The organism is Pseudoduganella lutea (genome assembly GCF_004209755.1).
In the GTDB taxonomy this organism is placed as follows: Bacteria; Pseudomonadota; Gammaproteobacteria; order Burkholderiales; family Burkholderiaceae_D; genus Rugamonas; species Rugamonas lutea.
Window position 1 is genome coordinate 3,960,526 of sequence record NZ_CP035913.1, and the last position, 113,873, is coordinate 4,074,398.

The window sequence follows — 113,873 nt, forward strand, 5'->3', positions numbered from 1 at the left end:
GAGGCCGAGTTCTTCGGCTACCGCAAGGGCGCCTTCACGGGCGCGGCGGACGAACGCGACGGCTTCTTCCAGGCCGCCAACGGCGGCACGCTGATGCTCGACGAAGTGGCGGACCTGCCGTTGCCGATGCAGGTGAAGCTGCTGCGCGCGATCCAGGAGCGGCGCGTGCGCAAGATCGGCGCCACCGCCGAGGAGCCGGTGGACGTGCGCATCGTCAGCGCCACGCACCAGGACCTGGCGCGCTGCGTGGAGCAGGGCAAGTTCCGGCAAGACCTGTTCTACCGGCTGAACGTGATCGAACTGTCGCTGCCGCCGCTGCGCGAGCGGCTCGACGACCTGCCGGTCCTGACGGAAGCGATCCTGGCGCGCCTGTCCGCCGCGGGCGGCCAGCCGGCCACGCTGGGGCCGGGCGTGCTCGACGCGCTGCGCGGCTACAGCTTCCCCGGCAATGTACGCGAGCTGGAAAATATCCTGGAGCGCGCGCTGGCGTTTTCCAACGATGGCGTGATCGAGGTGGCCGACCTGGCGCTGAAGGGGGCCAGGCTGGCCGAGGCGCCCGCGGCGTCCGCGGTCGCAGCGGTGCCCGCGCCGCCCGCAACGGCTGCCGAGGTGGCCTTGTCGCCTGCCGCCGTGCCGGCCGGCGAGCGGATGCCGCCGCTACCCGATTTATCGGTACTCCCCTCAAACCTGCCGGCCTACCTCGAGCGGGTCGAGCGCGAGATCATCGTGCGCGCCCTCGACCAGACCCAGTACAACCGCACCCAGGCCGCGCAACTGCTCGGCATCAGTTTCCGGCAGCTGCGCTACCAGATGCAGAAACTGGGCATCCAGGAGCCCGAAGGCTGAGCAGGGGCGGTCTGAATGGATGAGGTAACTCGGCTATAATGCCCGGCCTCGTCGTGGGACGATGCTGCCTGCGGCAGGTGGAGGGGTCTGGTGTCGGACACTTTTCCGCAGGAAAAGGTGTCGGACACCGGTGTTTGCCAGCGCACGGGAGAACCGGTGTCTGACACTATTTTCCGATGAGGCGTCCGGAAAATAGTGTCAGACACCAGACACTTTGCCAATGCTGCTCAACCGTTGGGCAATCGTGCATCCCTAGCACATTTGACAGGTTAGCGCTTGCTTTGCCAAGAAAGCCCGGTCTTATCGAGGGCCTGAAAAGTCAACTGAATTATTAGTCATTCTGGCAAAGAATTTTCGGTCATAGTCCTTGTCGCGAGCTATCGCGCTCACTACAATTAGTGTCATAGATTGTGTGGTGCACTAAATCTAGTGCTTTGGTGGATAACTTGGTGGGTAACTCGGCAAAATCGGTTGATAAGCCGGTTGATAAGTCCGTTGATAACTCTTGATGACCTGCCTGGTACATGGCGCACGTCATCACCAGGTAACCGGCCCCGCTGCGAGGCGCTTGAACCTGCACCACCTGATCAGCCACCGGGCGAAACCCGGCAGCCGCGTGTCATTCGGACGATGTGTTCGAGGGCCCGGTTTTGCCGTTTTGATCTCAGTTTTATCTCAGTTTTCATTAGTTTCATGCCGGGTTGATCCCTGGGTTTGATCCCATCCATGGCAACAGAATTTGTTCCGAACACTTAATCGGGAGCGTACATACATGCAATCCAACCAAGACATCACCACCCCATCGGCCCAGCAGGTTCCAGCGGCCGCAGCGCAGCCGGCCAGCGGGCTGACCACGGCAGCCGCCCTGGGCGACTACCGCATCATCCGCCGCAACGGCGCCGTCGTCGCCTTCGAGCCGTCGAAGATCAATGTCGCCATGACCAAGGCTTTCCTGGCCGTGCAGGGCGGCCCCGGCGCCGCGTCGGCGCGCATCCGCGACCTGGCCGAACAGCTGACGAACAATGTGGTGAATGCCCTGGTGCGCCGCCAGCCTTCCGGCGGCACGTTCCACATCGAAGACGTGCAGGACCAGGTGGAACTGGCGCTGATGCGCTCCGGCGAGCACGACGTGGCCAAGGCCTACGTGCTGTACCGCGCCAAGCAGATGGAAGAGCGCCGTGCCAAGAAGGCCGCCGCCGGCAACGCCGACGTCGCCGAGCCGGAACTGCATGTCACGGAAAACGGCCAGCGCCGCCCGCTGGTGGTGCAGGAAGTGCGCGACCTGATCGACGCCGCCTGCTCCGGCCTGGAAAAGCACGTGGACGCGGATGCGATCCTGTCCGAAACGTTCCGCAACCTGTATGACGGCGTGCCCGTCGAAGAGCTGTACAAGTCCGCCATCCTGGCTGCCCGCGCGCTGATGGAAAAGGACCCGGCCTATTCGCAGGTCACCGCCCGCATCCTGCTGCACGTGATCCGCCGGGAAGTCTTCGGCAAGGAAACCCCGCAAGCGCAGGCCGCCGCGACCTACGTGGAATACTTCCCGCAATACGTGGCCAAAGGTATCGCCGCCGAGCTGCTGGACCCGAAACTGGCCGAGTTCGACCTGGCCAAGCTGGCCAAGGCCCTGGTGGCCGACCGCGACCTGCAGTTCGGCTACATCGGCCTGCAAACGCTGTATGACCGCTACTTCCTGCACATCCGCGACGTGCGCATCGAAATGCCGCAGGCGTTCTACATGCGCGTGGCGATGGGCCTGGCGCTGAACGAGGAAAACCGCGAAGCGCGCGCAATCGAGTTCTACAACCTGCTGTCCTCGTTCGACTTCATGTCGTCGACGCCGACGCTGTTCAACTCGGGCACGCTGCGCTCGCAGCTGTCGTCGTGCTACCTCACCACCGTGTCCGACGACCTGGAAGGCATCTACGACGCCATCAAGGAAAACGCGCTGCTGGCGAAATTCGCCGGTGGCCTGGGCAACGACTGGACCCCGGTGCGCGCACTGGGCGCCCACATCAAGGGCACCAACGGCAAATCGCAGGGCGTGGTGCCGTTCCTGAAAGTGGTCAACGACACGGCCGTGGCCGTGAACCAGGGCGGCAAGCGCAAGGGCGCCGTCTGCGCCTACCTGGAAACGTGGCACATGGACATCGAGGAATTCCTCGACCTGCGCAAGAACACCGGCGACGACCGCCGCCGCACGCACGACATGAACACGGCGAACTGGATTCCCGACATGTTCATGAAGCGCGTGATGGAAAAGGGCGAGTGGACGCTGTTCTCGCCGTCCGAAACGCCGGACCTGCACGACAAAGTCGGTAAAGCGTTCGAGCAGGCCTACCTCGGCTATGAAGCCGCGGCCGCCCGTGGCGAAATCCGCGTGTTCAAGAAGATCCAGGCGCTGGACCTGTGGCGCAAGATGCTGTCGATGCTGTTCGAAACGGGCCACCCGTGGATCACGTTCAAGGATCCGTGCAACATCCGTTCGCCGCAACAGCACGTGGGCGTCGTGCACAGCTCGAACCTGTGCACCGAGATCACGCTGAACACGGGCCCGGACGAAATCGCCGTCTGCAACCTGGGTTCCGTGAACCTGCCGGCGCACATGAAAGAGGGCAAGCTCGATCACGTGAAGCTGCAGAAGACGATCCGCACCGCGATGCGCATGCTGGACAACGTCATCGACATCAACTACTACGCCGTCGACAAGGCGCGCAACGCCAACATGCGCCACCGCCCGGTGGGCATGGGCGTGATGGGCTTCCAGGACTGCCTGCACATGATGCGCGTGCCTTACGCCTCGCAGGCGGCGGTGGACTTCGCCGACACGTCGATGGAAGCGGTGTGCTACTACGCCTACTACGCGTCGACTGAGCTGGCTGAAGAACGCGGCCAGTATGCGTCGTACAAGGGTTCGCTGTGGGACCGCGGCATCCTGCCGCAGGATTCCGTGAAGCTGCTGGCCGAAGAGCGTGGCGGCTACCTGGAACAGGACATGTCGTCGTCGATGGACTGGACGCCGCTGCGCGAACGCATCAAGCAGTTCGGCATGCGCAACTCGAACTGCGTGGCGATCGCCCCGACCGCGACCATTTCGAACATCATCGGCGTGTCGGCCTGCATCGAACCGACGTTCCAGAACCTGTACGTGAAGTCGAACCTGTCCGGCGAATTTACCGAGATCAACTGCTACCTGGTGCGCGACCTGAAGGCACGCGACCTGTGGGATGAAGTGATGATCGCCGACCTGAAGTACTTCGACGGTTCGCTGACGAAGATCGACCGCGTGCCGCAAGACCTGCGCGACATCTACGCCACGGCGTTCGAAGTATCGCCGAGCTGGCTGGTTGAAGCCGCGTCGCGCCGCCAGAAGTGGATCGACCAGGCCCAGTCGCTGAACATCTACATGGCCGGCGCCTCGGGCAAGAAGCTGGACGAGACGTACAAGCTGGCATGGCTGCGCGGCCTGAAAACCACGTATTACCTGCGCACGATCGCCGCTTCGCATATGGAGAAATCCACGTCCAAGACGGGCGCCCTGAACGCCGTGTCGCCGGCCGCCATCGGCTCTTCGGCAGCCCCTGCCGCCTCGGCCACTGCCGGCACCGCCGTGCCGACGCACGCCGCGCCGGACACGGTGCAGCAGGTGGAAGAAGGCGCCGCATGCTACCTGCGCCCGGGCGACGCGGGCTTCGAAGAGTGCGAAGCCTGCCAGTAAAACCCTTGCGCGACTCCTGCCGAGTCGCCATCTATCTGTAATCCAAAAGGGAGCCGCCTCATGGCGGCGGTTCCCATGACCGATCAAAGGAACAAAAACATGTTGAACTGGGAAGATGACGTGGCGAAGCCCGCCGCTCCGGCAATCAGTGCCGTCGAGCCGGAAACCACCGCCGAGCAGATCTCGCACCGCGTCAACGCCGACGACAAGCGCATCATCAACGGCAAGACGGACGTCAACCAGCTGGTACCGTTCAAGTACAAGTGGGCATGGGACAAGTACCTGGCCGGCTGCGCCAACCACTGGATGCCGCAGGAAGTGAACATGCAGCGCGACATCGAGCTGTGGAAGAACCCGAACGGCCTGTCCGAAGACGAGCGCCGCCTGGTCAAGCGCAACCTGGGCTTCTTCGTGACGGCCGACTCGCTGGCCGCCAACAACATCGTGCTGGGCACCTACCGCCACATCACGGCGCCGGAATGCCGCCAGTACCTGCTGCGCCAGGCATTCGAGGAAGCGATCCACACGCACGCCTACCAGTACATCGTGGAATCGCTCGGCCTGGATGAGCAGGAAATCTTCAACGCCTATAACGAAGTCAAGTCGATTCGCGACAAGGACCAGTTCCTGATCCCGTTCATCGACACGCTGACCGACCCGGCCTTCACGACCGGCACGACCGAAAGCGACCAGACGCTGCTGAAATCGCTGATCGTGTTCGCCTGCCTGATGGAAGGCCTGTTCTTCTACGTGGGCTTCACGCAGATCCTGGCGCTGGGCCGCCAGAACAAGATGACGGGCGCCGCCGAGCAGTACCAGTACATCCTGCGCGACGAATCGATGCACTGCAATTTCGGCATCGACCTGATCAACACGATCAAGCTGGAAAACCCGCAACTGTGGACCCCGCAGTTCCGCGACGAAATCAAGGCACTGTTCCAGGAAGCCGTGGAACTGGAATACCGCTACGCCGAAGACACGATGCCACGCGGCGTGCTGGGCCTGAACGCGGCCATGTTCAAGGGCTACCTGCGCTTCATCGCCAACCGCCGCGCCGTGCAGATCGGCCTGGAGCCAATGTTCGACCAGGACGAAAACCCGTTCCCATGGATGAGCGAGATGATCGATCTGAAGAAGGAACGTAACTTCTTCGAGACGCGCGTGACCGAGTACCAGACGGGTGGGGCGTTGAACTGGGATTGATGGTCGTGTAGTTGCAAGTACCATGAAGGCCTGTCGAGAGACAGGCCTTTTTCTTTCTGCAGCTGGTTCTTGTAAGCTATTCTTCCTCGCCCTTCGTGTCAGTGTTATTTCCACACCGCAAATATTCACGAGGTCCGGCTGGAAAGCGCAGGATGCGGACCAAGTGGCTTTTTTCCTGGCGCTGGCTAATTCGCTCTAGAACAAGCTGGAATGATCTAAATCGGGCTAGAAACGTCCTCTTGAAAGCGATTTGGATCGATATTGTCCTGCATAAGTCAGAAACCGGTCTAAATCAGCACCGCTGGTACTGACCGTATGGATCACCTTAGACCGTATCGGTCTGTTCGGGTCTACCAAGACGGTGGTTATCGATACCCACCCGGCAGTCGCCGGCACGCAACCAGTGCTCGTTGCCAGGAAAGCGCAGCCAGACAAAGCGCCAAGCGTTACGCCCCTTCAAGTGGCGATTAACAAACTGCGATGGAGTCAGCACCGCACCGTCGTCCGACACGATGCGATCGCCGCAAACCTTGGCAAACTCGACCGTGTCGCCATGGCGGGTACGCAGGTGGGTACCGTCGGGGAGAAACAGGTTTTTCCATTGGAAACCGCGCAAGGCAGGCCCATTCTTCCGCAATGCAAGCCGCTCGTTCTCCGTACGCAGCCATCGCTTCACCAGTTCCACCACGAAAGCTTCCGGCCTGACACCTGGACGTGTATCCATTAAATGAAATTCAAGCTCCAGGAAATCAGCGATAGGGAAATTTATCGGTTGGGTTGCTTCGTAATCCATGGTCGGCTCCTTTCTATATGCGTCTAAAAGATTGGACCGCGGCGCCGAAATTAGGTTGTTTGAGACTTTTGTTGAGTTGAAATGGATCAAATAAGACTAGATGGCGTCTTTTTTTAGACCGAATTTAGTCGTCAATCACCTTATTTGGAGCGAAACAGATTGTTTTGGCTGATTTTGGATAGTTTTAGACCGCCATGTCGCATGCGCATGGGGCAGGTCCTGTGAACTCACCTGCATTCCCAATAGCGATCAGATCGTTATAAAAGATTGGATTTACAAGGCGTGTGAGTAGAGCGCGGATCACGGAAGCTGCGACCAGGCTTGGGCTGGCCGAATTCGGTCATGCAGTCATGGGCCGTTCCGGCCCCCCATTGTGGACGGTCTTCACTCCACAACAGTTCTGAACCCGCGGATTCCCACCTCAAGTTCTTCTTCGTGACAGTAGAAAAAGACAGTCTTATCAATATTGTGCAGAATGATTGCGTCATCCCTGGCCGGAACGAAAATGTCCTGCCAGTGTTTGAGGAAAACTTCGGCATCGACCACACAAACATGATCCGGACCATAGATAATTTGCAGCGTCCCTTGCGCGCAAAGCCGAGTTTTCAACCATATGTCGGCAACGCTCCGACTCTCGATTATGTGTCGTTCAATTTTGTGAGTCGTTTTCTCATTCAGCCCGTACCGATTGGTGTCACTGAACTGTAGAGCATGAGCGTAAGCGTTTTTTGCGTGTTCTTCTGTAAGCCATCGGGCTTTGACGCCAAGTGCTTTGTATTCGTCTTGGTATCCCATCTCTTCTAATCCTTGATATCGCTAGGCATGAGGGAAACGATCTTAACCATTCAACCTCATAACCGCCCGCTTCCGGCCGATTGCTGCCGGCTAGTGTACGGCAGCTCTCACCCAATGCGGACCTTGGACTGTTGTCCCTACACTGAAAGGTATCCTGAACACCAACCATCAACCAATGACTGAATACTGTCGGCCATGAATTTGAACTCCTCATCAATGGGATAAAAAGCCCAAAGTCCCGAGTGATGTTTCCGGTAACCAAAATCTATGCCGTCCGTTCCCGAACGCCCCACGGCAAAGAAGGCTTTCTTTCTAAGCACGTAGGTTTCGCTCAAGGGAACGACCAACAACATCTGTGAATCGTCATGGAAGAACCCGTCTTCCGGCCATTTGCCCCGGAAGTAATCTTCGCATTCATAAGCAGCATACTTGTCGGGGATTTTCGGTGCCATCGTGATCAAAAATATTGTAAGAATATAAAGGATGCATTTGGCCGTTTGCTGCCGTACAGTGTACGTCAGCTTTCACCCCCCCAAAACAGCCGGGTGCAATTGAGCCGGTAGTAATCATTTTGACGGAGAAAGCCGCTACCGGCGTGTAGTCTGCAGTCGGCGTATTGCAGCAATTCCGGCCTCCATCTTTTCCCGCGCTGAGCTATTGGCAGAGTGCACGTGAATCAGCGGTGGAATGAAACCTCGCAGTGCCACTGCTTCCTCAATCCAGAGCACTACGTCGTAGCCTGTGCCACGCTCATCATTGCCTAAATCGTGATCAAGACTGAGCTCCACGACATTCCCGGTCGATAGCAGCGTCACGGCCTCATCAGGCCAATAGACCCGAACCCAGCCATCTGGCGTAGCTCTTTCATCGTCGAGATAGACTTTCATTTTTGGTGCCCTTGCAAGGTCCGATCTTAGTTGAAAACGGTCGACTACAGTGCCTCAATGTAAGGGGTTGTTCCTATCAGAACAAGCTATGGGTTCGTCGGGCGCTATCAAGCCGCTTTTTACTTGTGGCGATATCGGAAGCCTGCCCGGCCGCAAACTGCCTCGAACTGACAGCGATATGCTTTCCTGACGTTAACTACAGGAGGGAACATGTCCGACTTTTATCGCTATTTCAAGGAGAACATGGATGGGCTTGGCTTACCAGCACCGGAATCCCTGTATGGGACGTGCCAAACGGCCGTAGCCAATGCCGCGGTTCTGCTCGGCCAAGTCGACAAATTTGGACGGAAGGTTACGATCAGGGAGCTCATTGTCGCGGGCACCCGGCTGGAACAACTTGCCGTGATTGGCGCGCTGTCAGCCGCCTTCTACGTTGGTGCGGTTATTGGCAGTATTGCAGTCGCCGCCGGGCGAGTACTGGGCAACGGAACTTCGCTAGCCGACGTGCTGCTGCTGGCCCACCAGAAACATCTGGGCAGGCCGTGGCTTCGTGCCACGCTTCAACGCTGGCCAGGCACCTATCAAGAAGCGCCAGGCCGCAACATGTATCGACAGGCAGCGACACAGCGATGAAGGACAGGATCCTTCTTATTCTGGCCGCACTGGGATGCTCGTTGGCTGCCTGGGCATTCTGGCATTACATGGACCAGAATGCACTCGAGGTGCTTGTCCTGGTGGCTCTGATCGCCGCAATCGGGGACAACTGGCGGTTGCGTCGCGCCCTGCGATCAGCCGGGGACGGCACGAAGCCTTGATGATGAGGCGATGAAGCGATCCTCACTCGAGAACGCCAACCTCGACGGCTTGGCGTCCTTGTTCGTGATGATTCGCCTGCTTGGCCCTCCCAGCTTACTTCCAGATAAACCGCGTCCCATCCCCGCTCTCGGTCAACGGCCCCGCGCTGTCGACCGATACCTTGCCGCTGGCCGGATCCACCCGCACAAAGCGGTTGTTGGCCAGCGCCATCAGCACCAGCTCCCCGGTCGGCGTCTCGATCCACTGGAAGCTCTGCGCCTCGCCCGGTGCGCCGTCGGCCAGCGACAGGGCGCCATCGGCGCCGACCGTCACATACTGTTTACCGGCCCGCAGCGCGACGCGGCCCAGCTTCATGTCTTCGACTGTGAACCTGGACGGCGTGCCAGCCGACAAGCGGCCATCGCCGGCGTGCAGCCCGGTCTTCGCATCAAAAGAGGTCAACGTCACCGATCTACCGAACGGGATCGCCCGCATCAATCCATGCGGATAGGGCTGGTAGACGTCGACGCTGTCGAAGTCGGCCACGCCGCCCTCGGCACCGGCCGTGTTGTAATTGAACAGGGCATAGCGCACGCCCTGGAACGTCACGAGCTGGAAGATCATCGTGAACTCGTCGCCGACCGGCACGAAGGTCTTGCCGTCGAACGAGTACGAGAAGCGCGCCTTTTCCGTGAGGAAGTCGGCATCGGCGCGCAGCCAGATGCGTGGAGCATTGGCACTGAGCTTCACCGCGACCCGCTTCGTCGTGTTGCGCGCCTGGTCGAAGACGGCGATCGACAGCCCGCTGGCGGTCTTTTCCACGCCCAGTGTCGCGTACGGCAGGTTCAGCAGCGCCAGGCCGGCCACGTCGCCATCTTTCAGGCCGCCGGCATCCAGCACGACGGTTGGCGAGGAGCGAGGTCCGATGGCTCGCTGCGTGAGGCTGTTCTTCGCTTCCCAGAACGACTTCGCCGGCAGCGCATGCAGGCGCAGGTAACCCGGCCGCTCGGCCAGCGACCACTTGCCGTCCACCGGCACATGGTTCCACTGCCAGACCGGTTTCAGCGCCGAGCCTGAAAAGTCGTCGCTGCGCTCGTAGGGAACGCGCGCCGGCTGCGGTTCGGCCGTCTTCGGCTTGACCCACGTGCGCGGGTTGCGGCCCAGGTTGCCGGGCAGGCCGAAGTACGGCCAGCCATCCTGCCACGTGACCGGCGACAGCGACAGCAGCCGGCCCACCGAGTTGTAGTCCATCATCGAGTAGCCCCACCATTCGCCGGCCGGCGTGAACACGATGCCGCCCTGGTGGATCGCGGTGGAGTCGTGTCGCTTCGGATTGCCGGGGACCACCTCGAAGGGGGGCGTGTTCTTTTTCAGCCGGTTGCCCTCGGCCATGCCGAAACCTTCGTTCGTGCTGATGGAGTGGTTTACTTCCCAAGGACCAAACGGGGTGTCCGCGCGCGCCGCCGGCATGCGGAAGCCGCCGGCGTAGTTCGCGCTGAGGATGTAGTACTTGCCGTCGATCTTCAGGAAGTGGGCACCTTCGCCCATGCCCTGGTCCTTCGTGAAGACCACCTTCTCGGTGCCGGGCACCAGGTCGGTCAGGTCGGCGGTCAGCTGGGCCACCTTCATTTCCTGGTGGTCCCACACCACGTAGACCTTGCCGTCGTCGTCGAACAGCACCGACAGGTCATGCAGGCTGCGCTTCATCTCGCGGTGGGTCCATGGGCCTTTCGGGTCGGTGGCCGTATAGATCTGCGTGCCGCGGCCGTTGACGTTGGAGAAGATGTAGAAGGTGCCGTCGTGGAAGCGGAAGCTGGGCGCCCAGATGCCCCGGCCGTAGATCCCCTTGCCGTCTTCGAGCCGATAGGCCGGGCCGAAGTCGAGCTTCGGCGTGGCGTAGCTCAGGAACTCCCAGTTCACCAGGTCCTTCGAGCGCAGCACCGGCAGGCCCGGCATCGCGTGCATCGTGGTGCCGGTCAGGTAGAACCAGTCGCCCACGCGGATCATGTCCGGGTCGGAGAACTCGTCGTAGAACAGCGGGTTGGTGAAGGTGCCGTTGCCGTTGTCCGGCGTCCAGGTCTTCGTCGACAGGCCTTGCGCCGGGCGCGCTTCGTGCTGGGCCATGGCGGGCGCGGTGAGCAAAGTAGAAGACAGGGTGGAAGACAGGGCCAGCGCGATGGCGAGGCGCAGGGAGCGGGGAGTCGGCATGGTGGGGGCGGCGGGCGCGGTCGATATGGGGAGCCCAACATAACCCCAACGGCGGTCGATCGCCAATGAATTTTTGTGGCTCATCCATATGAACTTCGGTATGCCCGCGGCCCGGTGTCCCGGCGCTGAAGTTCGTTCATCCCCGAGTCAGGTCGCCAGGGGGAAAACGATGCCCTCGCTGCGCCATCCGGCAGGCGCGGGTGCCGTATAACCTTCGAGGAGCAGGCCGCCATGCGGTGCCAGCGTGCGCCGCGCGGCCGTGTCGAACAGCGCCTTGCCGGCCGCCGGGTCGGCCGCGAGCGCCGCCATCGCGGCCACGAGGTCGGTGGCCAGCGCGGGGTCCACGGCGCGCAGTCGCCGCGCCAGATGCTTGCCGTCGCCGGTCCATGCGCCGGCCGCGCGCAGCGCGAACAGGGCCAGCGTGTCGTACAGCTTGACGGCCGTGGCCAGCGTCTCGTCGGGCGCGGTGCCATCGATCAGGTCTTCGAGCAGCGTGGTGATCGCGTAGCGGTGACCGGCAAGCATCGCCGGTGTCGGTGCCGGCGGGCCGAGATCGAACAGCTCACGCGCATGAGTTCGCAGCCATGCGGCGGCACCGGTATCGGGCAGCAGGCTCACGCCATCGAGCACCATCTCGACCAGCGGCATGCGCCCGGCGGGCCGGTCGACGGTGCGGCAGAAGTAGTCGAACGTGGCGGGGTCATGGCCGAACAGCTCGACCGTTTGCGCACCCACTTTGAACGTGTCGCGCCATGCGTGGTCGACGCGGTCGAACACGAGCAGCAGGTCGATGTCCGACGTCGGCGTGGCTTCGCCGCGCGCGATCGAACCGCCGATGATCGCCACCTTCGCATCGGGCCAGCGCGGCAGCAGGTGACGGGTGACGAGGTGGCGTGCGGCGTCGATATGCATGGGTCGTCTTTCGATATGAGAAGCGGGCAGTGTAGCCCGCGCGCGGCGCGCTCGCGCAGGCTCGCGGTGGCCGCACCAACGCCGCTACATCAACGCCGAGTACGTTCGCGAGAACGTCCGCATCGAGCATGCCGCGGCACGCACGGCACCTCGCGCGGCCTGTCGCATCGCCCTTTCGGGCAAGCGTGCGCACGGTTGCGCCACATTTTTTTCAAGTGCGGCGTCATCCATGTCGTGGCCTCGCGACGACGCGTCGACACCGCTCCTGCATGCCGGCTCAAGCATGCGGCGATGTTTGACTGCTTTGCATAGCGCCCTTACCTAAAGGTGGTATGCAAAGCGAGGTGTGTGGGGGATCGTCGCGAAGTGCATGCGTTCGATGGCGCGTGGCGTGCGCGATGCACTCGGCTATGTGCGTTACCTCGCGCAGCCCGGTAAAAAAAGAGTGCGAAATGCATGCGTGCCGGTTGCGCATCATAAAGGTTTTCGTGTACTTTACGAGCTTGAAAAGACCGTGATTTGCAAGCACTCTTTTTCGAGTGTGCCGCTCCGGCGAAAACCCAAGAACAACAGGACAAAAGTTCGCACAGATATGCACGACGACCACACGGTTATCTGGTATGCCGCCTCGCCTGAACATCGTCGGGCCGGGCGGTTTTTTCTTTGAGCGCCAGAACACGATGTGAGCAAATGCTGGGTTCGGAGCTGAGTGCGCGCCCGTCCCTGGAGACACAGAACAAGAATTTTCAGACCGGCGCCGCGCGCCCGTGCCAGGAGCACGAATGAAAGCGGTGGCGTCGATCGAATGGCTGAAGTGCTGCAGTCGTGAGGAGCTGCAGCAGTTCAGCCGGGTGCCGAATTCATTAGTGCAAACACCGCGATGCTTGTGCCGATGAATAATTCGCCCTGTGTACCGACGGGTATGCCGGACGGGTTTCAACTATGTGCGTAATTTCATCCCGGATGAAGGAGAAATAAAATGGCTACCGCCACGAAGAAGACCGATACGAAGAAGCCAGCCGCCACCAAGGCCGCTGCTGCTCCTGCCAAGAAAGCCGCGACTGCGAAGTCGTCCGAGAAGTCCGCCGCCGCCAAGCCGGCTGCGAAGAAAACCACCGCGGCTGCCAAGCCTGCTGCGGCGAAGAAGACCACGGCCGCGGCGAAACCTGCTGCAGCGAAGAAGACCACGGCGGCTGCGAAGCCGGCGGCAGCGAAGAAGTCCACCGCGGCAGCAAAACCGGCTGCAGCGAAGAAGACCACGGCCGCAGCAAAGCCGGCAGCGAAGAAGTCGGCGACCGCAACGAAGTCGACCGCAAGCAAGTCCACCGCAGCGAAGTCGACGGCAAGCAAGTCGACGGCAAGCAAGTCCACGGCAGCAAAGTCGACGGCAGCGAAGAAGTCGGCAACGCCAAGCAAGTCCACCGCAGCGAAGAAGTCGACGGCAACCGCAGCCAAGCCGGCAGCGAAGAAGTCGGCAACCAAGACCGCCGCCGCCAAGCCTGCAGCCAAGAAGGCCGCGACCAAGACCGCCGCCGCCAAGCCTGCAGCCAAGAAGGCCGCGACCAAGACCGCCGCCGCCAAGCCTGCAGCCAAGAAGGCCGCGACCAAGACCGCCGCCGCCAAGCCTGCAGCCAAGAAAGCCGCGACCAAGACCGCCGCCGCCAAGCCTGCAGCCAAGAAAGCAGCAGCGACCAAGACCGCCGCCGCCAAGCCTGCAGCCAAGAAGGCCGCGACCAAGACCGCCGCCGCCAAGCCCGCCGCCAAGCAGGCCGCGACCAAGTCCGCCACCGCCAAGCCTGCAGCCAAGAAAGCTGCAACGAAGTCGGCAGCCGCCAAGCCGGCAGCTTCGGCAGCCAAGCCGGCAGCAAGCAAGTCCGCTGCCAAGCCAGCCGCTAAACCAACCGCCAAAAAGGCCGCAGCAAAAAAGCCTGAGGCCGCGCCGGCTACCGCCCCGGCAGCGACTACGGCCGACAAGCCCGCGGAACAACCAGTAGCAAAGAAAGCCGCTGCGCCGAAGAAGGCGGCAGCGAAGCAGGATGGCGCAGCCAAGAAAGATGGCGCAGCGAAAAAGGAAACGCCGGCTGCAGCACCGGCAGCGGCTTCGTCCGCCGCTACCGTGCCGTCGGCAAAGACGACGCTGGCACCGGCGGCCGCATGGCCGTTCCCGACCAGCACCCGTCCTTCCTGAGCGGCGAAGGGCGGGGCCGGTACCGTGCCGGCACCCGTCCCGGTCGTCGATCTCCATCGGTGCCGTCGATACCATTGACGGCCTGATGGGCGCGAATACCGCCGTGTGAGACAATCGCACGGCGGTTTTTTTATGGAGAATGCTCGTGCTTAGTATTGTGATGCTGATCGTCGATACCGTTGCTGTCCTGCTCGGCGGTGTGCTGCTGCTGCGGTTCTGGATGCAGGCGACTCGGGTGCGGCCGCCGTCGTCGGTGGCGCAATTTACCTTCCAGTTGTCCGACTGGCTGGTGCGCCCGATGCGCCGCATCGTGCCTGGCGTGGGTGGCTACGACTGGGCCAGCCTGCTCGGCGCGTTCCTGATCGTGGTGCTGGCCACGTCGGTGCGCTGGTTTGCCGGCTATTCGTTCGACATCATCATGCTGATGGCGCTGCACCGTTTTCTGCAATGGATCCTCTATGGCTTCATGATCCTGCTGGTGGTCGAGGCGATCTTCAGCTGGGTCAACCCGCATGCGCCGCTGGCGCCGTTCGTCCGGGCACTCAACGAGCCGATCCTGAAGCCCGTGCGCCGCGTGGTGCCCCTGGTGGGCAACCTCGACCTGTCGCTGCTGGTGGCGCTGGTGCTGCTGCAGATCGCCCAGCTCGTGCTGGACATGCTGTTCCGGTGAGGCTTTGATGAGCCAATGAAAAAAGGCGCCTCGGCGCCTTTTTTGTTTTTGGGGGTGATGCGGGATGTCGAGAGAGCGTCCGCGTCGCAGGGGGCGTAGCAGGGGTTTCGAGGAGCATGCTCCTCGCCTGCGTAGCGGTGAACCCTTGCAAGGGTTCACTCCTTCCTGTCCCCGCCAGTTGTTGGCAAGGAGCAGAGTTGTGGACCGTGATCGAGGGGACTGACCCCGGTTTTTGCTGGAGTTTCGACAGCGCCAGCAGAAAACCGGGGTCAGTCCCCTTGGTTCAAGCGAACGGCAAAGAGCGAAGCTGACGACTGGCGGGGACAGACCCCTGATACGCTACTGCCAACCGCGACATCAAGCCATCAAATCCTTAAAACCGGTACCCGAACGCCTTCTCGAACCGGTCCGCGATCTCTTCCCGCGTGAACTGGTGGTTTTGCGCGCCCTTGTGGGCGATCTTGATGGCGCCCAGCAGGCTGGCCAGCCGGCCGGTGGTTTCCCAGCCCAGGTCGTGCGTCAGGCCGTACAGCAGGCCGGCGCGGTAGGCGTCGCCGCAGCCGGTCGGGTCCAGCACGGCCGCTTCCACGGCCGGGATGTCGATCCGCTTGCCTTCGGTATAGATCTCGGAACCCTTTTCGCCGCGCGTGACGATCAGCGCCTGCACGCGGGCCGCGATGTCTTCCAGCGCCAGGCCGGTGCGATCCGTCAGCAGCTCGATTTCATAGTCGTTGCAGGTCACGTAGGTGGCTTGGTCGATGAAATTGATCAGCTGCTCGGGCGTGAACATCGGCAGCTGCTGGCCCGGGTCGAACACGAACGGGATGCCCAGGCGCGCCAGGTCCTCGGCGTGCTTCAGCATGCCCAGGTGACCGTCCGGCGAGATGATCGCGATGCGGGCGGGGCCGGCAGCTTCGATGTCGTTTTCGTGCGCGAACGACATGGCGCCCGGGTGGAAGGCGTTGATCTGGTTGTTGTCCGAGTCGGCCGTAACGAAGCACTGGGCGTTGTACGCATCCTTCTTGATGAGGATGTTCTGCGTGCTGATGCCCAGCGTCTGCAGCCGCTCCAGGTAGGCCGCGCAATCCTGGCCCATCACGCCGACGATGCGGGGATCGCCGCCGAGCAGTTTCAGGTTGTAGGCGATGTTGCCGGAGCAGCCGCCGAATTCGGTGCGCATCGTCGGCACCAGGAACGACACGTTCACCTTGTGCAGCTGGTCGGCCAGCAGCGTGTCGCCGAAGCGACCCTCGTATTGCATGATGATGTCGATGGCGAGCGAGCCGCAGATCAGGGAAGTCTGGTTCATGGGAGTAGGGAGTCGAATCCGGGTAAAGATCGGGTAAAGATCGGGAAAAATGTCAGGGATGGAAAATGGCGATGCGGTAGCCGGAGGCGCGCAGCCCGTCCAGCTTGAAATACAGTTTCACGGCCTGTTCGCTGCGCGGCCGGAAGCCCTGCGCCAGGGCGCCCTTGCCCAGGTAATCGCGCGGCGCGAACACGCGGCGCAGCACGGGCTTGTCGGCACCATTGTTCAGCACCAGCTCGATGTGCGGCCATGCCTGCACGGAGCGTGACTGGTTGCGCAGCACGGTGATGAAACTGTACGTGTCCGGCGCCAGCGTTTGCAGCTCGCCTTCCTCGATCGCCAGCGCGTCGATCCGGCGCGGCAGCTCGACCGTGCAGCCCAGCGGCGCGCACAGCGCCTGCAGCGCCGGTTTCATGGCCGGGTAGTCGGCGGCCAGCCCGTTGCGCAGCGTGAAGACAGTCTGGCCCAGCAGCACGAAGGCCAGGAGCGGGATGCCGGCGATCATCGCCAGGCGCGTGATGGAGCGCGTGCGTTCGCGGCGTTCGGCCTGGCGGACGAATTCCGGTTCATCGTCCAGCGCGGCGTGATCGTCGGTTGCGGCCGCGGCGGTACCGGTGCCGGCCGCCAGCAGCGCGCCTTCCGGCGCGGCCGTCAGCAGGTCGGCGGCGGCCGCATCGTCGGACGTGCGCTCCGCGGCCTCGTTCGCGGCGTGGTCGGACGTCTCCTTCGGTGCCGGAGCAGGCGTGACCGGCTCGGGGTCGTCGTCGAAGTGGTGCAGGTCATCCAGCGCAACGGCCACGATGTGCTCGGACGGCATGTCGAACGCGGGTTCGCGGCGGTGGGGATCGGCAGGCCGCGGTTCGGGAATCGGCTCTGATATCCGCTCCGATACTGGCTCGGGTATCGGTTCGGGAATCGGCTCGGGTTCAGGTTCGGGTATCGGCTCGTCAGCCTGCGCCGTATCGCCAGCGCGCGCGTCGGCGGTTTCAGCGATGCCGTTGGCAGGGGAGCGGTCAGGGGCCGGATCTTCGCGTTCGGACACCGGTTCCGGTACCTCGGGCGAAGGTGAGGGCAATGCGTCCCTGGCCTGTACCGCCACGTCATCCAGGTCCAGCTCGAGATCGAGCTTCGGCACAGCGGGCGGCGCGACCACGATGGGCGCGGCCGGTTCCACCAGCGCGGCATTGCCGTTGAAGATTTCATTGCAGGCGCCGCAGCGCACAATGCCCCCACGCAGCTTCAACTGGTCCAGGGCGACCCTGAACACGGTATGGCAGTGGGGGCATTTCGTGGCGAGCGCCATGCGGTGCGGTTAGCCTTGGCGTGGAGCGGGAGCGCTATCGCTGCCCTTGCGGCCGTAAAGGGCCACCCAACCTTCGTGTTCGGCCCACACGGACAGCTGGATGAATGGCGCATACGCGGCCGCCACTTCATCGGCCTGGCGCGCCAGCACGCCGGACAGCACCAGCGCGCCGCCGTCGGCCACGCGGCCCGACAGCATCGGCGCCATCAGCTTCAACGGCGATGACAGGATGTTGGCGACGACGATATCGAACTGCGCACCGGCATGGGCCGATTGCGCGAAGTCGTCCGGCACGAAGTATTCGATGTCTTCGACCTTGTTGCGCACGGCATTGTCGCGTGCCGACTCGATCGCCTGCGGGTCGATGTCCACGCCGGCCACGGGGGCGGCGCCCAGCTTGCGCGCCACTATCGCCAGGATGCCGGAGCCGCAACCGTAGTCGAGCACCGTCTTGCCCGGTGCCGGGTGGGCTTCCAGCCATTCCATGCACAGGCGGGTGGTCGGGTGGCTGCCGGTGCCGAAGGCCAGGCCCGGGTCGAGTTCCAGGATCAGCGCGGATGGATCCGGCGCTTCGTGCCAGCTCGGCACGACCCAGATGTTCTTGCCGATATGGATCGGCTCGAACTGCGACTGCGTGAGGCGCACCCAGTCTTCATCGGCCACGCTGCGGGTGGTGTAGGCCGGCAGGGACTTCAGCCCCACCGCCTGGGCCGCGGCGGCCACGATGAACGAATGATCGGCATCGACGTCGGCCAGGGCGACGACGCGGCTGTGTTCCCACGCCGCTTCCTTCGGTTCCATGCCCGGCTCGCCGAACAGCGGCTGTTCCGCTTCCGTGCCTTCGTCCGCATCCTCGACGGACACGGACAGCGCGCCCGCTTCCATCAGGGCATCGGACAGCGCCTCCGCGTGCTCGCGGGCGACTTCGATGACGATTTCGTTCCAGCTCATGAACCTGCCTTGGGCATTGCCGCCAGTTTCTGTTCCAGGTAGTGGATGTTCGTGCCGCCCTCGATGAAGCGGGCATCCACCATCAGCTCGCGGTGCAGCGGGATGTTGGTGAGGATGCCCTCGACCACCATTTCCGACAGCGCGATCTGCATGCGGCGGATCGCCTGCTCGCGCGTGGCGCCATAGGTGATGACCTTGCCGATCATCGAATCGTAGTGCGGCGGTACATAGTAACCCGCATACGAATGGGAGTCGACGCGCACGCCAGGGCCGCCCGGCACGTGCCACGACGTGATGCGGCCCGGCGAAGGCGTGAACTTGAACGGGTCCTCGGCGTTGATGCGGCATTCGACCGCATGGCCGGACAGCATCACGTCGCGCTGGCGGAAGCGCAGGCGCTCGCCGGAGGCGATGCGAATCTGTTCCTGCACGATGTCGATGCCGGTGATCATTTCGGTGACCGGGTGCTCGACCTGCACGCGGGTATTCATTTCGATGAAGTAGAACTCGCCGTTTTCATACAGGAATTCAAACGTGCCGGCGCCGCGGTAGCCGATCTTGCGGCACGCCTCGGCACAGCGGTCGCCGATCTTTTCGATCAGCTTGCGCGGAATGCCCGGTGCCGGCGCTTCCTCGATCACCTTCTGGTGGCGGCGCTGCATCGAGCAGTCGCGCTCGCCCAGCCACACGGCGTTCTTGTGCTCGTCGGCCAGGATCTGGATTTCCACGTGGCGCGGATTTTCCAGGTACTTCTCCATATAGACTTCCGGATTGCCGAACGCCACGCCCGCTTCGCTCTTCGTCATCGTGACGGCATTGAGCAGCGCCGCTTCGGTATGCACCACGCGCATGCCGCGTCCGCCACCGCCGCCGGCGGCCTTGATGATGACCGGATAGCCGACCTTGCGGGCAATTTGCACGATCGCCTTCGGATCATCCGGCAAGGCGCCGTCCGAACCGGGCACGCACGGCACGCCGGCCTTGATCATCGCCTGCTTGGCCGACACCTTGTCGCCCATCAGGCGGATCGAGTCGGAACGGGGGCCGATGAAGACAAAGCCGGATTTTTCCACGCGTTCGGCGAAGTCGGCGTTCTCGGACAGGAAGCCATAGCCCGGGTGGATCGCCTCGGCATCGGTCACTTCGGCCGCGCTGATGATGGCCGGCATGTTCAGGTAGGACAGGCTCGACGACGCCGGGCCGATGCAGACGGATTCATCGGCCAGTTTGACGTATTTCGCGTCCTTGTCCGCTTCGGAGTGCACGACGACCGTCTTGATGCCCATCTCGCGGCATGCGCGCTGGATACGCAGCGCAATTTCACCACGGTTGGCAATGAGGATTTTTTCAAACATGGCTAGTTCTATGTTTGCGAACACCCGGACTTGCCGGGTGTTCTTGTAGAAGAGGGGAGCTTAGTGGCGGCGGCGCCGCCGCACCGGCAGAGATTCGGTGAATATCGGCCGATGAAGGTTCAGCCAATGATGATCAGCCGATGATGAACAGCGGCTGGCCGAATTCGACCGGCTGGCCATTCTCGACCAGGACCTGGGTAATCGTGCCAGACTTGTCGGAATCGATTTCGTTCAGCAGCTTCATCGCTTCGATGATGCACAGCGTGTCGCCTTCCTTCACGGTCGCGCCCACTTCGACGAATGGCGCGCTGCCCGGCGAGGACGAACGGTAGAACGTGCCGACCATCGGCGACTTGACGACGTGGCCGGTCGGTTCGGCAGCGGCAGCCGGCACGGCAGGTGCGGCGGCGGCCGGCGCTGGCGCGGCGGGTGCGAACTGGGTCGGAGCGCCAGCTTGCGGCATCATCACGACCTGGTTTTGCGGCATGGCGGAGGACTTGACGATGCGTACCTTGCTCTCGCCTTCAGTCACTTCGAGTTCTGCAATATCCGATTCGGCAACCAAGTCAATCAATGTCTTGAGCTTGCGTAGATCCATCTGAGACTCCCGTCTAATCTTGTTTTGTGAATGTTGGCGCGGCTGCCAATCGAGCTGTCAATATTAAGCGATAACGCGGTAAATAGCGCGAGATCGCGTAGATTAACTGCTTTTTAATGCAAAGTCGATGGCAAAGCGGTATCCCTCGGTGCCGAGGCCGCAAATCGTTCCTTTGGCAATCGCGCTAAGAAATGAGTGGTGGCGAAAGCTTTCGCGCTGATAAATATTCGATATATGGACTTCGACGAACGGTATCGCCACGCCGGCCAGCGCATCGCGCAGCGCCACGCTCGTGTGGGTATAGCCGCCGGGATTGATGACGATGAAGTCCACCCCTTCGTCGCGCGCGGCATGGATGCGATCGATCAGCGCGCCTTCATGATTACTCTGGAAGGCCGCCAGTTGCGCTCCGGCCGCCGCGGCCTGGTCCCGCGCCGCCTGTTCCACCTGTGCCAGTGTCGTCGCCCCATAGATACCGGGCTCGCGGGTGCCCAACAGGTTCAGATTGGGGCCGTTCATCAGCAGCAGGTGTTTTGCCATGTCGTGACCTTAGTCCAGCGAAAGTTCCGCATTTTGCCGCCTGACGCGACTATTTGGCAAGAAAAAAGAACTTGCCAAACAGTAAACTGAGTCGTTACCCGGGTGGGGGTGGGCAAGGCGTGCCATGCGCTGGCGTGCTCAGAGCGCGGCCAGGTCCTGGTGCAGCTGGTCGAACTTCAGCAAGCCCAGGTAGGTCTTCTTGACTTGCCCATCGGCGCCGATCAGCACCGTAAACGGCAGGCCGCCCTGGGTATTGCCGAACTGGCGCGACAGTTCGGTGCCGGCCACGCCATCCACGTAGAGCGGATAGCCGATCTGGAATTTCTTCGTGAATTCGGCGATGTTCGAGGGCGAGTCGATGCCGATGCCGATCACTTGCAAGTCCTTGTACTTGCCGCTGGCCTGCAGCGCGGACAGTTCCGGCATTTCCTTCACACACGGCGCGCACCACGTGGCCCAGAAGTTCACGAGCAGCGGCTTGCCTTTCCATTGCGCCAGCGCTTGCCGGGTGCCCCCCGCGTCGGCCATCGTGCGGGCCAGCAGGTCGTTGACGACGGCACTGCCGGCGGCGGCTTGTTCGGGCGGGATGGTGGTGGTGATCGGTGGAGCGGGTTCTTTCCTGTTGATGCCGACCCAGGCGCCAACGGCGCCGAAGAGGAGGGCGATGGCGCCGCAGGCCAGCAGATGGGATGTCTTCATTCGTTTCCGTGTTCGGTATGTTCGGTATGTTCGGTGGCGATCAGGGCGCGCAGTTCGGCGATGTCGGCGCGCACGGGGCGCTCGCCCGCCTTCTGTTTCTTTGCCCCGCGCAGGTCGTGCTGCTCGTAGAGTTCCACGTGCACGCCTTCGCCGTGCCACAGGAAGCTGACGGTCTCGACCGGATCGTGGCGCGGCCCCCTGAAATGCTCGCTTTCCGAGATCTCTATATTGACGTTCTTATTCAGCAGGAAGATCTGCACCTCTTTCGCGCTGTCGGCGAACAGTTGCAGGCGGATGTCGTCATGCTCGCCCGCGCTGCCGTTCAGCACGGCGCCGGTGAGGAACGGGTGATATTCTTCCAGCCGCTCCATCACTTCCAGCGCGATCGTGCGCAGCTTGTGCAGCCGCGCCGGCTGCGTGCCGGCACTGAACACCGCGTGATACTGGCGCACTTCTTCCTCGATCTGCGCGTTGTCCGGCAGTGCGTCGCGCAGGGCGTTGGCCTGTGCCTCGCCGAGGATGCGACGGGCCGCCTTGCGCTTGGCGGTGCCGTAATCGGCGCCGTCCTGCGCAACCATCCGGGCCGCCGCGGCGGCGATTTCGGCGCGCAACTGCGCTACCTGGTCGTTGGCATCATGGTTCGACATCATGGCCGGAATGATACTCTGAACCGGCCGAAGCCAGCGCGTCGGGTAAAATCGCGCCTTCGACCACGGAGCACGACGGAGCACAATCGACCATGCACATTCACATCCTCGGCATTTGCGGCACCTTCATGGGCGGCCTCGCGGTGCTCGCCAAGGAAGCCGGCCACAAGGTGACCGGCTGCGACGCCAATGTCTACCCGCCGATGAGCACCCAGCTGGAAGCCCAGGGCATCGAGCTGATCCAGGGCTTCGACGCGGAACAGGTCAAACTGAACCCGGACCTGTACGTGATCGGCAACGTCGTCTCCCGGGGCAACCCGCTGGTCGAGGAAATCCTGAACCGCAGCCTGCCTTATGTATCCGGCCCCCAGTGGATCGGCGAACACATCCTGCGTAACAAATGGGTGCTGGCGGTGGCCGGCACGCATGGCAAGACCACGACGTCGTCGATGCTGGCATGGATCCTCGAAGACGCCGGCTATGCGCCGGGCTTCCTGATCGGCGGCGTGCCGATGAACTTCGGCATCTCGGCAAGGTTGTCCGCGCCCGGCAAGGAATCCGATTTCTTCGTGATCGAAGCCGACGAATACGATACGGCGTTCTTCGACAAGCGCAGCAAGTTCGTGCACTACCATGCCAAGACGGCGATCCTGAACAACCTGGAATACGACCACGCCGACATTTTCCCGGACATCGGCGCGATCGAAACCCAGTTCCACCACCTGGTGCGCACGGTGCCCGGCATCGGCCGCGTGATCGTCAACGGCGACGAAGAGTCCTTGCAGCGCGTGATCCGCCGCGGCTGCTGGAGCGAGAAGGAAAGCTTCGGCAACGACGGCAACGCCAACTGGACGCTGAAGGAACACCCGGACGGCAGCTTCGACGTGCTCTTCAACGGCAAGTTCGAAGCGCTGATCAACTGGAAGCTCACCGGCCGCCACAACCGCTACAACGCGCTGGCCGCGATCGCCGCCGCGCGCAACGTGGGCGTGCCGATCGCCCAGGCCGCGAAGTCGCTGGAAGCGTTCGAGAGCGTGAAGCGGCGCATGGAAGTGCGCGGCGTGGTCAACGGCGTGACGGTTTATGACGATTTCGCGCATCACCCGACTGCGATCGCCACCACGGTGGGCGGCCTGCGCCAGAAGCTGGGCGCCGACACGCGCATCCTTGCCGTGCTGGAACCGCGTTCCAATACGATGAAGCTGGGCGCGATGAAGGATGCGCTGCCCGCCAGCCTGAAGGATGCCGATTCCGTGTTCGGCTTCGGCAGCGAGAAGGCGCTGGGCTGGAGCCTGGGGTCCACGCTGGCGCCGATGGGGTCGAAAGCTTCGGCGTATGAAGACATCGACCTGATGGTGAAGGCCATCGTCGGCCAGGCGCGGCCGGGTGACCATGTCGTCGTCATGAGCAATGGCGGCTTTGGCGGCGTGCACGGCAAGCTGCTCGACGCCTTGCAGGCACTGAAGGTCTGAGCATGATTCCCGCAGTTAAGATCCTGTATCTGCACGGCTTCCGCTCGTCGCCGCTGTCGATGAAGGGCCGGCTGCTGGGCGAGCGGATGGCGCAGCTGGGCCGCACGGCCGACTATGTGGCGCCGCAGTTGCCACCGTCGCCGCAGCTGGCGATGGAACAGGCGATGGCGCTCGTACAAGGCGTGCCGGCCAGCGAGCTGGCGATCATCGGCTCGTCGCTGGGCGGTTACTATGCCACGTGGATGGCCGAGCAGCTGGGCTGCCGCGCCGCGCTGCTGAACCCCGCCGTCACGCCGCTGACCAGCCTGGAACGCTACGTGGGCATGACGACCATGTTCCACAGCGGCGAGCCGTTCGAGTTCAAGCGCGAGTACATCGCCGAGCTGGGCGAGCTCGCGGTACCGGCGATCACGCGGCCGGAACGCTATTACCTGATGGCCGCGACCGGCGACGAGGTACTGGACTGGCGCGACATGGTGGCCCATTATCCCGGCGCGCGGCACCACGTGATCGACGGTTCCGACCATGGCATCGCCGAATTCGCGCACTACGTCGATGAAGTGCTGGCCTTCTGCGGAATCGGGGCCGGATGAGGGAACATTCGCTGCGCCGGGCCAACTGGCACCGGCACGTGCTGGCCGTGAATGCGCCGGCCGCGCTGGCGCGCTGGCTCGTCTCCGGCGGTTCGCTGACGGCGCGGCTGAAAGCCCATGCCGACGCGTTCCGCGTGCAGGTGCTGGGCCAGCGGCCCGCGCCGTGCCTGGCGGACGAGGCGGAGGCATTTGGGCTGCGCAAACCTGCCCGCTGCTGGGAACGGGAAGTGCTGCTGCGGTGTGATAATACGCCGGTGGTGTTCGCGCACACCGTGGTGCCGATGAGCGCGACCGCGGCCGACTGGCCGCTGTTTTCCGCGCTGGGCGAGCGGTCGCTGGGCACCACGCTGTTCGGCGATCCGATGGTGGCGCGCGGGCCGCTCGAATATGCGCGGCTGCGCGCCAGCCATCCGCTGGCGCGGCGCGCCCGTGCCGCATTGTCGGGCCAGGGAATGGCGATTCCCGAAGAACAGATACTGTATGCACGGCGCTGCCTGTACCGGCGGCGCCGGGGCACGCTGCTGGTGACCGAGGTGTTCCTGCCACGGGTCGCGGCGCTGGTGCCGAAAACCCCCAACACGAGATGAACATGAATGTCTTTTTTGAAGAATCCGGCGATTTCAAGGTCGGAAGCGTGCTGTCCACCGCCGGCGAGGCTTACCAGGTGGAGATGGCCAGCGGCAAGCGCAGCAAGGTAAAGGCCAAGGACGTGCTGCTGCAGTACGAGAAGCCGGCGCCCGAGGAGCTGCTCGAGCAGGCGCGCGCGGTGGCGGCCGATGTCGACCTGGATTTCCTGTGGGAGGTGGCGGGCCAGGAAGAATTCGGTTTCGCGGAACTGGGCGCCGAGTACTTCGGCCATGCGCCGCTGCCGGCCGAGGCGGCCGGCCTGATCCTGGCGCTGCACACGGCGCCCGTGTACTTCCACAAGAAGGGCCGCGGGCGCTACAAGGCCGCGCCCGAGCAGACCCTGAAAGCGGCGCTGGCCGGCATCGAGAAAAAGAAGCAGCAGGCAATCGTCCAGCAGGGCTACGTGGACGAGCTGAAGGCCGACCGCCTGCCCCCTTCCATGGCGGGCATCGTGCACCAGCTGCTGTTCAAGCCGGACAAGAACACGATCGAATACAAGGCGCTGGAGGCGGCGTGCAATGAATTGCACACCACGCCGGCGCGGCTGATGCTGGCCGTGGGCGGCATCGGGTCCGCCAAGGACCTGCACATGGCGAAGTTCCTGTTCGAGTCGTTCCCGCGCGGGCATGGCTTCCCGGAGGTGACGGTGCCGCAGCCGCCGGCCAACCTGCCGGTGGCCGACGTGGAAGCCTTCTCGATCGACGACGTGACCACCACCGAGATCGACGATGCGATCTCGATCGTCCACCTGGACGACGGCAAGGTGCGCATCGGCATCCACATCGCGGCGCCGGGGCTGGCCATCCGCCCGGACGATGCGATCGACAAGATCGCGCGCGCGCGGCTGTCCACCGTCTATATGCCGGGCGACAAGATCACGATGCTGCCGGATGCCGTCGTCGACGCATACACGCTGGCCGAGGGCAAGACGTGCCCGGCGCTGTCGCTGTATGCCACGCTCGACATGGCCGACTGGACCGTGGTCTCGACCGAGACGCGGGCCGAGATGGTGCCGATCGCGAACAACCTGCGCCACAACGACCTCGATGACGTGGTGAATGAAGAAACCCTCGCCAGTGGCGAGGGCGACTATCCGCGCAAGGCCGAGCTGACCTTGCTGTGGGGCTGGGCGCAGCACCTGGAAGCGGGGCGGATGGCCAAGCGCGAGGCGTTCGGCCTGCGGCCGGAGCAGAACAACCGCGTCGACTTCAACTTCTACGTGGAAGACGACGTGGTCACGATCACGCGCCGCAAGCGCGGCGCGCCGCTCGACAAGATCGTGGCCGAGCTGATGATCTTCGCCAACAGCACGTGGGGCAAGCTGATGCATGACCACGGCGTGCCGGGCATCTACCGCAGCCAGGGCCGCGGCGTGGGCGGCTGGAACGCGAAGATGCAGGTGCGCATGCTGACGCACGCGGCGCCGCACGAAGGCCTCGGTGTCGACCAGTATGCCTGGAGCACGTCGCCGCTGCGCCGCTATACGGACCTGGTCAACCAGTGGCAGATCCTGGCCGTGGCCGAGAAGGGCGTGATGGCGCCGCTCGTTGCGCCGTTCAAGCACAAGGATGCGAACCTGTTCGCGATCGTCTCCGCGTTCGACGCCGCATATGCCGCGTATGCCGACTTCCAGGCCAATATGGAACGCTACTGGTGCCTGCGCTGGCTGGGCCAGGAAGACAAGCACCAGGTCGAGGCCGTGGTGCTGAAGGATGAAGTGCTGCGCCTGACCGACATCCCGCTCGTGATCCGGCTGCCCGGCATGCCATCGGCCCCGCGCGGCGCCGCCGTCAAGCTCGACGTGCTCCGTTGGGACGAAGTCGACCTGTCGATCGAAACGCGCCTGCTGGAAATCGAGGCAGCGGCTCCCGCTGCCGTCGACTTCGAGGAAGACGAGGAAGAGGACAAGACGCTGGCCGGCGAAACCGTGCCGGAACTGGTACCCGATCCCGACCAGCCGGCCGACGAGAAGGTGGAAGTGGCCGAGGCTGCCGACGACGTCGACGCCGCGCCCCCCGCCGCTGTGTAATTCGAGCAACCCAACGGCAGAAGCCGGGGTCAGACCCAACGGGTCTGACCCCAGGGTTGCCGTGGGGGTAGAATGAATAATTTCGCCTTGCCTTTCAGCCCTTTTTGCGTGAAGTATTTACAAGAAAACCGGTTCCTCGCGATTGCCCTGGCCGTGTCGGTGCTCGCGCATGCGGCCTTGCTGGCGGTGCGCTTCGTGGCGCCGCTGGAATTCAAGGCGCCGCCCACCGATCCGGCGCTGGAGGTCATCCTCGTCAATGCCAAGCACGCCAACCGGCCGCTGAAGGCCGAGGCGCTGGCGCAGGCAAACCTCGATGGCGGCGGCATGGCCGACCAGGGCCGGTCGAAATCGCCCTTGCCGGACATGCGCCGGGTGGCCGACGGCGACAGCATCGAGGCTTCGCGCCGCCGCATCCAGCAGCTCGAAGAAATGCAGAAGAAGTTGCTGACGCAGGTGAAGACCACGCCCTATCGCGCCGCGCCCGTTACCGAGAATGCCAAGCCCGATCCCACGTCCACGGGCGCGGAGCTGATGGAAAGCAGCAAGGCCATCGCGCGCATGGCGGCCGAGATCGCGCAAACGATCGAAGACCAGAACAAGCGCCCGCGCCGCACCTACATCACGCCCAGCACGCAGCAGGTGGGCTACGCGATGTACTACAAGACGTTCCAGCGCAAGGTGGAGGAAGTGGGCACGCTGAACTTCCCGCAACAGAATGGCCGCAAGCTGTATGGCGAGCTGGTGCTGTCGATTCCGATCTTCCAGGATGGTACGCTGTATACAAAGGAGGGCGGCATCACGGTGCAGACCAGTTCCGGCAACCGCGCGCTGGACGACGCGGCGATCGCGATCGTGCGCCGTTCGGCGCCGTTCGGCAAGTTCCCGCCGAACATGCTGTCGAACGACCGTGACGACCTGTGGGTCATCATCACCCGCTTCAAGTTCACCCGTGAACAAAAACTCGAAGCCATCCTTGGCGGAGCAAAATAAAAAACATGGACAAATACTGCGTCTTCGGCAACCCGATCGCCCACAGCAAATCGCCCGACATCCACGCCGCGTTCGCGGCCGCCACGGGCCAGCAGCTGACTTATGAAAAGCGCCTGGCGCCGCTGGACGCCTTTGCGCAAGCGGTGCAGGCGTTCATCGCCGAAGGCGGCAGGGGCGCCAACGTGACCGTGCCGTTCAAGCTGGAGGCTTACCGGCTGGCCAATGCGCTGACGGTGCGCGCGCAGGCCGCCGGCGCCGTCAACACGCTGCTGTTCGACGAACATGGCATCACCGGTGACAACACCGACGGCGCCGGCCTCGTGGCGGACATCACCGCCAATGCCGGCGTGCCGATCGCCGGCAAGCGCGTGCTGCTGCTCGGGGCCGGCGGGGCCGCGCGCGGCGCCGTGCTGCCGATCCTCGAGCACCGCCCCGCGGCGCTGGTGATTGCCAACCGCACCGTCGCCACCGCCGAAGCGCTCGTGCAGCAGTTTGCGCCGCTGGGCGGCGAAGGTGTCGTGTCGGCGTGCGGCTTTGCCGGGATCGACGGCCGCTTCGATATCGTCATCAATGCCACGTCGGCCAGCCTGCAGGCCGACCTGCCGCCCATTCCCGCCTCCGTCTTCCGCGAGGGCACGCTGGCGCTGGACATGATGTACGGGAAGGAGCCGACCGTGTTCATGCAGTTCGCCGCGGCCCATGGCGCCATCGTGCGCGATGGCCTGGGCATGCTGGTGGAACAGGCCGCCGAGGCGTTCCATGGCTGGCGCGGCGTGCGCCCGGCCACGGCGGAGGTGCTGGCGAAGCTGCGATGATGACCAGGGCGACCAAGGTGACCAGGGCTCCCGGGCGCTATGCCTGGATCAAGTGGGTATTCATCATTCCCGTCGTGCTGTTCATCGCGGTGCAGCTGTACTTCCTCGCGCAGATCTGGTGGTGGCGCGACCATGAGCCGGGCATGACGGCGTTCATGCGCCAGCAGCTGTCGGTCATGCAGGAAAAGAACCCGGATGCACAGATCGTCCAGAAATGGGTGCCTTACGAGCGCATTTCGACGAACCTGAAGCGGGCCATCATCGCTTCCGAGGATGCGAATTTTTCCGACCATGATGGCGTGGACTGGGAAGCGCTGGAAAAGGCCTACGAGCGCAATGAAAAGCGCAAGAAGGTCACGCACGGCGGTTCCACGATCACGCAGCAGCTGGCGAAGAACCTGTTCCTGTCCGGCTCGCGCAGTTACCTGCGCAAGGGCCAGGAGCTGATCATCGCCTACATGCTGGAAACGGTGCTGGACAAGCGCCGCATCTTCGAGATCTACCTGAATGTCGTCGAATTCGGCCGCGGCGTGTATGGCGCCGAAGCGGCGGCGCGGCATTACTACAAGGTGCCCGCGTCGAAACTGGGCGCGTCGCAGGCGGCGCGGCTGGCCGTGATGCTGCCGAATCCCCGGTATTACGATGCCCACCGCAACACGCGTTACCTGAATCGGCGCACGCAGATTATCCTGCGGCGCATGGGGTCGGCCGAGCTGCCGTGAATTTCGCAGCATAATTACCGCAACGACCGGTTCCTCCTGTAAAAAGTGGTCCTGCGGTCTGGTCCCGCCGGGGCCTTTGCCTGTACACTTGCGCTGTTTTATTTTTTGCTTCTTGCAAGTATCCAGAATGCCAGTCGGCTGAGAGTGCCTATGATCAATGTCTTCGTTCTACAAAATGGCCGGCTGAACCAGGTTCCCATCGAAACGCGCGAAGACCTTGAACAAGTGGCACCTGTCTGGGTCGACCTGACCGATCCGGAAGACGACGAGCGTGCCTGGGTCAAGGCGATCTACGGCGTGACCCTGCCGGGCGAGGACGAAGTCAAGGATATCGAAGCCTCGGCCCGCTACTACGAAGCCGAGAACGGCGACCTGCACCTGCGCACGGATTTCCTGCTGGAAGAAGACGATGGCCCGTCGCGCATCGTCACCGTGGCCTTCATCCTGGCCCGCAAGATGCTGTTCTCCGTCCACACGGACGACTTGCCCGTGTTCCGCCTGGTACGCATGCGCGCCCGCTCCCGGCCCGGTTCCATCGTCGACTACATGGACGTGCTGCTGGACCTGTATGCCACCGATGCCGAATACTCGGCCGATGCGCTCGAAGGCATCTACCAGAACCTGGAAGAGGTGTCGTTCCGCGTGCTGCAGGAAGAGTTCACCGACAAGGACGCGGCCGATGCGCTGTCGGCCATCGCCCACGAGGAAGACTTGAACGGGCGCATCCGCCGCAACATGATGGATACGCGGCGCGCGGTCAGCTTCCTGATGCGCGGCCGCCTGCTCAATTCCGAGCAGTTCGAGGAGGCACGGCAGATCCTGCGCGACATCGAATCGCTCGATGGCCACACATCCTTCCTGTTCGACAAGATCAACTTCCTGATGGATGCCACCGTCGGCTTCATCAACATCAACCAGAACAAGATCATCAAGATCTTCTCGGTGGCCAGCGTGGGCTTCCTGCCGCCGACCCTGATCGCCAGCGTGTACGGCATGAACTTCAACTTCATGCCGGAACTGAACTGGACGTTCGGTTACCCGTGGGCATGGGGCCTGATGATCACGAGCGCCATCGCGCCTTTCCTGTATTTCCGGCACCGGGGCTGGTTGAAATAGACTGCAATGAAAAAGCGGCCGCGGCCGCTTTTTTTACCGCCGTGCCCAATACCATTACGCGCCGCGGGGCGACACGTCCGGCGCCATCCCGGCCGCTGCCGTTTCCTTCCTGTTCTGCAGGTTCAGGAAGATGTTGGCCGTCATGGCCAGGATCGATACCGCGGCGGATATCTCTGCGATCACCAGCGCCGGCAAGATCTGCACGTCCCCCGTCAGCAGCACGTAGGCGAGCGAACCCATCATGAGTGGCAATGCCAGGTTCAGCAGCCAGAAATGGATGCGCGCCAGCCTGGTGGTGCCCGTCTGCGGGAAGACCGTATAGATGAGTCCGGAAATGGCCAAGGTCGCCCAGCCCAGCAGGTTGACGTGCGCATGAATGGGCCGCAGCGTGAAGTCCTGGCTGGCGCCCATGCCGATGCCGATGGCCACACCGACCACCAGATAGAGCACGGCCAGCTTGATCCAGACGATGCCGGGCTGTGCCTGTTCCTGTTGAGCCGAATGACTATGCATGATGATTTCTCCTTCCGATCTGGTGAAGCAGCGGATTGTAAAGATCGGATGTCATCGAAATGTCGGAACATTGTCAGGTAAGGAGTTTTCAGAACGAGAGCGAATTCGCAGGGTGATTTGCTGAAACATTGCGTGAAAAATGGGGACGTACCCCATTTTTCAGGCAACAAAAAAGGACGGTTGCCCGTCCTTTTTGATTGCAGCGAAGCGGTGCTTACTTCAGCCGCGCAAACACCCGCCGTGCCGCTTCGATGGTTTCGTCAACGACCGCATCGTCATGAGCGGCCGAAACAAAACCGGCTTCGAACGCGGCCGGGGCGAAATACACGCCTTCGTCCAGCATCGCGTGGAAGAACTCGTTGAACTTCGCGCGGTCGCCGGCCATCATCTCGGCATAGTTGCGCGGCGGTTCGGCGCTGAAGTACAGGCCGAACATGCCGCCTTCGTAATCGGCGCAGAACGTGACGCCTTCCTGGAAGGCGGCATCGGTCAAGCCTTCGGCCAGGCGCTTCGCGGTGGCCGTCAGGCGGTCATAGAAGCCCGGTGCCTGGATCAGTTTCAGCGTGGCCATGCCGGCGGCGACGGCGATCGGGTTGCCGGACAACGTGCCCGCCTGGTAGACGGCGCCGACCGGCGACATATTGCCCATCAATTCGGCGCTGCCGCCGAAGGCCGCCACGGGCAGGCCGCCGCCGATGACCTTGCCGAGCGCGGTGAGATCGGGCTTGATGCCGTACAGCGCCTGGGCGCCGGCCAGGCCGACGCGGAAGCCGCACATCACTTCGTCGAAGATCAGCAGCGCGCCATGGCGCGTGCACAGGTCGCGCAGCGCCTGCAGGAATTCCGGCGACGCCTTGATCAGGTTCATGTTGCCGGCCACGGGCTCGACGATCACGCAGGCGATCTCGTCGCCGAATTCGTCGAACGCTTCCTCGACCCCGGTCACGTCGTTATAGTCCAGCACGAGCGTGTGCTTGACGAAATCTTCCGGCACGCCGGCCGACGTGGGATTGCCGAACGTGAGCAGGCCGCTGCCCGCCTTCACCAGCAGGGAATCGGCGTGGCCGTGGTAGCAGCCCTCGAACTTGACGATCTTGTCGCGGCCCGTGGCACCGCGCGCCAGGCGCAGCGCGCTCATCGTGGCCTCCGTGCCGGACGAGACCAGGCGCACCTGCTCGATCGACGGCACGATGCGGGCGATTTCCTCCGCCATCTCCACTTCGCCCTGGGTGGGCGTGCCGAAGGACAGGCCGCGGGTGGCCGCATCCTGCACGGCCTGCACCACCTGAGGGTGGGCGTGGCCGACGATGGCCGGACCCCAGGAACCGATGTAGTCGATATAGCGCTTGCCGTCGGCATCCCAGAAATACGGGCCCTCGGCACGGGTGATGAAGCGCGGGGTGCCGCCCACGGAGCGGAAGGCGCGCACCGGCGAGTTGACCCCGCCGGGCGTGGTCTTCTGCGCGCGTTCGAACAGTACATCGTTTTGCGAAATCGTCATTGCTTATCCTTTTTCGGTTTCTCCGCCACCGCATGGAAGCGGTTCGGCACCAGCCTGCCCATGCCGTAGCGCTGGGCATGGCGCAGGGCGCCGAAAGTATATTGCTGGGCAAGGTCGACGGCTTGCGGCAGTGCCAGGCCGCGCGCCATGTAGGCGGCAATCGCGGCCGACAGCACGCAACCGGCGCCAACGAACGGGCCGGGCAGGTGCTGCCAGCGGTCATGGCGGATCACGCCGCCGTCGCCATACAGCGTGTTGGCACGCAGGCCCGTTTCGGCGCGCGAGCTGCCGGCGGGCGTGCCCGTCACCAGCACATACTCGCAGCCCAGGTCGATCAGGTGCTGGGCATCGTCGCCCATCGTCTCGCCATTCGACAGGTCGCGCCAGGTTTCCGCCATGCGCCCCAGTTCCACCTGCGACAGCATCAGCAGCGTGGCCTGCGGCACCAGCAGCTGGCGCAGCACCGTGAGCAGTTCCTCGGGATCGGTCTGTTCGGACAGCGGCGGCAACTGCGAGCCGAATGGATCGAGGATCAGCGGCGCATCCGGATAATCGGACACCACTTCGGCGATCGAGGAAATGTGTTCCATCTGGTCGACCGCGCCGATCTTGAACGCGGCCACCTGCACGTCTTCCAGCACCACGCGGGCCTGGTCGGACACCCAGTCCGGTTCCACATGCTGCTGTTCCTCCACGCGGGCACTGTCGCCGATGAGCAGGGCGGTGGTGACGGACAGGCCCTGGCATCCGAGCGCGGCGAACACGCCGATGTCGGAATGCACGCCCACTGCGCCGATCGGATCGGCCACGCCGAAAGTCAGGATGAGGGGTGATGTTTGGTTTTGCACGGCCAGTAGATTAAGATACCCGATTCAGCATTTTACTTGATTGAAGGTGGCAGAACGTGAGCAGCAATAATGTAGAAAATAGCGCCCGGCAAAATGCCGGTGGCGAGTTCAAGAGCTGGATGTGCCTGATCTGCGGCTGGATCTATGACGAAGAAGCGGGCCTGCCCGAAGAGGGCATCGCACCGGGAACCCGCTGGGAAGATGTGCCGATGAACTGGACCTGCCCGGAATGCGGTGCCCGCAAGGACGACTTCGAAATGGTCGCCCTGTAGTAGGACCTCGATAAACCTATTGCGCGGCCCGGGCTGCTGGTCTGCGATGCTCACCGTACTAAAGTACGGCTCCGCGTCTCAACCAGATCCCGGACCGCTCATTACGGTTTCTCGAGGCCCCGAGACGCTCGTAAGCGACCTCAATTTCCGCAGGGATTTAACGTCCGCCCCATCAATTTTCCCTGTGCTATCGTAAGTGAAATGGGTGGATACAATATATGACGACAACGCCGCAAGCGACCGGTTTGACCATTATGGTGATCGATGACAGCAGTACGATCCGCCGGTCCGCCGAGATCTTCCTGGGTGGGGCCGGGTATCACGTGGTGCTGGCAGAGGATGGCTTCGATGCGCTGGCCAAGATCGTCGATCACCAGCCCGCCCTGATCTTCTGTGACATCCTGATGCCCCGGCTGGACGGTTACCAGACCTGCGCGCTGATCAAGAAAAGCGCGAAATTCCATGCCACGCCCGTGCTGATGCTGTCGTCCAAGGATGGCCTGTTCGACCGTGCGCGCGGCGCGATGGTCGGCTCGGCCGCCTACCTTACCAAACCCTTCAGCAAGGACAGCCTGCTGGCCGCGGTGCGCGAGCACACCGGCCCGGGCCGTCATAACGAGAGCACGCCATGGCCATCCACCGCATCCTGATCGTCGACGATTCGCCGACCGAACGTTATTACCTGTCCGATATCCTGGCCCGCAACGGCTATGAGGTATCGACCGCCGAGAGCGGCGAAGAGGCACTGGCGCGCATCCGTACCGAGCAGCCCGAACTGATCCTGATGGACGTGGTGATGCCGGGCGCCAACGGCTTCCAAGTTACCCGTTCGATCGCCCGCGATCCGGCGCTGCAGCACGTGCCGGTCATCATCTGCTCGTCGAAGAACCAGGAAACCGACCGTATCTGGGGCTTGCGCCAGGGCGCCAAGGATTACCTCGTCAAGCCCGTCAGCGCAGCCGAGCTGCTGTCGAAGATCGAAGCGCTGGGCTGATGGCGGACACGGAACACGATACCGGCGAACGCCGCAGCCGGCTGCGGCAGTACCAGGTGCAGTTACTGGAACGGATGCAGGCCGCGCAGGGTGCCGGCACAGCGGCCGCCCGCGAGCTGGGCGTGCTGGTCGGCGCGCGCCACTGCCTGCTGGACCTGACCCAGGTCGGCGAAATCGTGCCGTTCCAGTCCGCCACGCCGGTGCCGCTCACGCAGCCGTGGTACCTGGGCCTGGCCAATGTGCGCGGCACCCTGGTCGGCGTGGTGGACCTGGCCGCCTACCTGGGTGATCATTTTGGGGACAACGCGCAGGCCGTGGGCACCGAGGCCCGCCTGCTGACGTTCGCCGCCGGCATCGGCCTGCCCTGCGCGCTGCTGGCGCACCGCGTGCTGGGCTTGCGCCGGCTGGCCGACATGCACGCCGATGGCAGCGACGCGGCGGCACCTGGCTGGTGCGCCGAACGGCACGTCGACAGCGAGGGCCAGCCCTGGACCCGCCTGGACCTGGCACTGCTGGCCCGTGAAGCCGGCTTCCTGCAGGTGGGCCGGGGGACCGGCGCCTAGCCGGGGAGCACGAGCATGGGATTCAAGTTTCCCCCACGCGAACGGCAGGCGCCGCCACCGGATTCCCGCTTCGCCGATGGCGTCGATTCGCAGTTCGCCCATGGCGGCGCTGAGGCGGAGTCGCCGCTGCGCCTGCGCGATGCCCTGCCGCGCCGCGGCAACGCCACCGCCGCGCCGCCACCCGTGGCCTTGCGGCTGCCACTGATCGGCCACCTGCCACCGCAGCGGCAGCTCAGCTATCTCGTCACCGCGCTGGCTGTCGTGCTGGCGCTGTCGGCCGGCCTGGTGGCCCTGTATGCGAGCCGTGGCGCGGCCGATGCCGCCGCCACGCAGCTGGCCGGCGACGCGCTGATGCACTCGCAGCGCATCGGCAAGGCGGCACCGAATGCCTTGCAAGGCAATGAAGATGCGTTCCGCCAGCTCGAGGAGAGCCGCCGCGAGCTGGAGGGCGACCTGGCATTGCTCGACGATGGCGGCAGCTACCGGGGGCGCGGCGTGGCCGCCGCATCCGGCGCGCGGCAGGCGGCGATCGAGGATGCCCGCGCGAAATGGGCCGCCACCGCGCAGGCGGCGGACACGATCGTGCGCCATCGCGGCGACCTGGCCGATATCGACAAGTCGCTGCGCGCGCTCAATGTGCTGGCGCCCCAGCTGCTGGCCCAGGCCGAAGCCATTGCGGCGCTGCGGCTGGAGCGCGGCGCGGGCGCGCGCGAGACTGCCGCGCTGGCTCGCCTGACGATCCTCGTGCAGCGCATGAGCCTTGGCGCGGCCGAGTTTGCCGCCGCGAGCGGCATCCGCTCGGAAACGGCATTCCAGCTGGGCCGCGACATCACCGCCTTCCGTACCACGGTCGAGGCGCTGCGGCAGGGGAGCGTCACGCTCGGCATCGCCGCCGTGCGCGATGCGGACGTGCGCGCGCGCCTCGATGCGCTGCTGGCCGGCTTCGAGGAGTACCAGACGCAGGCCGGCAGGATTCTCGGCCGGCTCGACCGCCTGCTGGCGTCGCGCAACGCCGAGCGCCTGATCTTCAACCAGAACGAACCCCTGCGCCAGAGCCTCGTCCGGCTGCTGGACGGCTACCGGAGCGCGCAGGAATCGCTGAACTGGACGTTCTGGCTGATGGTGGCCGGCGGCATGCTGGTATTGCTGACGGGCGCCGCGATCGGGCGCGTGCTGCTGCAGGATTCCCACGACCGCACGCGCGGCGCCGAGCGCCGGCGCCAGCAGGCCGACGAGCTGCGGCAGCAGGCGCAGCGGCAGGAAGAGGAAGCCAAGGCCGCCAACGCGCAGAACCAGGCAGCGATCCTGCGCTTGATGAACGAGCTGCAGGAAGTGGCCGATGGCGACTTGACGGTGCAGGCCACGGTTTCCGAGGACATCACCGGCGCCATCGCCGATTCCGTGAATTACACGGTCGAGGAATTGCGCGCCCTGGTGGGCCGCGTGACGGCCACGGCCGAGCAGGTGACGGCCGCGTCCAGCCGGGCGCAGGATATTTCCACGGCGCTGCTGGCTGCCTCGCAGGAGCAGGCCCGCGAAATCCGCGATACCAGCACGACGGTGCTGCGCATGGCCTCCGAGATCACGCACGTGTCGACCTCCGCTGCCGAGTCGGCCGACGTGGCCCGCCGCTCCGTGGCGGCGGCGCGCCAGGGCGCGGCCGCCGTGCAGGATGCGATCGTGGGCATGAACGAGATCCGCGAGCAGATCCAGGAAACAAGCAAGCGTATCAAGCGGCTGGGCGAGTCGTCGCAGCAGATCGGCGAAATCACGGAACTGATCTCCGACATCACCGAGCAGACCAATGTACTGGCGCTGAACGCGGCGATCCAGGCCGCCTCGGCGGGCGAGGCGGGCCGCGGCTTTTCCGTGGTGGCCGAGGAAGTGCAGCGGCTGGCGGAACGGTCGGCCGACAGCGCCAAGCAGATCGGCGTGCTGGTGCGCACGATCCAGGCCGACACGCACGACGCGGTGGCGGCGATGGAACGGTCCACGCGCGGCGTGGTCGAAGGCGCGCGTTTGTCCGACGCGGCCGGCACGGCGCTGGACGACATCGAACGCGTGTCGCACCAGCTCGCGGACCTGATCGCCGGCATGTCCCGGGCGACCGGCACGCAGGCGGCATCGGCCAGTGGCGTGGCGCAGCAGATCGGCCATATCCTGCAGGCCACGGAAGAGGCGCAGGCCGGCACGCAGCAGACGGCGCAATCGGTGCGCCAGCTGTCGGTGCTGGCCCAGCAACTGAAGGATTCCGTGTCGCGCTTTCGCATCGGCAACCCAACAACCTGAACACCGAGACCATGAGCGAGACCGATTACCCGACCCACTCCTTCGATCCCGGCCCCCTGTCATGGGTGATGGGCGAGATCCGCGAAGCGCTCGGCCGCTCGCGCACGGCATTGTTCGAGGCGGGCGGGCTGGAGCCCGAAGACCAGGCCACCGCGCTGCGGCTGGCCAAGTCGCACCTGCACCAGGCACATGGCGCGCTGCAGATGGTGGACGCCGATGGCGTGGTCGCGATCACGCAACTGGCCGAGGAAGCGCTGGACCGCTTCAAGGATGGCAGCGTGAAATGCAGCGCCGACCATGTGGCGGTGATCGGGCGGCTGTATGGCGCGCTGGTCGAATACCTGGAAGAGCTGCTGGAAGGGGCGCCGTTCCAGCCGGTGCGGCTGTTCCCGTATTACGCGGCGGTGCAGCAGATGCTGGGGGCGGCGCGGATCCACCCGGCCGACCTGTTCTTCCCGGACCTGGCCCGCGAACCGGCGCTGCCGGTGGGCGATGGCGGGGAGGACACGGACGCCGACGTGCGCACTGCACTGCACGCCGACATCGACTATGGCGCCCTGCGCCAGCGTTTCGAACGGGCGCTGCTGCCTTACCTGAAATCCGGCGATCCGGCGCAGGCCGCGCCGCTGGCCGAGGTGATTGCCGAGGTGGCCTCAGCCCAGGCGGCGCCGCGCGGCCACGTGTTCTGGCTGGCGCTGCAAGCCTTTGCGGAGCTGGTGGTGCAGGGGCACGTGCCCGGTGGTGTGTACGTCAAGCAGCTGTTCGGCGCGGCCAACCTGCAGATGCGCCGGCTGGCGCAGGGCGCACCGGAATACCCGGACACGGTGCTGCGCGATGCGCTGTTCTTCGTGGCCGCGGCCGAACCGGCGCACCTGGCGCCACTGGCCCGTGACTTGCGGGCCGGCTTTGCGCTGGATGGCATGGTGCCGCCCGATTACGCGGCCGAACGCTACTGCCGTATCGACCCGGAAGCGCTGGCGCGCGCAAAGGAAGGGCTGGCCGAGGCGCGTGCCGCGTGGCAGCGGCTCGAAGCGGGTGACACCGCTGCGCAAACCGCATTCGGCCAGGCGGTGGCGCTGGTGGCCGCCGCCGTCGACAAGCTGGGCATCACGCCGCTGGCCGGCCTGATGCGGCAGCTGGTCGTCGTCGCGGAGGCTGGCCGGAACGAGGCGCTCGGGCTGGAAATGGCCACCGCGCTGCTGTTTGCCGGCCATGGCCTGGACCAGGTCCGCCACTTGCCGGATGACTTCGCGGCGAGCGCCGCCACGATCGGCGCGCGGCTCGAAGCGCTGGCGGCGGGGCAGGAACCCCCGGAGCCGGCGCAATGGCAGCAGGGCCTGGAGCAGCGTCTGCGGCAGGATGACACCGTGGCGGCGCTGGCGCAGCAAATGAAGGTGGCGCTGCGCGACGTGGAGCGCGTGCTGGACGAATTCGCGACCGATCCGGCGGCCCGGCCGCCGCTGGCGGACCTGGATCGCGTGCTGCACCAGCTCGAGGGCGCGCTGGCGATCACCGACCAGCCGGATGCGCAGGCCGCCGCGGCGCATGTGCGCCGGCAGGTGGCGGCACTTGCCGGCGGCAGCGGCGCGGACGATCCGGCGCAGCTCGATCGCATCGCCCAGAACGTGGGCGCGTTGGGCTTCTTTGTCGACATGCTGGCGCAGAACGCGGCTGGTGCACGCGAGCGTTTCGCCTTCGATGCCGGCCAGGGCACGTTCCGCGCGGTACCGCTGCGCAAGATCGCCGGGCCGGAATCGATCCCCGTGCTGGACGAGGAAGTGCCGGCGCCGCCCGAACCGGCTCCTGCCGCCACCGCCCCGGTGGCGCAGGGCGCCAGCGACGCGGCCATCGAGGAGGAATTGCTGGAAATTTTCATCGGCGAGGCACGCGAAGTGCTGGCCTTCGTCGATGGCCAGCTGGCCACGCGGGAAGCGGGGGAGCCGGACAGCCTGGCGCTGCTGCGCCGGTCGTTCCACACGCTCAAAGGCAGTGGCCGGATGGTCGGGCTGAACCAGTTCGCCGATGCCGCGGCCGCGCTCGAAAAAGTGCTCAATGCATGGCTGGCCGATGGCCGTTCCGCCAACGAAGCGCTGCGCGGCTTGCTGGAATGGACCGCGGCGGAACTCAATGCCTGGGTCGGCGAGCTGGTGGCAAAAGGTATTTCGCCGCGCAGCGCCGCGCCATTGGTGGCTGCGGCCGCACGGGTGCTGGAAGGGCAGCCGTTCGTGTCGCCGGACAAGTCGCCGGACGGCGCACCGGACACGCAGGCGGCAGCGACCGAACCACCGCCAGCTGAACCGTATGTGACCGACGAAAACCGGACGGCGGAAGCAGTAACCGATGAGGCAGCGGTCGGTGAAGCAGTAGTCGATGAAGCAGTGACCGACGAAGCAGTGGCCGAGGAAGCAGTGGCCGCTGAACCAATGGCTGATTCGTCGCTGGCGGAACCGGGTGGGGCCGCCACGCTCGAACCGGCCCCCGTGCCGGCCGACGAAGGCATGCGCTTCGTCGGCCGCCTTGCCGTGCCGGCTCCGCTGTTCGACATCTACGTGGCCGAAGCCACCGCGCTTGCCCAGGCGCTGGCGCGCGACTTCGCCACGTGGCGCCGCCAGGGCGAGCTCGACCCGGAAGCGCTGCACCTGGCGCATACGCTGGCCGGCACGTCGGGCACGGTCGGCTTCAAGGCGCTGCGCGAGCTGGCCTTCGCGCTTGAAACCACGCTGCAGGCCGCGCCGGCCACGCTGCACGACCCGGCGCACCATGACCTGTTCGAGCTGGCCATCGGGCGTGCCGGCGACATGGTGGCCAGTTTTGCCGCTGGCGAGATGCCGGCCGATCAGTCGGAGCTGATCGCGGCGCTGGAACGGCTGCGCGATGAACTGGCCCGCGCGCATGCCGCCGGCGCGGATGTGCAGGCGCGGCTGGATGGCATGCCGGCGGTGCCGGACGTGGCCGATGAGCCGCTTGATGAGCCGCTTATCGACCCGCTTGCTGAGCTGCTCGACGAGCCGGTCGACGAGCTCGCGGTCCGCCTCGACACGCTGTTCATGGATACCTATCACGCGCTGCTTGCCGATCCGCCGCCGGCGCCTGAGCGGGGCGCGCCGCTGCCGCTGCGCCCGCAACTGGCAACGCAGGATGAGTCGATCGACGACCTCTTCAACGCCGCGTTCGACGATGCGTTCACGGCACCGCCGACGGCGCAGGTCCCGGCACCGCAGTTGTCACTCGTGCCGCCGCCCGAACCCGACGCGTCAGCGCCGGCACCGGAGGCCGAACAAGCCGATACGCAAGCCGATGAGCAAGTTGATGACCAAGCCGATGCGCCGGACGTGCAGGCCGTGCCGCTCCCCGAGCCGGAGGCGGATATCCCCACCGTGGCCGATGAACTCGACCCGGACTTGCTGCCCGTGTTCCTGGAAGAAGGCGCGGACCTGCTGCCGCAGGTGGGCGCCACGTTGCGGGCCTGGCAGCATGCGCCGGCCGATACGACCCACCCGGCCACATTGCAGCGGGTGCTGCACACGCTGAAGGGCAGCGCAAGAATGGCGGGCGCGATGCGCCTTGGCCAGCATGCGCACGAGATGGAAACCCATGTCGAGGCCATGGGCATGCCGGAGCCGGCGGCATTCGAGGGCTTGCTGGCCCATTATGATCACGCGCTGCTGCTGTTCGACCAGTTGCAGCACCCGCCCGCGGACCAGCATGCCGCGGTGGCGGCCGCACCGGCCGACACCGAGGCCGCAGCCGCCCAGGCACCGCTGGTGCGCGTGCGCGCCGACATCCTCGACCGCCTCGTCAACCAGGCCGGCGAGGTGGCAATCACCCGTTCGCGCCTGGAGAACGAAGTGGCGGCGCTGCGCACCGCGCTGGCCGACTTCGGGGACAACCTCGCCAGGCTGCGCCAGCAATTGCGCGAGGTGGAGATGCAGGCCGAATCACAGCTGAGTTCTCAACTGACACCGCAAAGCGCGTCGCGGCAGCCGGCGCCGGGCGAACGGGAATTCGACCCGCTTGAATTCGACCGCTACACGCGCCTGCAGGAATTGACGCGGATGATGGCCGAGAGTGTCGACGACGTGGCGTCGTTCCATGCCGGGCTGCGGCGTTCGGTCGACAGCGCCAGCGACGACCTGGTGCAGCAGGCGCGCATGACCCGCGAATTGCAGCGCGACCTGCTGCGCGTGCGCATGGTGCCGTTCGCCAGCATCGCCGAGCGCCTGTACCGCGTGGCGCGGCAGGGCGCCAAGGAGATGGACAAGCGCGTCAACCTCGATATCCGCGGCGGTTCCGTCGACATGGACCGCAGCGTGCTGGAGCGCATGGCCGCGCCGTTCGAACACCTGCTGCGCAACGCGGTCGTGCATGGCATCGAGGCGCGGGAAGACCGTATCGCCGCCGGCAAGCCGGAAACCGGTGAAGTGGTGGTGCAGGCCAGCCAGCAGGGCAACGAGATCGTGCTGGAATTTTCCGACGACGGAGCCGGGCTGGACCTGGCGCGTATTCGGGCCCGGGCGCGCGAACGGGGGCTGCTGGAGGACGGACACGATGCCGACGATGCCCTGGTGGCGAACCTGATCTTCGAGCCCGGCTTTTCCACGGCGAACGCCTTGACGGAGCTGGCTGGCCGCGGCGTGGGCATGGATGTGGTGCGTTCGGAAACGCAGGCACTGGGCGGGCGCATCGACACCCAGACGGTGCCGGGGCAGGGCACGCGATTCACGATCCACCTGCCGCTGACACTTGCCGTCACCCAGGTCGTGCTGCTGGCCGCGGGCGGCCGCACGCATGCGGTGCCCGCAGCGCTGGTGGAACAGGTGCTGCAGGTGAAAGCCGAGGCGCTGGATGAAGCTGCCGGGCGCGTGGACGTGGCTGGCCAGTCGCTGCCGCTGCACTACCTGCCGGCGCTGCTGGGCGACGCCCGCGCGAAGCCGCTGACGCAGCGGTCCGTGCCGGTGCTGGTGCTGCGTGCCGGCACCGACCGGCTGGCGCTGCGGGCCGATGAAGTGCTCGGCAACCGCGAGGTGGTCGTCAAGAACATCGGGCCGCAGCTGGCGCGCGTGCCCGGCATTGCCGGCGCCACCGTGCTGGGTTCGGGCGAGATCGTGCTGATCCTGAACCCGGTCGTGCTGGCCCAGCAGATGGCACAGCAGGAGACCGGGCAAGCCCGGCTCCACGCGCCGCCGGCCGTGCATGTGGCGGGCGGTACCATCATGGTCGTCGACGATTCGCTCACCGTGCGCAAGGTTACGCAGCGGCTGCTCGAGCGGGAAGGGTATGTGGTGCTGCTGGCCAAGGACGGCGTCGACGCGCTCGAACAGATCGCCGTCCACCGGCCGGACCTGATGCTGGTCGATATCGAAATGCCGCGCATGGATGGCTTCGACCTGGTGCGCCACGTGCGCGCCGATGCCGCCACCGGCGAAATCCCGATCATCATGATCACCTCGCGCAGCGCCGACAAGCACCGCAACCTGGCGTTGCAACTGGGCGTGAACGCGTATTTCGGCAAGCCTTACCAGCAGACGGTGCTGCTGGGGGCGATCGCCGGCCTGCTCCCGGCGCAAGGGGAGTCGGGCGAGCGGTGACGTGTTTATGTCATTGCGACATGTTATTGCCATCCTCCCGATGTCGATGGGATAATGCGAGGCGACTTTCGCCCGGATGCCGCCTGCGCGATGCAACCGGCCGGCCGGAGTGGATGAAGGGGAGCGCGCAACGCCCCTTCATGCTGCCGAGTACTTGCGTCAGAGAGGAAGCTGGGTGCTCATGGACGAAGAATACAAAGCGTGCCGACGCAAGAATTATGTCCACGCCGCTTATGTCGAGGCGGCCATTCACATCAACAAGGTGCTGGGCTCGGACCGCGCCTACTGGATACTGCTCCGCGAAAACGTGCCCGCGGAGGTCATCGAGCGGATCATCAAGGGCAAGGATGGCAGGCTGCGGCGGAAGGATCGCCGCTATGCCACCCGCCGCGCGTCGATTACCGGGGCCGAGCTGGATCCCTTGTCCGATGACCAGCGCGCGGACCAGCTGACGTCCCAGCGCATCGAGGTGGCACTGGTCTTCCAGACGATGCTCGGCACGGATGCCGCCGCGGAATACCTGCGCAATTCCGGCATACCCATCTGGATAACGGCCCGCGTGCTCGGCTCCGCGAAAAGGAGACCGACGCCGGCGCTGGTCGCCGAGTAATGGTCCGGGATCGTCACATCGTGTGATCCGAACCGTGGCTGTCCCGCCAATGCATGACTCTGCGTTCCGAAGGACTGCCCGACAACACTCTTTCGATCACGTCGCGCGGCACCGCGCCCGATGACAACAGCGCTCGCGCATAGGAGAGGTGAAAAACTTCTTTCAGGATAATCGCAGCATCGACAAGCGCCGCGAGTCCAGCATCCTGGCGTATCATTTTGGGCTCCGGTAAAAAACCGTGCGCCAAGACCGACGGTCACTTCCTTTCAACGAGAGGAACGGTCAACTGGTTGACATATTTATCATAAATGCCCATCCGCTCGACAGCGGCGGCGATCGGGCAGGCGCGTTCAGCCGCGTGCCTTGACGACCTCGAAGCGCGCCAGCGTGCGTTGCCGCGCTTCGGCGTGATCGACGACCGGCGGCGGGTAGCCCGCCACGCCGCCATGCAGCCATGGTGCATGGATTTCCCTGGCGGACAGGTCGGCCAACCGCGGCAGGAACTTCCGGATGAACTCGCCATCCCGGTCGAAGCGCTCCGACTGGGTGACCGGATTGAAGATCCGGAAGAACGGCTGGGCATCGCAGCCGCTCGACGCCGCCCACTGCCAGCCGCCATTGTTCGAGGCCAGCTCGTAATCGTTCAGCTTCAGCGCGAAATACGCTTCGCCACGCCGCCAGTCGATGCCCAGGTCCTTGCACAGGAAGCTTGCCGTCACCATGCGCAGCCGGTTGTGCATGAAGCCGGTGGTGTTGAGTTGCGCCATCGCGGCATCGACGAGCGGGTAGCCGGTGCGGCCTTCGCACCAGGCGGCGAACAGTTCATCCGCGGCGGGCCCGGTTTCCCAGTCGACCTTGTCGTACACGGGCTTGAACGACGTGCCCACCACGTGCGGGTTGTGGAACAGGATCATCTGGTAGAAGTCGCGCCAGACCAGTTCCGAGAGCCAGGTGGCACCACCGTCGCCGGCCTGGCCGCGGGCCGACAGTTGCAGGGCGGTGCGCACGAGGTGGCGGATCGACACGGTGCCGAAACGCAGGTGCAGCGACAGGTGCGACGTGCCGTCGCGCGCCGGGAAGTCGCGCGCGTTGTCGTAGTCGGGCAATTGCGGCTGGAAGGTGTCGAACAGGGCACTGCCGCCGGCCATGCCGGGTGTCACGCCGACGTCGGCCAGGTCGGCGCCATCGAAACCGATGTCCTGCAATGCCAGCAACCGCGACTTGCCGGCTGCAAATGCCGCCGCATGCGGCTCGATGTGCCACGGTGCCAGGGCGTCCGGCTGCGCTTCGAGCCGCTTCATCCATGCCTTCTTGTAGGGCGTGAACACGCCAAGCGGCTTGCCGGCCTGCGACAGCACTTCGCTCCTGGCAAAGATCACGTGGTCCTTGAACAGTTTCAACGCCCGGCCGTCCGATTCCAGTGCGGCAAGCACCGCTTCGTCGCGGGCAATGGCGGCCGGATCGTAATCCTCGTTCGCGTACACGGCCGCAACACCGAGCTCGGCGGCCAGTGCCGGAATCGCGGCGCGGGCGTCGCCATGGCGAACGAGCAGGTGTCCGCCCAGCGCTTCGAGTTCGTCCGCCAGTTCCGCCAGCGAGGCATGGATGAAGGCGACGCGGCGGTCGTCGCGCGGCAATCCCGCCAGGATCGGACTGTCGAAAATAAAGGCACAGTAGACGGGGGTGTCAGCCAGCAGGGCGTGGTGCAGGGCGGCGTGGTCGAAGGCGCGCAGGTCGCGGCGAAACCACACCAGGGCGCCACGGGGATCGGAATTGCTTTGAGGCATGTTCAAGCTCAAGTCGGAGGATGGATTATTGCCTACTATCAGTTTACAGAGCGCCAGCGTCGTTTGATGGCCGTTCCGGCAATTCATAGTAAACTGTCGATGTGGCGTGCGTTTCCGCACGTCATTAACTACTACAACAGTCCAGCGAAGAGAGCAGCTTATGAAGAAGAGCAAAGTGAGCAAACCGCTACCTGTGCCCGGGCTGTTACAGGAAAGCGAGTCACCGCTGCACAAGATGGAATCGAAGGATACCTCCGCGACGCCAGCGCTGAACCTGGCAAATCACTTCCTGATCGCGATGCCGTCGATGCAGGATCCCGTCTTTGGCGGCGCTGTCGTGTATGTCTGCGAGCACAATGAAAACGGCGTGCTCGGTGTCATCATCAACAAGGCAACCGACATGACGATGGACGTGTTGTTCGAGCGCATCGACCTTGAGGTCACGGCCGCGAACGACCAGATGACGAGAAAGCCCATCATGCTCGGCGGGCCTGTGCAGGACGACCGCGGCTTCGTGCTGCACACGCCTGGCGCGCGCTATTCGTCGTCGCTGACGGTGACCGACGAAGTGGCATTCACCACGTCGATCGACGTGCTGGAAGCCGTCGCCAAGGGCGCCGGCCCGCAGCGCATGCTGGTGTCGATCGGTTACTCGGGCTGGAGCCCGGGCCAGCTCGAGGACGAGATCAGCCGCAACGGCTGGCTGACCGTCAATGCCGATCCGGCCGTGCTGTTCGAGGTGCCGATCGAGGAACGCTATGTGGCCGCGATGAAACTGCTGGGCATCGATCCATTGATGCTCACTTCCGAAGCGGGCCATGCTTAGTCCGGGAAATGCGCCGGAAACCTTGTTCGGCTTTGACTTCGGCATCAAACGTATCGGCGTAGCGATGGGAAACACGATGATCGGCCAGGCCAGCCCGCTGGCCGTCATCAAGGCCATCGACAATCAATCCCGCTTTGCGGAAATCAAGACCCTGATCGACAAGTGGGGCCCGACCAGATTCATCGTCGGGCTGCCGCTGCATCCGGACGGCGCCGAGCACGAGATGACGGCGCGCTGCCGCCGCTTTGCCAACCAGCTGCATGGCCGCTTCGACATTCCTGTCGAGCTCGTCGACGAACGCTATTCTTCCGCCGTGCTGTCCCAGAAGCGGGGCGAGGTGATCGACGACCGCGCGGCGGCCGTCATCCTGCAACAGTATTTCGACCAACATCCAAATTAATCATGTCTCACACTGACCCAACCTTGCTGGACGCCGAGGCGCTGTACGCCGCGCTGCTTGACCAGGTGAAGGCCGGCCTGGCCGGCGCGCACGAGCCGGCGATCGTCGGCATCCATTCCGGCGGCGCCTGGATCGCCGAACGCCTCGCGCACGATCTCGGCATGCAGGACCGCTGCGGCGTGCTCGACGTGTCGTTCTACCGCGACGACTATGCCAAGAAGGGCTTGCCCGCCGAAGTGAAGCCCACCAATATCGGCTTCGAGGTGGCCGGTGCCACGATCCTGCTGGTGGACGACGTGCTGTACACGGGCCGCACCACGCGTGCCGCGATCAACGAACTGTTCGACTATGGCCGCCCGGCGCGCATCCTGCTGGCCGCGCTGGTCGACCGGGGCGGGCGCCAGCTGCCGGTGGCCGCCGACTTCGTGGCCGCGCACACGCGCGTCGCTCCCGGTGAAGCCCTGCGCCTGAAACAGACCGACGACCGACGATTCCATCTCACCATCGAACACGAATCCGCGTAAACTTTTATGCTCAATCCGCAATTGAACAAACACGGTGAGCTGCAGCACCTGCTGTCCACCGAAGGCCTGCCCAAGGCCATCATCAACCAGATCCTCGATACCGCCAGTTCCTTCGTCAGCGTTTCCGACCGCGAAGTGAAGAAGGTGCCGCTGCTGCGCGGCAAGAGCGTGTTCAACCTGTTCTTTGAAAATTCCACGCGCACGCGCACCACGTTCGAGATCGCGTCGAAGCGCCTGTCGGCGGACGTGATCAACCTGAACATCTCGGCATCGTCGGCCAGCAAGGGCGAATCGCTGCTGGACACGATCGACAACCTGGCCGCCATGCATGCCGACATGTTCGTGGTGCGCCACGCACAATCCGGCGCGCCGTACCTGATCGCCAAGCACCTGCAGGACACGAAGCAGAACCACGTCCACGTGGTGAATGCGGGCGATGGCCGCCACGCGCACCCCACGCAGGGCCTGCTCGACATGTACACGATCCGGCACTACAAGAAGGATTTCACGAACCTGCGCGTGGCGATCGTCGGCGACATCCTGCACAGCCGGGTGGCCCGCTCGGACATCCACGCGCTGACCACGCTGGGCGTGCCCGAGATCCGCGCGATCGGCCCGCACACGCTGCTGCCGGGTGGCCTGGAACAGCTGGGCGTGCGCACGTTCACCAACATGGACGAAGGCTTGAAGGACGTGGACGTGATCATCATGCTGCGCCTGCAGAACGAACGGATGAGCGGCGCGCTGCTGCCTTCGGCGCAGGAATACTTCAAGAGCTACGGCCTGACGCCGGAACGCCTCGCGCTGGCGAAGCCGGATGCCATCGTGATGCACCCGGGCCCGATGAACCGCGGCGTGGAGATCGACTCGGCGGTGGCCGATGGTCCGCAGGCCGTGATCCTGCCGCAGGTCACATTCGGGATCGCGGTGCGCATGGCCGTGATGAGCATTGTCGCAGGGACTCAAGGATAAGTATCAGGATGAGCAATCTTCACATCAAGAACGGCCGCGTGATCGACCCGGCCAACGGCGTCGACGCCGTGCAGGACCTGTATATCGTCGACGGCAAGGTGGCCGCGCTGGGCGCGGCCCCCGAAGGTTTCACGGCGGCGCGCACGATCGATGCGAGCGGCCTGGTGGTGGCCCCCGGCCTGGTGGACCTGGCGGCGCGCCTGCGCGAGCCGGGCTATGAATACAAGGCCACGCTGGAATCGGAAATGCAGGCCGCCCTGCATGGCGGCGTGACGAGCCTCGTGTGCCCGCCGGACACCGATCCCGTGCTCGACGAGCCGGGCCTGGTGGAAATGCTGAAGCACCGGGCGCGCAGCCGCAATGGCGCGCACGTGCATCCGCTGGGGGCGCTGACGATGGGCCTGAAAGGCGAAGCATTGACGGAGATGGCCGAACTGACCGAAGCGGGCTGCATCGGCTTCGCGCAGGCCGAGATGCCGGTGACGGACACCAACGTACTGCTGCGCGCGCTGCAATACGCGAAGACGTTCGGCTTCACCGTGTGGCTGCGCCCGCAGGACGCCTACATCGGCAAGGGCGGCGTGGCCCACAGCGGGCCGCTGGCCTCGCGCATGGGCCTGTCCGGCGTGCCGGTGATGGCCGAAACCATCGCGCTGCACACGATCTTCGAACTGGTGCGTTCCACCGGCGCGCGGGTGCACCTGTGCCGGCTGTCTTCCGCCGCCGGCCTGGAACTGGTGCGCGCGGCAAAGGCCGAAGGCTTGCCGGTCACCTGCGACGTGGGCGCGCACCACGTGCACCTGACCGATGCCGACATCAACTTCTTCGATCCGAATGCGCGCTTGACGCCGCCATTGCGCTCGCAGCGCGACCGCGATGCGATCCGCGCCGCGCTGGCCGACGGCACGGTCGACGCGATCTGCTCGGACCACACGCCGGTCGACGACGATGAAAAACTGCTGCCGTTCGCCGAAGCGTCGCCGGGCGCCACGGGCCTTGAACTGCTGCTGTCGCTGGCGATCAAGTGGAGCGAAACGCTGGGCAATGGCCATGCGGCGGGCGACAAGCACCTGTTCAAGGCGCTGCAGCGCGTCACGTCCGACCCGGCCCGCGTGGCTGGCCTCGATGCCGGCCACCTGCGCGTGGGTGCGAGCGCCGACGTGGTGCTGTTCGATCCGGCCGAGCGCTGGCTGGTCGAGGCGGGCGCACTGGCCAGCCAGGGCAAGCACACGCCATTCCTCGGCTACGAAATGCCGGGTCAGGTCAAGGCCACGATCGTGGCTGGCCGGGTCGCCTACGAACGGAAAGCCGCCTGAGTCGATGATCCTCGCATTGCGCATCGCGCGGCTCGTCTTCCACCTGCTGTCCGGCATGGCGATCTGCGCGCTGTTCTTCCCGTGGATCGATCGCGAGGCACGGGAAATCCACATCCGCCGGTGGTCGCGCCACCTGCTGGGCATCTGCAATGTGCACGTGCAGATCACCGGCGGCAGCGCGGCACCGCGCGCCCAGGCGCTGGTGGTGGCCAACCATGTCTCCTGGCTGGACATCTTCGTGCTCAACGCGCTGTATCCATGCCGCTTCGTGGCCAAGGCCGAGATCCGCGCCTGGCCGCTGGCCGGCTGGCTGGTCGAGCAGGCCGGCACCGTGTTCATCGCGCGCGGCAACCGGCGCGACCTGCGCCGCGCGTTCGAAGGACTGGTGACGGCGCTGAAGACCGGCGAGCGTGTGGCGTTCTTCCCGGAAGGGACGACGGCCCCGCAAGGCACCCTGCTGCCGTTCCACGCCAACCTGTTCGAGGCCGCGGTGGACGCGAAATCGCGCGTGCAGCCGTATGCGATCCGCTACATCGACCATGAGCGCAAGCCGCATCCCGCCGTGGAATTCATCGGCGACATGACGTTCGTGCAGAGCGTGCTGGCGATCCTGTCGGGCAAGGCGATCCACGCCCGCGTGACGATCCTGCGTTCGATGAAGAGCGAAGGCGTGGGCCGGCGCGACCTGGCCGAGCGCTCCTACCAGGCGATTCGCGAAGCGCTGAAGATTCCCGCGCCGCCAGGCGCCGAACCTGGTCCCGATGCCAGCCCGGATGCCGGCCCGGATGCCGACCCCGATACCGGCCACGATGCCGCAGAGGCCGAACGAAAACCGGTGACAGGCTCCGATTGGCAGAAGTGAAAGCCCTGCTTCACTACCGGTGTTCAGCCTTGCCCTTGGCCCGCTGAAACTCCGGGCACTCCACCTGCAACAGTGACCGGTCGTCCAGGCAGACGGCCGACAGTTGCCCACCCCATACGCAGCCGCTGTCGAGCGCGATGTATTGCGGCGTGATGCGCAAGCCCAGCGCCGACCAGTGGCCAAAGACCACGGACACATCCTGCGTGCGGCGCCCCGGCACCTCGAACCACGGCATCAGCCCGGTGGCGGAATCGACGGTGGCACTTTCCTTCAGCTTGAAATCCATCTCGCCGTCGGCGCTGCAAAAGCGCATGCGCGTCAGCGCGTTGACGATGCAGCGCAGCCGTGCCGCGCCGCGCAGGTCGTCGTCCCAGCGGTCCGGCTGGTTGCCGTACATTTCAGCCAGGAAGCCCGCCCAGTCCGGACTGCGCAGGGCTGTTTCCACTTCGCCGGCCAGCGCGACCGCCTGCGCCGCGCTCCATTGCGGCAGCACGCCGCCATGCACCAGCAGGTGACCCTTCGTGAAAAGTGCCAGTGGCCGCTCGCGCAGCCAGTGCAGCAGCGCGTCGCGATCCGGTGCGGCTAGGATCGTGTCGAGGGTGTCCGAACCGGATTCCGGCCGGATACCGTTGGCGACGGCCAGCAAGTGCAGGTCATGGTTGCCCAGCACGGCATCGATGCGCCCGCCACTGCCCTGCGCCAGCGCCTGCACATAGCGCAGCGTGGACAGCGAGTCGGGGCCGCGGTTGATCAGGTCGCCGCAGAACAGGATGGCCGGCGGTGCATTGCCATGCTCGCGTTCAAGGATGCGCTCGACCAGCGCGACAGTTTCGGCATGGCATCCTTGCAGGTCGCCAATCGCATAAGTCCGCATACTTCTCCATCGTGGTGCCGCCGCGCCGCGCCGTATCGTAACCGTAGGCTGCCGGGCGCTTTGCCATTACAATCAGTGTTATCAAAAATTACTTGCTGGACAGGGATACTAAATGATTTTCGTGACTGGCGGGGCCGGGTTCATCGGCTCGAACTTCGTGCTGGACTGGCTCGCGCAATCGGACGAGCCCGTGCTCAACTTCGACAAGTTGACCTATGCCGGCAACCTGAACAACCTGGCAGCGCTGAAGGAAGACGCGCGCCACATATTCGTGCGCGGCGACATCTGCGACGGCGAACAGGTGCTCGGCCTGCTGCAGGAACACCGGCCGCGCGCCATCGTGCACTTCGCCGCCGAGAGCCACGTCGACCGGTCGATCCATGGCCCGGCAGAATTCATCAACACGAACATCAACGGCACGTTCGCGCTGCTCGAAGCGGCGCGGGCCTACTGGAGCACCTTGCCGGACGCGGAAAAGGCGGCCTTCCGCTTCCTGCACGTGTCCACCGACGAGGTATATGGCACGCTGGGTCCGGACGATGCGCCGTTTTCCGAAACCACGGCCTATGCGCCGAACAGCCCCTATTCGGCGTCGAAGGCGGCATCGGACCACCTGGTGCGGTCCTACCATCACACCTATGGCTTCCCCACGCTGACGACGAACTGCTCGAACAACTACGGCCCGTATCACTTCCCTGAAAAGCTGATTCCGCTGATGATCGCCAACGCGCAGGCCGGCAAGCCATTGCCGATCTATGGTGACGGCCAGCAGATCCGCGACTGGCTGTATGTATCCGACCATTGCACCGCGATCCGCCGCGTGCTGGCTGATGGCGTGCTGGGCGAAACCTACAACGTGGGCGGCTGGAACGAGATGGCGAACCTGGATGTGGTGCACACGCTGTGCGACATCCTCGACAGCCTCAAGCCAAAGGCCGACGGCAGCAGCTACCGCACCCAGATCGCGTATGTAAAGGACCGTCCGGGCCACGATCGCCGCTATGCGATCGACGCGCGCAAGCTCGAGCGCGAGCTGGGCTGGAAGCCGGCCGAAACGTTCGAGACCGGCATCCGCAAGACGGTGCAATGGTATCTCGACCACGCGGACTGGGTGGCGGACGTGCAGTCCGGCGCCTATGCCAAGTGGGTCGAGACCAATTACTTCAACCGCGACGCGACAGGGAGCAGCGCATCATGAGCATCGATCCGATCAGCGCACGCAAGGGCATCATCCTGGCCGGCGGTTCCGGTACCCGGCTGTATCCGGTGACCACCAGTGTCTCCAAGCAGCTGCTGCCGATCTACGACAAGCCGATGATCTACCATCCGCTGACCACGCTGATGCTGGCCGGCATGCGCGAGATCCTGGTCATTTCGACGCCGCAGGATACGCCGCGCTTTCGCGAACTGCTGGGCGATGGCAGCCAATGGGGCCTGCAGCTCTCGTATGCCGTGCAGCCTTCGCCGGACGGCCTGGCGCAGGCATTCATCATCGGCCGCGACTTTGTCGGCGACGCGCCGTCCGCGCTGATCCTGGGCGATAACATCTACTATGGCAATGACCTCGATGCGCTGTTGCGCAGCGCGGCCAGCCAGCCCGACGGGGCAACGGTGTTCGCCTACCACGTGCACGATCCGGAGCGCTATGGCGTCGTGGAGTTCGACGGCAACCGGCGCGCGGTCAGCATCGAGGAAAAACCGGCGCTGCCGAAATCGAACTACGCGGTGACGGGCCTGTATTTCTACGACAGGCAGGTCTGCGACATCGCCGCCTCGATCAAGCCGTCGGCCCGCGGCGAACTGGAAATCACCGACGTGAACAAGGCCTACCTGGAGCAGGGCGACCTGCGCGTGGAACTGATGGGGCGCGGCATGGCCTGGCTCGATACGGGCACCCATGAATCGCTGCTCGATGCGTCGCAATTCATTGCCACGATCGAGAAGCGCCAGGGCCTGAAGGTGGCCTGCCCGGAAGAAATCGCCTATCGAAAGGGCTATATCGATGCCGAGCACCTGCGCCGCCTCGCCGAGCCACTGAAGAAGAACGGTTACGGCCAATACCTGATGCAGATCTTGCAGGATAAAGTGATTCCACGATGAAAGTTATTACTACGCCGATCGAAGGCCTGCTGATCATCGAGCCCACCGTGTTCGGCGATGAACGGGGCTTTTTCTATGAGAGCTTCAATGCACAGCGCTTTGCCGAGCTGACCGGCGTGCAGTTGCCGTTCGTGCAGGACAACCACTCGCGCTCGGCCCGTGGCGTGCTGCGCGGCATGCATTACCAGATCCGGCAGGCGCAAGGCAAACTGGTGCGCGTGACCGCCGGCAGCGTGTTCGACGTGGCCGTCGACCTGCGCAGGCGTTCGCCCACGTTCGGCCAGTGGCATGGCCTGGAGCTGTCGGCCGAGAACAAGCGCCAGTTCTGGATCCCGCCGGGCTTCGCGCACGGCTTTGCCGTGACCAGCGAATTTGCCGAGTTCCTGTACAAGACCACCGATTACTATGCGCCCGAGCATGAGCGCTCGATCGCGTGGAACGACCCCGCCGTCGGCATCGAGTGGCCGGTCGAGGGGATGCCACTGCTGTCCGCCAAGGACCGCAACGGTGTGCCGCTGGCCGATGCGGAAGTGTTTCAATGAAGATCCTGCTCACCGGCAGTACCGGCCAGGTCGGCTATGAACTGGAACGCAGCCTGCAAGGCCTGGGCGAGGTGATCGCCGTCGATCGCGGCCGGATGGATCTGGCCGATCTCGACCAGGTGCGCGACGTGATCCGGGCGGTGCGGCCGCAACTGATCGTCAATCCGGCCGCCTACACGGCGGTGGACAAGGCGGAAAGCGAACCGGACCTGGCGCACCGGATCAATGCCGAAGCGCCGGCCGTCATGGCCGCCGAAGCCAGGGCGCTGGGCGCGGCGCTGGTGCATTACTCGACCGATTACGTGTTCGACGGACGCATGGCCGATGCGCGCGTGGAAAGCGATGCCGTTGGGCCATTGAACGTCTATGGCGCCAGCAAGCTGGCCGGTGAAAGGGCGATTGCCGCGTCCGGCGTACCGCACCTGATCCTGCGCACCAGCTGGGTATACGGCATGCGCGGCAAGAACTTCCTGTTGACGATGCTGCGCCTGGCACGGGAGCGCGATGAATTGCGCATCGTCGACGACCAGCATGGCGCGCCCACCTGGAGCCGCACCATTGCCGATACCACGGCGCTGATCCTGGCGCAGGCGCGTGCCGGCGGCCAGCCCTGGTGGGAGGAGAACGGCGGCATCTATCACCTGTCCAGCCAGGGGCGCACCACGTGGTGCGGCTTTACTGCCGCGATCCTGGAAGAGGCGGGCATCGACTGCAAGCTGGTGCCGATCACGACCGACCAATATCCATTGCCGGCTGCCCGCCCCCGGTATTCGGCACTCGATTCCAGCCGGCTGCAGGAGCGCTTCGTGCGCCTGCCAGAATGGCGCGAGGCGCTACATCTGTGCCTGCGTTGATCGCTTTTGCTGCGCCCATTCATCCACGCGCTATCGGCCAGATGTTTCCAATAGTAAATGATTTCAGGCAGCTTGCCTGACGGTTGTAGAATCCGGCATTTTTCCGAGGCCCTGGCTATTACCCGGGGCCAGCCTGATTTTCCGAGTTTCTAATTATTAATCCGGTACAATCGCTGGTTGGCATGCAGACAACGCCCGTTGCTGCAGTGCGGCATCGCCTGACCACGACCGATTTACGATACATGTTTTCTTTCCTTGTAAGCTTTGTCGCTTCGGCCTTGCTGACCCTGCTGGTCATCAAGGAGGCGCGGCTGCACGGTCCTGCGCTGGATGCCGATTTCAATGGCGTCCAGAAAGTGCATTCGCACAGCGTGGCCCGGATCGGCGGGCTGTCGATCTTTATGGCCGTCGCGCTGTCGGCGTGCATTTCCGTCTGGCGCGTACCGGCATTGACCACCTGGATGCTGTCGCTCATGGCGTGCAGCGCCTGCGCATTTGTCGGCGGTATTGTCGAGGATTACACCGGGCGGGTATCCGCCGCGCGTCGCCTGCTGTTGACGATGGTCGCGGCGCTGCTTGGCTATTACCTGCTCGATGCCAGGATCGATCGTATCGACTGGATCGATGCGGTCTGGCCGCTTCCCTATATCTGGCTGACGCTGCCGCTGACCGTATTATCGGTGGCCGGCATTGCCAATGCCGTCAATATCATCGACGGATTCAATGGCCTGGCCAGCGTCGTAACGATATGCATGCTGCTTTCCCTCGGTTATGTGGCATTGCAGGTCAACGATATGTTCGTGCTGGTGGCCGCGCTGATGGTGGCCGGCGCCACGGCCGGATTCCTCATCTGGAATTATCCGGTCGGCCTGATATTCCTGGGCGATGGCGGGGCATACTTCATCGGATTCATGCTGGGCGAGCTGGCCCTGCTGCTCGTGATGCGCAATCCCCAGGTGTCCACGTGGTATGCGGCGCTGCTGTTGATCTATCCGGCATTTGAAACGCTGTTTTCCGTGTATCGCCGCATGTTCATCCGCGGCAAGTCGCCGGCGATGCCGGACGGCATTCACCTGCACAGCCTGATATTCAGGCGCGTCGTGCAATGGGCGGTCGGGCACAAGGATGCCCGCGCGCTAATGCGCCGCAATTCACTGACATCACCTTATCTGTGGATGTTCTCACTGATGGCTGTAATACCGGCCACCGTGTTCTGGCGCTATACCGGCGTGCTGATGCTATTTTGCCTGCTGTTCGTTATCAGTTATGTCTGGTTATATGTACGCATCGTCCGATTTAAAGCGCCACGTTGGATGATTCGCCACAAAAGAAACCAGTGAATACAAAGTTGGTGTATATTTCGCACAGAAACACGTTTCCCCGATCATTTTTACAAAGGAATAGACGATGGATCTGTCGAATTTGTCCGCCTCGGAATTGCGCAATCTGCAGGAACAGGTCAAGCGTGAACTGAAAAAACGCGAGTCGCAGGACCTGCAAAAAGCAAAGGATGAGATTCTCGCCATTGCACAGCGCGTCGGCTTGCCGCTGAAGGAATTGATCGCATCCAATTCGCGCGGTAAAGGCGGTACCGTTGCGGCGCGTTTCCGCAATCCCGGGGATTCGGGCCAGCAATGGACCGGCCGTGGCCGCCAGCCGAAATGGGTCAAGGATTGGGTGGATTCGGGTAAATCCATCGACGATCTGCGGATCTGATGAAACCCCGATAAACCTGTTGCGCGGCGCCAGCCGCTGGCCGGCGGTATGCCGCGGCGGGCGACCCGGTCGTACATTCAGTACGACCCCTGTTCTCTCAAGCAGGCCTGGCGTCGCCATGATGGTTTCGCGAGACCCCAGGATCACTGCCACAGCGAGTCGGGCATATCACGCGAGCGATTGTGCGTGGCAGCAAGCCGAGCTTGCCTGCGGAGGGCAACGCACTTACTATACCGGTTGTTTCCATTTCATAAAGCCGGCTGCCCGATCAGCCTGGGCTCCCGACATTCATGGTCTCCCTCTCCAAATCAATTTTCAAAGCCTACGACATCCGCGGCATCATCGATAAAACCCTTGACGCAGGCATCGCCCGCCAGATCGGCCACGCATTCGGCGCCGCCGCGCTGGCGAAAGGCGAGCGCAGTGTCGTGATCGGCCGCGATGGCCGCCTGTCCGGGCCGGCACTGGCTGCCGCGCTGGCGGAAGGCCTGCAAGCGGCGGGCGCGGATGTGATCGACCTGGGCGTGGTCGCCACGCCAATGGTGTACTTCGGCACGAATGTGCTGGAAACGAAATCGGGCATCATGGTCACGGGCAGCCACAATCCGCCCGACTACAACGGCTTCAAGATGGTGCTCGCCGGCGAAGCGATCTATGGCGACGCGATCACCGGCCTGTACGAGCGCATTGCCGCGGACGACCTGCCAGTGGCTGCCGAGCCAGGCAACTACCGCACGCACGACATTCGCGCCGCCTATCTCGAGCGCATCATCGGCGACGTGAAGATTGCCCGCCCGATCAAGATCGCCGTCGACTGCGGCAACGGCGTGGCCGGCGCGTTCGCGGGCGACCTGTACCGCGGCATGGGCTGCGAAGTGATCGAACTGTTCTGCGAAGTGGATGGCAACTTCCCGAACCACCACCCGGACCCGGCCCACCCGGAAAACCTGCAGGACCTGATCCGCTGCCTGCAGGAGACCGATGCCGAGATCGGCCTGGCATTCGATGGCGACGGCGACCGGCTCGGTCTCGTCACGAAGGATGGCCAGATCATCTACCCGGACCGCCAGATGATGCTGTTCGCGGCCGACGTGCTGTCGCGCGTGCCGGGCGAACAGATCCTGTACGACGTGAAGTGCACGCGCCACCTGGCGCCGTATATCGAGAAATCGGGCGGCAAGCCGCTGATGTACAAGACCGGCCATTCGCTGGTCAAGGCCAAGCTGAAGGAAACCGGCGCGCCGCTGGGCGGCGAGATGAGCGGCCACATCTTCTTCAAGGAACGCTGGTATGGCTTCGACGACGGCCTGTATGCCGGCGCGCGCATGCTGGAAATCCTGACGAAGGAAACGGATCCTTCCGCGCTGCTCAATTCCCTGCCGCAGTCCGACAGCACCCCGGAATTGCACCTTCACCTGAAGGAAGGGGAGAACTTTGCGCTGATGGACACGCTGCGCGCGCAAGCGACCTTCCCTGGCAACGAACGCATCATCACGATCGACGGCCTGCGCGTTGAATACGCCGACGGCTTCGGCCTGGCGCGCTCGTCGAACACCACGCCGGTGATCGTGCTGCGCTTCGAAGCCGAAACGCCGCAAGCGCTGGCACGCATCCAGGGCCAGTTCCGCGATGTGATCCTGACTGCGAAGCCGGACGCCGAGCTGCCGTTCTGAGTTAGATGAACATCCTGCTGGTGCGCGTCTCCTCGCTGGGAGACGTGCTGCACAACATGCCCATCGTGGCGGACATCCGCCGCCACTTCCCCGACGCGAACATCGACTGGGTGGTGGAAGAGGGCTATGTCAGCCTGGTTCGCCTCAATCCCGATGTGCGGCACGTCATCCCGTTCGCGCTGCGCCGATGGCGCAAGAACCTGGGCGACAAGGCTGTACGGGCCGAGATCAAGGGATTCTTCCGCCGGCTGCGCGAAGTCGAATACGACTACGTGTTCGACACGCAGGGCCTGCTGAAGACCGGCATCATCATGGGGGCCGCGCGCATCCGCAAGGGCGGCAAGAAGGTGGGCCTGGCGAACGGCAGCGAAGGCTCCGGCTACGAAGGCATTTCCCGCATCTTCCACACCGACAGCATTCCGCTCGACCCTCGCACGCACGCGGTCGCACGCGGCCGGCTTGTCGCCGGCGCTGCACTTGGCTATGCGGTCGACACGCCGGCCGATTTCGGTCTGCCCGAAGTTGCAGCCGACGAACCGCGCCCGGACTGGCTGCCCGCCGGACACTATGCGGTGTATTTCCACGGCACCGCGCGCGACGCGAAGAAATGGGCGCCGGCCAACTGGATTGCGCTGGGCCGCGAGCTGGCACCCATGCCGATCCTGCTGCCATGGGGCTCGCCCAAGGAAAAGGCGGAAGCCGAGGCACTGGCGGCGGCCATCCCGAATGCGCGCGTGCTGCCGAAACTGCCGATGGCCGATGCGGTGATGCTGGCGCGCCGCGCCGCGCTCGCGGTCGGTGTCGACACGGGGCTCACGCACATCGCCGCCGCGTTCAGCCGGCCGGTGGTCGAGATCTATTGCGACTCGCCGCGCTGGAAGACGGAAGGCAACTGGTCGCCGAAAATCATCAACCTGGGCGACCGGGGCAATCCGCCATCCGTTGCCGAAGTCGCGGCGGCCGCCAAGAGCCTGCTGTGAAGGTGCCGGCTTGATCCGCTTCCTGTATTCACTGGCATGGCGACTGGCGCTGCCGCTGGTGCTGGCGCGCCTGTGGTGGCGCGGCCGCCAGGAACCGGGCTACCGCCAGTTCTGGAACGAGCGCCTGGGCATCTACGGCCGCAGGGCCGCCAACGACGAACCGCTGACGATCTGGGTGCACGCCGTGTCGGTGGGCGAAACACGCGCCGCCGAGCCGCTGGTGGAAGCACTGCTGAAACGCCATCCGCGCGGGCGCATCGTGCTCACGCACATGACGCCGACCGGCCGCGCCACCGGCAAGAGCCTGTTCGGCAAGCACGGCGCACGCGTCGTGCAATCCTACCTGCCATACGACCTGCCGGCGCTGGTGCAGCGTTTCATCGCCCATTTCGAGCCGCGCGTGTGCATCCTGATGGAAACCGAGGTCTGGCCAAACCTGATCCATGGCTGCAACCGGCGCGACGTGCCGGTGGTGCTGGCGAACGCGCGGCTGTCGGAACGTTCGCTGCGCAAGGCGCGCAAGCTGGGCCGCCTGATGGCCGACGCGGCGCGCGGCATTTCGCTGGTGGCCGCCCAGACGAAGGACGATGCGGAGAGGGTGCGGGCACTGGGCGTTGCCAACGTGGCCGTTACGGGCAGCATCAAGTTCGACGTGGTGGTGCCGCCGGCCGCGCTGGCAACCGGCGCGCAGCTGAAGCATCGATTCGATGCGGCGCGCCCCGTGCTGCTGTGTGCCAGCACGCGCGAAGGCGAGGAGGAAGCGATCCTCGACGCGTTCAAGGCGGCCGCGTTGCCGCAAGGGACGCTGCTGCTGCTGGTACCGCGCCACCCGCAGCGCTTCGACGCCGTCGAGGCGATGGCGCGCGAGCGCTCGCTTGCCGTGCAGCGGCGCTCGGCGCTGGCCGAACCCGGCGCGCGGGTCGATGCATCGACCCGCGTCGTGCTGGGCGATTCGATGGGAGAGATGTTCGCGTACTACGCCACCTGCGACGTCGCCTTCATCGGCGGCAGCCTGGCGCCGCTGGGCGGCCAGAACCTGATCGAGGCGGCGGCGCTGGCCAAGCCCGTGCTGATCGGCCAGCACACGTTCAACTTCGCCCAGGTGACCGATGACGCGGTGGCTGCCGGCGGCGCCCTGCGCATCGCCGATGCGGCCGACCTGATGGCGCAGGCTGCCCGGCTGCTGTCCGACGACAGCGCCCGCGCCGCGATGGGCCAGGCAGGCCTGGCATTCGCCAACCAGCACCGCGGCGCTACCGCCCGCACACTCGACCTGCTGCCGCCGCTGGACCAGTGACACCGGGGTTTCGCGGAGCATGCTCCGCGCCGGCGGAACGGGCGGTCACCTGCATGTGACCGCCCCGGCGAGACTTATCCAAACAGCACCGGCAGCTCCTGCGAGCGGCGTCGCAGCAGCTGTTTCGCTTCCTCGTATTGCGGATAGACACGCCCCACGTGCGCCCAGAAGCGCGGGCTGTGGTTCATTTCATGGATGTGCGCCAGCTCGTGCGCCACCACGTAATCGATCAGCGGCAGCGAGAAGAACATCAGCTTCCAGTTCAGCCGGATCACGCGCCCGATCGTGCACGAGCCCCATCGCGCATCGGCCGAGGAGACCGACATCGATGCGTACTGCACGCCCACGCGTGGCGCATACAGGTCGAGCCGCTGGGCGAACAAGCCTTCAGCCTGCTGCTTGTACCAGTTCTTCACGCGTTCCTTGACCAGCAGCTCGGTGGCGCCCTGCACGAGGCCCAGCGCCAGTTCCCCGGCCTGGGGATCGAATGCGGTGCGGTTACGCGCCGCATGGTGCAGCCGCAGCGTGATCTCGCCGCCCAGGTAAGGCAGTTTCGCGCCATCCTTCCATTCGATCGGCGGCTTGTCCAGCCGCGCGGCGCGGCGCTGGCGCCGATCGTCCAGCTTCGACAGGATCCAGCTCTGCTTGGCGCGGATCGCGTTCTCGATGTCGGCCAGCGTGCAGCGCTTCGGTGCGGTCACGCGCAGCCCGTTGTCGTCGACCATGAAGCCGATCGAGCGGCGCGTGGAGCGCCGCAGCGCATATTCCAGGATGAAGCTGCCCACCAGCACCTGGCGGCGTTCCATGCCGTCGGCCGGCGGCAACACGGGGGATGGATCCGGCCGGCGCAGCGGCACCGGGGGGCGCAGCAGGTTGACGGTGGCCGGCGCCGCGATGGGGAACGACGATGCCGGGAACGGGGAAGGAGGAGAAGGAGGTGCCGTCGGCGCTTCGGCTGGTGCGGCGCCGCCGGCGAATAAATCGAGTTGGAGGTCGGCTTGAGCGGCGCCTTCGCCGCTCCTTTCACTGGCCTGGGTGCTGTTTTCTAGCCAGCGCTGTAGGCGTGGGGCGAAATGACGCGCATTTCTGATTCTATCCACTGTTCCACCTGTTCCATCATGCCGTCGGGAGTTTGTCCTTCGGAAGATATCGGCTTGCCCACAGAAACCGTGATCTTGCCCGGATACTTGATAAACGAATTCTTTGGCCAGCACTCGCCCGAGTTGACGGCGATCGGTATGACCGGAACGCCGGTATCGATTGCGAGACGCGTGCCGCCGCTCTTGTACTTGCCCGCCTGGCCCACCGGGATGCGCGTGCCTTCCGGGAACATGATAATCCATTGGCCGTCTTTCAGGCGACGCTTTCCATGGGCAACCACCATCCGGAACGCGTTCTTGCCCTGCTTGCGGTCGATCGGGATCATGCGCAGCAGCGCGATGCCCCAGCCGAAGAAGGGAATGTACAGGATCTCCTTCTTGAACACGAAGACGAGGGGCCGCGGCAGGTTCGCCAGCAGGAAGATCGTTTCCCATGCCGACTGGTGCTTCGACAGCACGATGGCCGGGCTGTCGGGAAAATTCTCGTAGCCCTTGAATTCGTAATGGATGCCGCAGACGACCTTCGCCAGCCAGATGACGAACACGTTCCAGCGCGACGTGACGTAGTAGCGCTTGTTGTAGGGCAGCGGCGCCGCCAGCATGCAGACAAACGACCAGATTACCGTGGCAATGGCCATCACCACGGTGAAAACGAGGGAACGCAGGAACAGGACAGCTTTACGCAACGCGGTACTCCAGATTCAAGATTGGGGCGTGGATTTCAGGATGTGCTGCACGGTGGCCGCCAGGTCGGGGAACGTGAGCGTGCCGGGCGGCAGGCCGCCGGTCACTTCGGTCTTTTCGCCCTTGCCGGTGCGCACCAGGTACGGCACGCAGCCGCTGATGAAGCCCGACTGCAGGTCGCGCAGGGAATCGCCCACGGTCGGCACGCCTTTCAGGCTGACCTGGTAGCGCTTCGAGATCTCGGCGAACATGCCCGGTTTCGGCTTGCGGCAGTCGCAGTTGTCGGCCGCCGCGTGCGGGCAGAAGAACACCGCCTCGATGTCCGCGCCCACCTGCAGGGCGAGGCGGTGCATCTTGGCGTGGATCGCGTTCAGCGTGGTGATGTCGAACAGTTGCCGCGCGATGCCGGACTGGTTCGAGGCGATCACCACGCGGTAATTGGCCTGGTTCAGGCGGGCGATCGCTTCGAGCGAGCCGGGGATGGGGATCCACTCGTCGGGGGACTTAATGAAGTCCGGCGAATCGTGGTTGATCACGCCATCCCGGTCCAGGATGATCAGTTTCGGCTGCGGCATCCGGGTTTCCTCAGGCGGCCAGCTTCGAGATGTCCGCCACGCGGTTCATCATTCCGTGCAGCGAAGACAGCAACGCCAGGCGGTTGTTGCGCAGCGCGATGTCCTCGGCCATCACCATCACGTCGTTGAAGAACGCATCCACGTCATCGCGCAGTTGCGCCAGCGTCTTCAGGGTGCCGGTGAAGTCGCCGGCAGCAAATGCCGCGTCGACTTCCGGCTGCACGCGGGTCACGGCGGCGGCCAGGTTCTTCTCCGCCTCGTCCTGCAGCAGGGCCGGGTTCACCGTGCCGGCCTGGGCCAGCGCTTCCTCGTTCTTCTTGAGGATATTGGTGATGCGCTTGTTGGCGCCGGCCAGCGACGCCGCTTCCGGCAGCGCGGCAAAGGCCTGCACCGCTTCCAGGCGCTGCACGATGTCGTCCAGCCGGTCCGGATTCTGGGCAACGACGGCTTCGATCTCGTTCGGTGTGAAGCCGCGTTCGCGCAGGATGCCGCGCAGGCGGTCCATGAAGAACGCCGTCACGTCGGCGGTCGGATCCTTGAAGCCTGGCACGGAGGCGAACTGCGCCACCGCATCGGCCAGCACGTCGGAGATCGCCAGCGGCAGGCGCTTCTCGATCAGCATGCGCAGCACGCCCAGTGCATGGCGGCGCAGCGCGAACGGATCCTTGTCGCCGGTCGGCTGCAGGCCGATGGCCCAGATGCCCACCAGGGTTTCCAACTTGTCCGCCAGCGCGACGGCGGTGCCGGTCTGCGTGGACGGCAGCGCATCGCCGGCAAAGCGCGGCTGGTAATGCTCGGAGGCGGCCAGCGCCACTTCCTCGTTCTCGCCGTCGTGGCGGGCGTAGTACGTGCCCATGATGCCTTGCAGCTCGGGGAACTCGCCCACCATGTCCGTCAGCAGGTCGGCCTTCGACAGGCGCGCGCCGCGTTCGGCCAGCGCAGCATCGGCACCGAGGCGTTTCGCGATGGCCGTGGCCAGCGCGGTCACGCGGTCGCTGCGCTCGGCCTGCGTGCCCAGCTTGTTGTGGTAGACCACGTTCTTCAGCAGCGGCAGGCGCGACTCCAGCGTCTTTTTCTTGTCCTGCTCGAAGAAGAACTTGGCATCCGACAGGCGCGGGCGCACCACGCGCTCGTTGCCGCCCACGATCGCTTGCGGCGTGTCGGTGGCGATGTTCGAGACAATCAGGAAACGCGAACGCAGCTTGCCGTTCGCGTCCGTCAGCGCGAAGTATTTCTGGTTGGTTTGCATCGTCAGGATCAGGCATTCCTGCGGCACGGCCAGGAATTCATCCTCGAAGCGGCATTCGTACACCACCGGCCATTCGACCAGCGACGCCACTTCTTCCAGCAGCGCCTCGGGCATCAGCACCTTGTCGTCGCCAGCCTTGGCCAGCAGTTCCTGGCGGATCTGCTCCTTGCGGGCTTCGAACGACGGGATCACCCTGGCTTTTTCCACCAGCGTGTCGGCATACGCATCGGCGTTCGGCACGGTCACGGCGCGCTGGCCCGGCGCTGTGAGGAAGCGGTGCCCTTGCGTGACGTTCGACGCGGTCAGGCCCAGCAGGGTGAGCGGCAGCACCTTGTCGCCGAACAGCGCGATCACGCCGTGCGCGGGGCGCACGAACTGCACGGTGGCGCCGTCCGGGCGCTGGTAGCTCATCACCTTCGGGATCGGCAGCTTGGCCACCGAATCCTCCAGCGCGGCCTGCAGGCCGGTTTCCAATTGCGAGCCGGGTGCGGTGTACGTGTAAAAGAACGATTCGGCCTTGCCGTCCTGCGCGCGTTCCAGGTCGCTCACCTTCAGGTCGGGGAAGCCCAGCACCGCCAGCTTTTTGGCCAGGGGCGCTGTTGCTTGTCCCTCACTATTCAGTGCCACTGTTACCGGCAGAACCTTTTCGCGGATCGACTTGTCCGGCGACACGTCGCGCACCCTGGTGATGGAAACGGCCAGGCGGCGCGGCGTGGCATACGAAGTGGCGACGCTGTCTTGTTCGAGGAAGTCGCGCGACTTCAGGCCGTTGACGATGCCGGCAGCGAACGCGGCGCCCAGTTTCGACAGTGCCTTCGGCGGCAGTTCTTCGGTCAGCAGTTCGATCAGGAGAGTTTGAGTCATGGCGATTATTCTTGTGCTTGGGCGGCCATCGGGAAGCCGAGGCGTTCGCGGGAATCGTAATAGGCTTGGGCGACGAGGCGCGACAGCGTGCGCACGCGGCCGATGTAGGCGGCGCGTTCCGTCACGGAGATGGCGCCGCGCGCGTCCAGCATGTTGAAGCTGTGCGATGCCTTCATGATCTGTTCATAGGCCGGCAGCGTGAGCTGCAGCTCGACCAGGCGCTTGGCTTCCGATTCATGGTTCGCGAACTGGGCGAACAGCAGCTCGGTGTTGGCGTGCTCGAAGTTGTAGGTGGACTGTTCCACTTCATTCTGGTGGAACACGTCGCCGTATTTCAGCACCTTTTTCTGGCCCGCTTCTTCCCACTCCGTCCATACCAGGTCATACACGTTCTCGACGCCCTGCAGGTACATGGCCAGGCGCTCGATGCCATAGGTGATCTCGCCCAGCACGGGCTTGCAATCGAGGCCGCCCACCTGCTGGAAGTAGGTGAACTGCGTGACTTCCATGCCGTTCAGCCAGACTTCCCAGCCCAGGCCCCAGGCGCCCAGCGTGGGGCTTTCCCAGTCATCCTCGACGAAGCGCACGTCGTTCTGCTTGAGGTCCAGGCCCAGTGCTTCCAGCGAACCGAGGTACAGGTCGAGGATGTTTTCCGGCGCCGGCTTGAGCACCACCTGGTACTGGTAATAGTGCTGCAGGCGGTTCGGGTTTTCGCCATAGCGGCCATCCTTCGGGCGGCGCGACGGCTGCACGTAGGCGGCGCGCCACGGCTCGGGGCCGATTGCGCGCAGGAAGGTACCGGTGTGGAACGTGCCCGCGCCGACTTCCATGTCGTACGGCTGGAGCAGGGCGCAACCCTGCTTGTCCCAGTAGGTTTGCAGGGTCAGGATGATTTGTTGGAATGTCAGCATCGTGTTCTTTTAGGGGCGTGCAGGACGCGCAAGCATGATCAGGAGAGCAGCGTGGTTCGCTGAAACGGCTCATTTTAGCGGTTTTTGCAACGGACCAGTAGGGTTCAGCGGGTTGCCTTCCTGCGGCGGGAGAGCAGCCAGGCGGCCAGCACGCTTGCCGCGGCCAGCGCGAGGATCAGGCGGTTCTGCAGCACGATGTAGGGCGTGTCGCCCGTCATGCCCTGCACGGTGGCCTTCAGCACGCCGGCCTGGTAGTACGGCAGGCTCGCCCGGATCACGCCGCGGTGGTCGATGACGACAGTGGCGCCGTTGTTCGTGGCCGCCAGCATCGGGCGCCCTGTTTCCAGGGTACGCATCTGCGAGATCTGCAAGTGCTGCGGGATCGCCACCGATTCGCCGTACCAGGCCAGTTCGGAGACATTCAGCAGCACGGTGGCGCCGGAACCCGCAATTTTCCCATTACTCAATTGCGCCGCGATCTCTTCGCCGAAGTTGTTTTCGTAGCAGATGTTCGGCAGTACGCGCTGGTCCTTCACGGCAAACGACGGCTGCAATGTTTCGCCGCGGGTCTGGTCGCCCAGCGGGATGCGCATCATGTCGGTGAACCAGCGGAAGCCGAGGGGGATGAATTCGCCGAACGGCACGAGATGATGCTTGTCGTAGCGGTAGGGTTTGGCCAGTGTGGGCCCCAGGCCCATCACGCTGTTCGCATAGCGGGTAGGGCTGTCGGCGAACGGCATGCCCAGCACCACGGCGCTGCCGGTCTTGCGGGCGAACTTGCCGTAGGCGTCCAGGTAGCCCGCCGGCAGCTGCTGCGGGAACAGCGGGATGCCTGTTTCCGGGATCGCGATCAGGTCGGCCGGTTCGGCCAGCACGATTTCCTGGTAGCGCCGCAGCGTGTTGCCGATATGGTTCGGGTCGAACTTGGTCTGCAGCGGGATGTTGGCCTGCACCAGGCGCACCGTCAGCGGCTTTCCGGTCGGCGTGGTCCAGTCGATCCACTGCAGCGACCAGCCGCCGACCCACAGTGCGGCGATCAGCGACAGCGCTGGCTTGCGCACCGGGTGCATCAGCAGCAGCAGGGCGCCGGCGGTGATGGCCACGATCCAGCCGATACCGAACACGCCCAGAACGGGGGCATATCCAGCGAGGGGGAGGCATTGTGCGCATAGCCGCTGGACGCCCACGGGAAGCCCGTGAACAGCCAGCCGCGCGTCCATTCGGAAACGGCCCACAGCGCCGGCAGCACAAGCAAGTTCGCGGCCGGCAGCGACAGGCCCCAGCGCTTGCGCAGCCAGGCGGCGGCACCCATCGCGGCAGCGCAGTGCGCGCCCATGTAGACCGCCAGCAGGGCAATGGCAATCCAGGCCAGCGGCAGCGGCAGGCCGCCGAACCGCGAGATCGCGATCGTCAGCCAGTGCACGCCGGCCAGGCACCAGCCGAAGCCGAATGCCCAGCCGATGAACGCCGAGGCCTTGACGGATTCGGCGCGCAGCACCTGGTAGAACAGGATCGCCAGCGTGAGCAGCTGGATCGGCCACCAGCCGAGCGGCGCGAACGACAACACGCTCGCGCCGCCGGCAATGGCGGCGATGAGCATGCGGCTCTTGGTGCTGCGGGGCGGGGCGGGCGGTGCGCCGGGCGCGGCGCGGCGAAAACGCATCAATCCTGCTCGTCGATGGCGGGTGGCAGTTTCTCGACCGTCAGCACGTGGATCTGGCGGGCATCGGCACGCAGGACTTCGAAGCGCAGGTTGTCGATGTCAAACACGTCTCCCTTGTGGGGCATGCGGGCCAGGTGCTTGGCAACGAAGCCGCCGATGGTGTCGACGTCGTCGTCTGGCAGGTCGGCGTCCAGTTCCTCGTTGAACTGGCCGATCTCGGTCAGTGCCTTGACGCGCCAGCGCGGACCCAGCTGCCCTTCGCGGATGGAAAGGATGTTGTCTTCCTCTTCATCGAAATCGTATTCATCCTCGATGTCGCCGACGATCTGTTCCAGCACGTCCTCGATCGTGATCAGGCCGGCCACGCCGGAATACTCGTCGACGACGATCGCCATGTGGTTGTGGTTGGCGCGGAAGTCGCGCAGCAGCACATTCAGGCGCTTCGACTCGGGGATGAAGATTGCCGGGCGCAGCATGCTGCGCACGTCGAACGACTCTTCGGCATAGTAGCGCAGCAGGTCTTTCGCCAGCAGGATGCCGACAACCTTGTCACGCTCGCCCTCGATGGCCGGGAAGCGCGAGTGCGCCGTTTCCAGCACGAGCGGCATCCACTCTTCGATGGGCTTGGTGATGTCGATGACGTCCATCTGCGAGCGGGGCACCATGATGTCGCGCGCGGACAGGTCGGATACCTGGAACACGCCCTCGATCATCGACAGGGCGTCGGCATCGATCAGGTTGCGTTCGTGGGCTTCGTGCAGAACATCGAGGAGCTCGGAGCGGTTTTCCGGCTCGGGGAGATCAGGGCGGTAAGTCGCTCGAGAAGTGAGCGGTGGGGTTTAGCGTCATTCCTGACGCTAGTAGAGTGCTCTTGCATAGCAGGCATAAAGCCATTTGTTTCGAAGGGATACAGGATACACCAAACGGAAGGGAAGGGCGGTTTTTATCAAAAAGTCATCGGCAGCGTGCCGATGTCATCGTCATCTGGTAGGCTTGCGCCGGGAGGAAGCATGCAGGCGCTGGAATATGGGTCGGATCAGAATGGATTGGTGTGCGGCTACCTGTTCGGGCGCGGCCCGGCGGCCGTGCCAATCGGGGCGGCCGAGGCTGCCGCATGGGTGCGGGAAAACGCCGGCCAGCCGGGCGAATTCCTGTGGCTGCACTTCAACCTGGCCAACACGGCCAGCGAAAAATGGCTGCGCGAACATGCGCGGCTGTCCGACGAATTCTACGATTGCCTGCACGAAGGTTCGCGCTCGACCCGCATCGAGCAGGCCGACGATACGCTGGTGGCCGTCGTCAACGACGTGCTGCGTGATTTTTCATTCGAGCCGTCCGACATCTCCAGCCTGTATTTATCGGTGGATCGGCAACTCGTGATCAGTGCACGGCGCAGCCCGCTCCAGGCGGTGGAGCGGCTGCGCCAGGCCGTGCGCCGCGGCGAACCGATCGCTTCCTCGGTGGTGCTGCTGACCCACCTGCTGCGCGACCAGGCGGACGTGCTGACCCGCATCGTGCGCGTGGCCACGGGCAAGGTCGACAATATCGAGGACAACCTGCTGTCGGGTCAGCTCAAGTTCAAGCGCGCCGACCTGGGCGCGCTGCGGCGGGTGCTGGTGCGGCTGCAGCGGCTGCTGGCGCCGGAGCCGGCCGCCATGTTCCGCCTGTTGCAGCGGCCACCCGGGTGGGTGACCGTGCAGGACCGGCAGGAATTGCGCGAAGCGAGCGAGGAATTCGCCGTCACGCTGAACGATATCGCCACCTTGCAGGAACGCATCAAGCTGCTGCAGGAAGAGATCGCTGCGCTCGTCAACGAAGGCAACAACCGCAGCCTGTACACATTGACGATCGTCACCGTGCTGGCGCTGCCGATCAACATCATCGCCGGCCTGCTGGGCATGAACGTGGGCGGCGTGCCGCTGGCCACGGACGCCTCCGGCTTCTGGATCATTGCCGGAATCGTGGCGGTATTTACCATTGTTGCCGGGTGGGTGGTCATGCGCCGGCGGCGGGAACTGGATTGATCGACGGTGCATCAAGGCCGAGCCCGTGTCCACCTTGGGGTCAGGCCCATTTTCGGACACGGGCTCGGCCATGGTTCGCGCCAATTGCTGCGCTTTATAGCGGAGTCCGTGTCCACTTCGAGGCCTGACCCCATGGTGGACACGGGTTGAACAGTTAGGTCGTAAAGCTTACTTCTCGGCGGCGTAAGGATCGGCGTAGCCAAGGCCTTCGAGCAGTTCGGTTTCCAGGCTTTCCATTTCCTCGGCCTCGTCGTCCTCTTCGTGGTCGTAGCCCTGCGCATGCAGCACGCCGTGCACGATGAGGTGGGCCGTGTGTTCCTCGACCGACTTCTTTTGTTCTGCCGCTTCCCGCTCCAGCACGTCGGTGCACAGGATGATGTCGGCGCGCGTGGGCTCGTCGTCGGCAATCTCTTCGCCTTCGTTGTAGGCGAACGTGAGCACATTGGTGGCATAGTCCTTGCCGCGGTAGGCCAGGTTCAGCTGCTGGCCCTCGGCCGCATCGACGAAGCGGATCGTCAGCTCGGCCGGGGCGAACAGCGCGGCCTTCACCCACTTGCGGATCTGCGGGCGGGTGATGGTTTCCTGCAGGCGCGTATCGGCGTACTGCACCGACAAGGTCAACTTATTTTTTTCGGACATTCCGGGCGGGGGTCTTGACGGGTTTCAGCAATGGGGCGATGTCGGCGGTGCTCTGGTGGGCGCTGTCGTAGGCATCGACGATGCGGGCCACGAGCGGGTGGCGCACCACGTCTTCGCTGGAAAAGTGCGAGAACGCGATGCCGCGCACGTCGCGCAGTACCTGGATCGCATCGACGAGGCCGCTCTTCTGGTGTTTCTGCAGGTCGACCTGGGTGACGTCGCCGGTGACGACGGCCTTGCTGCCAAAGCCGATACGCGTCAGGAACATCTTCATCTGTTCGACAGTGGTGTTCTGCGCTTCGTCGAGGATCACAAAGGCGTGGTTCAGCGTGCGGCCCCGCATATAGGCCAGCGGCGCGATCTCGATCACCTGCTTCTCGAACATCTTCTGCGTGCGGTCGAAGCCGAGCAGGTCATACAGCGCGTCGTACAGCGGGCGCAGGTAAGGGTCGACCTTCTGCGCCATGTCGCCCGGCAGGAAGCCCAGCCGTTCCCCGGCCTCGACGGCCGGGCGGCACAGGATGATGCGCTTGACGGCATCGCGTTCCAGCGCATCGACGGCGCAGGCCACGGCAAGATAGGTCTTGCCCGTGCCGGCCGGGCCCACGCCAAAGCTGATGTCGTGTTCGAGGATGTTGCGCAGGTAGCGGATCTGGTGCGGCGTGCGGCCGCGCAGGTCGCTTCGGCGTGTCTTCAATACGGGGCTGGCGATTTCGGGATCGTTGAACGGCGGCTCTTCCTCGTCGTCGCCATCCGGCACCGCCTGGCTGGTGCGCTGTTCGACGAGGCCCAGCTGCACCTCTTCGATCGGCACGGCCTTGTCGGCCACCGCATAGAATTTTTCCAGGATCTGCACGGCGCGCTCGGCATTGGTGCCGCTGACGATGAACCGCTCGCCGCGCCGGAAGATCGTTACATCGAGCGCCGCAGAAATCTGGCGCAGGTTTTCATCGAGGGGGCCGCACAGATTGGCCAGCCGCGTATTGTCCAGCGGTTCCGGCGTGAAGTAGTGCGGTTGAACGGGAGTCTTTGTTTTCAATGTTTGGTCAGGGCAGAGTGGCGCGGCGTGCGTGAATGTTCAGATGCGTGTTCCGATGCGTATTCAGACGAGCTCGCCGCGCAGGGAATAGGACAGGCTTTCTGTAATGAATACGTCCACCATCTTGCCATGCAGTGCGGTCGGTGTGTCGCCACCATCGAACAGCACGGTGCGCGTGTTGCCGGCGCGCCCCGCCAGCTCGTTGCCACCGTTTTTCGATGGGCCTTCGACCAGCACGCGCATCGTCTTGCCCACCATCGCGGCGCTGTGCCGCTTCGTGTTGGCATCGACCAGGGCCTGCAGGCGCTGCAGCCGTGCCAGCTTCACCTCGTGCGGCGTGTCGTCGGCCAGGTTGGCGGCAGGCGTACCGGGGCGCTTGCTGAAGATGAAGCTGAACGAATTGTCGAAATCCACGTCCCGGATCAGCTTCATCATCGCCTCGAAGTCTTCTTCCGTTTCACCGGGGAAACCGACGATGAAGTCCGACGCGATCGTCACATCCGGCCGCACGGCCCGGACCTTGCGGATGATCGACTTGTATTCCAGCGCCGTGTAGCCGCGCTTCATTGCCCCCAGGATCTTGTCCGAGCCGTGCTGGGCGGGCAGGTACAGGTGGTCGGCCAGCTGCAGGATGCGCGCGTAGCAGTCGACGAGGCGTTGCGTGAATTCCTTCGGGTGGCTGGTGACGAAGCGGATGCGCTCGATGCCGGGAATTTCCGCCACGTATTCGATCAGCAGCGCGAAGTCGGCCTGCTGGCCATCGGCCATCTGGCCGCGGAATGCATTCACGTTCTGGCCCAGCAGCATCACTTCCTTGACGCCCTGCGCGGCCAGCCCGGCCACTTCGGTGAGCACGTCGTCGAAGCGGCGCGACACTTCCTCGCCACGGGTGTACGGCACCACGCAATAGCTGCAATATTTGCTGCAGCCTTCCATGATCGATACATAGGCAAACGCGCCATCGACGCGCGCCGGCGGCAGGTGGTCGAACTTTTCGATTTCGGGGAACGTGATGTCCACCTGCGGCTTGCCGCTGTGGCGGCGCAGCTCGATCATCTTCGGCAGCCGGTGCAGGGTCTGCGGGCCGAACACAATATCGACCTGCGGTGCGCGCTTGACGATCGCTTCGCCTTCCTGCGACGCCACGCAGCCACCCACACCGATCACGAGATCGGGATTTTTTTCCTTCAGCTTGCGAAACACGCCCAGGTCGGAAAACACCTTTTCCTGTGCCTTTTCACGCACCGAGCAGGTGTTGAGGAGGATGACGTCGGCGTCTTCCGGCGTTTCCGTGCGCACGAGGCCATCGGTGGCGCCGAGCAGGTCCGCCATCTTGTCCGAGTCGTACTCGTTCATCTGGCAGCCGAAGGTCTTGATGAATACTTTTTTCTGCATGGCCGGGAGTTTACCGTAATTCGCGTTGATGAAATACGGAAAAACTTCCGATGCCAAAAGGCATGCGGCTTTCCGGCTCATCAATATCGCCTCGGCAACTCTTTTACTGTTGAGTTGACTGTTGTAACAATTTCCCACCGGTTCTATCGTGCGCTGCCTGCCCTATCCGTGTGTTGAAATAGCATTGTTGTCAAGTATTTCAGCGAAAGATTGATATCAATTAAATGTTCGCTTGGCATCGCTAGGCTGGAGCGTGCTTGTTTGGGCATAGAATTTTGTAGAAAGTGCAAGTTTCTACCCCGATGGTCGCCGGCCCTTGCGCCTTCGGGCGTATTCGTTCCGGAAATGGTTTGGAAAACGAATGTAGAAATCTGCAGTCTTTCCTAATGTACGGAGCCGCATCTATCAACTATATTGACGAGGATCAATCATGGCACACCACGCACTCTCATCCCAAGAAAGCTACAACCCAAACCACCTGCTCGATATCCTGCTGGGCAAGATGCAACTGAAAAACGATGCTGCCTTGTCGCGCCTGCTGGAAGTCGCGCCTCCCGTCATCAGCAAGATCCGTCACCATCGCCTGCCTGTCGGCGCATCGCTGCTGATCCGCATGCATGAAGTGACCGGCATGAGCATTCGCGACCTGCGCGATCTGATGGGCGACCGCCGGACCAAATACCGCCTGTCGGACGCCCAAGGCCGTCCGAAGCCAGAAGAGAAGGCGGCACAACAGGCAGCCGCCGCGGCACAACAAGCTCAGCAAAAGCCCGAAGGCAATTACACCCACTGAGCCTTGCCGGCCGGAGTTTCCGCTCCGGCCGATCTTCATGCGCCCTGTCACTCGCAGCCGGCCGCTTCACCAGTTCGCCGCTTTACGAGCGGCTGCTTCACTGTTCTACTTCCAGTTCTACTTCCCAGTTCGTTGCTCCGCCAGCTCGCCGTTTCATAAGCCGCACGCTCCCGCGCCAGCAATGGTCGCCGTCCGTCCTCTTTCTGTTTGACCAGCCTTCACGACAGCAGCACCGGTGCCATTGCCGCGAACTCCGTCTGCGTCTGCTCGAACACGCGCAGGTACGCTGTCTCGTCGAGACCCAGCGCATGCCACGCCACGGCCGACAGCGGCGGCACGAGCTCATCCGCAACACCGGCCAGATCCAGCGCATGCGCGATCGCATCGGCCACGTGGATGATCGTGGCCAGGAAGCCGGCGCCCGGCGCCTCCGGTGCATGGTGGTGGCCGATGGCGAGCCGCATCGTCTCTGAAAAGTTCCAATGGCCGGCGAGCGCGAGGCCGGCATCGACGTGGTCGACGCCAAGCACGGCGCGCTCGGCGTCGAGCCACTGCGCATCGTGCGCACCCCGCCAGACGATCACGCGCGCATAGTGATCGGGAAAACAGCTGACCAGCACCAGGCGGCCGACGTCGTGCAGCAGCCCTGCCGTGAACGCATAATCCTGGTTGAAGCGCACGTGGCGTGCCAGCGCCTTGGCACAGATGGCTGTGGCAATCGAGTGCCGCCAGAATGCCGGGTGCGAAAAGCCGTTGCAGCGGTTCTCGGGAAAGCAGCCGGTCACCGCCGCCGCGGTGATCACGTTGCGCGCGGTCTGGAAACCGAGGTAGGTGATCGCCTGCTGGATCGTTGTCACGCGCACCTGCAGGCCGTACATCGCCGAGTTGGCCAGGCGCAGTGTCTTCGCCGTCAGCGCCTGGTCTTGCGCGACCTTTTTCGCCAGCACGGCAATGTCGACTTCCTCGGCATCGATGCTGTTCAACAGATCCATCACGACCGCCGGCAGCGAGGGCAGGTCGTCCAGGTTCTGGACGATGTGGTCGCGGCGCAGGGGTTTCATCCAGTCGCCCCGGCGCGCCAGGCGTGCAGGGAAGTGCGCAATTCGGCGCCCGCCCAGGCATCGGCACTGGCCGGATCGAGCTTGCGGAACAGGTAGTCGATGCGTTCGCGCGGCGGCACGCGCACCGGTAGCGCCTCGACGCCCTGGCGCGCCAGCGAAGCCAGCATGGCCGGGGTCAGCGTTGTGCCATGCGGCAGCAGCAACTGGCCCTGCGCATCGCGCAGTTCGCCCGCCAGCACCATGCCCGCACGCGCTTGCGCCAGCGGCAGTTTGCCGATCTCCATCGCATCCTCCTCGTCGAGAACCGATCTTACACCAAGCGTTCCACGGCGCGGCGCGGTCCGGCCGGGACCGCAAGCCGGGCGCCCGCTTCGACGTGGCTGACGCATACTGCCGATAAAGGAGGAGTCATGAGCACACAGCGGCAGATTGCCCTGCTACGGGGCGTCAATGTCGGCCGTGCCAAGCGCATCGCCATGGCGGATTTGCGCAAGGTATTGGGCGACCTGGGCTTTTCCGGCGTCCGCACGTTGCTCAACAGTGGCAATGCCGTGTTCGACTGTCCCGCGGCCGACGCGGCACAGTCCGCCTTGCGCATCGAGGAAGCGCTCGTACTGAAGCTTGGCGTGCCCGCACGCGTGACCGTGCTCGATGCGCACCAACTGGCCGAGGTGGTGGCCGCGAACCCGCTGCTGGATCTTGCCTCGGACCCCGCCCGGCTGATGGTCGCCGTGCTCAGCAATCCAGCCGACCGCACCAGGCTGGAAGCGCTGGCACACCAGCAATGGCAGCCGGAGGCGTTCGCGCTGGGGCAATGGGCCGCCTATATATGGTGCAGCGATGGCGTGCTGGCCAGCCGTGCCGCCGCGGCGATGGGCAACCTGCTGGGCGATGCCGTAACGACCCGCAACTGGAGTACCATTACCAAACTACATTCTTTGGCGATGGAAACTTAACTCAGGGGACGGCATGGCGACGATCAGCGGCGAATTCGATGTCAAACTGGTGCCGGAAATCCTGGCCGAAGGCAGCGAGGGGACGGGCATCGAGCGGATGACGCTCGACAAGCATTACCATGGCGCGCTGACGGCGACCGGCCGTGGCGAATTCCTGTCCTTCCGCAGCCCCGTGCCCACGTCGGCTGTCTACATCGCACTCGAGAAGGTTGATGGCACGCTGGAAGGGCGCCCCGGCAGCTTCATGCTGCAGCATGCCGGCGTGATGGGAGGCGCGCATGCAGGCCTGCGCATCCTCATCGCGCCCGATTCCGGGACCGGCGAGCTGTCCGGCATTGCGGGCACGCTGGGTATCCGCATCGAGAACGGCAAGCATTACTACGACCTCGACTACACGCTGCCCGCCACGGACCGGTAGGTGCCGGCTTCGGGTAGACTGGCCGTTTTCCGTTCTCACAAGCCACATGAAACATTTCCCGTTCGTTGCCGTGCTGGCCAGCGCCCTGCTGGCCGGCTGCGGCATCGTCAAGAAAGACAGCGCCGCCGGTCGCATCACCGGCATGCAGGAAGCAGCCAATCCCCAGGTGCTGCTGCTGGGCGAAGTGCACGACAATGCCCAGGGCCACAAGCTGCGTTTCGAGGAATTGAAGAAGCGGGTCGATGCCGGCTGGCACCCCGTGGTCGCGATGGAACAGTTCGACCACGAAGACCAGCCGTTGCTGGACGAGGCGCAAAAGGGCTGCGTCGATGCCGGTTGCGTGATCCGCGTGATGAAGAAGAAGGGCTGGGACTGGCAGCAGTACTACCCGGTGATCCAGCTGGCCCTCGACAAGCACCTGCCGATCGTGGCCGTGAACCTGTCGCGCGCGAACGCTTCGAAAGTGGTGCGCGATGGCGTGGCATCGAGCTTCGACGCGAAGACGATAGCCGACTACCGGCTCAATGAACCGATCTCGGCCGACTGGCGCAAGGCGCAGGAAAACGAAATCCGCACCGGCCACTGCAATATGCTGCCGGACATGATGATCCCCGGCATGGTCGACGCCCAGATGGCGCGCGACATCTGGATGGCCAGGCTGATTCGCGACCAGCAGCCGCGCGATGTCGTGCTCATCGCCGGCAACGGCCACGTGCGCAAGGATATCGGCGTGCCGCGCTGGCTGAACACCGTCGGCGCCAAGCTGACCGTGAAGGCGATCGGCTATGTCGAAGGCAGTGGCCAGAAGGAGTTGTTCGACGAGGTGCGGAACATCCCGGCGCAGAAGCGCGCCGATCCCTGCGCGAAGTTCAAGAAATAATGTTTCCGAAAACCGGGGTCAGACCCCGGTATCAGGAAATATTTCCAAAGATCGGGGTCAGACCCCGGTTTCAGGCAACAAAAAAGGGCGCATGGGAGAGGGTGCTGACCTGCATGTCATCACCCGCTGCGCAGGCGAGGAGCAGCACTCCTCGAAACCCCTGCTCCGCCCCTTTTCTATCAGTCCTTGTACATCGGTCCGTCGAAGATGAACTTGCCGCCGTGGTAGTTGAACGTGGCGTCGTCCGCTGGCGGGTATTCGCCGGTTTCCGGCACGTCGGCGCGGAACTGCTCGGACGAATCCTTCGGCTGGAAGCCCAGGTGGGCGGCCTTGCGGTTGTCCCACCACTGGCGCTTGTTGTTCGACGCGCCGAACAGGATCGTGTGGCCCACGCGCGGGGTCAGCAGCGATACGCGCAGTGCTTCCACCAGGTCGTCATAGGACAGGTACGTGCACATCATGCGTGGGTTGTTCACCGACGGGAACGACGAACCGATGCGCAGGCACACGGTCTCGATGCCGGCGCGGTCGAAGTAGTAGCGCGACAGCTGCTCGCCGAAGACCTTCGAGATGCCGTACATGCTGTCCGGGCGCGGCGGGTCGTCCGCGTCGATCACCTGGGTTTGCGGGTAGAAACCGATCGCATGGTTCGACGAGGCGAACACGATGCGCTTCACGCCGTGGCGATGCGCCGCCTCGTAGATGTTGTACGTGCCCTGGATGTTGGCGAACATGATGTTCTCGAACGTGTTCTCGGTCGAGATGCCGCCGAAATGCAGGATGGCGTCGACACCTTCGACCATCTTCAGCACGGCGGCCTTGTCGGCCAGGTCGGCCTGGAAGATCTCTTCGCCTTCGCCGGCTTCGCCCATGTCGCCGATGTCGGACAGGCGCACCACGTCCGCCCACGGCTTGATCCGCTCGCGCAGCACTTTACCGAGGCCGCCGGCCGCGCCGGTCAGCAACAGGCGCTTGAAAGGTTTTTTCGTCGTCATTGTCGTCTCTTGAGTCTTGTACGAAGGTTCGGGAGGAAGCATCCTAACTGAATCCGCCGGGGCTGGCGGAGCCAGGATAAAAATACGCGGCAGCTTGATTCGCGCGTTCTGGCGTCAGGTCACTGGCGCCGGATTGAACAGGACCAGCGCATTGTGCAGTTTCCAGTGCTCGGCCCAGGTCTTCTTGCCGCTGGCCACGTCGAGCAGCAGCTGGAACAGTTCCCAGCCCACGCTCTCGATCGTCGCCTCGCCGGTGGCGATGCGGCCCGCGTTCACGTCCATCAGGTCGTGCCAGCGGCGCGCCAGGTCGTCGCGCGTGGCCACCTTGATCACCGGGCATTCGGCCAGGCCGTAAGGCGTGCCGCGGCCGGTGGTGAATACGTGCAGGTTCATGCCGGCCGCCAGCTGCAGCGTGCCGCAGATGAAGTCCGAGGCCGGCGTGGCCGTGTACAGCAGGCCCTTGACGCCCTTGGTCGTGGCTTTCTCGCCCGGCGACAGCACGCCTGAAATCGGCACGCTTCCCGATTTGACGATCGAGCCCATTGCCTTCTCGACGATGTTCGACAGGCCGCCCTTCTTGTTGCCCGGCGTGGTGTTGGCGCTGCGGTCGACCCCGCCGCGGGTCAGGTAAGCGTCGTACCACGCCATTTCGCGGATCATTTCCTCTGCCACCTCGGCGTTGACGGCGCGCGAGGTCAGCTGGTCGATCCCGTCGCGCACTTCCGTCACTTCCGAGAACATCACGGTGGCGCCGGCGCGCACCAGCAGGTCGGTGGCGAAACCGACCGCCGGGTTGGCGGTCACGCCGGAGAACGCGTCGCTGCCGCCACACTGCACGCCGACCACCAGGTCGGATGCCGGGCAGGTCACGCGCTGGCGTTTGTTCAGCACTTCCAGTTGCGCTTCGGCCGTCTGCATGATCGAGTCGACCATCGACATGAAGCCCACGTTGCCGGCGTCCTGCAGGCAGACCACCGGCGGTTCTGTGGCCACGGTGTCGTCCTTGCGGCGGATCTGGATCGAATTGGCCGGGAACAGGCGGGTCGGCTGCAGCTTTTCGCAGCCGAGCGAAACGACCATCGCCTGGCCGCCGAAGTTCGGGTTCTTGCTGATGTTGTGGATCGTGCGGATCGGGATGTTCGCGCCGGGCGCATCGATCGCCACGCCGCAGCCGTAGGTATGTTCGAGGCCGACCACGTCGTCCACGTTCGGGTATTTCGGCAGCAGCTCGGCCTTGATGCGCTTCACGGCGAATTCGACGACGCCGGACACGCACTGCACGGTCGTCGTGATGCCGAGGAGGTTGCGGGTGCCGACAGAGCCGTCTTCATTGCGGTAGCCCTGGAACGTGTAACCCTCCAGCGGCTCGAGCGGCGGCACCTTCACGGTGGCGATGGGCAGGTTGTCCAGCTCGCGCGCCGGCGGCATTTCCAGCAATTGCTCGGAAACCCAGCTGCCCTTTGGAATGTCGCGCACGGCGCGACCGATCGATACGTTGTAGCGCAGCACACTCTGGCCCTGCGCAATGTCCGTCAGCGCCACTTTGTGGCCCTGCGGCACGGTTTCGACCAGCGTGAGGCCATCGTCGAAAACGGTGCCCGCCGGCAGGCCGCCATCGTTGACGACGATCGCGACATTGTCGTTGGCGTGCATGAGGATACGGCGCGGAGTGCTCGCTGTCATGGTTCTATCCTGAGGGGCCGGCTGCCCTTCGATCATTGCTGTTGTTGTGGCGCAACGACGAGACGTGCCGGCGAGTTGTCTGATGACTTCAGTATGACAGATGCCCAAATTTTTGGCTAGTCCACATTGCTCATTTGGTCTGACCGGTTTAGAATGGCCTGACCAAATGCAACAATGAAAACATGATGCTGAAACGTCCGCCCGTCCCGCAAGAGAACCATGAGCCGCGGCTTTACCGCGTGGTGGCGGACCGCATCGCGCAGCTGATTCGCGAAGAAGGAATCGAGCCCGGTGCACGCCTGCCGTCCGAGCGCGACCTGGCCACCAGGCTGGCCGTCAGCCGGGCTTCGCTGCGCGAGGCCCTCATTGCCCTGGAACTGGGCGGCGTGATCGAAGTGCGCGGTGGTTCCGGCGTGTATGTCTGCGAGGTGGAGCCGGAAAACACCGTGCCGGAAGCGGGCCCGGGTCCGTTCGAGGTGTTGTCGGCACGCCGGCTGATCGAAGCGGAAGTGGCGGCCATCGCGGCCCGCGTGGCCACCGACAATGCGATCGACGCGATCCTCAAGGCGGTCGAAGAGATGGAGGCGCATCACGCCAACAAGACGACCAACGAGATGGCCGACCGGAATTTCCACCTGGCGATCGCCCGCGCCACCGGCAACGGCGCGCTGGTGGGCACGATGGATTACCTGTGGAACCAGCGCGGCCGGCTGTGGCACAAGCTGAAGGAACACTTCCAGACCGAAGAGCTGCGCCAGGAAACGCTGAAGGATCACCGCCGCATCTTCGAAGCGATCGCCGCGCACGACCCGGCCGCCGCACGGCGCGCCATGCGCTCGCATCTGGAGCGCGTGACACGGACGTTCTCGCGCGGCTGATGCAGTACTAGAGCAGAACCAGAGCAGTAACTGAGCAGAACCAGAGCAGGACCGGAGCAGTACGGCAGCAGGGAACCGCAGCACAACACAGAAAACGCAGTACCGGAACAGGCAATACAAGAACAAGCAGTACCGGAACGGCATGACAAGAAATGACAGCAGCGTGGCGCCGCATCGAACGGCACCGCGACAGGAGACAGGATGTATTCGATATCACAAGCGGAACCACCCGCCACGCTTGCCGGCGGCGCGCCACGCGCAGCGCCACCGCGCCCCTGATCTTCAACAAGACTAGTTTATCCACCGCCTGCAACCCCGGCCTCGGCCCTCGTTGCAGCGGCATGGAGCACGCGAGGTGCTCCACCAACGCCGCCCGCCGCACCATGCAAGGACGCAGGCAGGCGCGAACACCATCGGAAAACCCAGGAGACAAGCATGAACAAGCGCGCAAGTATGCAAACCCGCTTCCAGCAACGGCTGGTACTGACCTCGATCGCACTGGCGGCAATGGCCGTGGCCAATGGGGCAGCCGCACAGGAAGCCGCGATGCAGCGCATCGAAGTGACGGGTTCCTCGATCAAGCGACTGGCCAATGAAGAAGCGCTGCCGGTCACGAGCATCAAGGCGGAAGAATTCACCCAGCGCGGCATGACCACGCTGGCCGACGTGATGATGGCGCTGCCGCAATCGGCATCGCTGGCACCGTCGAACGCCGGCTCCGGCACCAACATCAATCTGCGTGGCCTGGGCGTGAACCGCACGCTGGTACTGCTGAACGGCCGCCGCCTGGCCAACGAGGCGATCTCCGCCGGCTATGCCAACCTGGACGTGATTCCGTTCTCCGCGCTGCAGCGCGTCGAGATCCTGCGCGATGGCGCATCGTCGCTGTACGGTTCGGACGCGATCGGCGGCGTGGTCAACTTCATCACGAAGAAGGAATTCGAAGGCGTGCAGGTCACCGGCCAGTATGTGACGCCGGAACGCAGCGGTGGCGGCGACGAACGCCGCGCTACGCTGACCTTCGGCAAGGGCAACCTGAACCGCGACGGCTGGTCCGCGTATGCCACCGTCGACTTCCACGACCGTTCGCGCCTGGCCGCGAAAGACCGTGAGCAATTCAGCTCCGACGAGCTGCTGGCATCGCTGGGCCGCCCGCGCACGCTGGGCAGCGGCGGCTATGCCATGCCGGCCAACTTCACGACGGCCACCAACAAGAATGCGCAGAACCCGTACGCGGCCACCTGCGCCGAGCCGTATTCGACGATCGGCGCCAAGAATACCTGTACGCTGAACAGCAACGAGTACGGCACCGCGCTGTACGAGAACGAGCAGATCAGCTTCTACGCCCGTGCCGCCAAGCAGATCAGCGAAGACCACACGTTCACGGTCGAATACACGCGCGGCCAGTCGTACATCATCTCCGCCCGCAACCCGACGCAATCGGTGGCCGTGGGCGGCGTGGCGGCACAGTTGCCATCGACGTCGAAGTGGTACCCGGGCAACAGTGGCGGCGTGCCCGCCATGGCCGGCCTGAACGGCGCTCCGCTGAACGTGACCTGGTCGGTGGCCGACTACGGCCTGGCCGCGCAGAAGGACAAGCAGGTGAACCAGCGCCTGGCCTTCGTCGACGAAGGCGTGCTGGCCGGCTGGGACTACCGCGCCGGCCTCGTGATCGGCCTGTCCGACCGCGAGAACTTCTACCAGAATGGCTTCTTCAAGGGCCAGGGCATCCATGATGGCCTGAAGAGCGGCGCGCTGAACCCGTTCGGCCTGCAGGACCAGGCTGGCCGCGACTACCTGGCGTCGATCTCGGTCGACGGCATGAAGAACCGCGATTCGCAGACCACCTACAAGGGCATCGACTTCTCGGCCAGCCGTTCGCTGTTCGCGATGGCCGGTGGCGACGCCGCGATCGCGGTCGGTGCCGACATGAGCCACCAGACCACGCGCGACGACAAACTGGCGATCCAGAACGAAGTGCAGTACCTGAACAGCACGTCGTCGCATGGCGAAGGCCAGCGCAACGTGTACGCGCTGTACGCCGAACTGGACCTGCCGGTCACGAAGACGCTGAACGTCAACCTGGCCGTGCGCGACGACTACTTCAGCGACTTCGGCAATACGATCAACCCGAAGGCCAGCTTCCGCTGGGAAGCCACCAAGAACGTGATGTTCCGCGGTTCGGCCAACACGGGCTTCCGCGCGCCGACGCTGTTCGACGCCTACGGCTACCGCCTGCCGGGCGCCACCGGCAAGACGTCGGCGCGCTGGGACGATCCGCTGCTGTGCCCGAGCGCAACGCCGGCCATTACCGGCACCGGCACCGCGCTGCCGGGCTATGTGTCGTCCGAAGTCTGCAACGTGCAGCTGAACAAGCAGGTGGGCTCCAATTCCGGCCTGAAGCCGGAAAAATCGAAGGGCTTCACGCTGGGCGTGGTGTTCGAGCCGACCAAGTCAATGACGCTGTCGTTCGACTACTGGAACATCCGCATGAAGGACATGCTGGCCAACCTGCCGGAGCAGGTGTACTTCCAGGACCCGGCCAAGTATGCGGACATGTTCGTGCGTAACGCCGACGGCACGCTGGCCTATATCGTCAACACGACGATGAACCTGGGTGGCCAGAAGGCAGCCGGTATCGACGTATCGGCCAGCTACCGCTTCCCGCGCAGCACCTACGGCGACTTCCGGGTGGAACTGGACGGCACGTACCTGACGCAGTTCGACAACCAGCTGTTCCCGGGCGAGGAGTGGGTCAACAACGTGGGCCGTTTCGGCGCCGCGTCGAACGGCACCACGTCGAGCTTCCCGATCATCACGTACCGCTGGAAGCACGTGCTGAAGATGTCGTGGGCGCTGGGCGACTGGACCGCGCAGGCGACCCAGAACTACAACGACAAGTACGAAGACCAGAACCTCGTGGCGCAAACCTACTGGCGCGACATCAACTCGTACAAGCCGTGGAACCTGACGGTGGGCTACAAGGGCTTCAAGAACACGCAGCTGACGTTCGGCATCACCAATGTGTTCGACTCGGCACCGCCGGTCACGAACCACAGCGGTTACTCGTTCGGTTACCTGTCGAGCGCGGCCAGCCCGATCGGCCGTTCATATAACCTGCGCGCGAGCTACACCTTCTAAGCGCAGTTTTTAGGCAGAAACTATTGCGCGGAAAATGGGCGGTCCGGCGATCCGGTACGTCCCATTTTCCGGGCAACTTTATAGGAACGGAGGTCCGAATGAAGCAACGTTTCCTGTCGGGCGCTGTCGCGGCGCTGTTGTGCGTGGGCGGCGCCCAGGCCGCCGACAAGCCGGTGCGGTTCATCCTCGTCGGCGATTCGACGATGGCGTCGAACAGCGGCTATGGCGATGCGTTCTGCGCGCGCGTCAATCGCGCCAACACCTGCATCAATCTCGCGAAGGGCGGGCGCAGCTCGTCGAGTTTTCGCGCCGAAGGGCGCTGGGACGAGGTGCAGGGCCTGCTGAAAGGCGCAGCCGCCTACCGCACCACGTATGTGCTGATCCAGTTCGGCCACAACGACCAGCCGGGCAAGCCGGGCCGGTCGACCGATTTGAAGACAGAATTCCCCGTCAACATGGCCCGCTATGTCGACGAAGTAAAGGCCCTGGACGGCCTGCCGGTGCTGGTGACGCCGCTCACACGGCGCATGTTCAAGGACGGCGTGCTGGAAAACACGCTGGTGCCGTGGGCGGATGCGATCCGTGCCACCGCAAAGGAAAAACAGGTGCCTTTGCTGGACCTGAATGCCGACAGCTACGCGGCCGTGCAGGCCATGGGCGAGGCGCAAGCCGATACGTTCGCCGTGGCACCGAAGCCGGCCGCGGCGCCCGTCGCCATCGGAGCGGGCGTCGAGCCGCAGGGCGCCGCGAAGAGCGCGTTCGACTACACGCACCTCGGCGCCAGGGGCGCGAAATACTTCGCGGCGATGGTCGAGCGCGAACTGAAGGCGGCCATCCCGGCCGTGACGGCCGAGTTCAAGCCGGAGGGCGAATGATGCGCGCCGTGCTGATCGCCGCGGCCGTGTTCATGGCCGGTGGCGTGCACGCACAGGATACCGGTGCCGCCGGCCGTCCCCAGCTCACCGCGGCTGAAGCGAAACGCTACACGATCGCCGAGGTGCTGAAGACAACGGGCCGCGCAGGCGCCGAGAAAACCGATCCGTGGGACCCGCTGGCCGACCCGCTGGCCCAAGGCGCGCCATTCAAGGCCGACTACGTCGTCGATGCCGCCGGCCGGGCCGATGGCGTGACGACGTTCGTCAGCGTGCAGCAGGCGGTCAACCGCGCGGTCATCGATGCCGCCGCGAAGCCACAGGGCGGGCGCCAGTACATCCTCGTCAAGCCGGGAACCTACCGCGAGCTGGTCTACGTGCCGGCATCGGCGCGGCCGATCACGCTGTACGGGGAGGGCAGCGATGCCGCCGATACCGTGATCTCGGCCGGGCTCGATGCCGCCATTCCCGTGGCCGACTACCTCAAGCGCCATGGGCCGCAGTTCGAGCGGCTCGATCCTTCGATCGTTGCCATGCACGCGCAGATCGCGGCCCGCGCACCCACCATCTCGACCAGCGGTTCGATGACGGTCTGGACGCGCAACCACGGCTTCCAGGCACGCAAGCTGACGATCGAGAACAGTTACAACAAGGCCACCGGCAATGCGCGCGACGAATGCGGCGAGCGCGTGTGCGGCACGCCGGACAAGCCGCAGGCGCGCGTCAGCCACCAGGCCGTGGCGCTGCTGGTCGAAGGTGCGGACAAGGCGCAGTTCGAGAACGTGCGGCTGATCGGTTTCCAGGACACGCTGTACCTGAAATCGAGCGAAACCCGCGTTACCGCGCGCAGCTTCTTCCACAAGTCCTATATCGAGGGCGACGTTGACTTCATCTTCGGGGACACCACCGCCTACTTCTACCGGAGCGAAGTGAAGTCGCTGGGCGACCGCACCATGTCCTACGTGGGTGCCCCGAACACCAACTGGCGCACGAAATACGGCTTTGTATTCAACGAGGTGCGCTTCACCAACGACGGCTCGCCGAATGCGCTGGCCGGCAAGTTCTACCTCGCACGCCAGTGGTTCCACAATTCGCGCTGCAGTCCCTATGCGCCGGTGGCTGTGGAAGGCTATGCGTGCACGCTGGGGACCGAGAGCGTCTACAAGGCGCCGAAGGGCACGATCACGCCCACGGTGCTGGAAACCGTCGGCAAGATGGTGGTGATGAATTCGCGCATCGGCGTGCACATCGACCGCAACAAGCCATGGTCGGACTGGAACGCGCCCGGCACGCTGGCTTACCGCCCGGCGCAGTTTTCACCGGATGATTTCTACAAGAACCTGAAGAACGCGGGCATCGACCCCGTCAACCACCTGGGCTACCGGAAGCAGCCCTCGTCAGGCGATGCATACCTGGCGGAATTCAACAATGCCCACGAGTAGGAGACAGCATGAACAGCATGATGAACAGCATGAGAGACCAGCGCGTCAATGAAAAACGCCGCGCGATGATGAAGGCCGTATCGGCTTCCAGCCTGGCACTCGCCGGCGGCGGTGCCGCCCTGGCGACCGGTTCGGCCAACGCGGCCATCGCGGACGACCCATGGGGCCGCGCGAAGGAAATCGTCGACCGCCTGAACAAGCCGCGCCGCTTCCGCGACCAGGATTTCCCGATCACCGATTTCGGCGCTGCCCAGTGCAAGCTGGTGAAGATCAAGGCGTGGATTTCCCACGACGACCAGGCGACGGTCGAAACCCAGGCACCCGGCTCGCACGATTGCTACCCGGCGATCAAGGCCGCCATCGAGGCCTGCCACAAGGCGGGCGGCGGGCGCGTCGTGATCCCGGCCGGTAACTGGTTCGTGGCCGGCCCCATCGTGCTGCTGTCGAACGTGCACGTGCACCTGAAGAAGGGCGCCAACGTGCTGTTCTCCACGCAGCCTGCCGACTACGCGAAGTACGGCGAGTTCGACTGCGGCAAGCACGGCAAGCTGGTGATCACGCGCTGGCAGGGCAACGACTGCCTGAACTTCGCGTCGCCGATCTACGCCTACGGTGCCGACAACATCGCGCTGACCGGCGAAGACTGGACCAGTATCCTGAACGGCCAGGGCGGCGTGCCGTTCAATGGCAAGGATGGCGATTGCTGGTGGACGTGGAAGGGCAAGAACCGCACGATCAATCCGGCCTCGCAGGCGAACACGCCGGGCTACGTGGAAGGCAAGCTGACGCAGCGCCTGCCGAACCCGATCAACCCTAAATCGCTGAAGGACGTGGCGCCGCACCTGACGGAAGCGGAGCGCCTGCACATCCAGGGCGAGGGCGAGCGCTGGCGCGCCGACGAGCAGTACCTGCCGGCACTGTCCGAGGCGGGCGTGCCGCTGGCGCAGCGCGTGTTCGGCCTGGGCCACTTCCTGCGCCCAACGATGATCCACATTATCGGCTGCACCAACGTGCTGCTCGAAGGCTATGAAGTGAAGGACACGCCGTTCTGGCAGCACCACCCGGTCCACTGCCGCAACATCGTGATCCGCAACGTGCACTGCAACAGCAAGGGCCCTAACAGCGATGGCTTCGATCCCGAGTCGTGCGACATGGTGCTGATCGAAGGCTGCACGTTCGACACGGGCGACGATTGCATCGCCATCAAGGCCGGCAAGGACCTGGACGTGCAATACGGCCCGTCGCAGAACATCGTTGTGCAGAAGTGCGTCATGCAGAGCGGCCACGGTGCCGTCACGCTGGGCAGCGAGATGGCCGGCGGCATCCAGAACGTCTACGCGCAGGACCTCGTGTTCGAGAACATCCACTGGGCGACCGATCCGCTGAACACGGCGATCCGGCTGAAGACCAACATGAATCGCGGCGGCTACCTGAAGAACTTCTACGTGCGCAACGTGAAGATCCCGAACGGCGTGCAGACCAGCCCGTCGTTCTACGCGTCGCTGCCCAACTCGCCGATCGAATCGAAGACCGTGGCCGTGGCCGCCGGTGCCGTCGTCACGTTCGACTGCGACTACACGCCCACCGCCGACACCGTGCGCACCCGCCCGCCGGTGGTGGACAACGTGCAGATCTCCCATGTCACCGTGGGCAATGTCGAGGTGAAGAAGGGGCCGAAGAAAGGGCAGAAGGCGGCGTGCTACCAGGCTGTCGTCATCCTCGGCCCGGTCTCCAACAACTACAACGGCCCGCAGCCGATGCCGCAGGTGCCGCCAGTCACCAACGTGACGATCAGCGACTGCGACTTCGGCACCACCGTCAGCACCGAGCAGCCGTTCTTCCTGTACAACGTGCGCGGGCTGAAGCTGAACCGGGTCAAGATAGGCGGCAAGGAGTACAACACCACACTGTCTGCATAACCGCACTGCAAAACCGGTGACAGACACCTATTATTTTGGAACATCCGTTGCAAAATAACTGGTGTCTGTCACCGGTTTTCAGGCGAGGGGCTTGTTCCTCAAAGTCCCTGCTTCACTACCGGTTTTCCGTTTTCAGTACAGCCTGCAGCTCCGCCACCTTGCGCTTCAGCGCCGGCAGGAAGCGGCTCGCCACCCCGTCGTCGCATTCGTTGCGGTCATGGCCGACGAACCAGTGGTCGGGCCGCACGATGTGCGGCGTGCGGTCGGCCGCGCCGATGTCCTGCTTGACCTGCTTGAAGTAGTCGTAGTGCTGGGTCACGTAGTGGTTGATGCGGAAATGCTCGTACGTGGGTGACAGGGTCGGGTCCCGCAGCATGGGCGCCGTCAGCGGCCGCAGTTGCTCGTCGACCGTGCCGTGTGGCGTGGTAAACAGGTGCGATCCCGTGCAGCGCACCGGCTGCCCGGCGCGGACGATGGACTTGACGTGCCGGTTCGGGCCGAAGCCCGGTTCGCTGTGGCGCGGATAGTCTTCCAGCAGCAGGCCGCCCGGATCGCCGACATGCCCGTTGCTGCCATAGCAGATCCAGTACACCGCCAGCGCTGACAGCGCCTTGTCCTGGTAGGGCGCCAGCGCTTCGGCCATGTTGGCGGCGCGGGTGGGGAACAGGAACTCGTCGCCGTCGATGAAGGCCATCCAGTCCACTTCCTGCTGGTGCTTGTCCCAGGCGTGCTGGTAGGCGGCCAGTTGCGGCTTGTCGCAGTCGCCGATCCGGTACACCGTGATCGGATAATGCCGCGCCAGCCTGGCCAGTGTGCCGTCCATGCCGTCTTCGCATTTGTGGCAGTACACATAGAAGCGATCGAAGCCGGCCAGCATGTGGAAGGCGAGCCACTCCACGATCCACGGCTGGCGGTTGCGCTGGATGGAGGTAATGCCAAGCCGCATCGAGGGCCCCGCTTATGAGCAGGCGCCATTCTACATCGGCCTGCGATGCATGCGCCTGCGGCCGTGCGCCCGTGATAAGGTGCGGCCATCATCGTAGTGGAGCACATCATGGAACGTACTTACCAGGAGGCCGCCCCGTCGCGGGCCGACATCGACGCGCTCACCGGACCGGCCCTGCTCGAATTCGGCACCAACTGGTGCGGTTACTGCCGCGCCGCCCAAGCCCCGCTGGCCGAGGCCTACGCGGACTACCCCGGCATCCGGCACTTCAAGGTGGAGGACGGGCCCGGCCGCTTGCTGGGCCGTTCCTTCCGTGTCAAACTCTGGCCCACCATGATCTTCCTGCAAGACGGGAAGGAAGTGGCGCGCGTGGTGCGCCCGGAGAACGCCGGCGAAATCCGCGACGCGTTTGCCCAGATCGCCCAACCCGGCTGACGGCACCCTTATCGGTTTTTCCCTCATCGTCGGAGTACGCATGTCCCAGCCTCACCCGGCCGGTCGAGTCAACTCGCCCGGCACCGTGCTGTTTGCCAGCCTGATCGGCACCACGATCGAATTCTTCGATTTCTATATCTACGCAACGGCCGCCGTCCTCGTCTTTCCCCACCTGTTCTTCCCGGCCGGCGATCCCACCGCCGCCACCCTGCAGTCGCTGGCCACGTTCGCCATTGCGTTCTTCGCCCGCCCGGTCGGCTCGGCCGTGTTCGGCCATTTCGGCGACCGTGTCGGCCGCAAGGCCACGCTGGTGGCCGCGCTGCTGACGATGGGGCTGTCCACCGTGGTCATCGGCATGTTGCCCACGTATGCGCAGATCGGCGCGTGGGCGCCGGCGCTGCTGGCGCTGTGCCGTTTCGGCCAGGGCCTCGGCCTGGGCGGGGAGTGGGGCGGCGCCGTGCTGCTGGCCACCGAGAATGCGCCGCCGGGCAAGCGCGCCTGGTATGGCATGTTCCCCCAGCTGGGCGCGCCGATCGGCTTCTTCCTCTCCGGCGGCATTTTCCTGTTGCTGTCGGAAGTCCAGACCGACGAGCAGTTCTTCAGCTGGGGCTGGCGTGTGCCGTTCCTGGCCAGCGCGCTGCTCGTGGTGGTGGGCCTGTATGTGCGGCTGAAGATCAACGAAACGCCGGATTTCCAGAAGGTGCTCGACAAGGGCGAGCGCGTCGAGGTGCCGGTAAAGGCCGTGCTGGTGCAGCACACCCGCGCGCTGGTGCTGGGCACCATGATGGCGATGGCCACCTTCGTGCTGTTCTACCTGATGACGGTGTTCACGCTGAACTGGGGCGTGGCCGGGCTGGGCTTCACGCGCCAGCAGATGCTAATCCAGCAATTGATCGCCGTGGTGTTCTTCGGCCTGACGATTCCGGTGGCGGCCTTGCTGGCCGACCGCCATGGCCGGCGCGGCACGCTGATCTGGGTCTCGGCCGCCATCGCGCTGTTCGGCCTGGCGTTCGGCCCGCTGTTCGATTCGCGCAGCGCCGTGCAGGTGACCTTGTTCCTGGCGCTGGGCCTGGGCCTGATGGGCATGACGTATGGCCCGCTGGGCACGATCCTGTCGGAACTGTTCCCGGCCGAGGTGCGTTACACGGGCGCGTCGCTGACGTTCAACCTGGCCGGCATCATCGGCGCTTCGCTGGCACCGTATATCGCCACCAAGCTGGCCACCACTTATGGCCTGGCGTACGTGGGGTATTACCTGTCGATCGCTGCTTTGCTCAGCCTGATCGCGCTGGTGCTGGCGAAAAAGTCTTAGCGGCTACCTCCTTCGGCAGAGGAACGGCGTGCCCCGTCTAGGGATGACGGGGCACGGCAGGTGCGTATGATGGGGCACACCCGTCGTCCACCAATAAAACACCATGCTAATCCTGACCAACGGCCGCTTCCACACGGCCGACAAATCGAATCCCGTCGCCACGGCGGTCGCCATCGCCGACGGCAAATTCCTCGCCGTCGGTACCACCGAAGAAGTGATGCGCCAGGCCGCGCCGGACGCCCAGGTGATCGACCTGAACGGCCGTACCGTGATCCCCGGTCTGAACGATTCGCACCTGCACCTGATCCGCGGCGGTCTCAACTACAACCTGGAGCTGCGCTGGGAAGGCGTGCCGTCGCTGGCCGACGCGCTGCGCATGCTGAAGGAACAGGCCTTGCGCACGCCGACCCCGCAGTGGGTGCGCGTGGTGGGCGGCTGGAACGAGTTCCAGTTCGCCGAAAAGCGCCTGCCCACGCTGGACGAGATCAATGCGGCCGCGCCCGATACGCCCGTGTTCGTGCTGCACCTGTATGACCGCGCGCTGCTGAACCGCGCCGCGCTGCGCGCCGTGGGCTACGACAAGGACACGCCGGCGCCGCCGGGCGGCGAGATCCAGCGCGATGCGCACGGCAACCCGACCGGCATGCTGATCGCGCGCCCGAACGCGATGATCCTGTATGCCACGCTGGCCAAGGGCCCGGCGCTGCCGCTCGAGCACCAGGTGAACAGCACGCGCCAGTTCATGCGCGAACTGAATCGCCTTGGGCTGACCAGCGCGATCGACGCGGGCGGTGGGTTCCAGAACTACCCGCAGGATTACCAGGTGGTGCAGCAGCTGGCGGAGCAGGACCAGCTGACGATCCGCATCGCCTACAACCTGTTCACGCAGAACAAGGGCGCGGAGCTGCAGGATTTCAAGCAGTGGACGGACATCGTCAAGCCGGGTGATGGCAGCGACTGGTACCGCCACAATGGCGCCGGCGAGATGCTGGTGTTCTCGGCGGCCGACTTCGAGGACTTCCTGGAACCGCGCCCGGATCTGCCGCCCGAGATGGAAGCGCAACTGGAGCAGGTGGTGCGCCACCTCGTCGAGCAGCGCTGGCCGTTCCGCCTGCATGCCACTTATGACGAATCGATCGGCCGCATGCTCGACGTATTCGAGAAGGTCAACCGCGACATCCCGTTCGACGGCCTGCACTGGCTGTTCGACCACGCCGAGACGATCACGCCAAGGAACATCGAGCGGGTAAAAGCGCTGGGCGGCGGCATCGCCATCCAGCACCGCATGGCGTTCCAGGGCGAGTACTTCGTCGACCGCTACGGCGCCGAAGCCGCGAAGCACACGCCACCGATCAAGCGCATGCTGGAGAACGGCGTGCCGGTCGGCGCCGGCACGGATGCGACGCGCGTGGCCAGCTACAACCCGTGGACGGCGCTGTACTGGCTGGTGTCCGGCCGCACCGTGGGCGGCCTGCGCCTGTACGATGCCGGCGCCCGGCTCGACCGCGAGACCGCGATCGAACTGTGGACGTCGGGCAGCGCGTGGTTCTCGAACGAGCAGGGCAAGAAAGGTCGCATCAAGGAAGGCATGCTGGCCGACCTGGCCGTGCTGTCGGCCGACTTTTTCCGCGTGGAGGAAGAGGCGATCAAGTCGATCGAATCCGTGCTGACCGTGGTGGGCGGCAAAATCGTGTTTGCCCAGGCCGAGTTCGACAAGCTGGGGCCACCGCAATTGCCCGTGCTGCCGGACTGGTCGCCGGTCAACAAGGTGCCTGGCCACTACCGGGCCGTGGCCCCCGCCGCGCAAAAGAGCGCACTACCGCACCAGTGCGCCGGCGCCTGCGCGGTGCACAAGCATTCGCATGACGTGGCGCGCAAGTCCACCGTGCCGGTGTCGGACCATGCCGGCTTCTGGGGCGCGTTCGGCTGCAGCTGTTTTGCGTTCTGAGGAGCGGCGATGAACTACGTGAAGATCCTGGCGGGCCTCGTGCTGTCGTTCGCCGTGGGGCTGGCGTGCCGCAAGTTCGGCATTCCGGCCGCGTCGCCGCCCGTGCTGTCCGGCGCACTGCTGGTGTTCATGATGAGCAGCGGCTACTGGCTGGTGGACCGCTACGTGGCCCGCCGCGCCGCCGAGAACAAGCGCCATTGCGGCGGCCATGCGATCGAAGCCGCGCCGGAGCAGGCTGGAGGTGGCCGATGAGCGCGCTGCTGGCCGGTGCCGTGCTGGGCCTCGTGATCGGCGCCGTGTGCCGCGCCTGCGATATTCCATCCCCCGCGCCACCCACGCCGATCGGCGCGCTGCTGGTGGTGGCGATGACGGGAGGCTACGTGGTGGGCGGGCTCGTGTGAGCAATGTCCGCGCGCTTACGCAAGGCAAACGCGCGGTGTGATGGCGCCATCGTATAGCCCGGCGCGTGGCCGGCGTCGAACCTCAGCAGCGCGCTGTCCACGAGCGTGCCGAGCAGGTCCAGCGTGGCGGCTTCGTCGCCACCGCGCCGGGCCATCAATTCCTCCAGCGAAAACCAGGTGGGCAAGGCTGCCGTGTCGCACCACAGAGCCTGCGCCGCGGGCGCCAGCAAGTCGTAGCTCCACTCGAGCGTATCGTGCAGGCTGCGCTGGCGCGCCGGGCCGGTGCCGGTGCTTTTCGCCAGCAGCGGCAGGCGATCGCCCAGCCGCCGCAGCAGGCCGGCAACCCCCAGCGCGGGGATGCGTGCCGCGGCCAGTTCCAGCGCGAGCGGCAGCCCATCGAGTTCGCGGCAGAGGGCGATCGCGTCGGGTAACGTTGCCTCGGTCAGCGTGAAGCGGTGATCGTGGCCCTGGGCGCGCGCCTGCAGCAGGGCCAGGGCGCCGTAGTCGAGCGCTTCGGCCAGCGCGCAACCGGCGGGCGGGATGGCCAGCGGCATCAGCCGGTACACCTGTTCTTCCGGCACGTGCAGGCGCACCTGCGTGGTCACGAGCAGCCGCAACGCGGGCAGCCGTGCCAGCAGTTCCTGGGCCAGCGCCGCCGTCTCTCGCGCCACGCGGTCGACATTGTCGAGCACCAGCACGCAGGGCTGCGACCCTGCATGGCGTGCCAGCGTGTCCACGGCGCCACCGTCGACGCCCATGCCGCGGGCCACGGCCTCCAGCACGTCGCCGCTGCCTGCGCACTCGGCCATGTCGGCCCAGGCCACGGGCGGTCCGGCGGCTGCGGCGGCGTGCCGCGCCAGTGCGCTCTTGCCGACACCGCCCGCGCCGAGCAGGCTGGTGAGCCGATGGTGACGCAGCACGTCGCCCAGTTCGGCCAGGTCGCCGGCGCGGCCCAGCAGCGCGCCGGGCGCAGTCGACGGCAAGGCGGCGGCAGCGGCTTCTCCCACGCCCACCGGCAACGCCAGACGGTAGCCATGCCCGGGAACGGTCGCGATCGCATTCCGGCCCAGCAGCTTGCGCAGCAGCGAAACCTGCACCTGCAGGTTGTTTTCCTCCACCACCAGGCCTGGCCATACCATGGCGAGCAAGTCGTTCTTGCTCATCATGCCGGGATGGTGCCGCACGAGCGCGACCAGCACGTCCAGCGCGCGTGGCGTGAGCGGCACTGGCTTGCCATGCAGCCGCAGTCGCCGTGCCGCTGGCCACAATTCGTAGGGCCCCACGTGCAGCAACGCACCCGCGGCAGGCCATTCAGGCCGCATTAAGGCGGGATTCAGGTCGGCCAAAGGATTTTCAGGCATATCAATCCGATAATTTTTCCTGTCAGGGAGTGACTTGCGGTCGACTGGCCGCGGTTATTTGCAGTTGATATCATATTTGCAATGCCGGCGCAATGTGTCCAGCGCCGGCATCGTCATGGCCCGGGCCAGTTGTGGCACGAGGGCGACAAGGGCACGCCGGGGGTAACTCAACATGAAGAAGGAATCGTTATGCGCATGAATCCATCATCGTTCCGCCGTGCCCATAGGGCGCGCCTCGTACCGCTGCTGCTGACCTTGGCCGTCAGCCAGGCGTATGCCGACGTGACCGTCAACGGTACGCCTGGCACGCCGGGTGCCCATGGCGCGGTAGCGGGCGCTCCCGGCGGCGCTGGCAGTGATGGGCAGTCGGCAGTCGCCGCATCCGGGCCGAACGCCAGCAATTCGAACGTCGCCACCGCGACTGGCGGCAGTGGCGGTGCGGGCGGCACCGGTGCCTCCGGCGCCAGCGGGCAAAACGGCGGCAATGCCGGAGCCGGCGGGGCAGGTGGCGCCGCCGAAGCCACGACAGGCTCGAATCCGGCGGCAGGCAATGCGATTGCCACCGCCACCGCGTATGGCGGCAATGGCGGCAGCAGCGGCGGGGCGGGCACGGGCGGCAGCGGCGCAAACCAGGGCGCTGGAGCCGTCGCGGGCAACGGCGGAGTTGCTACGGCCAATGCCACCGGAAGCGCGCAAGGGGCCGGCAGCGTGAATGCCATCGCCAGCGCCACCGGCGGCGCGGGCGGATATGCCGGTACAGGACCGGGAGCCACGGCCGGCCTAGGCGGCAGCGCCAGTGCCACCGCCAGCGGCGTATCGGATTCCGGGGCGGTCAACGTTTCCATCACCCAGTCCGGCGGTGGGGGCGGCTACTCCACGGATGGCAGCGGTGCGGCCGGGAGTGCGTCCACCGCTGCCAATGCCGTGGGCGGCAGCACCTCCGGCACGCTGTCGCTGGGGCAGTACGTGGCGGGCGGATACGGTGGCGGCAGCGGCGCCGGCGCGGGCGGCGCGGGTGGCGCCGCAGAATCGTCGCTCACGCTGAATGATGCCGCTGCAAGTTCCTTCACGGGCGACTCGCGTGCCCAGGGGGGCGGCGGCGGCTATGGCGTGACACAGGGCGGCAATGGCGGCGCCGCGACGAACACGCTGCAACTGGTTTCCACAGTCGCGTCGGGCCAACTGAGCGGCAACGGCCAGGCCTATGGCGGTAGCGGCGGCAACGCTTCCGGCGGCAATGGCGGCAACGGCGGCGCCGCGCTGAGTGGCGTGACGCTGACCGGCGCCGGCCAGGTCTACGGCTCGTCGAACGCGCAGGGCGGCGCCGGCAACAGCGGCGGCGCCGGCGGCACCAATGGCATTGGCGGGACGGCAGGCAGCACGCTGACCCTGGCCGGCGCCAGTGTCAGCGGCAGCAGCAATGCCAGCGGCGGCCACGGCGGCGGCAACAGCGGCTTTGCCGCCAATGGCGCCGTCGGCGGTACCGCCAGCGCTACTGCCGGCGGCACGGCCAGCGGCGACGGCACCGTGCAGCTCAATTCGCGGGCCGATGGCGGCTACGGGGGCGATGCGGGCGGCGCCGGCAACAGCGGCGGCGCGGGCGCGGCCGCCATCGCCACGGCCACGGGCAGCAGCGGCAGCGGTACCGTCAACCTGGCCGTGCACCAGCAGGGCGGTGCCGGCGGCAATGGCTACAACGGCGCAAATGGCGGCACCGGCGCCGCTTCGGCGCTCGAGAACGCGGTATCCGGCAGTACCAGCGGTGCGCTGACATTGTCGCAGCGCGCCGTCGGCGGCAATGGCGGGTACAGCGCCGATGCGCTGGGCGGCGCGGCAGGCGAGGCACGCAGCCGCCTGGTGGTGGACGATACCGCCGCCACGTCGCTGGTGCTGAACGCCTACGCGAACGGCGGCAACGGCGGCACGACCCAATCGGGTACCGGCGCCATTGGTGCCGAGGGGCGCACGCACGTCGAGGGTACCGCGGCGGGCACGCTGAACGTGTACAGCAATGCGACCGGCGGCAATGGCGGTGCTGGCCTGGTGGCCGGCGATGGCGGTGGCGCGCAGGCGTTCGGCACCGGCACCGGCACGGATGCCGGTGCCGTGCGCGTGGACGTGAACAGCACCGGTGGCACCGGCGGCCAGGGTCGCGACGGCGCCGGCGGAGCGGGCGGCCAGGCCACCGCGAGCGCGTCGGGCACGTCGGGCAGCGGGCCGCTGCATGTCGCGGTGTACCAGTACGGCGGCGCGGGCGGTTATTCGGACAGCGCCGCGGGCGGTGCCGGCGCCGGCTCGGTCGTTACCAATGCCGTGTCCGGCACCACGGCCGGCAGCCTGTCGCTGAACCAGTACGCGTACGGCGGCGCCGGCGGCGGCAGTGAAACGGGCGCGGGCGGCGCTGCGGGGCAGGCGGTGTCGCAACTGACGCTGGCCGGTACCGGCAGCGCCACCGATGCCAACGTCACCGTGGGCGCCAATGGCGGCACGGGCGGTTACTCCAACACCGGCGCCGGCGTGGCGGGCGGCTCGGGCACGGCGCGGCTGGACCTGGCATCCGATGCGGCGCAGGTCACCGCTGCCGTCAATGCCACCGGCGGCAGCGGCGGCTATACCTACGGCAGCAACGCCGGTGTCGGCGGCAACGCCAGTGCCGAACTGGCGGTGGCTGGCACCGGCAACTACGTTTCCGGCAGCACCACGGCGTCCGGCGGGAACGCGGGCACCAACCATGGTTCCGTTGCCGGCGTGTCGGCAACGGGCGGCAACGCCACCACCCTGCTCACGGTTTCCGGCCCGGCGAACGTGTATGGCTATGCCACCGCCTACGGGGGCAATGGTTCCTCCGGCCTTGCCGGCGGTTCCGGCGCAGCGGGCGGCAACGCCGGCGCCGATGTCACGGGAACGGGCGGCACCAGCGGCAGCCTGACGCTGACGGGCTATGTGCGCGGCGGCATCGGCGCCGAGGGCTCCGGCAGCGGCAACAGCGGCGGCATCGGTGGCAGCTCGGTGGCCACCGTGTCCGGGTCGTCCAGCGGCGGGAACGTGTCGCTGAAAGCGGACCTCATCGGCGGCGATGGCGGCGCCGGTCGCGAAGGCGCCGCGGGTGGCGCCGGCCGTGGCGTGACGACCGGCGATGTGCTGACGGGCACTACCAGCGGCGAGCTGACGCTGGGCCTCGGCGGGCATGGCGGCCGTGGCGGCAGTGCCGTCGATGCAAACGGCGGTGCGGGCGGCATTGCCGACGTGACGCTGGCGCGCAGCGACAGCGGCGCCTCCTACCTGCGGCTGAATGGCGCGGCCACGGGTGGCGCGGGCGGCGACGTGACCGGCAGCGCCGGCACCGGCACCGCGGCGGCAGGCGCACTCGGCAAAGTGAGCGTCAATGGCAGCGACAGCGCACCGCTTTACCTCACGGCCGACGCCCAGGGCGGACGCGGCGGCAACCATGCGGCCGGCAGTGGCGCGGCTGGCGGCCAGGGGCAGGCGAACAGCACGGCGGTGGGCACCGGCGCTGGCCAGGTGTATGCCTACAGCAGTGCCAGCGGCGGCACGGGCGGCAACGGCAACGGTACCGGCAACCGGGGGGGCGCGGGCGCGGCGGGTAGCGTGACGGCCCGCGCGCAGGGCACCACGGAATCGGCCAGCGCCACGGCGGTCCTCACGGGCGGCGCAGGTGGCTACGGCGGCAACGGTGCCGACGGTGGCGCCGGGGCGGTGGCCAGCGTGGCCGATGCCGTCAGCGGCTCGACCAGCGGTACGCTGTCGCTGTCGCAGACCGCCTATGGCGGCGCGGGTGGCGGCAGTGCCGGCGGTGCCGCGGGAGTTGGCGGCGCCAGCGCGACGCGCCTCACGTTCAGCGACGGCGCGGCCAGTTCCCTCAACGCCAGCCTGAATGCCTATGGCGGCGCGGGCGGCCAGGGCAGTGGCACCAGTGCCGGGGCGGGCGGCGGCGCGGGCGAAGCCGTGCTGGCGCTCACGTCCACCAGGACCGAAGCCTATGTGAGTGGCAATGTCAACGCTACCGGCGGCAGCGGTGGCTATGCGGATTCCGGCAGCCATGGTGCCGGCGGTGCCGCGCTGGCACGCAGCACCGTGCTGGCAGCCGATCGCGCCTACAGCAACAGCACGGCGCAGGGGGGCAGTGCCCACAGCAATCTTGCCGCGGGAGGCAATGCCGAGTCGTTCGCGCGGGCCCAGGCGGGCAACACCGCGCAGTCATACGCCTACGCCACCGGCGGCGGCAGCGGCGGACAGCTGGGCAATGCGCTGGCGGTATCTGAAGCGCAGGGCGGAACGGGCAGCGCCACCGCGAATGCCTACGCGACCGGCAAACAGGCCGATGCGACGGCCCGTTCCTGGGCACAGGGCGCGGCCAGCAACTACGCGCAGGCGAACGCGACGGGCGAGAGCGGCACGGCGGCGGCGTACAGCACGTCGACGGGCAGCGATGGCGTGCTGGTGTCCACCAGCGCCAGCGCACCGGTCGGCAGCAGCGCCGTGGTGCGCACGTCCGCCAACGTGGGCGGCAGCAACTATGGCCTGATGGGGCCGAATTCGGGCTACCAGGCGCTGTCGTATGCGCTCGCTGCGCCATCGCAAGGTGTCGTCGACAGTGTGCTGGGCGGCACGCCGGAACTGGCGGCCGCGTTCGCGGGCGGCCAGGTGGTCGGCATCGGCACCAGCGCCGGAACGTATGCGGCCGATGCCATCGGCAGCTACACCTACGTGACGGCGGCGAACTTCCAGTTCAGCACCGCCGCCGACAGCGTGCTGACACTGGGCCTGGCCGGTTCGCTGTCCGACGGTGCCGGCTTCGAGGAACTGGCGCTGACGCTCTCCAGCCATGGCGCCGAGCTGTTCTCGCAAACGTTCACCAGCGTGGCCGAGGCGCAGCTGTTCTTCGACGACCACGCGCTGCTTCTCGGCACGCTGGCGGCGGGCGAGCAGGACCTGCTGCTGACCACCGGCTACACGCTCGATGCCGCCGGCGGCTTCGGCGTGCAGTATGTAATCGGCGTGTCCGCTGTACCGGAGCCCGGCGCGTGGATCCTGCTGCTGGCGGGCCTGACGGTGCTGCTCGTGCGCCGCCCGGCACCCCGGAGCGGAACGTGAGCGCACGGCTCGACATTCCGCTCGCCGAACCGCTGGTGCAGCAGCCCGCTGTGGCGCGCGCCTGGCGGGGCGCGGCCATGCTGGTGCTGGCCGCCATCGCGGCGGCTGCCCTGGCGGCGCTGGCGGTGGCCGCGTGGCTGCATGCGACGCGCCCGGCCATCGTGCCCGGTCCGGTTGGCCAGTGGTACGCGGTACAGGTGCAGAACGGCCAGATGTTCTATGGCGTGCTGCGCGAGGCCGGGCCGCGGCAGCTGCAGCTGGGCGATGTTTATTATGTGCAGCCGTTCACGCAGCCCGATGGCCGGCAGGGCAACCGCGTGGTGAGCCGGGAGCGCAATGACTGGCACGGCCCCACGTCGCTGACGATCCCGGTGGACAGGATCGTCTCCGTCGAAACGGTGGGAGGGGAATCGCAGCTGGCCCGGCTGATCGCGCAGGACCAGGGGCGCGCCGCAAAATAAGGCCGGCCTCGGTGGCGCCCGCGGGAAGCATGCTCCCGCGGGCTTTTTTTTTGCCGCCAGCCTTGCGATCAGGGCGGCGGCGCAAGCTGGGCCAGCACACGGTCGCGGTTGGCCAGCATGAAGGTGCGAAACGCCGGTTCCTTCACGGCCAGCCGCACCAGGCCGGGCAGCAACTCGTAGCAGCAACGGATCACGGTATCCATCGCGCCATCGTTCTGCAGCGCCGCCACGGTCAAGGTGCCAGCCCTGCCATCGAGCTTCTGCAGTATCTCATCGCGGTGCGCGCCGATCACGCGCGAAACCGGTTGCATCAGGTCAGTCATATTCCCTCCCGGGTGTGAAAAACCACAGTCTGATTTTCTTCTGGTTATCTGGTAATGAGTTGAGGCAAGATTTCTCATGGGAATTGCGTTAGCGCAATCTCGCCCTTGCCTGGCAGACATACAGTAAATCCCGGATAGTTCATAACGGGGAAAACATGAAAAACCAGGGAACCTTGGCGGTGCTGCTGATCTCGGCAGGCGCCCTGATCTACGCGGCCATGCAGCATCCTCGGGATCCGCGCCAATCCGCGCGGCGCGACACGGAAGCGTCGAAGCAGGTGACCTGGGCGGTGGATGGCGCCTCGGGGGCGCCACGCTTTGCTGCCGAAGCATTCAACGACCGGATCGAACAATTGCTGGACAAGGCGGTGCGCGACGTGCCCGCCTACCAGGACACCAACCGCTTCGTCTGCAAGCTGCCCGCCGAGGTAGGGCCGGTGCCGCTACTGGACGCCGTCGACGCCTACCTGCGCGGCCTGCCGGACAGCCGGCGCGATCCGGACCTGCTGCAAGGCCTGCACCGCGCCGCGCAACAGGGCAACTGGCTGGCAAAGGTGCAGGTGTACCTGTCGCGGCTCGGGAGCAGCGCTCCGGACGACGCCACGGTCTTCCAGACGATCACGCTGATCGAGTGGATGCAAGAACACCGGATCGGCGCGTTGTACGCCGCCATCGGCGATGCGGTCGATGCTTCCGGCGAGCCGCGCGCCAGGTCCGGCAAGGCGCTGTCGAGCCTCGACATCTATGCGGCCATGCACCACAACTATCCGTCGCAATACAAGGTGGGACAGGCCCTGGTGCGCAGCGGCGACGCGCGGCAGGCCGCCACCGGGCGGCGCATGCTCGACTGCGCGGCACGGGCGCTGCCGGCGTATCGGCAGATGGTGGGCGAGCACGCGCTGGCGGCGCGTGGGTGATCCGACTCGACAGGGAGATGGACATGACACGCCAACCGATCGTTTTGCTGGTTTTACTGCTGGGCCTCGGTGCCTTGCACACGGCTGGAGCGCACCGGCCGCTGGCGCCGAAGCCGGCTGCGTCGAAGGATCCATTTGCATGGATTGGACCTGTTCCAAAAACCATCTCCACAGAAGCGTTGCATAAACGCTGGGTTCGGCTTGGCAAGCAGGTGTTTGATACGGTAAGCACGGATGTGAAGCAATTCGTTTGCAAAAGTCCGGCCGAGGTTGGGCCAGTACCAATGATGGACGCAGTTGAGCGCTACATCGACGGAGCACCCGAGAGCCTTTATGACGATGAAGTTATGAGCAACTTGAATAAGGCGGCCGCGCAAGGCAATTGGCTGGCGCGGACGCTGATCTATTTCTGGCTCAGGCAATACAGTGAGGAAGAGTTGCAGTACCGGACGGTAATGCTGGGCGAATGGATGTATCAGCAGCGTCTTGGACAGTTATACGCAGCATTTGGTGACACGCTGAAAGGCTCAGGTTACTACAGCGACGCACCTGGCATTCAGGTTACCGGATTTGATATCATGGCTGCCATGCGCCATAGCTACGTGGCACAGAACGATGTGGGAAAAGCGTTGAGTAAAAGTAGCGACCCAGAACTCGCTTCAGTCGGTCGTAAAATGCTCGCTTGCGCATCGAACTCGCTAGGGGCATATCGACGTTTGTTCAGCGGGGAAACAGACAAGGCAAAGGAGCAGCGCAGACAGGCCGCAGAACTGGCAACTTATACACCACTGCATCGTGCGATCCTGGATGGAAATGTTCAATCAGTTGCTGCACTCTTGCGCTCTGCCGGTACGGATATCGAGGCGCGAACAGGAAATGGCCAAACAGCGCTTGCATTGGCGCTATTGGCAAATCCGCAGAGCCGAGCCGTCGTGAAGCTGTTGATAGAGCACGGCGCCAATGCGGCCAGGCACGGTGTAGTCGATAAGAACGCGAGTATCAGGAAAACACTCCTGAATGTTGCGGTGGATGCTACGCCCGCAGACCCAGCCATCATCGATATGTTGATGAGTGCAGGTGCCGATCCATTCGGACTGGATGAGGTGAATGAGTATGTGTTCCAAACGCCGTTTGGCGATTCATTCGGCTTATATGAGTCAGGCACGAATCCTGCCATTTTTGAGCAATTTCTTGCAAGTCGAAAGCTCGATCCGAAAGGGCTTCTGGCGATCGAATATCTTGAACACTCAGCCAGATACTTGAAAGTACTGGACCGGTTGATAGCATATGGCGTGCCGCCGGAAAAAACAGAGGATCTCGTACAAGAGATGGTAATTCAAGCCGCCATGGATGAAGGCAAAGAGGATGACGCAAGGCGTCTTGCGACACTGGATCGGTTAATCAACAGGTACCCGACGCTCGGCAGTCAGTTTAAGGGCGCTGCAGGTTTTGGTAACCTGTCACAGGCCATCTACTCATGTAAACTGGAACTTGCCACTTATTTTCTTGCTCACGGCACGCCTGTGAACGATAGTAATGAAATGAGCGGGGGCTTGCTTGGTAGGTACCTTGAACGTTGCGACGACCCTGGAAACACCGACCGCGTACAACCAAACGAGCAGTCCCGACAGTTATTTTTCTCGGCTTTGCAGCAGCGTGGTTATGACGTTAACAAACTTGCCAGGGATTGCCCAGTTTGGCTTTCGCGGGGCGGCAGTTGCGAGATTCCGCGAGATGACGATTTGCTGTCGACGTTGCTGGGAATGGGCGCTGATCCGTTTCTGATGTACCCGGATCAATCAACCAGTGCACTGGCCAGATCGATCGAGCAGTGCCGCCCTGCTGCGTTCGATCTGATGATGGCGAAGGCACCAAAGCAGCTCGCAGGAGGCGCTTTGAAAGCCGTACAGGTGGCGCTGGAGAGCACCAAGCGCGAGCTGTGGTTTGGTTTGAACTGTCCAGCCGAATTCCAGCCGCGAGCTGCCAGCCAACTACAGGCGCTCTTGGTCAAGTAATAAGTTGAAGGACTGAAGCAAATGGCATATAGAACACCTTGACAGGCTACAGTGTCCTGCTGCGATAGTAGTACCAAAAAGCCGCCGGTCTCGCAACCGGCGGCTTTTTCGCATCTGGTGGTGATAGGTGGACTTGAACCACCGACCCCAGCATTATGAGTGCTGTGCTCTAACCAGCTGAGCTATATCACCGCAAACTGTACAGCAAAGTTCCTGAAGAAAAACGACCTGAGCCGTTGCCGGTCAGGTCGTTTTGCTTGAATCCTGGTGGTGGTGATAGGTGGACTTGAACCACCGACCCCAGCATTATGAGTGCTGTGCTCTAACCAGCTGAGCTATATCACCGCAACGGCAAGCATTATCGCGGCTGCCACCCGCGCTGTCAAGAACGGCACGGCTTTTTTGCAGTCAATGGCCAATCAGACAATATAGCGCAAATCCGCCCTGTGCAGCGAAAATGCGCAATGGCGTGTGGCCACAATGCCCAGCTCAGCCCTGCAATGCCGGCAGGCGCGCGAGGATCTGCCCGGTCGCGTCGGGCGCCAGGCAGTCGATGACGATCCGGTCCGGCATGGCCCGCAGCCAGGTCAGCTGGCGCTTGGCGAGCTGGCGCGTGGCGATAATGCCGGTCTCGCGCATGTCCTTGTAGCCGATGCGGCCGTCGAGGTATTCCCACACCTGGCGGTAGCCCACGCAGCGCATCGAGGGCAGGCCGGGATGCAGGTCGCCGCGGCGGCGCAGCACTTCCACTTCGTCGATCAGCGCATCGTCTTCCAGCATGATGTCGAAGCGGCGCGCGATCCGCTCGTGCAGCACGGCGCGGTCGTTCGGTTCCAGCGCGAACGACATCAGCTCGAACGGCAGCGTTTCCTTCTCGCGCCGCGCCAGCAGCGCCGACATGGGCTTGCCCGACAGGCGGATGATTTCCAGCGCGCGCCCGATGCGCTGCGCGTCGTTGGGATTGAGCCGCGCCGCCGTTTCCGCGTCCAGCGTGGCCAGCCGCGCATGCAGCGCCGGCCAGCCCAGGCGGGCCGCTTCCTCTTCCAGTTCAGCGCGCACCGCGGGATCGGCGCCGGGCAGGTCGTCGAGCCCGTCGGCCAGGCCCTTGAAGTACAACATCGTGCCGCCGACCAGCAGCGGCAGCTTGCCGCGTGCCGCGATGTCGGCCACGAGGCGCAGCGTATCGTTGCGGAACTGGGCCACCGAATAGGCGTCGAGCGGGTCGAGGATGTCGATCAGGTGGTGCGGCACCGCGGCCCGTTCTTCGCGCGTGGGCTTGGCGGTGCCGATATCCATGCCGCGGTAGACCAGCGCCGAATCGACGGAAATGATTTCGGACGGAATGCGTTCGGCGATGGCCAGCGCGGCGGCGGTCTTGCCGCTCGCGGTCGGGCCCATGATGGCGACCGCGAGCGGCCGCCTGGCTTCTTGATTCATGTTGTTCACTGCCCGCGGAGGAAGAGTTTATCGAGGGCGGAGATTTCGACCTGTACCCAGGTGGGGCGGCCATGGTTGCACTGGTCCGCGCGTTCCGTGCTTTCCATCTGGCGCAGCAGCGCGTTCATTTCCGGCGCGGACAGGATGCGGTTGGCGCGCACGGCCGTGTGGCAGGCGAGGGTGCCGAGCAGTTCGTTGCGGCGCTCGATCAGCACGCGCGAGCCGCCGAATTCGCGCACGTCGCGCAGCACGTCGCGCGCCAGCGTTTGCGCATCGGCGTTCTTCAGCAGGGCCGGCACGGCGCGCACCGCCAGCGTGGTGGGCGACAGCACGGCAATGTCGAAGCCGAGCGCCTTCAGCGTGTCGCCATGTTCCTGCACCGTGCCCACTTCCACCGCATCGGCATAGAAGGTGACGGGGATCAGCAGCGACTGCACCTGCATGTCGGTGCCGGCGACCTGCGCGTCGAGCGCGTTCTTGAGCTGTTCGTACAGGATGCGTTCGTGCGCGGCGTGCATGTCCACCAGCACGAGGCCCTTGCTGTTCTGCGCCAGGATGTAGATGCCGTGCAGTTGCGCCAGCGCGAAGCCGAGCGGGAATTCCTCGTGGGCGAGGGCGGCCGAGGTGGCGGTGTATGACGCCGGCTGCGGGATCGCGTACGGCGCGCCCTGTTCGGCGGCGCGCGGCGGTTCCGCATCCGCGAACAGCGCACCGTAGCGTTCCGTGCTCTGCGCCACGCCGCCGCCATCGCGCGCTCCGAAGGGCGACGGCGAGAACGTGGGCGTGTAGGTGGGGTTCATCATCGCGCCGAACGACGTTTGCTGCTGCGGGCGCCAGGCATGGCCGCTGAGCGGAACGTCGCCGCCCAGCGTCTGCGCGGCGGGCAGGGGCGCCGGAATGGCGCCGTGGGCCGTGGCGGACGTTTGCGCCAGCGCGCGCTGCACCGCGTGGAACACGAACTGGTGCACGGCGCGGCTGTCGCGGAAGCGCACCTCGATCTTCGACGGGTGCACGTTCACGTCCACCAGCGCCGGGTCCAGCTCCAGTGCCAGCACGTAGGAAGGGAAGCGGTCGCCGTGCAGCACGTCTTCATAGGCTGCGCGCACCGCGTGCACCAGCACCTTGTCGCGCACGAAACGCCCGTTCACGTAGAAATACTGGCAATCGGCACGCGACTTCGACGCCGTCGGCAAGCCGGCGAAGCCGTGCAGCCGCAGCACGCCGGAAGCTTCGTCGATGGCGATGCGCGCTTCGGCAAACGCTTCGCCAAGGATCTGCGCGCTGCGCTTGGCCATGTCGCTGGCGATCCAGTGATCGATCGTGCGGCCGTTGTGCGTGAGCGTGAATGTCACGTCCGGCCGCGCCAGCGCGATGCGGCGCACGACTTCGGCGCAGTGGCCGAACTCGGTCTGCTCCGATTTCAGGAACTTGCGGCGCGCCGGGGTGTTGTAGTACAGGTCCTGCACGTTGACGGTGGTGCCGGGGGCGCCGGACGACGGCTGCACCGTGCCCAGGTGCGAGCCTTCCAGTTCCCATGCGTGGGCCGCATCGGCCGTGCGCGACGTCAGCTTGACGACCGCGACCGAGGCGATCGAGGCCAGCGCCTCGCCGCGAAAGCCCAGCGTGTTGACGTTTTCCAGGTCGTCCAGCGAGGCGATCTTTGACGTGGCGTGCCGCGCCAGCGCCAGCGGCATCTGCTCGGGCGGAATGCCCTTGCCGTTGTCGGTGATGCAGATACGCTTGACGCCGCCTTCCTCGAGCCGGACCGTGATCTGGCTGCCGCCGGCGTCCAGCGCGTTCTCCAGCAGCTCCTTGACGACGGCGGAGGGCCGCTCGACGACCTCGCCGGCGGCGATCTGGGAAATGAGCTGGTCGGGAAGCGCCTGGATCGGGCGGTGAGGAATCGGGGCGTTCATGGTGGCCGAAATTATACCCCGGCCGGTGGCTGCCGCCCCGCCGACCACTGGTCGTCAGGTGCCGCCCTGGCGCACCGGGATCGGCACGTTGCACAGGTCGACGTGGCCGGCGGCCACCTTGGTCCATGGGCCACCGCGGTTGCGCGAGGCCTCGGCCACTGCCTTGAAGCTGGCCGAGGCCGTGCGCATCACTTCAAGCTTGCTGCGCTGTGCTTCCGGCACGTCGGCCGCCAGCTTCACCGACTTGATCGTCACGCGTTGTACCGCGTCTTCATAAAACCCCATCGCGCCGGGGCCGCGCGGCATGACCGACAGCAGCGGCATGCCGTCCACGACGCGGCCCACCACGGTGATATTGCGGTCCAGCTGGCGCGGCGCCTGGCCGATCACGGCGTACAGCGCGCCGCCATTGGCGCTGTCCGCGTCCACGTCGCGGCCCACGCCCACCATGCCGTAGCAGTGCGCCAGCCAGGCCTGGCCGGTCTTGGGATCGCGCGCGGACGGGAAACCGTTCGAGTGGCCCACCTGCGGCGCATAGCCGTCCCGGTCCGGCAGGCGCGTGAAATCCCGGTCGTTCTTCAGCGGGACCGTGAACTCGCCGGCCAGCTTTTCCTTTGCCGTTTTCGGCTTGCGTGGATTGGCTTCGTCCGGGTCGCCCCACTGCACCACGAAGTTGTCCTGCGCGCGCAGGATCGCCAGGCCGTCGAAATAGCCTTCGCGCACCAGGGCGCGGATATTGTCGGCATGGTTGGGCGCGAATGCCGGCGCCAGTTCGATGACGACGCGCCCGGCCGGCAGTTCCAGGTACAGCGTGCTGGCCGGGTCGAGCGGGCGCCATTCGCTCGCCTGCGACGCCTTGATGACATCCGCCACCGATGGTTTCGGCGGCAATTCCCTTGCCGCCAGTGGCATTGCGGCGAGAGAGGCGAGAAAATAGAAGGGCCAGCGGGTCATCGGGTCTCCTGGTTGCTTGCTCGAGGGGGCTGGAAAATTGTAATCTGTAAAACTGACTCAATGAAAACTTTGTTGCCGTGGCAATGAACAGGCCTGACCGCTGGTGGTGGGCTGGTGTATGATCGCCGCCGCAACCTTACAGGACTACTATGGATTTCGTTCATTTGATGGAAATGCTGGTTCACGTCGACAAGGCGCTGGACACGCTGATTGCGCAGTACGGCACGCTGGTCTACGCGATCCTGTTTGCCATCATCTTTTGCGAGACGGGCCTCGTGGTCCTGTTCTTCTTTCCCGGCGATACGCTGCTGTTCATTGCCGGCGCGTTCTGCGCCACCGGCCACATGCACCTGGGCTTGCTGATCTTCCTGCTCATTTGCGCCGCGGTGATCGGTAATACGACGAATTACTGGATCGGCGAGAAGATCGGCAACCGCATGTTCACGCACAATTACCGCTGGATCAACCGCGACGCGTTGCAGCGCACGCACAACTTCTTCGAGCGCCATGGCGGCAAGACCATCATCCTGGCGCGCTTCGTGCCGGTGGTGCGCACCTTCGCCCCCTTCGTGGCCGGGGTGTCGGACATGACGTTTGCCCGCTTCCAGCTCTATAACATCACCGGTGCCGTACTGTGGGTGGTATCGCTGTGCGTGGCGGGTTACTTCTTCGGCAACATGCCCCTGGTGCGCGACAACCTGACGACGATCGTGCTGATCGGCGTTAGCGTGGCGATCGTGCCGATGGCGCTGGGCGGCCTATGGAAGGTCGGCCGCCGCATTCTCGGCCGTTGATTTCCCTCAAGCAAAAAAAAGCTTAAGTTTTTCCGTACGGCATCCGTTAACCGGGGCAAGTCTGTTTTCTGCCCCGGATCCCATGCGCAAGCTGATTGCCCTTACCGCGTGCTGCCTCGCCTTCGGCGCGGCCGGCGCCAATGAACCTCCGACGAAGATCGCCGGCGTGCAGCCGTCGTCGCCCGCGCGCGCAGATGCGATGGGCGTTGGCGACCTGAAAGGCAGGCTGGAAAAAGCGGCAAAGGGGGGCAAGCCCGTGCGCAAGCTGTCCGAGCGCGAGCAGGAAGAGGAAGCCGAAGCGGCGCTGTCGGCCAGGATCGCCGAACGGCTGGCGCAGATGAAGGCCAACCAGGCTGCCCGCCATGCGGCCGCCGCCAGGGCGCGCAAGGCCGCGCAGGCTGCACAGGCCACAAAGGCCGCCTACACTGTCCCCCAGCCGGCGCCGGCCAATGGCACGTTCTGGACCTATGAAGGTGAATTCGGCCCGGCCAACTGGAGCAAGATCAACGCCGCCTGGAACAAGTGCAATGGCGGCGAGCGCCAGTCGCCCATCGATATCCGCGACGGCATCAAGGTCGATCTCGAGCAGATCTCGTTCGAATACCGTCCTTCCGGCTTTACCGTCACCGACAATGGCCACACCGTGCAGGTCGCGCTGGGTGCCGGCAATTATCTGTCCGTGGGCGGGCGCAGCTACGAATTGCAGCAGTTGCACTTCCACCGCCCGGCCGAAGAGCGCGTCAATGGCAAGACCTACGAGATGGGCATCCACCTCGTGCACAAGGATACCGAAGGCCGCACCGCCGTGCTGGCGCTGATGCTGCAGCGGGGCCGCGCGCAGCCGGCGATCCAGACGGTATGGAACAACCTGCCACTGGAAAAGAAGGAAACGTCCGCGCCGTCGATCGTGTTCAATCCGGGCGACCTGCTGCCCGAGCGGCGCGACTATTACACCTACATGGGTTCGCTCAGCGAGCCGCCTTGCACCGAAGGCGTGCTGTGGCTGGTGATGAAGGAACCGCTGCAGGCTTCCGGCGAGCAGATGGCGCTGTTCTCGCGGCTGTATCCGCTCAATGCGCGACCGGTGCAGGCTGCCGCCGGGCGGCTGATCAAGGAGTCACAGTAAAAGCGCACAGTAAAGGATGAACAGCGGGATGAACAGCGGTGCCGGGCACCGTGTTCTCCCGGTAGAAAAACGGGCGCGTCATGCGCCCGTTTTTCATGGCTGGACGGTGATGGTATGCACGCCGGTCCATGCCGCGCCGGCAGCCAGCGGCTGCTTGTCGACCCGGGCCGGTTCGATGCACACGAAGCGCTGCCATTCGTCGTCGCGCAGGTCCGTCAGTTTCGCCGCGGCCTCGGCGCCCGGATTCCAGACAACGAATTCCGTGAACCCTTCCTGCTGCAGGCGCAGCGCGCCGCTGCCGGGATGCAGCGCCAGTTCGGCCGGGGCAGGGTAGATGTTGTCCAGCGGCGGGCCGAAATGCAGCGGCGATCCGTCCGGCAGGCCGGCCAGCACGGTGCGGGTGAATTCCTCGACCTGGAAATACGTGTGCAGCGCGCAGGCAAAGTCGAACGGTTCGGTATCCGTGTTGCGCACGTGATAACGCATCTCCAGCGCATCCGGCTTCAGCGTGAAGCGCAGCGCCAGCGAAAAGGCATGCGGCCAGCCCTGCGCCAGTTCGGCCGGCACGTCCTCGTGCGTCAGCAGGAATTCGGCCCATGCGGTCGTGGCGTCGTTGCCATGGTCGCCCAGGCGCCAGTGCGACAGCCGGGCCACGCCGTGGCGCTGGCCGGTGCCGCGCGTGGAGAATTGCGGGAAGATCACCGGCACGCCGCCGCGAATGGCGGCACTGCCGTCGCGCGGCGACGCATCGCTCATGAACAGGCGTTCGCGCTTGTCGGGCGTCTGCCACGACACCAGGTGCGCGCCATACAGTGCGATGGTGGCTTGCGCGCCGTCGGGCGCGGCGATGGTCACGGCCGGGAGCTGGCCGAACGTCGTCGATTGCATGCAATGGTCCTCAGGTCAGCCGACTCTTGGCGAGCGGCGGGTTCTTGGCGAAATACGAGCGGATGCCCTTCACGATCGCATCGGCGATCTGGTCCTGGTAATTGTTGTCGAGCAGGCGCGCTTCCTCTTCCGGGTTGGAGATGAACGCGGTTTCGATGAGGATCGATGGAATGTCCGGCGCCTTCAGCACGGCGAACCCGGCCCGCTCCACGGCGCCGTTGTGCAGCTTGTTGATGCCGCCGATCTGCTGCAGCACGGCCTTGCCCACTTTTAGGCTGTCGTTGATCTGCGCCGTCGTCGACAGGTCGAACAGCACGCTGGCCAGCTGCGGGTCATGGTCCTTGCTGTTGGCGCCGCCGATCAGGTCGGCCTGGTTTTCCTTGTTGGCCAGCCAGCGCGCAGCCGACGAGCTGGCGCTCTTCTCGGACAGCACGAACACCGAGGAGCCGCGCGCCGAGGGCTTGATGAACGCGTCGGCATGGATCGACACGAACAGGTCGGCATCGACCTTGCGCGCCTTTTCCACGCGCTTGTTCAGCGGCACGAAGAAATCGCCGTCGCGCGTGAGCATCACGCGCATGTTCGGGTGCTGTTCCAGCTTGGCCTTCAGTCGCTTGGCGATGGCCAGCACGATGTCCTTCTCGCGGCTGCCGCGCGAACCGATCGCGCCGGGGTCTTCGCCGCCGTGGCCGGGGTCCAGCGCCACGGTGAGCATGCGCACCAGCTTGTCGGCCTGCTGCGGTGGCTCGGGGCGGGCTGGCGGCTTGGCCGCGATATCCGGCCGCGGCACCGCCGCGGAGGGCACGCCTGGCGCCGGGATGCGGTTGTCCGGCAGCGGCAGCCCCGGAGCAGGGTGCTGCTCGGCCACCTGCGGCTGGCCGACCGGCACGCCGTCGCTCGACCATTCGCCCTTTTCGATCATCGCCGCGATCGGGTCCACTTCGCGCACCGGGTACAGGTCGAAGATCAGGCGGTGCTTGTATTCGCCCACGGGATCGAGGGTGAACACCTGCGGGCGGATTTCCGACTTCAGGTCGAACACGAGGCGCACGACGCCCGGGCGGTTCTGGCCCACGCGCACCTGCTGGATATACGGGTCGTTCGACTGGATCTTCGCCACCAGCGTCTTCAGCTCGGGGTTCAGGTCGAGGCCCTCGATGTCGACCACCAGGCGCTCGGGATTCTTGATGATGAAGTGCGATGTCTTCAGGTCGGAATCGTTTTCCAGCGTGACGCGGGTGTACTCGTCCGCCGGCCATACGCGCACGGCAAGGATCTGCGCGGCGCGCGCGGGCAGCGGGGTGAGCACCGACAGCAGCAGCGTGCCGCCGGCCTTCAGGAGGGTGCGGCGGGTACGGTGCTTTTGACCCGGCTGCGTGGGGATCAGAGGATCTGCGGGAAGTGGAGGCGTTGCAGGCATGAGATACCTAATGCAGAAAACGCCTGCAATTCTACATCACGTCCCTCACCCGCAACGCCGAGCGTCACGCGCAGGTCGGGCGGTGGCAGCACGCCCTCGGCTTTTTCCGGCCACTCGACGATGCAGATGTTGTGGCCGTCGAAGTCTTCGCGAAAGCCCGCGTCGAGGAATTCTTCCGGGCTGCCCATGCGGTACAGGTCGTAGTGGATCACGTTGACGGCCTGGCCGTCGAGCGTGACGGCGTAGGGCTCGGACAGCGTGTAGGTCGGGCTTTTCACAGTGCCCTTGTGGCCGGCCGCGTGCAGCAGCGCGCGCGTGAGGGCCGTCTTGCCGGCGCCGAGGTCGCCATGCAGGTGGATCGACAGGCCGGGCAGCAGGGCACGGGCCAGCGAGAGGCCGAGGGCGGCCGTATGGCTTTCGTCACGCAGGTGGGCTTTCATGGATGATTCGCATAAAATGGTGGATTGCTGCCGCCATTGTACCGTTCGATGTCCCTGTCACCCGAAGTGTTGTCCTCTCTCGCCGCCGCCGTCAAGCGGTGGGGGCACGAACTCGGATTTGCCGAGGTGCGTATCGCCGACATCGACCTGGCGACCGCGGAAGCCGGCCTGCAGGCGTGGCTGGACGCGGGCATGCATGGCGAAATGGACTACATGGCGGCCCATGGCATGAAGCGCGCCCGCCCCGCGGAGCTGGTGCCGGGTACCGTGCGCGTGATCACGGCGCGCATGGACTACCTGCCACCGTCGCACGATGCCGACTGGCGCCTGCGCGAACGGGGGCGGCTGGAAGATCCGAACGCCGCCGTGATCTCCGTGTATGCCCGCGGGCGCGATTACCACAAGGTGCTGCGCGCCCGGCTGCAGCAACTGGCCGACCGTATCCGCGGCGAAGTGGGCGAATTCGGCTACCGCGTGTTTACCGACTCCGCCCCGGTGATGGAATTGCCGCTGGCGGAAAAATCCGGCCTGGGCTGGCGCGGCAAGCACACCCTGTTGATCAACCGCGATGCCGGCTCGATGTTCTTCATGGGCGAGATCCTGGTCGACCTGCCGCTGCCGGTCGACGCGCCGACGGACGCGCACTGCGGCCAGTGCAGCGCCTGCATCACGGCGTGCCCGACGGGCGCCATCCTCGGCCCTGGCCGCCTCGATGCCCGGCGCTGCATTTCCTACCTGACGATCGAGCTGAAGGGCAGCATCCCCGAAGAACTGCGGCCGCTGCTGGGAAACCGCGTGTATGGCTGCGACGATTGCCAGACCGCCTGCCCGTGGAACAAATTCGCCGGGCGTGCCACGCTGCCCGATTTCGACGAGCGGCATGGCCTGGGCAGCGCAGGCATGGTCACGCTGTTCGCCTGGAGCGAGGACGACTTCAACCGGAACATGGAAGGCAGCCCGATCCGGCGCATCGGCCATGAGCGGTGGCTGCGCAACCTGGCCGTGGGCCTCGGCAACGCCGCCGCGCTCGGTGCCCGCGGCGATGCCGCCATCGTTGCCACGTTGCGGTCCCGGCTCGACCATCCGTCAGAACTGGTGCGCGAGCACGTGCAGTGGGCGCTCGCGCAACACGGCTGAGGCCGTGTCCACCCTGGGGTCAGCCTCAAAAGTGGACACGGGCTGAACACTGCTTCCGGTTTTTAAAGATGGGCTCGTGTCCGAAAACGGGGTTGACCCCATGGTGGACACGAGCTCGGCGCTAGCGTCAAGGCTTGGCCAGCCACTGGCCGCGCCTGCGGGCGAGAAGCACCAGCACGATGGCAGCGGCGCTCCAGGCCAGTACGGCGACGATCGATCCTTCGACGCCATAGCCGCCGCCGCTGAGCCATTCCGGGCCGCTGGCGGTAACCTGGATCCAGCCGCGCGCCGCATGGCCGGAGACGGGAATCGAGAACACGGCATCGAACAGGTAATTCCAGGCGAAATGCATGCCGACCGGTACCCACAGGCGGCGCGTGGCGATATAGCCGGCGGACAGGGCCGTGGAAGCGGCGGCCGTGGCCAGCATGCCGAGCACGCTGATGTGCTCGCTCGGAAGGTGGGCGGCCACGAACAGCGCCCCCGACACCGCCAGCGCGACCGACGTGCCCCACGATCGCTCCAGCAACCGGAACAGCACGGCGCGGAACAGGATCTCTTCCATGAACGCCACGAACACCTGCTCCGGCAGCGGCACCAGCAGGGCGCTCCAGTGCGCGGTGCCGGTGTACGTGTACACGCCGCCAGCCAGCAGCAGCGTGCT

The 113,873-nt window shown here is 65.0% G+C and carries 103 protein-coding genes, 2 tRNA genes and 1 pseudogene (2 of these 106 only partly in view); 58 read left to right on the plus strand and 48 right to left on the minus strand.

Annotated elements, in window-relative coordinates:
* The 3 genes from EWM63_RS16835 to EWM63_RS16845 form a co-directional block, all read left to right on the plus strand.
* Positions 1-846 carry the 3' portion of a sigma-54-dependent transcriptional regulator gene (locus EWM63_RS16835; protein WP_130187562.1) on the plus strand. 639 nt of this gene lie to the left of the window's left edge, so the window shows 846 of its 1,485 coding nt (coding positions 640-1,485); its start codon lies beyond the left edge, outside the window; its stop codon occupies positions 844-846.
* A 772-nt stretch (positions 847-1,618) separates the two neighbouring features.
* Entirely contained in the window at positions 1,619-4,564 is a 2,946-nt protein-coding gene (locus tag EWM63_RS16840) for a ribonucleoside-diphosphate reductase subunit alpha (RefSeq protein WP_130187563.1), read from the plus strand.
* Positions 4,565-4,663: 99 nt separating this feature from the next.
* Positions 4,664-5,767, plus strand: a complete 1,104-nt coding sequence (locus tag EWM63_RS16845; protein WP_130187564.1) for a ribonucleotide-diphosphate reductase subunit beta — start codon at positions 4,664-4,666, stop codon at positions 5,765-5,767.
* Between the two features lie 325 nt (positions 5,768-6,092).
* On the opposite strand, the gene EWM63_RS16850 is transcribed toward EWM63_RS16845, so the two are convergent.
* From EWM63_RS16850 to EWM63_RS16865, 4 genes are all read right to left on the minus strand, one after another.
* Positions 6,093-6,560, minus strand: a complete 468-nt coding sequence (locus EWM63_RS16850) for a hypothetical protein (protein ID WP_130187565.1) — start codon at positions 6,558-6,560, stop codon at positions 6,093-6,095.
* Between the two features lie 384 nt (positions 6,561-6,944).
* On the minus strand, positions 6,945-7,355 hold the full coding sequence (locus EWM63_RS16855; protein ID WP_130187566.1) for a hypothetical protein: 411 nt from the start codon (positions 7,353-7,355) through the stop codon (positions 6,945-6,947).
* A 137-nt stretch (positions 7,356-7,492) separates the two neighbouring features.
* Positions 7,493-7,807, minus strand: coding sequence for a hypothetical protein (locus EWM63_RS16860; protein ID WP_130187567.1), 315 nt, complete (start codon positions 7,805-7,807; stop codon positions 7,493-7,495).
* A 135-nt stretch (positions 7,808-7,942) separates the two neighbouring features.
* Positions 7,943-8,242: a cyclic-phosphate processing receiver domain-containing protein gene (locus EWM63_RS16865; protein WP_130187568.1), complete on the minus strand. Its 300-nt coding sequence runs from the start codon at positions 8,240-8,242 to the stop codon at positions 7,943-7,945.
* Between the two features lie 210 nt (positions 8,243-8,452).
* Here EWM63_RS16865 and EWM63_RS16870 point away from each other — a divergent pair, with 210 nt between their 5' ends.
* The gene (locus EWM63_RS16870; RefSeq protein ID WP_130187569.1) at positions 8,453-8,875 is read left to right on the plus strand and encodes a hypothetical protein; all 423 of its coding nucleotides are present in this window, start codon (positions 8,453-8,455) and stop codon (positions 8,873-8,875) included.
* Between the two features lie 276 nt (positions 8,876-9,151).
* Here the strand turns inward: EWM63_RS16870 and EWM63_RS16875 are convergent, their stop codons facing one another.
* Positions 9,152-11,245, minus strand: a complete 2,094-nt coding sequence (locus EWM63_RS16875) for a glycoside hydrolase family 43 protein (RefSeq protein WP_130187570.1) — start codon at positions 11,243-11,245, stop codon at positions 9,152-9,154.
* Positions 11,246-11,392: 147 nt separating this feature from the next.
* Positions 11,393-12,157, minus strand: a complete 765-nt coding sequence (locus EWM63_RS16880; protein WP_130187571.1) for a nucleotidyltransferase domain-containing protein — start codon at positions 12,155-12,157, stop codon at positions 11,393-11,395.
* Between the two features lie 370 nt (positions 12,158-12,527).
* On the opposite strand from EWM63_RS16880, the gene EWM63_RS16885 reads away from it, so the two are divergent.
* Positions 12,528-12,824, plus strand: coding sequence for a hypothetical protein (locus tag EWM63_RS16885; RefSeq protein ID WP_130187572.1), 297 nt, complete (start codon positions 12,528-12,530; stop codon positions 12,822-12,824).
* Positions 12,825-13,111: 287 nt separating this feature from the next.
* On the opposite strand, the gene EWM63_RS32065 is transcribed toward EWM63_RS16885, so the two are convergent.
* Positions 13,112-14,332, minus strand: a complete 1,221-nt coding sequence (locus EWM63_RS32065; RefSeq protein ID WP_207221107.1) for a hypothetical protein — start codon at positions 14,330-14,332, stop codon at positions 13,112-13,114.
* Between the two features lie 173 nt (positions 14,333-14,505).
* Between EWM63_RS32065 and EWM63_RS16895 the strand changes: the two genes are divergently transcribed.
* Positions 14,506-15,015: a YggT family protein gene (locus EWM63_RS16895; protein WP_371861247.1), complete on the plus strand. Its 510-nt coding sequence runs from the start codon at positions 14,506-14,508 to the stop codon at positions 15,013-15,015.
* A 373-nt stretch (positions 15,016-15,388) separates the two neighbouring features.
* Here EWM63_RS16895 and EWM63_RS16900 read toward each other — a convergent pair whose 3' ends face one another.
* From EWM63_RS16900 to EWM63_RS16935, 8 genes are all read right to left on the minus strand, one after another.
* The gene (locus EWM63_RS16900) at positions 15,389-16,324 is read right to left on the minus strand and encodes a carbohydrate kinase family protein (protein ID WP_130187575.1); all 936 of its coding nucleotides are present in this window, start codon (positions 16,322-16,324) and stop codon (positions 15,389-15,391) included.
* Between the two features lie 52 nt (positions 16,325-16,376).
* A complete protein-coding gene (locus EWM63_RS16905) occupies positions 16,377-17,627 on the minus strand; it encodes a DUF3426 domain-containing protein (RefSeq protein WP_130187576.1) in 1,251 nt (416 codons plus the stop codon).
* A gap of 9 nt (positions 17,628-17,636) precedes the next feature.
* On the minus strand, positions 17,637-18,578 hold the full coding sequence (prmA, locus tag EWM63_RS16910) for a 50S ribosomal protein L11 methyltransferase (protein WP_130187577.1): 942 nt from the start codon (positions 18,576-18,578) through the stop codon (positions 17,637-17,639).
* Positions 18,575-19,933, minus strand: coding sequence for an acetyl-CoA carboxylase biotin carboxylase subunit (gene accC, locus EWM63_RS16915; protein ID WP_130187578.1), 1,359 nt, complete (start codon positions 19,931-19,933; stop codon positions 18,575-18,577). Before accC ends, prmA begins: the two co-directional genes overlap by 4 nt.
* Positions 19,934-20,066: 133 nt before the next feature.
* Positions 20,067-20,531: an acetyl-CoA carboxylase biotin carboxyl carrier protein gene (accB, locus tag EWM63_RS16920; protein WP_130187579.1), complete on the minus strand. Its 465-nt coding sequence runs from the start codon at positions 20,529-20,531 to the stop codon at positions 20,067-20,069.
* A gap of 102 nt (positions 20,532-20,633) precedes the next feature.
* On the minus strand, positions 20,634-21,071 hold the full coding sequence (gene aroQ / locus EWM63_RS16925) for a type II 3-dehydroquinate dehydratase (RefSeq protein WP_130187580.1): 438 nt from the start codon (positions 21,069-21,071) through the stop codon (positions 20,634-20,636).
* A 138-nt stretch (positions 21,072-21,209) separates the two neighbouring features.
* Positions 21,210-21,770 (minus strand): TlpA family protein disulfide reductase, encoded by a 561-nt coding sequence (locus EWM63_RS16930; RefSeq protein ID WP_130187581.1) that lies wholly within the window; start codon positions 21,768-21,770, stop codon positions 21,210-21,212.
* Positions 21,767-22,420 (minus strand): low molecular weight phosphatase family protein, encoded by a 654-nt coding sequence (locus EWM63_RS16935; protein ID WP_130187582.1) that lies wholly within the window; start codon positions 22,418-22,420, stop codon positions 21,767-21,769. The genes EWM63_RS16930 and EWM63_RS16935 overlap by 4 nt, the downstream gene beginning before the upstream one ends.
* 89 nt (positions 22,421-22,509) lie before the next feature.
* Between EWM63_RS16935 and mpl the strand changes: the two genes are divergently transcribed.
* The 8 genes from mpl to corA all read left to right on the plus strand — a co-directional run bounded on the left by mpl (position 22,510) and on the right by corA (position 30,781).
* The gene (mpl, locus tag EWM63_RS16940) at positions 22,510-23,889 is read left to right on the plus strand and encodes a UDP-N-acetylmuramate:L-alanyl-gamma-D-glutamyl-meso-diaminopimelate ligase (RefSeq protein ID WP_130187583.1); all 1,380 of its coding nucleotides are present in this window, start codon (positions 22,510-22,512) and stop codon (positions 23,887-23,889) included.
* Between the two features lie 2 nt (positions 23,890-23,891).
* Positions 23,892-24,482, plus strand: a complete 591-nt coding sequence (locus EWM63_RS16945; RefSeq protein ID WP_130187584.1) for a YqiA/YcfP family alpha/beta fold hydrolase — start codon at positions 23,892-23,894, stop codon at positions 24,480-24,482.
* On the plus strand, positions 24,479-25,069 hold the full coding sequence (locus EWM63_RS16950) for a chorismate--pyruvate lyase family protein (protein ID WP_130187585.1): 591 nt from the start codon (positions 24,479-24,481) through the stop codon (positions 25,067-25,069). Before EWM63_RS16945 ends, EWM63_RS16950 begins: the two co-directional genes overlap by 4 nt.
* Positions 25,070-25,071: 2 nt before the next feature.
* Positions 25,072-27,138, plus strand: coding sequence for a ribonuclease catalytic domain-containing protein (locus tag EWM63_RS16955; RefSeq protein WP_130187586.1), 2,067 nt, complete (start codon positions 25,072-25,074; stop codon positions 27,136-27,138).
* A gap of 108 nt (positions 27,139-27,246) precedes the next feature.
* The gene (locus EWM63_RS16960) at positions 27,247-28,128 is read left to right on the plus strand and encodes an energy transducer TonB (protein ID WP_229487343.1); all 882 of its coding nucleotides are present in this window, start codon (positions 27,247-27,249) and stop codon (positions 28,126-28,128) included.
* Between the two features lie 5 nt (positions 28,129-28,133).
* A complete protein-coding gene (aroE, locus tag EWM63_RS16965; RefSeq protein WP_130187588.1) occupies positions 28,134-28,943 on the plus strand; it encodes a shikimate dehydrogenase in 810 nt (269 codons plus the stop codon).
* Positions 28,943-29,665: a monofunctional biosynthetic peptidoglycan transglycosylase gene (mtgA, locus tag EWM63_RS16970; RefSeq protein WP_130190433.1), complete on the plus strand. Its 723-nt coding sequence runs from the start codon at positions 28,943-28,945 to the stop codon at positions 29,663-29,665. Before aroE ends, mtgA begins: the two co-directional genes overlap by 1 nt.
* A gap of 150 nt (positions 29,666-29,815) precedes the next feature.
* A complete protein-coding gene (gene corA / locus EWM63_RS16975; RefSeq protein ID WP_130187589.1) occupies positions 29,816-30,781 on the plus strand; it encodes a magnesium/cobalt transporter CorA in 966 nt (321 codons plus the stop codon).
* A 54-nt stretch (positions 30,782-30,835) separates the two neighbouring features.
* Here the strand turns inward: corA and EWM63_RS16980 are convergent, their stop codons facing one another.
* The 3 genes from EWM63_RS16980 to thiD form a co-directional block, all read right to left on the minus strand.
* Positions 30,836-31,294: a heme-copper oxidase family protein gene (locus EWM63_RS16980; RefSeq protein WP_130187590.1), complete on the minus strand. Its 459-nt coding sequence runs from the start codon at positions 31,292-31,294 to the stop codon at positions 30,836-30,838.
* 214 nt (positions 31,295-31,508) lie between these two features.
* Positions 31,509-32,795: a glutamate-1-semialdehyde 2,1-aminomutase gene (gene hemL, locus EWM63_RS16985; protein ID WP_130187591.1), complete on the minus strand. Its 1,287-nt coding sequence runs from the start codon at positions 32,793-32,795 to the stop codon at positions 31,509-31,511.
* Positions 32,792-33,643, minus strand: coding sequence for a bifunctional hydroxymethylpyrimidine kinase/phosphomethylpyrimidine kinase (thiD, locus tag EWM63_RS16990; RefSeq protein WP_130187592.1), 852 nt, complete (start codon positions 33,641-33,643; stop codon positions 32,792-32,794). Before thiD ends, hemL begins: the two co-directional genes overlap by 4 nt.
* Before the next feature lie 119 nt (positions 33,644-33,762).
* Here thiD and EWM63_RS16995 point away from each other — a divergent pair, with 119 nt between their 5' ends.
* The 7 genes from EWM63_RS16995 to EWM63_RS17025 all read left to right on the plus strand — a co-directional run bounded on the left by EWM63_RS16995 (position 33,763) and on the right by EWM63_RS17025 (position 43,959).
* Positions 33,763-33,915 carry a rubredoxin gene (locus EWM63_RS16995; protein WP_130190434.1) on the plus strand — a complete coding sequence of 51 codons (153 nt, stop codon included), beginning with the start codon at positions 33,763-33,765 and terminating at the stop codon, positions 33,913-33,915.
* A 218-nt stretch (positions 33,916-34,133) separates the two neighbouring features.
* Complete coding sequence (locus EWM63_RS17000) at positions 34,134-34,565, plus strand: response regulator (RefSeq protein ID WP_130187593.1); 432 nt, start codon at positions 34,134-34,136, stop codon at positions 34,563-34,565.
* The gene (locus tag EWM63_RS17005) at positions 34,544-34,909 is read left to right on the plus strand and encodes a response regulator transcription factor (protein ID WP_130187594.1); all 366 of its coding nucleotides are present in this window, start codon (positions 34,544-34,546) and stop codon (positions 34,907-34,909) included. Before EWM63_RS17000 ends, EWM63_RS17005 begins: the two co-directional genes overlap by 22 nt.
* A complete protein-coding gene (locus tag EWM63_RS17010) occupies positions 34,909-35,472 on the plus strand; it encodes a chemotaxis protein CheW (RefSeq protein ID WP_130187595.1) in 564 nt (187 codons plus the stop codon). The genes EWM63_RS17005 and EWM63_RS17010 overlap by 1 nt, the downstream gene beginning before the upstream one ends.
* Before the next feature lie 15 nt (positions 35,473-35,487).
* Positions 35,488-37,761: a methyl-accepting chemotaxis protein gene (locus EWM63_RS17015; RefSeq protein WP_130187596.1), complete on the plus strand. Its 2,274-nt coding sequence runs from the start codon at positions 35,488-35,490 to the stop codon at positions 37,759-37,761.
* An 11-nt stretch (positions 37,762-37,772) separates the two neighbouring features.
* Entirely contained in the window at positions 37,773-43,349 is a 5,577-nt protein-coding gene (locus EWM63_RS17020; RefSeq protein ID WP_229487344.1) for a hybrid sensor histidine kinase/response regulator, read from the plus strand.
* A gap of 181 nt (positions 43,350-43,530) precedes the next feature.
* Positions 43,531-43,959, plus strand: a complete 429-nt coding sequence (locus EWM63_RS17025; protein ID WP_130187597.1) for a hypothetical protein — start codon at positions 43,531-43,533, stop codon at positions 43,957-43,959.
* Positions 43,960-43,972: 13 nt separating this feature from the next.
* On the opposite strand, the gene EWM63_RS17030 is transcribed toward EWM63_RS17025, so the two are convergent.
* Positions 43,973-44,176, minus strand: a complete 204-nt coding sequence (locus tag EWM63_RS17030) for a hypothetical protein (protein WP_130187598.1) — start codon at positions 44,174-44,176, stop codon at positions 43,973-43,975.
* A 133-nt stretch (positions 44,177-44,309) separates the two neighbouring features.
* Positions 44,310-45,746, minus strand: coding sequence for a cryptochrome/photolyase family protein (locus EWM63_RS17035; protein WP_130187599.1), 1,437 nt, complete (start codon positions 45,744-45,746; stop codon positions 44,310-44,312).
* A gap of 160 nt (positions 45,747-45,906) precedes the next feature.
* Here EWM63_RS17035 and EWM63_RS17040 point away from each other — a divergent pair, with 160 nt between their 5' ends.
* The 6 genes from EWM63_RS17040 to EWM63_RS17065 are packed head-to-tail and all read left to right on the plus strand — an operon-like array spanning position 45,907 to position 50,646.
* The gene (locus EWM63_RS17040; RefSeq protein ID WP_130187600.1) at positions 45,907-46,572 is read left to right on the plus strand and encodes a YqgE/AlgH family protein; all 666 of its coding nucleotides are present in this window, start codon (positions 45,907-45,909) and stop codon (positions 46,570-46,572) included.
* Positions 46,565-46,972 (plus strand): Holliday junction resolvase RuvX, encoded by a 408-nt coding sequence (gene ruvX, locus EWM63_RS17045; RefSeq protein ID WP_130187601.1) that lies wholly within the window; start codon positions 46,565-46,567, stop codon positions 46,970-46,972. Before EWM63_RS17040 ends, ruvX begins: the two co-directional genes overlap by 8 nt.
* 2 nt (positions 46,973-46,974) lie before the next feature.
* Complete coding sequence (pyrR, locus tag EWM63_RS17050) at positions 46,975-47,496, plus strand: bifunctional pyr operon transcriptional regulator/uracil phosphoribosyltransferase PyrR (RefSeq protein WP_130187602.1); 522 nt, start codon at positions 46,975-46,977, stop codon at positions 47,494-47,496.
* 6 nt (positions 47,497-47,502) lie between these two features.
* Positions 47,503-48,468 (plus strand): aspartate carbamoyltransferase catalytic subunit, encoded by a 966-nt coding sequence (locus EWM63_RS17055; protein WP_130187603.1) that lies wholly within the window; start codon positions 47,503-47,505, stop codon positions 48,466-48,468.
* A gap of 8 nt (positions 48,469-48,476) precedes the next feature.
* Positions 48,477-49,784, plus strand: coding sequence for a dihydroorotase (locus EWM63_RS17060; protein ID WP_130187604.1), 1,308 nt, complete (start codon positions 48,477-48,479; stop codon positions 49,782-49,784).
* A 4-nt stretch (positions 49,785-49,788) separates the two neighbouring features.
* Positions 49,789-50,646, plus strand: a complete 858-nt coding sequence (locus EWM63_RS17065) for a lysophospholipid acyltransferase family protein (RefSeq protein ID WP_130187605.1) — start codon at positions 49,789-49,791, stop codon at positions 50,644-50,646.
* Between the two features lie 13 nt (positions 50,647-50,659).
* Here EWM63_RS17065 and EWM63_RS17070 read toward each other — a convergent pair whose 3' ends face one another.
* Positions 50,660-51,520 (minus strand): symmetrical bis(5'-nucleosyl)-tetraphosphatase, encoded by an 861-nt coding sequence (locus EWM63_RS17070; protein WP_130187606.1) that lies wholly within the window; start codon positions 51,518-51,520, stop codon positions 50,660-50,662.
* A gap of 112 nt (positions 51,521-51,632) precedes the next feature.
* On the opposite strand from EWM63_RS17070, the gene rfbB reads away from it, so the two are divergent.
* From rfbB to waaA, 9 genes are all read left to right on the plus strand, one after another.
* Positions 51,633-52,718: a dTDP-glucose 4,6-dehydratase gene (gene rfbB, locus EWM63_RS17075; protein ID WP_130187607.1), complete on the plus strand. Its 1,086-nt coding sequence runs from the start codon at positions 51,633-51,635 to the stop codon at positions 52,716-52,718.
* Positions 52,715-53,620 carry a glucose-1-phosphate thymidylyltransferase RfbA gene (gene rfbA / locus EWM63_RS17080; RefSeq protein WP_130187608.1) on the plus strand — a complete coding sequence of 302 codons (906 nt, stop codon included), beginning with the start codon at positions 52,715-52,717 and terminating at the stop codon, positions 53,618-53,620. Before rfbB ends, rfbA begins: the two co-directional genes overlap by 4 nt.
* Entirely contained in the window at positions 53,617-54,162 is a 546-nt protein-coding gene (rfbC, locus tag EWM63_RS17085; protein ID WP_130187609.1) for a dTDP-4-dehydrorhamnose 3,5-epimerase, read from the plus strand. Before rfbA ends, rfbC begins: the two co-directional genes overlap by 4 nt.
* Positions 54,159-55,016, plus strand: a complete 858-nt coding sequence (rfbD, locus tag EWM63_RS17090) for a dTDP-4-dehydrorhamnose reductase (protein WP_130187610.1) — start codon at positions 54,159-54,161, stop codon at positions 55,014-55,016. Before rfbC ends, rfbD begins: the two co-directional genes overlap by 4 nt.
* A gap of 242 nt (positions 55,017-55,258) precedes the next feature.
* Positions 55,259-56,356 (plus strand): glycosyltransferase family 4 protein, encoded by a 1,098-nt coding sequence (locus EWM63_RS17095; RefSeq protein ID WP_130190436.1) that lies wholly within the window; start codon positions 55,259-55,261, stop codon positions 56,354-56,356.
* Between the two features lie 67 nt (positions 56,357-56,423).
* Positions 56,424-56,732 (plus strand): H-NS histone family protein, encoded by a 309-nt coding sequence (locus EWM63_RS17100; protein ID WP_130187611.1) that lies wholly within the window; start codon positions 56,424-56,426, stop codon positions 56,730-56,732.
* Between the two features lie 290 nt (positions 56,733-57,022).
* Positions 57,023-58,405 (plus strand): phosphomannomutase/phosphoglucomutase, encoded by a 1,383-nt coding sequence (locus EWM63_RS17105; protein WP_130187612.1) that lies wholly within the window; start codon positions 57,023-57,025, stop codon positions 58,403-58,405.
* Between the two features lie 5 nt (positions 58,406-58,410).
* A complete protein-coding gene (gene waaC, locus EWM63_RS17110) occupies positions 58,411-59,385 on the plus strand; it encodes a lipopolysaccharide heptosyltransferase I (protein WP_130187613.1) in 975 nt (324 codons plus the stop codon).
* A 13-nt stretch (positions 59,386-59,398) separates the two neighbouring features.
* Positions 59,399-60,682, plus strand: a complete 1,284-nt coding sequence (waaA, locus tag EWM63_RS17115) for a lipid IV(A) 3-deoxy-D-manno-octulosonic acid transferase (protein ID WP_130190437.1) — start codon at positions 59,399-59,401, stop codon at positions 60,680-60,682.
* Positions 60,683-60,756: 74 nt separating this feature from the next.
* Here waaA and EWM63_RS17120 read toward each other — a convergent pair whose 3' ends face one another.
* The 8 genes and pseudogenes from EWM63_RS17120 to EWM63_RS17150 all read right to left on the minus strand — a co-directional run bounded on the left by EWM63_RS17120 (position 60,757) and on the right by EWM63_RS17150 (position 68,605).
* Positions 60,757-61,782 carry a M48 family metallopeptidase gene (locus EWM63_RS17120; RefSeq protein WP_307720781.1) on the minus strand — a complete coding sequence of 342 codons (1,026 nt, stop codon included), beginning with the start codon at positions 61,780-61,782 and terminating at the stop codon, positions 60,757-60,759.
* Positions 61,728-62,468 (minus strand): lysophospholipid acyltransferase family protein, encoded by a 741-nt coding sequence (locus tag EWM63_RS17125; RefSeq protein WP_130187614.1) that lies wholly within the window; start codon positions 62,466-62,468, stop codon positions 61,728-61,730. Before EWM63_RS17125 ends, EWM63_RS17120 begins: the two co-directional genes overlap by 55 nt.
* Positions 62,469-62,483: 15 nt before the next feature.
* Positions 62,484-63,041 (minus strand): D-glycero-beta-D-manno-heptose 1,7-bisphosphate 7-phosphatase, encoded by a 558-nt coding sequence (gene gmhB, locus EWM63_RS17130; protein WP_130187615.1) that lies wholly within the window; start codon positions 63,039-63,041, stop codon positions 62,484-62,486.
* Positions 63,042-63,051: 10 nt separating this feature from the next.
* Positions 63,052-65,154 carry a glycine--tRNA ligase subunit beta gene (glyS, locus tag EWM63_RS17135; protein ID WP_130187616.1) on the minus strand — a complete coding sequence of 701 codons (2,103 nt, stop codon included), beginning with the start codon at positions 65,152-65,154 and terminating at the stop codon, positions 63,052-63,054.
* Positions 65,155-65,159: 5 nt separating this feature from the next.
* The gene (gene glyQ, locus EWM63_RS17140; RefSeq protein ID WP_130187617.1) at positions 65,160-66,065 is read right to left on the minus strand and encodes a glycine--tRNA ligase subunit alpha; all 906 of its coding nucleotides are present in this window, start codon (positions 66,063-66,065) and stop codon (positions 65,160-65,162) included.
* Positions 66,066-66,169: 104 nt separating this feature from the next.
* Positions 66,170-67,168, minus strand: coding sequence for an apolipoprotein N-acyltransferase (gene lnt, locus EWM63_RS32940; RefSeq protein WP_307720782.1), 999 nt, complete (start codon positions 67,166-67,168; stop codon positions 66,170-66,172).
* The gene (locus EWM63_RS32945; protein WP_307720783.1) at positions 67,135-67,728 is read right to left on the minus strand and encodes a hypothetical protein; all 594 of its coding nucleotides are present in this window, start codon (positions 67,726-67,728) and stop codon (positions 67,135-67,137) included. The genes lnt and EWM63_RS32945 overlap by 34 nt, the downstream gene beginning before the upstream one ends.
* Positions 67,728-68,605, minus strand: a pseudogene (locus EWM63_RS17150) (CorC family transporter). Before EWM63_RS17150 ends, EWM63_RS32945 begins: the two are co-directional and overlap by 1 nt.
* Before the next feature lie 133 nt (positions 68,606-68,738).
* Here EWM63_RS17150 and EWM63_RS17155 point away from each other — a divergent pair.
* Complete coding sequence (locus tag EWM63_RS17155; protein WP_130187618.1) at positions 68,739-69,752, plus strand: transporter; 1,014 nt, start codon at positions 68,739-68,741, stop codon at positions 69,750-69,752.
* Between the two features lie 168 nt (positions 69,753-69,920).
* Here EWM63_RS17155 and ybeY read toward each other — a convergent pair whose 3' ends face one another.
* The 3 genes from ybeY to miaB all read right to left on the minus strand — a co-directional run bounded on the left by ybeY (position 69,921) and on the right by miaB (position 72,825).
* On the minus strand, positions 69,921-70,391 hold the full coding sequence (ybeY, locus tag EWM63_RS17160) for an rRNA maturation RNase YbeY (protein ID WP_130187619.1): 471 nt from the start codon (positions 70,389-70,391) through the stop codon (positions 69,921-69,923).
* Positions 70,375-71,430, minus strand: coding sequence for a PhoH family protein (locus EWM63_RS17165; protein WP_130187620.1), 1,056 nt, complete (start codon positions 71,428-71,430; stop codon positions 70,375-70,377). Before EWM63_RS17165 ends, ybeY begins: the two co-directional genes overlap by 17 nt.
* Before the next feature lie 63 nt (positions 71,431-71,493).
* Complete coding sequence (gene miaB / locus EWM63_RS17170) at positions 71,494-72,825, minus strand: tRNA (N6-isopentenyl adenosine(37)-C2)-methylthiotransferase MiaB (RefSeq protein ID WP_130187621.1); 1,332 nt, start codon at positions 72,823-72,825, stop codon at positions 71,494-71,496.
* A gap of 430 nt (positions 72,826-73,255) precedes the next feature.
* Between miaB and EWM63_RS17175 the strand changes: the two genes are divergently transcribed.
* Positions 73,256-73,618, plus strand: coding sequence for a hypothetical protein (locus EWM63_RS17175; protein WP_130187622.1), 363 nt, complete (start codon positions 73,256-73,258; stop codon positions 73,616-73,618).
* Positions 73,619-73,836: 218 nt separating this feature from the next.
* Here the strand turns inward: EWM63_RS17175 and EWM63_RS17180 are convergent, their stop codons facing one another.
* Both EWM63_RS17180 and EWM63_RS17185 read right to left on the minus strand, forming a co-directional pair.
* Positions 73,837-74,679, minus strand: a complete 843-nt coding sequence (locus tag EWM63_RS17180; RefSeq protein ID WP_130187623.1) for an HDOD domain-containing protein — start codon at positions 74,677-74,679, stop codon at positions 73,837-73,839.
* Entirely contained in the window at positions 74,676-74,963 is a 288-nt protein-coding gene (locus EWM63_RS17185; protein ID WP_130187624.1) for a hypothetical protein, read from the minus strand. The genes EWM63_RS17180 and EWM63_RS17185 overlap by 4 nt, the downstream gene beginning before the upstream one ends.
* Before the next feature lie 126 nt (positions 74,964-75,089).
* On the opposite strand from EWM63_RS17185, the gene EWM63_RS17190 reads away from it, so the two are divergent.
* Genes EWM63_RS17190 through EWM63_RS17200 form a run of 3 tightly spaced genes read left to right on the plus strand, consistent with a single transcriptional unit; the run spans position 75,090 to position 76,933 of the window.
* Positions 75,090-75,635, plus strand: a complete 546-nt coding sequence (locus tag EWM63_RS17190) for a DUF1697 domain-containing protein (protein ID WP_130187625.1) — start codon at positions 75,090-75,092, stop codon at positions 75,633-75,635.
* Positions 75,636-75,648: 13 nt separating this feature from the next.
* Positions 75,649-76,053, plus strand: coding sequence for a DUF3224 domain-containing protein (locus EWM63_RS17195; RefSeq protein ID WP_130187626.1), 405 nt, complete (start codon positions 75,649-75,651; stop codon positions 76,051-76,053).
* A gap of 46 nt (positions 76,054-76,099) precedes the next feature.
* Positions 76,100-76,933, plus strand: coding sequence for a ChaN family lipoprotein (locus EWM63_RS17200; protein ID WP_130187627.1), 834 nt, complete (start codon positions 76,100-76,102; stop codon positions 76,931-76,933).
* A 179-nt stretch (positions 76,934-77,112) separates the two neighbouring features.
* Here EWM63_RS17200 and EWM63_RS17205 read toward each other — a convergent pair whose 3' ends face one another.
* The gene (locus tag EWM63_RS17205) at positions 77,113-77,928 is read right to left on the minus strand and encodes an NAD-dependent epimerase/dehydratase family protein (RefSeq protein WP_130187628.1); all 816 of its coding nucleotides are present in this window, start codon (positions 77,926-77,928) and stop codon (positions 77,113-77,115) included.
* A gap of 114 nt (positions 77,929-78,042) precedes the next feature.
* A complete protein-coding gene (gene garD, locus EWM63_RS17210) occupies positions 78,043-79,611 on the minus strand; it encodes a galactarate dehydratase (RefSeq protein ID WP_207221109.1) in 1,569 nt (522 codons plus the stop codon).
* A gap of 182 nt (positions 79,612-79,793) precedes the next feature.
* On the opposite strand from garD, the gene EWM63_RS17215 reads away from it, so the two are divergent.
* From EWM63_RS17215 to EWM63_RS17235, 5 genes are all read left to right on the plus strand, one after another.
* A complete protein-coding gene (locus EWM63_RS17215) occupies positions 79,794-80,489 on the plus strand; it encodes a FadR/GntR family transcriptional regulator (protein WP_130187630.1) in 696 nt (231 codons plus the stop codon).
* Positions 80,490-80,924: 435 nt separating this feature from the next.
* Positions 80,925-83,630, plus strand: a complete 2,706-nt coding sequence (locus EWM63_RS17220) for a TonB-dependent receptor (protein WP_130187631.1) — start codon at positions 80,925-80,927, stop codon at positions 83,628-83,630.
* Between the two features lie 98 nt (positions 83,631-83,728).
* Positions 83,729-84,505 (plus strand): rhamnogalacturonan acetylesterase, encoded by a 777-nt coding sequence (locus tag EWM63_RS17225; protein WP_130187632.1) that lies wholly within the window; start codon positions 83,729-83,731, stop codon positions 84,503-84,505.
* The gene (locus EWM63_RS17230) at positions 84,502-85,944 is read left to right on the plus strand and encodes a pectinesterase family protein (RefSeq protein ID WP_130187633.1); all 1,443 of its coding nucleotides are present in this window, start codon (positions 84,502-84,504) and stop codon (positions 85,942-85,944) included. The genes EWM63_RS17225 and EWM63_RS17230 overlap by 4 nt, the downstream gene beginning before the upstream one ends.
* Positions 85,945-85,952: 8 nt before the next feature.
* The gene (locus EWM63_RS17235; RefSeq protein ID WP_229487345.1) at positions 85,953-87,863 is read left to right on the plus strand and encodes a glycoside hydrolase family 28 protein; all 1,911 of its coding nucleotides are present in this window, start codon (positions 85,953-85,955) and stop codon (positions 87,861-87,863) included.
* A 115-nt stretch (positions 87,864-87,978) separates the two neighbouring features.
* On the opposite strand, the gene EWM63_RS17240 is transcribed toward EWM63_RS17235, so the two are convergent.
* Positions 87,979-88,809, minus strand: coding sequence for a glycosyltransferase family 2 protein (locus EWM63_RS17240; protein ID WP_130187634.1), 831 nt, complete (start codon positions 88,807-88,809; stop codon positions 87,979-87,981).
* A gap of 108 nt (positions 88,810-88,917) precedes the next feature.
* Here EWM63_RS17240 and EWM63_RS17245 point away from each other — a divergent pair, with 108 nt between their 5' ends.
* The 5 genes from EWM63_RS17245 to EWM63_RS17265 all read left to right on the plus strand — a co-directional run bounded on the left by EWM63_RS17245 (position 88,918) and on the right by EWM63_RS17265 (position 92,905).
* Positions 88,918-89,244 (plus strand): thioredoxin family protein, encoded by a 327-nt coding sequence (locus EWM63_RS17245; protein WP_130187635.1) that lies wholly within the window; start codon positions 88,918-88,920, stop codon positions 89,242-89,244.
* A gap of 40 nt (positions 89,245-89,284) precedes the next feature.
* Positions 89,285-90,556 (plus strand): MFS transporter, encoded by a 1,272-nt coding sequence (locus EWM63_RS17250; protein ID WP_130187636.1) that lies wholly within the window; start codon positions 89,285-89,287, stop codon positions 90,554-90,556.
* A gap of 103 nt (positions 90,557-90,659) precedes the next feature.
* A complete protein-coding gene (locus EWM63_RS17255) occupies positions 90,660-92,504 on the plus strand; it encodes an amidohydrolase (protein ID WP_130187637.1) in 1,845 nt (614 codons plus the stop codon).
* Positions 92,505-92,513: 9 nt separating this feature from the next.
* Positions 92,514-92,756 carry a DUF1427 family protein gene (locus EWM63_RS17260; RefSeq protein ID WP_130187638.1) on the plus strand — a complete coding sequence of 81 codons (243 nt, stop codon included), beginning with the start codon at positions 92,514-92,516 and terminating at the stop codon, positions 92,754-92,756.
* Positions 92,753-92,905, plus strand: coding sequence for a XapX domain-containing protein (locus EWM63_RS17265; protein ID WP_130187639.1), 153 nt, complete (start codon positions 92,753-92,755; stop codon positions 92,903-92,905). Before EWM63_RS17260 ends, EWM63_RS17265 begins: the two co-directional genes overlap by 4 nt.
* On the opposite strand, the gene EWM63_RS17270 is transcribed toward EWM63_RS17265, so the two are convergent.
* Positions 92,881-94,227 (minus strand): winged helix-turn-helix domain-containing protein, encoded by a 1,347-nt coding sequence (locus EWM63_RS17270; protein WP_165390845.1) that lies wholly within the window; start codon positions 94,225-94,227, stop codon positions 92,881-92,883. The genes EWM63_RS17265 and EWM63_RS17270 overlap by 25 nt on opposite strands.
* A 234-nt stretch (positions 94,228-94,461) precedes the next feature.
* Between EWM63_RS17270 and EWM63_RS17275 the strand changes: the two genes are divergently transcribed.
* Together EWM63_RS17275 and EWM63_RS17280 are read left to right on the plus strand one after the other, a co-directional pair.
* The gene (locus EWM63_RS17275) at positions 94,462-99,381 is read left to right on the plus strand and encodes a beta strand repeat-containing protein (RefSeq protein ID WP_130187641.1); all 4,920 of its coding nucleotides are present in this window, start codon (positions 94,462-94,464) and stop codon (positions 99,379-99,381) included.
* On the plus strand, positions 99,378-99,842 hold the full coding sequence (locus tag EWM63_RS17280) for a hypothetical protein (RefSeq protein WP_130187642.1): 465 nt from the start codon (positions 99,378-99,380) through the stop codon (positions 99,840-99,842). The genes EWM63_RS17275 and EWM63_RS17280 overlap by 4 nt, the downstream gene beginning before the upstream one ends.
* A gap of 68 nt (positions 99,843-99,910) precedes the next feature.
* On the opposite strand, the gene EWM63_RS17285 is transcribed toward EWM63_RS17280, so the two are convergent.
* Positions 99,911-100,165, minus strand: a complete 255-nt coding sequence (locus EWM63_RS17285; RefSeq protein ID WP_130187643.1) for a hypothetical protein — start codon at positions 100,163-100,165, stop codon at positions 99,911-99,913.
* Positions 100,166-100,320: 155 nt separating this feature from the next.
* Here EWM63_RS17285 and EWM63_RS17290 point away from each other — a divergent pair, with 155 nt between their 5' ends.
* Both EWM63_RS17290 and EWM63_RS17295 read left to right on the plus strand, forming a co-directional pair.
* Positions 100,321-101,082 carry a hypothetical protein gene (locus EWM63_RS17290; RefSeq protein WP_130187644.1) on the plus strand — a complete coding sequence of 254 codons (762 nt, stop codon included), beginning with the start codon at positions 100,321-100,323 and terminating at the stop codon, positions 101,080-101,082.
* Positions 101,083-101,105: 23 nt separating this feature from the next.
* Positions 101,106-103,097 carry an ankyrin repeat domain-containing protein gene (locus EWM63_RS17295; RefSeq protein WP_165390846.1) on the plus strand — a complete coding sequence of 664 codons (1,992 nt, stop codon included), beginning with the start codon at positions 101,106-101,108 and terminating at the stop codon, positions 103,095-103,097.
* Between the two features lie 115 nt (positions 103,098-103,212).
* Here the strand turns inward: EWM63_RS17295 and EWM63_RS17300 are convergent.
* The 5 genes from EWM63_RS17300 to EWM63_RS17320 form a co-directional block, all read right to left on the minus strand.
* A tRNA-Met gene (locus tag EWM63_RS17300) sits at positions 103,213-103,289 on the minus strand.
* 76 nt (positions 103,290-103,365) lie between these two features.
* Positions 103,366-103,442, minus strand: a tRNA-Met gene (locus tag EWM63_RS17305).
* A 144-nt stretch (positions 103,443-103,586) separates the two neighbouring features.
* Positions 103,587-104,534: a tRNA (adenosine(37)-N6)-dimethylallyltransferase MiaA gene (miaA, locus tag EWM63_RS17310; protein WP_130187646.1), complete on the minus strand. Its 948-nt coding sequence runs from the start codon at positions 104,532-104,534 to the stop codon at positions 103,587-103,589.
* A gap of 5 nt (positions 104,535-104,539) precedes the next feature.
* Positions 104,540-106,450 carry a DNA mismatch repair endonuclease MutL gene (mutL, locus tag EWM63_RS17315; RefSeq protein ID WP_130187647.1) on the minus strand — a complete coding sequence of 637 codons (1,911 nt, stop codon included), beginning with the start codon at positions 106,448-106,450 and terminating at the stop codon, positions 104,540-104,542.
* A gap of 54 nt (positions 106,451-106,504) precedes the next feature.
* Complete coding sequence (locus EWM63_RS17320) at positions 106,505-107,404, minus strand: peptidylprolyl isomerase (protein ID WP_130187648.1); 900 nt, start codon at positions 107,402-107,404, stop codon at positions 106,505-106,507.
* Positions 107,405-107,553: 149 nt separating this feature from the next.
* On the opposite strand from EWM63_RS17320, the gene EWM63_RS17325 reads away from it, so the two are divergent.
* Both EWM63_RS17325 and EWM63_RS17330 read left to right on the plus strand, forming a co-directional pair.
* Positions 107,554-108,198, plus strand: a complete 645-nt coding sequence (locus EWM63_RS17325; RefSeq protein WP_130187649.1) for a VTT domain-containing protein — start codon at positions 107,554-107,556, stop codon at positions 108,196-108,198.
* Between the two features lie 82 nt (positions 108,199-108,280).
* Positions 108,281-109,324, plus strand: a complete 1,044-nt coding sequence (locus EWM63_RS17330) for a carbonic anhydrase (protein WP_130187650.1) — start codon at positions 108,281-108,283, stop codon at positions 109,322-109,324.
* Positions 109,325-109,417: 93 nt separating this feature from the next.
* On the opposite strand, the gene EWM63_RS17335 is transcribed toward EWM63_RS17330, so the two are convergent.
* The 3 genes from EWM63_RS17335 to tsaE are packed head-to-tail and all read right to left on the minus strand — an operon-like array spanning position 109,418 to position 112,072.
* Positions 109,418-110,212, minus strand: coding sequence for a D-hexose-6-phosphate mutarotase (locus EWM63_RS17335; protein WP_130187651.1), 795 nt, complete (start codon positions 110,210-110,212; stop codon positions 109,418-109,420).
* A gap of 10 nt (positions 110,213-110,222) precedes the next feature.
* Entirely contained in the window at positions 110,223-111,632 is a 1,410-nt protein-coding gene (locus tag EWM63_RS17340) for an N-acetylmuramoyl-L-alanine amidase (protein ID WP_130187652.1), read from the minus strand.
* A complete protein-coding gene (gene tsaE / locus EWM63_RS17345; protein ID WP_130187653.1) occupies positions 111,596-112,072 on the minus strand; it encodes a tRNA (adenosine(37)-N6)-threonylcarbamoyltransferase complex ATPase subunit type 1 TsaE in 477 nt (158 codons plus the stop codon). Before tsaE ends, EWM63_RS17340 begins: the two co-directional genes overlap by 37 nt.
* Positions 112,073-112,120: 48 nt before the next feature.
* Here tsaE and queG point away from each other — a divergent pair, with 48 nt between their 5' ends.
* Positions 112,121-113,209 carry a tRNA epoxyqueuosine(34) reductase QueG gene (queG, locus tag EWM63_RS17350; RefSeq protein WP_130187654.1) on the plus strand — a complete coding sequence of 363 codons (1,089 nt, stop codon included), beginning with the start codon at positions 112,121-112,123 and terminating at the stop codon, positions 113,207-113,209.
* A gap of 127 nt (positions 113,210-113,336) precedes the next feature.
* Here queG and EWM63_RS17355 read toward each other — a convergent pair whose 3' ends face one another.
* Positions 113,337-113,873 carry the 3' portion of a CPBP family intramembrane glutamic endopeptidase gene (locus EWM63_RS17355; RefSeq protein WP_130187655.1) on the minus strand. Its footprint extends 318 nt past the window's final position, so the window shows 537 of its 855 coding nt (coding positions 319-855); its start codon lies beyond the right edge, outside the window; its stop codon occupies positions 113,337-113,339.

Coding starts and splice junctions, on each gene's coding strand:
- EWM63_RS16840 (WP_130187563.1), top strand. CDS start 1,619: ATGCAATCCAACCAAGACATCACCACCCCATCGGCCCAGCAGGTTCCA.
- EWM63_RS17100 (WP_130187611.1), top strand. CDS start 56,424: ATGGATCTGTCGAATTTGTCCGCCTCGGAATTGCGCAATCTGCAGGAA.
- EWM63_RS17030 (WP_130187598.1), bottom strand. CDS start 44,176: ATGATACGCCAGGATGCTGGACTCGCGGCGCTTGTCGATGCTGCGATT.
- garD (WP_207221109.1), bottom strand. CDS start 79,611: ATGACAGCGAGCACTCCGCGCCGTATCCTCATGCACGCCAACGACAAT.
- accC (WP_130187578.1), bottom strand. CDS start 19,933: ATGTTTGAAAAAATCCTCATTGCCAACCGTGGTGAAATTGCGCTGCGT.
- EWM63_RS17330 (WP_130187650.1), top strand. CDS start 108,281: ATGCGCAAGCTGATTGCCCTTACCGCGTGCTGCCTCGCCTTCGGCGCG.
- EWM63_RS16880 (WP_130187571.1), bottom strand. CDS start 12,157: ATGCATATCGACGCCGCACGCCACCTCGTCACCCGTCACCTGCTGCCG.
- mutL (WP_130187647.1), bottom strand. CDS start 106,450: ATGAACGCCCCGATTCCTCACCGCCCGATCCAGGCGCTTCCCGACCAG.
- EWM63_RS16845 (WP_130187564.1), top strand. CDS start 4,664: ATGTTGAACTGGGAAGATGACGTGGCGAAGCCCGCCGCTCCGGCAATC.
- aroE (WP_130187588.1), top strand. CDS start 28,134: ATGGACAAATACTGCGTCTTCGGCAACCCGATCGCCCACAGCAAATCG.
- miaB (WP_130187621.1), bottom strand. CDS start 72,825: ATGCAGAAAAAAGTATTCATCAAGACCTTCGGCTGCCAGATGAACGAG.
- EWM63_RS17015 (WP_130187596.1), top strand. CDS start 35,488: ATGGGATTCAAGTTTCCCCCACGCGAACGGCAGGCGCCGCCACCGGAT.
- EWM63_RS17265 (WP_130187639.1), top strand. CDS start 92,753: ATGAGCGCGCTGCTGGCCGGTGCCGTGCTGGGCCTCGTGATCGGCGCC.
- EWM63_RS17285 (WP_130187643.1), bottom strand. CDS start 100,165: ATGACTGACCTGATGCAACCGGTTTCGCGCGTGATCGGCGCGCACCGC.
- rfbC (WP_130187609.1), top strand. CDS start 53,617: ATGAAAGTTATTACTACGCCGATCGAAGGCCTGCTGATCATCGAGCCC.
- EWM63_RS17000 (WP_130187593.1), top strand. CDS start 34,134: ATGACGACAACGCCGCAAGCGACCGGTTTGACCATTATGGTGATCGAT.
- EWM63_RS16875 (WP_130187570.1), bottom strand. CDS start 11,245: ATGCCGACTCCCCGCTCCCTGCGCCTCGCCATCGCGCTGGCCCTGTCT.
- EWM63_RS17230 (WP_130187633.1), top strand. CDS start 84,502: ATGATGCGCGCCGTGCTGATCGCCGCGGCCGTGTTCATGGCCGGTGGC.
- EWM63_RS17335 (WP_130187651.1), bottom strand. CDS start 110,212: ATGCAATCGACGACGTTCGGCCAGCTCCCGGCCGTGACCATCGCCGCG.
- aroQ (WP_130187580.1), bottom strand. CDS start 21,071: ATGGCAAAACACCTGCTGCTGATGAACGGCCCCAATCTGAACCTGTTG.
- gmhB (WP_130187615.1), bottom strand. CDS start 63,041: ATGCCGCAGCCGAAACTGATCATCCTGGACCGGGATGGCGTGATCAAC.
- EWM63_RS17200 (WP_130187627.1), top strand. CDS start 76,100: ATGAAACATTTCCCGTTCGTTGCCGTGCTGGCCAGCGCCCTGCTGGCC.
- EWM63_RS17245 (WP_130187635.1), top strand. CDS start 88,918: ATGGAACGTACTTACCAGGAGGCCGCCCCGTCGCGGGCCGACATCGAC.
- EWM63_RS17180 (WP_130187623.1), bottom strand. CDS start 74,679: ATGAAACCCCTGCGCCGCGACCACATCGTCCAGAACCTGGACGACCTG.
- EWM63_RS17290 (WP_130187644.1), top strand. CDS start 100,321: ATGAAAAACCAGGGAACCTTGGCGGTGCTGCTGATCTCGGCAGGCGCC.
- EWM63_RS17035 (WP_130187599.1), bottom strand. CDS start 45,746: ATGCCTCAAAGCAATTCCGATCCCCGTGGCGCCCTGGTGTGGTTTCGC.
- pyrR (WP_130187602.1), top strand. CDS start 46,975: ATGTCTCACACTGACCCAACCTTGCTGGACGCCGAGGCGCTGTACGCC.
- EWM63_RS16885 (WP_130187572.1), top strand. CDS start 12,528: ATGCGTTCGATGGCGCGTGGCGTGCGCGATGCACTCGGCTATGTGCGT.
- EWM63_RS17175 (WP_130187622.1), top strand. CDS start 73,256: ATGGCACACCACGCACTCTCATCCCAAGAAAGCTACAACCCAAACCAC.
- EWM63_RS17155 (WP_130187618.1), top strand. CDS start 68,739: ATGCAGGCGCTGGAATATGGGTCGGATCAGAATGGATTGGTGTGCGGC.
- EWM63_RS17010 (WP_130187595.1), top strand. CDS start 34,909: ATGGCGGACACGGAACACGATACCGGCGAACGCCGCAGCCGGCTGCGG.
- EWM63_RS17195 (WP_130187626.1), top strand. CDS start 75,649: ATGGCGACGATCAGCGGCGAATTCGATGTCAAACTGGTGCCGGAAATC.
- EWM63_RS17250 (WP_130187636.1), top strand. CDS start 89,285: ATGTCCCAGCCTCACCCGGCCGGTCGAGTCAACTCGCCCGGCACCGTG.
- EWM63_RS17325 (WP_130187649.1), top strand. CDS start 107,554: ATGGATTTCGTTCATTTGATGGAAATGCTGGTTCACGTCGACAAGGCG.
- EWM63_RS17270 (WP_165390845.1), bottom strand. CDS start 94,227: ATGCGGCCTGAATGGCCTGCCGCGGGTGCGTTGCTGCACGTGGGGCCC.
- EWM63_RS16905 (WP_130187576.1), bottom strand. CDS start 17,627: ATGGCGCTCGCCACGAAATGCCCCCACTGCCATACCGTGTTCAGGGTC.
- hemL (WP_130187591.1), bottom strand. CDS start 32,795: ATGACGATTTCGCAAAACGATGTACTGTTCGAACGCGCGCAGAAGACC.
- EWM63_RS17020 (WP_229487344.1), top strand. CDS start 37,773: ATGAGCGAGACCGATTACCCGACCCACTCCTTCGATCCCGGCCCCCTG.
- EWM63_RS17105 (WP_130187612.1), top strand. CDS start 57,023: ATGGTCTCCCTCTCCAAATCAATTTTCAAAGCCTACGACATCCGCGGC.
- EWM63_RS16955 (WP_130187586.1), top strand. CDS start 25,072: ATGAATGTCTTTTTTGAAGAATCCGGCGATTTCAAGGTCGGAAGCGTG.
- EWM63_RS17240 (WP_130187634.1), bottom strand. CDS start 88,809: ATGCGGCTTGGCATTACCTCCATCCAGCGCAACCGCCAGCCGTGGATC.
- tsaE (WP_130187653.1), bottom strand. CDS start 112,072: ATGAAAGCCCACCTGCGTGACGAAAGCCATACGGCCGCCCTCGGCCTC.
- EWM63_RS17215 (WP_130187630.1), top strand. CDS start 79,794: ATGATGCTGAAACGTCCGCCCGTCCCGCAAGAGAACCATGAGCCGCGG.
- EWM63_RS16860 (WP_130187567.1), bottom strand. CDS start 7,807: ATGGCACCGAAAATCCCCGACAAGTATGCTGCTTATGAATGCGAAGAT.
- prmA (WP_130187577.1), bottom strand. CDS start 18,578: ATGAGCTGGAACGAAATCGTCATCGAAGTCGCCCGCGAGCACGCGGAG.
- EWM63_RS16855 (WP_130187566.1), bottom strand. CDS start 7,355: ATGGGATACCAAGACGAATACAAAGCACTTGGCGTCAAAGCCCGATGG.
- EWM63_RS17275 (WP_130187641.1), top strand. CDS start 94,462: ATGAATCCATCATCGTTCCGCCGTGCCCATAGGGCGCGCCTCGTACCG.
- EWM63_RS17320 (WP_130187648.1), bottom strand. CDS start 107,404: ATGACCCGCTGGCCCTTCTATTTTCTCGCCTCTCTCGCCGCAATGCCA.
- EWM63_RS16935 (WP_130187582.1), bottom strand. CDS start 22,420: ATGATGTCGAACCATGATGCCAACGACCAGGTAGCGCAGTTGCGCGCC.
- rfbA (WP_130187608.1), top strand. CDS start 52,715: ATGAGCATCGATCCGATCAGCGCACGCAAGGGCATCATCCTGGCCGGC.
- EWM63_RS17205 (WP_130187628.1), bottom strand. CDS start 77,928: ATGACGACGAAAAAACCTTTCAAGCGCCTGTTGCTGACCGGCGCGGCC.
- EWM63_RS17055 (WP_130187603.1), top strand. CDS start 47,503: ATGCTCAATCCGCAATTGAACAAACACGGTGAGCTGCAGCACCTGCTG.
- ruvX (WP_130187601.1), top strand. CDS start 46,565: ATGCTTAGTCCGGGAAATGCGCCGGAAACCTTGTTCGGCTTTGACTTC.
- queG (WP_130187654.1), top strand. CDS start 112,121: ATGTCCCTGTCACCCGAAGTGTTGTCCTCTCTCGCCGCCGCCGTCAAG.
- EWM63_RS17340 (WP_130187652.1), bottom strand. CDS start 111,632: ATGCCTGCAACGCCTCCACTTCCCGCAGATCCTCTGATCCCCACGCAG.
- waaC (WP_130187613.1), top strand. CDS start 58,411: ATGAACATCCTGCTGGTGCGCGTCTCCTCGCTGGGAGACGTGCTGCAC.
- EWM63_RS17060 (WP_130187604.1), top strand. CDS start 48,477: ATGAGCAATCTTCACATCAAGAACGGCCGCGTGATCGACCCGGCCAAC.
- EWM63_RS16900 (WP_130187575.1), bottom strand. CDS start 16,324: ATGAACCAGACTTCCCTGATCTGCGGCTCGCTCGCCATCGACATCATC.
- EWM63_RS17065 (WP_130187605.1), top strand. CDS start 49,789: ATGATCCTCGCATTGCGCATCGCGCGGCTCGTCTTCCACCTGCTGTCC.
- rfbD (WP_130187610.1), top strand. CDS start 54,159: ATGAAGATCCTGCTCACCGGCAGTACCGGCCAGGTCGGCTATGAACTG.
- EWM63_RS17070 (WP_130187606.1), bottom strand. CDS start 51,520: ATGCGGACTTATGCGATTGGCGACCTGCAAGGATGCCATGCCGAAACT.
- mtgA (WP_130190433.1), top strand. CDS start 28,943: ATGACCAGGGCGACCAAGGTGACCAGGGCTCCCGGGCGCTATGCCTGG.
- ybeY (WP_130187619.1), bottom strand. CDS start 70,391: ATGTCCGAAAAAAATAAGTTGACCTTGTCGGTGCAGTACGCCGATACG.
- corA (WP_130187589.1), top strand. CDS start 29,816: ATGATCAATGTCTTCGTTCTACAAAATGGCCGGCTGAACCAGGTTCCC.
- EWM63_RS16980 (WP_130187590.1), bottom strand. CDS start 31,294: ATGCATAGTCATTCGGCTCAACAGGAACAGGCACAGCCCGGCATCGTC.
- EWM63_RS17260 (WP_130187638.1), top strand. CDS start 92,514: ATGAACTACGTGAAGATCCTGGCGGGCCTCGTGCTGTCGTTCGCCGTG.
- EWM63_RS16995 (WP_130190434.1), top strand. CDS start 33,763: ATGTGCCTGATCTGCGGCTGGATCTATGACGAAGAAGCGGGCCTGCCC.
- miaA (WP_130187646.1), bottom strand. CDS start 104,534: ATGAATCAAGAAGCCAGGCGGCCGCTCGCGGTCGCCATCATGGGCCCG.
- accB (WP_130187579.1), bottom strand. CDS start 20,531: ATGGATCTACGCAAGCTCAAGACATTGATTGACTTGGTTGCCGAATCG.
- EWM63_RS17095 (WP_130190436.1), top strand. CDS start 55,259: ATGTTTTCTTTCCTTGTAAGCTTTGTCGCTTCGGCCTTGCTGACCCTG.
- rfbB (WP_130187607.1), top strand. CDS start 51,633: ATGATTTTCGTGACTGGCGGGGCCGGGTTCATCGGCTCGAACTTCGTG.
- EWM63_RS17220 (WP_130187631.1), top strand. CDS start 80,925: ATGAACAAGCGCGCAAGTATGCAAACCCGCTTCCAGCAACGGCTGGTA.
- EWM63_RS17025 (WP_130187597.1), top strand. CDS start 43,531: ATGGACGAAGAATACAAAGCGTGCCGACGCAAGAATTATGTCCACGCC.
- EWM63_RS16945 (WP_130187584.1), top strand. CDS start 23,892: ATGATTCCCGCAGTTAAGATCCTGTATCTGCACGGCTTCCGCTCGTCG.
- EWM63_RS16895 (WP_371861247.1), top strand. CDS start 14,506: ATGCTGATCGTCGATACCGTTGCTGTCCTGCTCGGCGGTGTGCTGCTG.
- EWM63_RS16865 (WP_130187568.1), bottom strand. CDS start 8,242: ATGAAAGTCTATCTCGACGATGAAAGAGCTACGCCAGATGGCTGGGTT.
- EWM63_RS17190 (WP_130187625.1), top strand. CDS start 75,090: ATGAGCACACAGCGGCAGATTGCCCTGCTACGGGGCGTCAATGTCGGC.
- EWM63_RS17235 (WP_229487345.1), top strand. CDS start 85,953: ATGAACAGCATGATGAACAGCATGAGAGACCAGCGCGTCAATGAAAAA.
- EWM63_RS17255 (WP_130187637.1), top strand. CDS start 90,660: ATGCTAATCCTGACCAACGGCCGCTTCCACACGGCCGACAAATCGAAT.
- EWM63_RS17225 (WP_130187632.1), top strand. CDS start 83,729: ATGAAGCAACGTTTCCTGTCGGGCGCTGTCGCGGCGCTGTTGTGCGTG.
- glyS (WP_130187616.1), bottom strand. CDS start 65,154: ATGACTCAAACTCTCCTGATCGAACTGCTGACCGAAGAACTGCCGCCG.
- EWM63_RS16950 (WP_130187585.1), top strand. CDS start 24,479: ATGAGGGAACATTCGCTGCGCCGGGCCAACTGGCACCGGCACGTGCTG.
- mpl (WP_130187583.1), top strand. CDS start 22,510: ATGCACATTCACATCCTCGGCATTTGCGGCACCTTCATGGGCGGCCTC.
- EWM63_RS32945 (WP_307720783.1), bottom strand. CDS start 67,728: ATGCGTTTTCGCCGCGCCGCGCCCGGCGCACCGCCCGCCCCGCCCCGC.
- EWM63_RS16870 (WP_130187569.1), top strand. CDS start 8,453: ATGTCCGACTTTTATCGCTATTTCAAGGAGAACATGGATGGGCTTGGC.
- EWM63_RS17295 (WP_165390846.1), top strand. CDS start 101,106: ATGACACGCCAACCGATCGTTTTGCTGGTTTTACTGCTGGGCCTCGGT.
- glyQ (WP_130187617.1), bottom strand. CDS start 66,065: ATGCTGACATTCCAACAAATCATCCTGACCCTGCAAACCTACTGGGAC.
- EWM63_RS17185 (WP_130187624.1), bottom strand. CDS start 74,963: ATGGAGATCGGCAAACTGCCGCTGGCGCAAGCGCGTGCGGGCATGGTG.
- EWM63_RS16850 (WP_130187565.1), bottom strand. CDS start 6,560: ATGGATTACGAAGCAACCCAACCGATAAATTTCCCTATCGCTGATTTC.
- EWM63_RS17040 (WP_130187600.1), top strand. CDS start 45,907: ATGAAGAAGAGCAAAGTGAGCAAACCGCTACCTGTGCCCGGGCTGTTA.
- EWM63_RS17005 (WP_130187594.1), top strand. CDS start 34,544: ATGGCCATCCACCGCATCCTGATCGTCGACGATTCGCCGACCGAACGT.
- EWM63_RS16930 (WP_130187581.1), bottom strand. CDS start 21,770: ATGAAGACATCCCATCTGCTGGCCTGCGGCGCCATCGCCCTCCTCTTC.